Raw genomic sequence first — 112493 nt, 5'->3', positions numbered from 1 at the left:
TCTGAAATGGAGGGCGGGGTGCACCGCTATCTGATTGCGCTCGGTTCGAACATGCGCGTGCCCGGGGTCGGTGGACCGCGGCGGGTTTTGGGAAAGGTCCGCTCCGACTTCGAGAGGCGCGGTCTCGTCGTTGAAGGCTTCTCGCCTCTCCTGCGCAGCCGGCCGATCGGTCCATCCCAGCGCGAATACGCCAACGGTGCGGCCATTGTGGCTTCGCAGGAAAGGCCTCGAGAGATGCTCGACCTCTTACAGGAAATCGAGCGCGAATACGGCCGTCGGCGCACCGGCGCGCCGTGGCGCCGGCGGCAGCTGGATCTCGACATCATCCTGTGGAGCGGCGGCGAATGGTCTTCGCCGGACCTCGCCATTCCCCATCCTCTGTTTCGCGGCCGCGGGTTCGTCCTCCAGCCAGCGGCGGCGATTGCGCCCGATTGGCGCGACCCGGTTACCGGTCTGACGGTGCGCCAGCTTGCGGCGCGCGCGTCTTAAAGGCGGTGGCGGGATTTCCCGAATAGACGGTCCACGCCTCGGCGTCGGCAAACAGAACGCCCCGGGCGGCGAGCACGGATCCCTCGGCCATGGAAACCCGGGGCCCCACGAAAGCCTCGGCTGCGACCCAGCAGGATGATCCGATGTCGATGGGGGCAAGGACCAGCTGGAAGTGCGGGTCGTCGATGTCGTGCGTGCCGGCGCAAAGGTGTGCCCGCTGCGAAATGATCGAGCCTTCACCGATCGTGATCCGGCCCTGATTGTAGATGATTGCCCCGGGGCCGATCAGGACCGATGACCCGCAGTGCAGGTTTCCCGGCCACCAGATCCGCGCACTCGCATGGACGCGGCAATTCGGTCCAAGCCTCGCCCCGAAACTCTTCAGCAGGAATGCGCGCCAGCCATGCAGCGGTGGCGGTGTCCAGCGCGCAAGCAACAGCCAGCAGACCGACCAGATTGCCCGCAGCACGCGCGAGCCGAGCGAGAAGGATGGTCCTCCGTCACGGCTTCGAGAGGTTCGGGCGTCGAGGGGTTCCAAGCTGCATTTGCTCCATTTGCTTGCCGTCTTGCGGCTAATTTCGCGCTCGGATTGATGACAGGTGAAACCATGCTTGACCACCCGCGATAGCATGCCTAGGTGGCCCTCGTGGTCGGGCCGTTAGCTCAGTCGGTAGAGCAACTGACTTTTAATCAGTAGGTCGCTGGTTCGAACCCAGCACGGCTCACCACCTTTTCCCTTACCTCCGGCAAACCTCTCCGAGGGCGCGGACAATGGCCCCGAGGGAATGTCCTTGAGCCAGCCCGGCCGATGGGCTTTGCCTTCCGGCCGCACGCTCTTAAAAGACCTGCATGAAACGTTCGCGGATCTTGCAGGCTGGGGCAGAGGCGCTCGCCGTTGGCGGCATCGCCGATCTCGACCTCAACCAGATCGCTGCAACGGTCGACCTCAAGCCTTCGAGCCTGAGGTATTACTTCAAGAACCGCGAGGCGCTGGCCGAGGCGATATACCTAGAACGGCTGGAGGAAGTCGGCGAGGGTTTCGACAGGGTGCGCGACAGCCGCACCCTCCAGCAAGCCGTAGAAGCCCTGTGCCGGATAGAGATCGATCACTGGGCGCAGGAGAACGAGGGGCAATCGAGCCGGAAACCGCAGTTCGGTGAGGTCCGGACGCTCAGCAAGGAGCGGCGCTCGCGTGTCGGAGCGCGGTTCGAACAAGTGCTGCGCCAGGCAAGCGAATTATTTGCAAGCCACGATGTCGAAATCCCCGACGAGATGCCGTTCCTCCCGGCGCAGATACTTCTTGAGAACCTGTTCTGGATTCCTGCGTGGATCGATCACTTCAGCGAGTGGGAATTTCCGAAAGCGGCGAGCGATCTCGCGCGAGTGCTGTGTGACGGTATCGCGCAGGAGGGTGCATCATTCGAATGGGAGAGGATAGAAGACGCGGAATCCGATCCCGGATCGGACATCGGCAGGGTCGACGGTTTCCTGCGGACCGCGACCCAACTCGTGTGCGAACGTGGCTACAGAGGCACTTCGATCGACGAGATCGCGGCCCGGCTAGGCCTGACCAAGGGCAGCTTCTACCATCACAATTCGGAAAAAATCGCGCTCGTCCAGCAGTGCTTCGAAGAAAGCTACGCGAGGGTCAGCCAGCTGCAGCGCGAGGCCAGCGTGCGCTTTTGCGAACCGCTCGACAGGATAGCGACGGTCGTCGGTTCGATCATTTCCATCCAGATGCGGCAGCAGATGCCCATAATCCGGTCCTCGGCCTTGCCCGGCCTTCCGCGTGATCTTCGAATGTCCATCATTGGCAAGGCCGCCCCCTTGGACAGGTGGTTTGTGGCCGAACTGGTTGCGGCGCACAGGCGTGGGCAGGCAACCGATGTCGATCCCTTTATCGCCGCGCAATATCTCTCGGTCGGCGCCAACTCGTCCTATGATCTTGCGCGCCTGTATCGCTGCGAGCCGAACGAGCGGAACATCACCCTTGTCATGGAGCGCCTGTTCAGGGGTTTCGCAATTTAAGTACGGTGGCGTTTTGGCAACGCTCCTTGTCGGCCCTGCTTCTAGGCGATAAATTCTGCTTGTTTTTTGATTTTCACACCCGCAGTATGCTGATGCCGGGGAGAGGCAAATAACAGAAATCGGTTCGGCCGGCGAGAGGACGCCTGCCGATCCCTCGCTCTCCCTTGCGTGGTCAATTTTGCCCGGGGAGAGAATATGAGAAATCGACTGAATGCGACGATCGGCCGGACCGCACTTTGCGTTGGGCTGCTTGCATGTCCTGGCGTCGCCTTCGCTCAGGCCGAAGCGGAGCAGGCAGGCGCTGAAGAGCCGGCAACGAATACGATCGTCGTCACGGGCTCCCTTATCCGCGGCACACCCGAAGATGCCGCGCTGCCGGTCGATGTTTTCACTGCCGATGATCTCCGCAAGCAGGGGGTCGACAGCCCGCTCGAGTTCATCAAAGATCTCCCGTCGGTAGGCGCCGTTCTCGGCGACTCCAACCAGTTCAGCACCGATGCGCAGGGCTTCCAGGGCGTCGGTTCGATCAACCTTCGCGGACTTGGTGCGACGCGCACGCTGGTTCTCATGAATGGCAAGCGCACCATCCTTACGCCGGGTGCGGGCTTCGTGGATACGCAGCTTATTCCGCTCTTCGCGCTCGAACGCGTTGAAATCCTGAAGGACGGTGCCGGTTCGACCTATGGTTCGGACGCCATCGCAGGGGTGGCCAACTTCATCACGCGCAGCAGGTTCACAGGCGTCGAACTTCAGGGCGACTACAATTTCGTAGATGGCTCGGATGGCAATTACAGCATGAGCGCGCTCGCCGGCTTCGAGCTCGGCGATGCCAATCTCGTTGTTGGCGCCGGCTGGCAGCATCGCTCCGAACTTGCCACCACCGCACGCGATTACATCAATGTCGGATACGCTACCAACCCGTCGGCCTATTCCGCGCTTTCGACACCCGGCCTGGTTGCGGTTTCTTATTTCGACACCGCTACGGGTAACGTCGATACGCAAGTTCGGCCTGACCGGGGATGTAACGACCTCGGCGGCTTCCAGGATGGCGCGCTTTGCCGTTTCACCTATGTCCCGTTCGACAACCTTGTCGAGGACGAAGACCGCTATCAGGTCTTTGCCCAGTTCACGGCACAGCTGAGCGATACGGTAACTTTCCAGACCGATGCTCTGTGGGCGAAAAGCGATCTTGAATCGCTCAATTACTCGCCAGCCTTTCCTCCTACCCAGGGGCCTAACGGTTCGGGGTTCCAGTCGGCGTTCACCACATCGCCATCGAACCCCGGGGTTTCGGCCTTTCTCGATCAGGTCGGTCTCCCACAATCCTCTCCGACCAACCCGATCGTGAGGGTGACGAACGTGCTGTTCCGCCCGTTCGGCTACCTGGGTAACCCGCTCGACCCCGATCGCGGCGCAGGCACCGGCGGCGCCAAGAACGAAGCGTGGCGCATTACCGGCGGCTTCGATTTCGAGCTCGGCAACGACCTGGTCTTCGAGATCGACGGGACGTTCTGGGAATCCAAGCGCGAGGCATTCGCGCCCGGCATCATCGGCTCGCGCCTCCAGGCAGCCCTCAACGGTTTCGGCGGGGCAAACTGCACCGGCACGACACCGGGGGCGAACGGCTGCGTATACTTCAACCCGTTCGTGAACGCCGGCCCCGGAAATCCGACACTGGACATCAGCAACCCGTTCTATGTGCCCGGCGCTGAAAACTCCGAAGATCTGGTCCGTTGGCTGCAAGTGCGCAACGGCACGGTCGAAGAGGAAATCCAGGTCGTCTTCGATGCGGTCCTTTCCGGACCCACGGGTGTCGAACTTGGCGGTGGACCGCTGGCGTTCGCGGTAGGTGCGCAGTATCGTAAGAACGACTATCGCACCGACCCGATCAATGACGAGTCCAATCTCGACATCAATCCCTGCTTCATCGAAGGCGACCAGAGCTGTGTCGGCACGACGACCGAAGGCGTTGGCCCGTTCATCTTCCTCGGCGGCTTCCGTCCGGCACGTCTTTCGCAGGACGTCTATGCGCTTTTCGCAGAGGTCAACGCACCGGTTACGGATCGCCTCGAACTGGCAGGCGCGATCCGCTTCGAGGATTACGGCAGCCCGATCGGCTCGACGATCAACCCGAAGGGCTCCATCCGCTTCGAAGCCACCGACTGGCTGACACTGCGTGGTTCGCTCGGCACCACTTTCCGTGGACCGCTGGCGGTCAACGTCGCTCCGAACTCGGTCACCCAGCTGCAAGGCTTCACTGCGGCGGGCGGCAACTACAAGTCGCTCGACGTGTTCGGCAACCCGACCGACCTGGGTCCGGAAACGGCACTGACCTACAACGCAGGCGTCATCTTCAACGTGCCGCTCGGTGCGGCGAACATGACGTTCAGTGCCGACTACTGGGCGATCAACCTGAAGGACCGGATCACCACCACTCCCGGTGATGCCATCGCGAGCCTGGTGGCCAATGGCCAGACCACCGGCAACGATCCGGTCGACTGCTCCAGCCCACTCGCCGGCCTGATCACATTCAGCAACAATGTCTGTGTACAGGGCACGACGACCGGTCTCGACATCAGCCGCGTTCGCACCGACTTCGTGAACGGTCCGGACGTCGATATCTCCGGTCTCGACTTCGCTCTAAATGTCGATGTGCCGTTCGGCGAGGCAATGTTCTCCTTCGGCGGCAATGCGGTCTACAATCTGGGCTACGAATTCGACGATTTCGAAGTCCAGGGCATCGTGGTCCAGGAATCCTACGATGCGGTCGGTTTCGGAAACTACTTCCGCGACCCGAATACCGTGCCGGAATGGCGTGCGAACGGATATGCGAACCTGAATTGGGACATGCTCAACGTTCGCTACTCCGTTACCCACATCGACGGGGTGTTCGACGATCGCTGCATCAATCGCGATCCTTGCTTCCAGACTTCGCAGGGCCCGACCGACTTCGGTATCGAAAGCGGTTCGTACACGCAGCATGATATCGCCGTAACGCTGCAACTCGACCTGGCAGGTGCCGAAGTCGAACTGCAGGGCGCGATCGAGAACTTTACCGATGCGGAGCCTGCCGAAGCGCAGCTGCCGCTGGGCTACAACCCGTTCATCGGTAACGCGATCGGTCGCAATTACCGGATCGGGCTCCGCACCCGCTTCTAAGCCGTGCTTCAAGGGCGGGGCGGGCCAAGGTCCGTCCCGCCCTGATTTTTTTCAGGACATTTGATGACTACAGCACAAGCTCCCGCCCAAGGCGTGGACACCGTGAGCCCGCGTGCGCGGCGGGTCACGCTTATCCTCCTGACCGTCACCTATTTCTTCAGCTACATGGACCGGCAGATTCTCGCCATCCTGCTGGAGGATATCAAGGCGGACCTGCTGCTGAACGATACCCAGCTGGGCCTGCTGTCCGGCCTGGCCTTCGCCTTGTTCTATGCCACCCTCGGCATCCCGGTCGCAGCGCTTGCGGACCGGATGAACCGGGTCAACATCATCTCCATCGCGCTGGCCTTGTGGAGCGGCATGACCGCCGCCTGCGGCCTGGCGCAGAACTTCGTGCACCTGCTGCTCGCGCGCATCGGCGTGGGGATCGGCGAGGCGGGCTCTTCCCCGCCCAGCCACTCGATTATCGCAGACCTCTATCCGGCGGAAAAGCGCGCACTCGCCCTGTCGATCTATTCCCTGGGCGTGACCTTGGGAGCTGCTGCCGGCCAGATATTCGGCGGCAACCTGACGTACTTCTTCGACTGGCGTGTCGCCTTCATCGCCATCGGCTTGCCCGGCGTTATCCTTGCCGTCATCGTCAAGCTCTTTGCGACCGAACCGATGCGCCGCGCCGAGCCGGGTGCTGTCGAGGAGACGCAAACCCCCTCAATCGGAGCAGGCTTCCGGTCGATCTTCGGCAATCCAGCTGCCGTCTGGCTGGTCGCAGGCGTCACGATAACCTCGATGATTGGCTATGCGCTCACCGGCTGGACCCCGGCCTACCTGATCCGGTCGTTCGGTCTCAATACGCTTCAGGTCGGCAATATCGTTGCGCCCTTGCTCGCGATCGCAGGAGTTGCGAGCGGCCTTGGCAGCGGCTGGCTCGCCAATCGACTGTCGGAGAAATACGGGCTGAAGGCACAGCCGCTGATGGTCGCCGCTCTCAAGACCATCGCCCTGCCGTTCCTGATCTGGTTCTACGTTGCCGACAGCGCCCCGCTTGCGGTCGGCGTCTACTTCATCGCTGTCCTGTTCCAGTCCTGCTATCTCGGCCCGACATTCGCGCTGATCCAGACGCTCGCACCGCTGCGCATGCGTGCCGTCTGGGCTGCGATCACGCTTCTCGTCATCAACCTCATCGGGCTTGGCCTGGGACCGACCATGGTGGGCGTCCTCTCGGATTATTTCGCTCCCGAATACGGTCAGGAATCGCTGCGCCAGGCGCTGTTCGTCATCGCTTGCGCGACCCCGGTTGCCATCTTCTGCTACTGGCGCGCCGCCAAATGCCTGGAGAAGCAGTTACCGCATCGGCCCGCGGCGGAGGCTGGAGCCACTAGCGCCTGATTGTTGTCAGCGCGCGTTTTCGGCATCCAGTTCGCTTCTGCGATCGATATCGACGAGCATATCGGCGGCCGCCGGCTCCACCATGTTGGCGGCGGGACCCGCCAGGATGCGCGCCCCGCGGTCGCCGTCGAGCTTGCGTAATTCTGCGAAGGACGCGCTATCGAAGGCAGCGGGGCATCCAGCCCTGCCGTCGGACTGTCGGGTGAAAAGCGGTCCACTCGCTTGAGCGAGCGTGCGCAAGTGCGACGCTGTAACCTTGGGCATATCCGCAAGGGCAATCACCACGCGCTCGTGAGCCTGTGCGGCCGCTACCCCGGCCGCGATCGAGGTGCCCATGCCTCGCTCGGCCTCGGCATTTAGCACCCGATTCCACCGGGCGTCCGGCGCGATCGAACTGTGCGGCGCCATCACGATGTAAAGATGCTGAAAGCCTGCTTTTTCGGCAGCCGTCGCAGCCCACGCCCACAGCGGTTTGCCCCTGAATTCGGCCGCAAGCTTGTCGCCGCCAAACCTCTCGCTGCGACCGGCGGCGAGAAGGATTAGCGCGATGCCGGGATCAAGCGGTGTCATGCAGTCTTTCGTAGCCAGAAACGACTTCGGCGAGCGCGGAAAGAGCCAGAGCCTGCGGCGTCTTGCAGGACGGGATGAGCCCCAGTGGGCTGCGAATACGCGCGATCGCTTCTTCCGTCAGACCTCTTCCCGCCAAACCGAGGGTTCGTGCGATGCGGGCATTTTCGCCCCCTTGCGCGCCGATGTAGAAGGCCTCTGACGAAAGCACCTGTTCGAGGAGCGGCAATTCCCATTCGTGATCGTGGAACAGGAAAAGACAGGCCGTCCATCGATCGGGCGTGAAGTCCTTTGCCTCCTGCCCGAGACTGAGAACGGATTTGTCATATGCCGTGACATCGATTCCGAGTGCCATCGCCAAGGCCGAGAGATATTCCAGCTCGGGCCCTTCCCCGAAGGCGGCAATGCGTAGCGAAGGCAGGTAGCGGCGCTCGGCAAGAAGCTCGTTCTCGGGCAAGGCCATGCTCGCCGGAACACGGCGATCAAGATTCGTCATGGCTTCGCGGCAACCAGCGCGCCCGGGGTCCGGATCAAGAAGGATGTCGAGGCCGCCGCCGCATGGCAGGCGGAAGTCGATGGTGTTCGATCCGGCTCCGTAGCGGATGAGCGCAGGTTTCGAGAGTTCGCGGATGTCGGCGGCAAGCTGCGCTTCGAGGCATCCGTCCGACAGGCTACCGACGGTCGAACCGTCGGGCAGGACCGCCAGTTGCGCGCCTATCCTGCGGGAGAAACTCCCCTCGACCCCGACGATGGTGCAAAGGCCAACGCCCGCTTCGCACGCTGCGGCCAGCGCCGCATGATCGGCGCTGCAGGGGGCAATCGCGGCCATCTGGTCGAGCATCAGTCCGGCATCGCCGCAAGAACGCGGTCGGGCGTCATCGGGTAATCGAAGATGCGCGCGCCGCAGGCGTTGTAGATCGCATTCGCAATCGCGGCCGCACCGCCGCACATGCCGAGTTCGCCAATGCCTTTCGCCTGGATCGGGCTGGCCGCCGGATCGCGCTCTTCCACGAGTACGACCTCGAGATCCGGGACGTCGCGATGGACCGGCACGTGATATTCCGCGAGGTCGCAGTTCACCAGGTGCCCGTCGCGCGGATCGAACTCCAACGCTTCTGTCAGGGCCACACCGATGCTCCAGGTAATTCCGCCAAGGCACTGCGAGCGGGCGGTCTTGTGGTTGAGCACACGGCCGAACCCGAAGGCACCCAGCATCCGGTCGACGCGGGTTTCACCCGTGAAACGGTTCACCCTGACCTGCGCAAAGAACGCGCCGAAGCCCGAGGCGGTGAAATCGTCTTTGATGTCGCCCGGCTCGTAATGGCCTTCGCGGGACAAGTCAGCGCCATCGAGCAGCGAGACCAGGCTTTCTCCCGAGGCGGTTTTCCCGTCCTTCAGTTCGAGTTCGGTTTCACCGACACCGAGGCGCTGGCCCAGTTCTTCGCGGATCGCCTTGCACGCGATGTAGACCGCCGATCCGATGGAAGCCGCACCCCAGCTGCCGCCAGATCCGGGCCCGCGCGGATGCTTCGTATCGCCAAGTTCGACCAGCACTTGCTGAGGTTCGAGGCCCAGCATTTCACCGGCCAGCTGGGCGAGGATCGTGTAGGTCCCCGTACCGATATCGGTCATGTCCGTCTCTACAACGGCAGTGCCGTCGGCTTTCAGCGTGACGCGTGACTTGGCCTCGGCGATATTGTGGACGCGTGCGGCGCTCGCCATGCCGGTGCCCACCCACCATTCGCCCTCGCACGTGTGGCGCGGACTGCGGGGTCCGCTGTTCCAACCGAACGCGTCGGCCCCCTGCCTGAGGCATTCGGCCAGCTTGTGCGACGAGAAAGGCAGGCCCTCTTCCGGGTCCTCTTCGGGAATGTTCTTCAGGCGCAGTTCGACCGGATCGATACCCGCTTTCTCGGCCAGTACATCCATGGCCCCTTCGAGCGCCGGCATACCGACCGCCTCGCCGGGGGCCCGGACCGATCCCGCAGTCATGCGGTGAATCCGAGCGACCTCGAGCGTCAGGTCACGGTTCTCGCCGCCGTAGAGGAAGTGCGAGGATTGAAGGACCGGCTCTGCAAAAGTTTCTCCGGGCAAGTTGGAGACGAGTGCGTGATGGCCGAAGCCGATCAGCTTGCCGTCCTTTTCAGCAGCCAACCTAAGGCGCTGTGTCGTTTCCGAACGGCGCATCACGCACTGGAACACCTGTTGCCGGGACATGACGACCCGGACCGGCCGCCCGACCTCCCTGGACGCAATGGCAGCCGCGACCACGTCTTCGCTGACGCCAAGTTTCGACCCGAATCCGCCACCGACGAAGCGGGAAACGAGACGAACGTTTTCTTCTTCCATTCCGAGCGCGTCGGCCAGCTCGCTGATATTGTAATTCAGCATCTGCAGCGAAGCGTAGACGGTCAGCTTGTCGCCGTCCCATTGCGCGATGGAAGCGTGCGGTTCCATCGCCGCCGAGGCATGCCCCTTCGTCGTGTAGGTAACGTCCACCGAATGGGCGGCAGTCGCCATGGCATGGTCGAGATCGCCTTGCCGGACGGTTTCATCCTCCTGCTCTTCCGCTTCGACGCCTTTGGGATCGAGCGGGGCGCCGGGATCTTCGCGATATTTAATAGGCAGATGTTTCGCCGCATCGCGAGCTTGTTCGAAGGTTTCCGCCACGACCAGGGCGATGGGCTGGCCCCAGTAACAGACTGTGCCCGGTTCCTGCTGCGGCGCCTCGTCGGCCGTGCCCTGTGCGGCGCGTGTGGTCATTGCAGGGTCGTCTATGACAGCGAGCACGCCAGGCATGGAAAGCACAGCGTCCTTGTCGATCGAGAGGACCTTGCCCCTTGTGATCGTCGACGTGACGAGCACGCCTTCGGCGCAGTCGGCTATCGGATATTCGGCGGAATAGGGGGCGGTGCCGGTCACCTTGGCCATGCCTTCGACGCGGGAGATCGACTTGCCGAGCACGCCTTGCTTCATCCCGTCGAGGCGGTTGCTGTCGTCCGGTGTGTCTTGCTTGAAATGTACGGTCATGCCGCGGCCTCCGTCGCATTCTGCAGGACGGCGTGCAGCGTTCGCCGCGCCAGCGGTATCTTGAAGTCGTTCTCGCCGAACCCGCGCGCATCTTCGAGAAGGATATCGGCGGCCTTGTCGAACAAGTCGTCGGAAGGGACCTTGCCAATCAGGGCCTCGCCGATCCGGGGATCATGCCATGGCTTGTGGGCCAGCCCGCCGAAAGCGAGATCGGCGCGGGTGAACTTGCCATCCTCGATCTCGACGACGGCAGCCACCGAAACGAGCGCAAATGCATAGGATGAACGTTCGCGCACCTTGCGATAGATCTGGGTGCCGCCGACAGGTGCGGGCAAGGTCACTGCCGTGATGAGCTCTCCCTCTTCCAGCACGTTTTCGCGCCAGGGCGTTTCGCCGGGAAGGCAATGGAAATCGCGAACCGGCACCGTGCATGTACCCCCGTCCGGCTTGGCAATCTCGACCTGCGCATCGAGCGCGCTGAGGGCGACCGCCATGTCCCCGGGATAGGTTGCGATGCATTGATCGCTCGTCCCGAGCACCGCGTGCAACTTTGCAATACCGTCGATCGCGCCGCAGCCGCTTCCCGGTTCGCGTTTGTTGCAGGGCTGGTCGATGTTCGTGAAGTAGAAGCAGCGTGTGCGCTGGCACAAATTGCCGCCGGTGGTGGCCTTGTTGCGCAATTGCTGGGTTGCCCCGGCCAGGATCGCGCGTGTCAGAACCGGGTAGTCGGAGCGGACCCGCGGGTGAACGGCGGTTTCCGTATTGGACGCCAAGGCGCCAATCGAGAGGCCGCCGTCGTCAGTGTCCTCGATCCCGCCAAAGCCGATGCGGTTGATGTCGGCGAGCGTTTCTGGAGTTTCGACCTGCAGTTTCATGAGGTCCAGCAGGTTGGTCCCGCCCGCTATGGCAAGGGCGGTGTCGTCATGTGTAAGCTGCGCGGCGTCGTCCAGCGTCCTCGCCCGGGTGTAGGAAAACGGTCTCATGCGCTCTCCCCCGCCACTTCGCTTATGGCCGCCACGATGTTGGCATAGGCGCCGCAGCGGCACAGATTGCCGCTCATCCGTTCGCGGATTTCCTCGCCGGTAGCTGCCATTTTGCCATCGAGGCTTTCGCTCGCATCGCTCGGCCAGTTGTTGGCGATTTCCTGAAGCATGGCCGTTGCCGAACAGATCTGCCCGGGCGTGCAATAGCCGCATTGGAACCCGTCATGTTCGAGGAATGCTTTCTGGAGCGCCGATGGACTGTCGGGCGTGCCCAGACCTTCGATCGTCGTGACCTCGTCACCGTCATGCATGGCTGCCAGAGTTAGGCAGCTGTTGATCCGGATGCCGTTGACGATGACCGTGCAGGCGCCGCACTGGCCATGGTCGCATCCCTTCTTCGTGCCCGTCAGCCCGAGATCGTGGCGGAGGAAATCGAGCAGCGAGGTTCGCGGATCTGACGGCAGGCCGTGCTGCTCGCCGTTGACGGAAATAGTATCGGACACAATCGCCTCCTTTGCCTTCCCAACTATCGGGAAGCCGGGGGTGTCCGATGATTGCGAAAAAAGTTTGCGGGAGCGGCCCGAAGAATGACAGGCCTCGTTAGGCGCCAGCGCTCCTCCGGTTCAGGCAGCGCTAGCGATCATGACCCGTGCGCTGTCATCGAACGCGACATCGGCAAGCGTGTCGGCAAGCGCGCTCTGGCCGGGTTCGACCCGGCTGTCGCCGATTGCGACCGCCCCGGACAGGGGCATGACCTGAACGGTGCCGGTAAAGCGGGGCGCAATCTCCTGTGAAGGCTGCCCGATGACCTGCGCGAGGGTGAAGCGGGGACCATCGACGAGCATCATCTCGCAATCCGCGGGGACCGTTCGTGCCAGCTCGTCTGGGTAGGGGAGGCCCTTGGCGACTTTCAGGCCTTCGGCGAGGTGCAGCTCGCGCGGGCGCCCGTAATCATAGAGACGATAGGTTATGTCGGTGTTCTCCTGCACCTCCAGCAAGGTCAGTCCCGCACCGATAGCGTGCACGGTGCCTGCCGGGATGTAAAAGAAATCGCCGCTGCTGACCTCGCGCCAGTGGAGCAGGTCCTCGATCGTGCCATCGAGTGCCGCAGCACGCATCTCGCCTTCGGATACTTCGCGGACGAAGCCCATTGCCAGTTTTGCTCCAGGCTCGGCATTGAGGATGAGCCAGCATTCTTCCTTGCCCCGTCCGGTCGGGCTGGCTTCGGCCGGCGGATGAACCTGAACCGACAGCTTTTCGCTGGTGAAAAGGTATTTCACGAGGAGACCGTCCATCGATGTCGCAGGTTCGAACCAGATTTCGCCGATGCGCGTGGATCGGTCGTCCAAGGCAAACGGCGCGGGGAGGCTGTCCATGCCCCACACTTTCTCGACGGTCTTGATCGGCAGATGGCCCGAACTCATTGGTTCGCAGCCCCATCCAGCTTGCCGACTTCCTGCGCGTGATCGCGATTGAGGACGAGTATCTCGTCACCGTCGACGACCACGATGGCATTGTCAAAACCGACCAGCGAAACTCGCGGACCGTCGGTATCGATCATCACGGACTTTGCCGATTTGACCTCGGCAGGACCGGAGACGACGTTCTCGCCGCCACCTTGGGCTGCGCGCGCCTCGAAGAGCGCATTCCAGTCGCCGATGTCGGACCAGCCCATGTCGGCTGCAACGACTGCGGCCTGTGCCGTGTTTTCCATCACGGCGTAGTCGACGCTTTCGCCAGCGATGGCGCCGAAATGGCCTGCGTCGGGATCGAAGCGCCCGTCCGTCCAGCTGCCACCTTCCACAGAGGCTGCGACCGCCTTAGCCATCTCCGGCCGGTGCTTTGCCAGCTCGTCGAGGAATGTGCCCGCCTGAAACGCGAAAATGCCGCCGTTCCAGACATAATCGCCCGATGCGAGAAACTCGCGTGCGCGATCGAGGTCGGGTTTTTCCACGAACCGTTCGATCCGGTGACCGTCGCCCAATGCGTTGCCGAGCTTGATGTAGCCGTAACCCGTTGCAGGTCGATCGGGCGCGATGCCGAAGCTGACCAGATTGCCGTCAGCGGCCAGCGATGCGGCTTTCTTGGCACCGGCAAGGAAGGCCGCTTCATCGGCGATGTGATGGTCGCTGGGGCATACGAGCATGATGGCCTCGCGCGGCAGGAGGCTGGCGGCAAGGGCGATGGCCGGTGCGGTATTCTTCGCGGCCGGTTCGACGACAAGCCGGTGCTGTCCCGCCTGCTCGGTGATGAAACGCGTATGCGCTTCGCCCGCGACGATCATGGGCTGTGCGAAAGAGGCCGTATCCGAGACACGATCCAGCGCCTGCTGGAACAGCGTGCGATCGCCGAGCAGGGGGAGAAAGGGCTTCGGGTAGCTGCGGCGGCTGCGCGGCCACAAGCGCGTGCCGCTCCCGCCGCTGAGAATGATGGGATGGATCATCGACATGATTGCGCGGCGACTAGCAGCGCATCATCGGCAAGTCATCGTTTACTTGCCTTCGATTGCAAGCATTCGTTACGGCGTCGAAGATGTTCTCTCCCAAGCTCTCCATCTTCGCCCGCCTGCCTGTGCCGGGAGAGGTGAAGACGCGCCTCATTCCCGCATTGGGGCCCAAGGGGGCTGCGCGGATCTATGCGCGATTGCTTGCTCACACGGTGCAGGTTGCAAAGGACAGCGGGCTGGATTTCGAACTGCGGGTCACCGGCGGCGAGATCGCGGCCTTCCACGATCTTTTCGGAGCCGACACCGCAGTGGTCGACCAGGGGGAGGGCGACCTGGGCGATAAAATGGCCGCTGTCGAAGGGCCTGCATTGCTGATCGGCAGCGATTGCCCCGGCATCAGCGTGCCCTTGCTGCAGGCGGCGGCCGGAGCGCTCGAGGATCGCAGCGTTGTCCTGGGGCCGGCGAACGATGGTGGCTATTACCTTATCGGCTTTCGCGAGAGCATGCCGTTCCTCTTCGACAATATGGAATGGTCCACCCCAAAGGTCCTGCCGGAAACGCTCGTGCGGCTGGCGGCGCGCGGTATCGGACCGGCAATCCTACCCGAACTGGCCGATATAGATACCGCCGAAGACTTGGCAGCGTGGCCGGAATACGAATGAGCACAACGCTTCTCGTGCCGGTGCTCGACGAGGCCAAGGCCCTTCCGGCGCTGGTCGCCCGTTTCGCCGAACTCGAGCCGCGTCCGGCCGAAATCCTGCTTGTCGATGGAGGTAGCGCCGACGGGACGGTACAGATCGCGAAAGACGCGGGATGGCGTATCCTCTCTGCCGAACGAGGGCGTGCCAGGCAGATCAACGCCGGCGTCGAAGCGGCGACATCCGAGAACGTATGTGTCGTTCACGCCGATACCTTGCCGCCGCGCGATATGATCGAGGTTATCGAGAATACCTTGGCGGATCGCCGTATTGCTCTTGCCAGTTTCACACCGGTCATTCGTGGACCCGAAAAAACGCGTTGGGGCACCACCGTGCATAATTGGGCCAAGACCTGGTACGCGCCCCTGCTGACGCGGCCGCATCGCTTCTTCCAGGGCGTACGCCTGCTGTTCGGCGATCATGCGATGTTTTTCCGGCGAGCCGACTTTCTGACCATAGGGGGCTGCACGCCCGGCGATGCGGTGATGGAAGAGGCCGATCTCTGCGTGAAGTTCGCGCGCCTCGGCAAGGTGCGCATGGTGCCGCGAAAGGTCTATACCTCGGACCGACGCATAGCCGAGTGGGGCGCGCTCAAGGCGAACTGGATCTACTTCAAGGTCGGGATGCTCTGGGCATTCGGCCTGCGTTCGCGGATGGCGAAACACTATCCCGACGTGCGTTAGTCCGAGGTCAGGAAGCCTACTTCGATACAGTGATCGATGAGGCTGCGGATATAGGCGCGGCCGGTTTGCGGACATTGCATGCCCAGGACCTCGCGCACATTCGCATCGTCGAAATGGGGGTCGCGTTGAAAGTAACTGGCGTAGAGGCCGGCTACCCGTTTGAACAAGCGTCTCTCCAAGGCAGGCAAAGTGGCGGGGTCGAACGCACTGGGTTCGACCAGTTCGGGCTCGTGAAATTGCGCGAATTCGCCAATCGCGCCGGTGAAATCCGTGACTGGCAGGGGCTGGGCCGAAACGAGATGGAAAGTCTTGCCTGCGGCCTGCTCCATCGCGTGCGCTAGAGCCAATATGCCAGCAGCGACATGATCGATAGGCACGAAGTCGAGCGTTGCGCCCGCCCGTGCGGGCATGTGCTTCACCCGCCCTTCCGCGATCAGCTTGAAGGCGGCGTACGTGGTGTCGAACTGGCGGATCGCGCCGCTCTCGTACGCGCCGACCACGATCGACGGACGCGCGATCGCCCATCTCAAGTCGGAAGCGCGCACGAGCCGCTCTCCGGCAGCCTTGCTCGCTTCGTATCCGTTGGCAAAACCGGCCTCCGGCAAGGGGTCGCCTTCGAGGATTGCGCCGTCGCGCCTGCCGCAAACATAGGCGGTCGAGACGTGGAGGAAGTCCATTCCGCCCTGCCGGGCAAGCGCCAGCGCGTGCTTCGTGCCGTCAACATTGACGGCGGCATAGTCCGCCTCGTCGAGGTCGAAGCGCACCGTCGCCGCGCAATGCACCAGGAGGTCATGGCTGGCGGCTAATCGGGCAAACTCGCTCTCTTCCCATCCGAAGCGGGGCACAGAGACGTCGCCAGCAATAGTCGCAATATCGACCGGCGAGCCATCGTTTGCGCGAATGTCGCGATTGCGATGCACCAGTCCTGTGACCTCATGGCCCTCACGCGCCAAGCGCGCGCAGATCTCGCCGCCGAGAAGGCCGGCCGCGCCCGTGACCAGCACTCTCACGTGCCGCGCTTTCGCATGTTGTAACCGATGGGATTTTTCCGCCGAATGGAAAGGAGATTGCGAGAAAGTTCGCATCTTGATCAAATTCGGTTACGGGACAAGCAATGAAATTTACACACGACGTTATCGTAATCGGAGGCGGCGCTGCCGGTCTGACGGCCGCCGGTGGGTGTGCGTTGTTCGGTCTCGAGGTAGCGTTGATCGAAGGCCGCAAGATGGGCGGCGAATGCCTCAACGATGGCTGCGTCCCGTCCAAGGCCCTGATCACTGCCGCAAAGCGTGCTGCCGAGGCGCGCGAAAGCGAACGCTACGGCGTTACGCTCGCCGCGCCCAAGGTCGATTGGCGCGGGGTACAGCAGCATATCCGCGATGCCATCGCCGCGATCGAGCCGCATGACAGCGAAGAACGCTTCGAGGAAATGGGCTGCGAAGTCATCCGCGACTGGGCGCGCGTCACAGGGCCGCAAACCGTCGAGGTTGCCGGGCGCACGCTGAGTGCACCGCGGATCGTCATCGCAACCGGTTCCAAGCCTGCCGTGCCGCCCATCGATGGCGTCGAAGGCGTCCCCTACCTCACCAATGAGAATATCTTCGAGATCGAGGAATTGCCCGAGCATCTCGTGATCGTGGGTGGCGGCGTCATCGGGATGGAGATGGCGCAGGCTTTCCGGCGCCTTGGCAGCGCGGTGACCGTAGTCGAGCCGGGCGAATTGATGGGCCGCGACGACCGCGACAGCGTCGCTATCGTGCGAGAAACCATGGAAGGCGAGGGCGTGCGCTTCGTCAAAGGGCTTGCTTCGGCCGTCACCGGTTCTGCCGGTGCGGTGGAGCTGACGGTCGGTGACGAAACGATCGCCGGTTCGCACCTCCTAATCGCCACCGGACGGAAGGCGAACTGCACGGGCTTTGGCCTGGAAGATATCGGTGTCGAGATGGGCAAGGGCGGGATCGTCACCGACGATCGCCGCCGCACTTCCGTGAAAGGCATCTATGCGATTGGCGATTGCCGCGACGGTCCCCGGCTGACGCACGTGTCGGGCTATGAAGGCTCCAACGTGGCGCTCGAAATCACACTCGGCGTGCCGACCAAGGTCGATTACACTGCGCTTCCCTGGTGCACCTATACCGAACCCGAAGTGGCCCAGATCGGTCTCACCGAAAGCGAAGCGCGCGCAAAGCATGGCGATGCGATCCGCGTTGTAACCGAGAGCTTCCACGACAATGAACGCGCTCTCACCGAAGGCGATGACAAGGGCCAGGTGAAGGTCATGTTCAAGGGCAAGAAGGTGGTCGGCGCCAGCCTCGTGGGCAAGAACGTGGGCGAATTGCTTCTGCCGTTCAGCCAGACGATCACCGGCAAGAGCAGCACCTTCGCGCTCGGTTCCGCGATCATTGCCTATCCCACCCGCAGCGAGATTACGAAGGCCACCGCGTTCCAAGCGTGGGAGCCGACCGTGTTCGGCCCGATCCCGAAGAAATGGGCCGGCTTCCTCGCCTCCATGCGGCGCCGACTGGGATGAGCAAGCAGGCAAGGATGCGCAATGCGCCGGCCGGACCGTCGCCATTTGCGGTTGCGGGCGACCTCTTGCCGGCGGAAAAGTTTTCCGATCCGCAATGGACGGCGAAGGGCGAGCCGCGCGCGAGCGTCCCGCTCACGAAGCTGGATACGCTGTGGCTAAACACCGGGACGCTTTGCAATCTCGCTTGCGCGACCTGCTATATCGAAAGCAGCCCGACCAACGATGCGCTGATCTACCTCGCCGCGAGTGATGCCACCCGCTTCCTCGACGAGGCGGAGGCGATGGGCACGCGCGAGATCGGGTTCACCGGCGGCGAGCCCTTCATGAACCCCGATTTCCCCGCTATGCTGGAAGACAGCCTCGCCCGCGGTTTCGAGGTGCTGATCCTCACCAATGCCATGCGACCCATGCGGCGGCACGAGGCGTTGTTGCTGAAGCTGCGGGAGGCCTATGGCGACAAGCTGACCTTGCGCGTCAGTCTCGACCATCACTCGCGGACCGTTCACGAGGGAGAGCGCGGCGCAAACAGCTGGGCGCCGGCGATGGCCGGGCTCGAATGGCTATCGGCTTACGGATTTTCGATCGCTGTCGCAGGGCGCCTCCTGCCCCTTGAGGGTGAACAGGACGCGCGTATCGCCTACGCCCGTTTGTTCGAGGCCGAAGGGATAGCCATCGACGCATACGACCCGGCGCGGCTGGTCCTCTTTCCCGAGATGGATGAAGACAAGGACATCGCGGAGATCACGACGGCGTGCTGGGACATCCTCGGGAAATCGCCGTCAGACATCATGTGCGCCACCAGCCGCATGGTCGTGCACCGGAAAGGCGAAGACGCGCCGCAGGTGGCGGCCTGTACGCTGATCCCGCACCATCCGGAGTTCCTGCTCGGCGAGACGCTGGCAGAAGCGTCCTGCGACGTGGCGCTCAACCATCCCCATTGCGCGCGCTTTTGCGTGCTCGGCGGAGCGAGTTGCTCGGCCTAGGAGCCAATTTGTCGCATGGTCGTTGAGGGACCATGTTCTTCGATGACAAATGGCTCGATATCGCCGCGCGCGGCTCCATCCTCACTGCACTTGCCCTGGTCTGGATCGTCCTGCTGATCCGCATTGTCGGATTGCGGTCGCTATCCAAGATGACCAATTTCGACTTCGTGATGACGGTTGCACTCGGCTCGCTGCTCGCCAGCGCGAGCCAGGTTACCGAGTGGGGCGCCTACGTGCAGATCCTCGTCGGGGTGGCGATGCTGTTCATCGTGCAGGTCGCTGCGGCTCTCCTGCGAAGGCAGTCGGAAACCATCGAGGCCGCCATCCAGAACTGCCCCGTCTACCTAATGCGCGACGGCGTGATCGACGAAGAGGCGCTTGCCAAGACGCGCGTTGCGCATAGCGACCTGATCGCGAAATTGCGCGAGGCCAATGTCATGCATTTCGACGAGGTGCGCGCAGTCGTGCTGGAGGCGACCGGCGACGTGTCGGTCCTGCACGGCAAGGCGCTCGATGAACGCCTCACCCAGGATGTAGAGGAAGCCTAGAGCGTCTTCTTGTCGAGGTATTTCGCCAGCGCCACGCCGCCCGTGATCAGGAACGGCACCAGAACGATGCTCAGCGCGACCTTGGCGAGCACTTGCCCGATCAGCAGCGGTGTAATGTCGAACTGGCCGTAGAAGGCCAGGGTCACGAAGATCACCGAATCGATGGCCTGGCTCAGCGCCGAAGCGATGGCGCCGCGCGCCATGAGACCAAGCGTATTGGCCTCGCCGCTTCCACGCAGGCGCGAGAAAATCCACACATTGAGGAGGAGCGAGACGATATAGGCTGCAGGACCCGCAGCCATGATCCGCGGCGTTTGCGCCAGCACGGTGTTGAACGCGTCGAGATCGGTGCTGCGATACTCGAGCATTTCAGGCGATGCCGGAAGCGACAGGACCAGGAAGATCAGGGCGGCAGACACAGCCAGCGGGAGGAAGCCCCACCACACCAGCCTGCGCGCCAGCTTCTCTCCGTAGAGCTGGGCGATCGTGCTCGAAATCACGACCAGACCCAGGAACGCAAAGATACCCGATTCGACCGCCAGCTGGGTCGGCCACAGCTGCACCTGCTTGAAGGCAAGAACGCCCGCGATAACGGTCAGGCCGCCATACAGCACGAGGAATACGAACAGGCCCAGCGGCATCGCTGCTGCGGCAAGGCGGGTTTCATTAGCCGGGTGGTCGGTCATGTCTGGATTGGGGCCGATCTTTACAAACTGGTGACAGCCGAAGCTGGCGGAGCGCGCGAAAATTGACTAAGCGGAGCCGCCGCGCAAGGTAGCGGCTAATTTCATCCGCAACTAGTCGCATCGCGAAGGGGTCCGCAATGCCGCCTTTCCTTATCAATGCTATCGGTATCCTTGCGATACTTTTCATCGCCTTCCTGCTTTCGACCGGCAAGCGGCGCATCAAGCTGCGCGTCGTCGGGGCCGCCTTCGCGCTCCAGGCGCTGATGGCGCTACTGGTCCTGCGCACGCCCTGGGGTGTCGAGGCGATCCAGGCGATGTCCAACGGCGTCATTGCCCTGCTCGATTATTCGAAGGCCGGTATCACCGCGATCTTCGGTCCGATGGATGCGAACCCCTTCACCAATACCTTCGTGATTGCCGCTCTTCCGGTCATCATCTTCTTCGCAGCGCTGGTGTCGATCCTCTATCACTGGGGCATCATGCAGCGCCTGGTCCGCTGGGTCGGCGGCGCGATTGGCTGGATTACCGGCATCAGCAAGGTCGAAGCGCTCGGCAGCGCGGCCAACATCTTCGTCGGCCAGTCCGAAAGCCCGCTGGTCGTGCGTCCCTATCTCGCGTCGCTGACGCCAAGCCGCCTGTTCACGCTGATGAGCGTCGGTATGGCAGGTGTCGCGGGTACGATCCTGGCAGCCTATGCCAGCTTCATCGGTGCCGAAGCCGTACCGTTCCTTCTCGCGGCTGCCTTCATGTCCGCGCCGGGCGGCATCCTGATGGCCAAGATCATCATGCCCGACGACGAAAGCGATCTTGCAAAAGACGCGGCGGAACTGGCCGAAGTGAAATTGCCCGATGCGCGCATCAGCGCTGAAGGCCCTGCCGCCCTCACCGAAAGCGGACGCCCGCACGAAGTCGAAGTGGCAGAGACCTTCGAGGAAGGCCACAAGCCGGCGAACGTCATTGAAGCTGCCGCGCAGGGTACCCAAACCGGTGTGAAGCTGGCGGTGGCCGTCGGTGCGATGGTCATGGTCTTCGTGGCGCTGGTTGCGCTGGCCAATGGCATCCTCGGCGGTATCGGCGGCTGGTTCGGCCATCCCGACATCAGCTTCCAGCAATTGCTGGGCTTCGTTTTCGCGCCGGTCATGTACCTCATCGGTATTCCATGGGAACAGGCCGGTGCTGCAGGCGGACTGTTCGGTACCAAGATCGTGCTCAACGAATTCGTCGCCTTCATCGAGCTTGGCGCAATGGATGCTGCAACCCTGACCGACCGCAGCCGCGCCATCGTGACTTTCGCGCTGTGCGGTTTCGCCAATTTCAGCTCCATCGCGATCCAGATGGCAGTGACGGGCGGCCTTGCGCCAAATCAAAGACCCGTCATCGCAAAGCTCGGTATCCGCGCGCTTGCCGCCGGTAGCCTTGCCAATCTGATGAGCGCAGCACTGGCGGGACTCTTCCTGCCGTATTAAGGGCCGCATTCATTATGACCGACTCGAACACCGACATTGCGGTTGTGTCCCTGGCACAGCCGCTCGCATCCATTGCCGACGAACTTGGCCGCAGCTTCCAGGAATACGGCTTCGCCGTCGTCCGCGATCACGGCATCCCGCAGGACCTGATCGACCGGGCCGAAGAACTGTCGAAGCAGTTCTTTGCCCTGCCCGACGACGTGAAGAAGGCCTATCACATCCCGGGCGGCGGCGGTGCGCGCGGCTACACGCCCTTCGGCACGGAAAAGGCCAAGGACGCCAATGTCCACGATTTGAAGGAATTCTGGCACGTTGGACGCGAACTGCCCGAAGGCCATCCGCTCTCGCAATTCATGGCCGACAATGTCTGGCCGAGCGAAGTGGACGGTTTCCGCCAGACCTTCAGTGAACTCTACTCCGCATTCGAAGAAGCGGGCGGCCGCGTCCTCGAAGCGATCGCATTGCATCTCGGCCTGCCGCAGGATTTCTTTGCTGCGACCGTGGAAGACGGCAACTCGGTAATGCGCCTGCTGCGCTATCCGCCGCTTGAAGGCAAAGAGGCGGAAGGCGCCATTCGCGCGGCTGCTCATGGTGACATCAACACTATCACGCTCCTCCTCGGGGCAGAAGAGGCCGGTCTCGAATTGCTGACCAAGCAGGACGAATGGAAGGCCGTCGACGTGCCCGAAGGCGCGCTGGTCATCAATGTCGGCGACATGCTCGACCGGCTGACCAACGGCAAGCTGCGCTCGACGACGCACCGCGTGGTCAATCCGCGTGGCGAAGCGGCGTACCGGGCACGCTATTCGATGCCTTTCTTCCTGCATTTCCGTCCCGATTACACGATCGAGACGCTGGAAAGCTGCATCGATCCGGACAACCCGGACGCGCACCCCGAACCGATATCGAGCCATGATTTCCTCATGCAGCGCCTGCGCGAGATCAATCTGGCCTGATTGCTGCGTTGCAGCAATTTTCGGAGCGGGATTTGCACCGCCACACATCAATTCATAAAATTTTCCCCGGTGGTGCAATTTTGCAACGCACCTAAGCGACTGTTTTAACAGCGTTTAATGGCGAGTGTTGCCGTGGTGAATCAGGGGTGTGGGCGGCTGTCTTGACTCTGTCATAAAACCACCGCTTTGCGGAAACATGCACGGCCTAGCGGGGCTGCGCTTCCAATAAAGAAAATTCACACCCGAAGAGACGAAGGGGTCTTCTCGATGAAGTTCAAATATCTCCTGGCCACCTCGGTGGCTGGTATCGCAGCGGTAGGCGCGATGCCCGCAGCAGCCCAGTCGACCGGTTCGATCGACTTTGATGAGGCCGATGTAATCGTCGTTACCGGTCGCGGTGACGATGGCGTCGGTGGCGTCGAAATTCCCGACACCACGAAGGCCAAGCAGGTCCTCAACGAAGAGATCATCCGTCGCCAGCGCCCCGGCCAGACGGTCAACGACATCGTGAACCTTGTTCCCGGCGTCAGCTTCCAGAACAACGACCCCTGGGGTTCGTCGGGCGGTGGCTTCACCATTCGCGGCTTCGGCGCGGACCGCGTTTCGCAGACGCTGGACGGCCTCCCGCTGAACGACTCGGGTAACTACGCCCTCTACACCAACCAGCAGGTCGACCCTGAAGTTCTCGAAGAAGTGAACGTCAACCTCGGCACGACCGACGTCGACAGCCCGACCGCTTCGGCAACCGGTGGTACGATCAACATCCGTACCCGCGAACCTGGCGACGACGCCGGCATCGTGGCGACCATGACCTTCGGCGACGTCCTCGCCGGCGGTGCGGAAGACACCATCTACACCCGCGGTTTCGTGATGTTCGACAGTGGCGACATCACCGGCAGCGGCACCAAGGCTTTCGGCTCGGTCAGCTACACGACCTATGGCGTTCCCTACAACCCGTACGGCCGCGTCAACAAGACCCAGTTCAACGGCCGTATCTGGCAGGATATCGGTTCGAATGGAGACTTCGTTGCCGTTTCGGGTCACTACAACCAGAACCGCAACAACTTCGCAGGTTCGGAAAGCATCGGCGACCTCATCATCCTCGGTGATGAAGACCTCGCTGATCTCGTCCAGGCGACCCTCGGCACGAGCGGCAAGAAGTCGCGCTTCGAACTGTACAGCCTGTCGGGTGAATACCCCTGTGCCAGCAACCCGAATGTTATCGCTGCCGAAGTCGGCGGTACGGGCAGCCCGGGCGCAGGTATCGACTACAGCGACCGCAGCGGTTGTGGTGCAGCGTTCTACCGCCGTTACAACCCGTCCGACACGGGTAACATTCGCGGTGCTTCGCGCTTTACGATCAGCGACAAGCTGACCTTCACCTTCGATCCGAGCTACCAATACGTCAAAGCAAACGGCGGTGGCCCCGACGATCTTCGTGAATCGTTCTTCAACGTAAACGGCGGCAGCTACACCGGTGCCTTCAACGGCGGTTACTACTTCGGTCGTGACCTCAACGGCGACGGCGACCTCGACGACGAAATCGCAGGTAACGATCCCAGCCAGACGCAGACCAAGCGTTACGGCGTGATTGCCAACCTGATCTACGAAATCGCCGACGATCACCGTGCACGTCTCACCTACACGTGGGACCGCGCACGTCACCGCCAGACCGGCCAGATCAGCGCCATGCTGCAGAACGGTGAACCGCTCGACGTGTTCGCGATCGACGCTCCGCTGCTCGACGTTTACGGCAACGAAGTGAACAAGCGCGATCGTCTTTCGTTCGCGATCCTGCACCAGGTTTCGGCGGAATACGTCGGCCGCTTCGGCGACTTCCAGGCGAAGCTCGCTCTGCGCGCTCCGTTCTTCACCCGCGAACTGAACCAGAACTGCTTCACCACTTCGGCTGGCGGTTTCGTGGACTGCCCGAGCCCGGGTCAGGACCTGTCGAACTACGTCGACGCTTCGTTCAACGACGACCACGTTGCACCGGTTTCGCGTACCTACAAGTACGACAAGCTGCTGCCGAACGTTGGCTTCACCTACGACTTCAGCAATGAAATGTCGGTGTTCGCCAACTACGCCAAGGGCCTTTCGGTCCCCGGCACGGACCCGCTGTATGACTCGCTGTATCTCGCAGACGATGCATTCGCCCGTCCGACCCCGGAAACGACCGACAGCTTCGACCTTGGTCTGCGTTACCAGAACGGCGACATCGAAGCCCAGCTTGGCGCTTACTACACGAAGTATAACGATCGCCTCGCGACCGCTTTCGATCCGGAAGCAAACGACGGCGAAGGTGAATTCGTTTACCGTAACCTCGGCAAGGTCGATAAGTGGGGCCTCGACGGCTCGATCGCTTACCGCCCGACCCGCAACTCGCTCATCTACGTTTTCGGTTCGTACAACGACTCCGAAATCTCGGAAGACGTTGCTGACGGGACCTGCAACCAGTTCGAAGTCGATAACGATTTCTACAGCTGTAACGCAGTGGGCGACATCCAATTCCTGCCTACCGGTGGTAAGTCGGAATCGGGTACCCCGACCTTCTCGTTCGGTGCCCGTGGCCAGATCGCTTTCGGCGACCTGGAACTGGGTGCGCAGTTCAAGCACACCGGCCCGCGTTTCCTGAACGACACCAACCTCGATGTGGTTGAAGAGTTCGGCCCGAACGGTTCGGAAGTCAGCTACAACTTCGGTTCGAAGGCTCCGGCTTACACGACCGTCGATCTCGACGCTCGTCTGGTACTCGGCGAATTCGCAACCGGCGGTGACGCTGCTATCCAGTTGAACCTCACCAACCTGTTCGATGAATACTACATCGGCTACTTCGGTGGTTCGCTCGACGGCTTCGGCTTCGCCCAGATCGGCGCACCGCGTGCCGGCAGCATCTCGCTGATCATCGGCTACTAAGCCCGGTCGATCCGCTAATGAAAGAGGGCGGCTCTCCAATGCGGGGGGCCGCCCTTTTCTTTTGGTCGCGCGGGCAATCAGGCGGTAGCGAGCAATTCCTCGGCCAGCTTCTTGCGCACGATCGGCTCGACGCCCGAACGCAGCGCCCGTTCGAGTGCCGCGGCTTTCTCGCCCAGGGCCTCTTCTCCGAACATTCCGGCGGTGCCCGCCAGCTTATGGACGGTCCTTGCCAGCTCTTCGATATGAACGCCCTCCAGGACGTCCTGTTCGACTGCCGCAGTGACAGCGGCAAGCGCTTCGGACCGCCGTGCATTCCATCGCTCCAGCAGTTCGCTAGACGGTTTGCGCGCTGGGGCTGAAGAAGGATGGGGCAGGAGGCTCCCCGCATCTTCCGGCACGATCCGCACCGGCAGCCACCTTGCCAGCACGGCGGTCAGTTCCTCGAACACAAGCGGTTTGGCGAGGTGCCCCTGCATGCCTGCCTCCTGCGCAGCGGCAATGTCCTCGGGAAAGGCATTGGCGGTCAGCGCGATGATAGGCAGCTGGCTCAATCCCACGCCATGGCTGCGAATGGTGCGCGTGGCCGTGTAACCATCGCAACCCGGCATCTGGATATCCATCAGGACGAGATCGAACGGCGCATCGCTTTCCGCCGCATCGAGCGCCATCTTCACGGCTTCGGAGCCGTCATGAGCCACAGTCACCCGCTGCCCCAATTGTTCCAGCATGGCGGTCACCAGCATCCGGTTCACGTCATGGTCTTCCGCCAGCAGAACGCTAGCCGATGGCGGCGGGGCAAAACGGTTGCCCGCGCGCCGCTCTTCCATGGCAGGATCATCCAGATCCTGATCGACTTCTTGCAAGGGGATACGCAAGGTGAAGCGCGAGCCTACGCCAGGCATTGAATCGACTGTCAGGCTGCCGCCCAGCAGTTCGGCGAGCTGGCGCGAGATCGAAAGGCCGAGGCCGGTTCCTCCATAGCGCCGAGTCGTGCTGGCTTCTTCCTGGATGAAAGGGTCGAAGATCCGGTCGAGACGTTTCGGGTCGATGCCGATTCCGCTGTCCTCTACCGAGATGGCCAGCCGAGAACCCTCCTGCAGAACGCTGACCGTCACTGCACCGGATTCGGTGAATTTCACGGCATTCCCGATCAGGTTGAGCAGCACCTGCCGCAGGCGGAGGGGATCGCTCTGGATTTGGCGGGGGATGTTGTCCGGGCACGATGCGGCCAGTTCGATCCCCTTGCGTTCCGCGCCTGCCATATGAAGCCGCACACAATCCTCGACCAGGCGGGGCAGGTCGAAAGTCTCGTAATTGATGACAAGCTGGCCGGATTCGATCTTCGATATGTCGAGGATGTCGTTGAGCAACATCATCATGGATCGTCCCGAGCGAGCAATGAGTTCGGCATAGCGTTCCGCTTCGGGATCCAGTTCCATACGCGCAAGCAAGTCGGCGAAACCGAGCACCCCGTTCATCGGTGTGCGTATTTCATGGCTCATATTGGCGAGGAACTGGGCCTTGGCGCGGGCGGCATTCTCCGCATGCCGTGTGGCGCGTTTAAGCTTTCGCTCCAGTTCGACCCTTTCGGTGACGTCACGCGCCGATACGACGATGCCCTCCCGCTCTCCCGTGGCGTGATCGAATGCGAGCGCGCAGTCGGCTTCGATATAGACCGGTGATCCATCCTCGCTGTCGAGAAACCGGCGATAGGTGAAGCGTTCACTCTTGCTCTTGCCGGACAACAGCCTTTCCTCGACCCCTGCGACTTCCTCGCGAGCTTCGGGGTGAACCCTCTCGCCCGTCGTCATGCCGACGAATTCTTTCGGAGGGGCGCCGAGAACGCGGCTGACGGACGGCGAGGCATAGGTGCAGACCCCGTGCAAATCGTAGCGCAGGATCGCATCCGTGATATTCTGTGCCAGCAAGGCGAGATGCTTGCGGCTGTTGATGATCTCTTCCGTCAACCGCTCCCTTGTCGACAGCACTGCTGCCACCGGGAAACCGACCAGGACGGAAGATGCGAGGAAGGCCTCTAGCACGATCAGCTGCGAATGGAGGGGCATGGGCAGCAGGTTGATCGGTCCGTAGCCCATCTGGGTCGCGATCACCGCGATCGTCGCCACCTTGAACACGGAGAATGCCGTGCCGAGCGCGCCGAGGCGGAAGGCATGGGAGATGATGATCGGCGGGACGAGGAAGAGCAGCGGATAGGACGTCTGCAGGAACACGATCAGCGTAACCGATGTGCCCAGGGCAGTGAGCGTGGCCCATTCCAGCGCCTCTTTTCGTGTCGGAAGGCGCGGGTTGGAAATGGCATCCCACAGCACAAGGACGGCAGGCGCGATGATGACCATCGAAAGGGCATCGGCAGCCGCCCACTGCATGACGCCGGAAAACGACGCATTGCCTGCACCTGCCAGCGCGAGCGATGCGACCGTCGCTGAAACGAGCGGGGCGACAAGACCGGCCCCAAGGACGAAGACGACAAGGTCGCGCGTGTCTTCCATCGTGGGACGAGGGGACGCGAACTTTCGGACGAGCCACAAGGCGATGACGATTTCCGTGATGTTCGCGCTCGACAGGATGAGCGCTGTCGAAAGCGTGTCTCCGACGAAAAGGTTTGCTGTGACATTTCCGGCAAACAGAGCAGCCAGAAGTATGCGCTCGTTGCGGAATTTCATTCGCAGCAGGATCGAGGCCGCCAGCGCATTGGGCAACCAGACTACCGCGATCCGGCCATCTCCGCGGGTCAGTTCGATGCTGACGAAGGCGAGGGTGGCAAACGCGAGAAAACCGAAGATGCAGGCGATCAGGGTCGTGCCATCGGGCCGGAAGCGGCCCTTGTACAATGCGATTGGCGATGGAAGGCTTGCGATAGCAGCATCTCCTCGTAGGTTCGGCATTGAACCTTCCGGGCCGTGGAACGCGGCCACCCACTTCCCCGTTGAGAGGCAATGAGCGAATCACAATCCCGGTTCAGCACGCAAAAGAGACGGCCCAACGGCTGGGTAATCCTGCTTATATTGCTGATTCACATAGGAATCTTCTACGCACTGATACGTAGTTTGGCGCCCGGAGTGGTCGCCACTGTGGAACGCGAAGTCGTGTCTGCCTTCACCGTTACGGTCACCGCTCCGCCCGAAGAGACGCCCGAGGTCGAACCTCAGCCGGACGAAGGTGCGCAAGGCGATCCGGGGCGTGAGGCAGTGCCCCAACCGGTTACGGCCCCGACGCCCAGGCAACAGGTTCGCGAAGATCGGCCTGTGCCGCGCGCTTCGTCGACCGGTACGGCGACCGATTCAGGGGCAACCGACAGCGGCACTGGCACGGGCGCTGCAGGTAGCGGCCTCGGCACCGGTGCCGGTCGCGGCGGCGGCGGGCAGGGGGGCGTGGCGGCAACGAAGCCGGTCCTTGTTCGGGCCATCACCGATGCCAGCGCTTTCCCCATCCCACCCGGTGGGAGGGAGGCGCGGATCGGCAAATCGGTCATCGTCAAATTGCGAGTGTCGGCAGAGGGGCGCGCCACGAGTTGCTCGGTTTACCGTCCGAGCCCGTTCCCGGAGACCGATTCGAAGGTGTGCGAACTGGCGCTGCAGCAGCTGCGTTTCGAACCCGCCCGCAATGCAGAAGGCCAGCCTGTCGCGGCGCCGTTCTATTATCAGCAGAGGTTCTTCAACTAGGCCAGGTCAGCTGCCGGATAAATCGGATAGCAGCTTTTCGAGCTCTTTCTTGCCATAGGGCTTGGTCAGCAGTCCTCGCGCGCCCAGCTCTTCGACGCGGTCCTTCATCTCGCCATAGCCGGTAGCCATCCAAAACGGGGTCCCGCGTCCGGCCAGTTCCTTGGCAATTGCCTCGCTGTTCTCGCCGCCGAGATTGTAGTCGAGGATGGCGGCTTCGAAGTCGTTCTTCGCCAGCGCCTCCATTGCGCCTGCGACCGAACTTTCCACGCGTACCTGCGCCACGCCCAGTTCCTTGAGGCAATCTTCGGCATCGAGGGCGATGATCATGCTGTCTTCGACCAGCAACATGCTCCCCGGTGCCGGCTTGGTGTCGCTGTCTGCTCCCGGGTTTGGGACGGCATTCGCTTCGCCGTCAGCAGGGGAGGTCGCGGCCTGCTCAGCCTCGTCCCACTCGACGAAACGGTCGGGAACCCGGAAACTCGCTTCGACGCCGCTAAGCTTGTAATCCACCCGCGCCTCGCCGCCCAGTTCGTGCGGGATCGAGCGCTCGATGATGGTGGATCCGAAGCCGCGCCGGGACGGGGGCCTTACCGGCGGACCTTGGCTTTCCGTCCAGTCGATTACGAGCGAATCGTCGTAGTCGCGCCGGGTGGTGATTTCGAGCAAGCCCATGCTGTCGCTCAAGGACCCGTATTTGGCCGAGTTCGTGATCATCTCGTGGATGACAAGGGCGAGCACCGTGTAGGCTTCGGGATTGATCTGGGCTTCTGGACCGGTCACCCGCAGGCGGTCGGTCTTCCCGGCGAGATATGCCTTCGCCTCGCTGTCGATCAATTCGCCAAGCGGGGCCGATGACCAATTGCCCTTGGTGATGTTGTCGTGTGCAAGTGCCAGCGCGGAAACCCTGCCGCCGACGATTTCGGTGAAGGTTTCGATATCACGCGCATCCCCGCGCGACTGGTTGATCAGGCCCCGGATCAGGTTGAGGATGTTGCGCACGCGGTGGTTCAGTTCCGCGATCAGTAGTTCCTGATGCGCTTGCGCCTTGCGTCGTTGTTCCAGGTCCTTGTCTGTCAGGCGCAGGATGATTTCCAGCAGGCTCACGCGCAGCTGGTCGGCCATTTGCAGCTCGCCTTCGGTCCACGGGCTGCTCTTGCCCTCGACCGTTTCCTGCCACGCCTCAAAGCTCTTGCGCGGGGTCAGGCGCGCGCCGTTCGGACCCATTTCGACCGGCTTTTCGGGATTTCCAGCCCAGGTGACGACCTGGTCGAGGCTGGACCGCCACAAGACGAGATAGTCGCGCGGCGACCGCGATACCGGGATGATTAAGCCCCCGACAGCGCGGTCCGCGAACCGCTCGGCGCGTGGGAAACGCGCGGGTAGTTCGTCCACCGCCAGCACCCGGCTGGTCGCTGCGGCATTGAGGGATTTGACGAGCGCCCGGAATTCTTCCTCGTTCGGTCCCTTGCCGTTGAGCTTGTAGATATCGTCGACGAAGATGCTGATCCCGTCATGCGGAATGATCTGCCCGATGACCGGATCGAGGGTGGGCAGGCTTTGCAGCAGGCTTTGCCCGGCGACGATATCGCGCATCAGCCGGTCATGAACCTCGCGTCCGCGATCGCGGAGCTGCGACTGTCTCTTGTTGAGCGCCCGTTCGATCAGCAGCGAGACCATCTCGGAATAGAGTTCGGCTGCAGTGCGCTGGGAATAGGGCAGGAATTTGGGCGAGTAGTGATGGCAGGCGAAGAGGCCCCAGAGCTTTCCGCCAATTACGATCGAGATCGAGAGCGAAGCTTCGACGCCCATGTTGCGCAGATACTCGATGTGGATGGGAGAGACGGCACGCAAGGTGCTCATCGACAGGTCGAGCGGCGACCCTTCCGCGGTTATCCCGGGTTCGATCGCGACCGGCTCGTCGTTCACGTCACTGATGATGCGAAAGCGATTGCGCACATAAAGTTCGCGCGCCTGGGCGGGAATGTCCGATTTGGGATAGCGGAGCCCGTGGAATTTCTCGAGATCGCCGCGCGCTGATTCTGCCACAACCTCGCCTGAAAGATCGCCGTGAAAGCGGTAGATCATGACGCGGTCCATATGCAGCGTCGTGCGTACCTGTCGGGCGGCCTCTTCCAGCAAGGTGTCGAGGTCGGTCAGCTTTTCGAGGCGCTGCATGGCAGGGCGCAGGAGGCCGAGCTGGCGGCTGATATCGCCCTGCTTGTGCCGCTCGATCTCGATGATCGAATAGGGGCCGGAGCAATGGAGGGCGCAATCGAACAGCGTGCCGTCGCCGCGCAGGTCCAGCCCGAACAAGCGTTCGATTTGGTCATCGTCGATGAGACCGCTCACCGCGCTGCGCAATTGATCGACTGCCGGGCCGGCAAGAACATTGGAGAGCCTGCTTCCGACCTCGACCTCTCCGTCGAGCCCGAGCATCTTTTCCAGGTTCGTCGATCGCTGGGAGACCAGCCAATCGGTGTTGACCGCGACCAGCGCGCCGAAACTCTGGATGCGTCCAAGCTGGTGGATCGGCTCCCGATCGCAATTGGTCAGATCGACCTGGTAGTCGGGAGCGCTCATGCGGCTTCTTTCAGTTCGGATCGGGCGAGCACGTCCAGAAATACGGTGAAGGCGAGCGTTGCGCCGTCGATCATCTGGTCTTGCTCAAACGTGTCGAAATCGCCCGCTAGCAGGGGCAGCAGAGTTCGGAAATAGGCAGGCATTCTCGGGTCGGCCAGAAAAGCGTCGGCATGGTCGAGACCGAGTTTGCGCCGCTGGGCCAGCATCGCGCGGTTTCCCATGGACGAACCTGAAAGGACCCACGCCGCGCCCAATGCCGCGGCGGTCGATCCGAACGATGCGCTCCCCGCAATTTCAACCGGTTCGCTCCCCAGCGCATGGAGATCGCGGGCGATAAGGTCGATTTGCGAGGGAGGAGCGCCGACCTGCGCGGGCCGATAATCGGAGAAGCCCGCGTCGAGATAGCGCCGGCTGGCGTATTGGATGGTCAGGAACCGGGCAAAAGAGGTGTCATCACCGACGGGCAGGCCGCCCATCGCGTCGTCTAGTCGGTCATGCAGCGAGGCCGTGGCCGCGCGTAGTCTCTGTCTCAAACCCGCTCCCCCCGCGGTCGCATTCGGTCATCGGGGGACGACAAGCAAACACGAAGAAACCGCCAGAATGACGGTCTTCGTGATCAAGCGATTGAATGCGAAGGGAGTTCCCGCCGCAGCGGAAAAAATCGCGGGTCAGGTTTTGGGGGCGCTCAGCAGCTTCTCGCCCTTAGAGCGGATGGCGCTTTCGATCATTGGTTTCACGAAGCTCAGCGCCATCGGCAGGTCGACTTCGAATACCACCTGCTTGTCCTCGATCAGGACCCGCGAATTCAGCGATTGCCCCATGGTGACGACATTCACCGCCATGGTGTCTTCGTTCGGCCATGACACGTCGACTTCCGCCATGCCGCCGGGCACGACATCGGCGATTTCATGGCTGCGGCTGGAGAGGCGGTGGCGCACTTCTTCCTTGGGAAGATCGTGGGAAATCGGGACGCGCATCAGCTCTTGTGCTCCAGTTGTGGGCTGGTCTCGGCACCTTCGCCGAACTTGTATTCGAGGAACCGGTGCTTGATCGCCAAATCGTCGAGCGAACCTTCGGCCAGTTGGCGCGTGATAGAATCGATTTCGCCGCTGATCTTGGACAGGCTGCCCGTCAGCTGTTCGTCCGGCGTTGCCCCGGCGCGCTTTTCAGTGCGGAGATGCGCCGGGATCTTGCGATAGCTATCGACCATCTCGGGAAGCTGTTCACCGACGAGGCTGCGGATTTCCCGGGCCTTGGGGTGGTTTTGGTCGAGGCCCTCGAGTTGGAAGCCGAGATTATCGAGCTGCACGCCGATCTGGTCGACCAGATTGACGGCTGGCGGGGGCAGGGCAGGGCGCTGCGCTTCGAGCCATAGCTCGGTGCGGCTCACCATCTGCTTCACATCGCCCCGGTTGATGTCGCTCCGCTTGGGGATTTTCACCTTGGGGTAGTTCGAAAAGACCGCTGCAGCCACGACTACCGCGAGAGCGATCGCCATCACGCCGACGAAACCGATCCCGTCGAGCACCAGCCCGGCGACCGATCCCGCAACGAGGATCGTGAAAACGGCGCCGACGAAATAGGTAAGGCGTTTGGTCCAGTTCTTGCGGCGAACCCGGGCCGATCCTTCACCGATCGACACGGCGCGGCGATGGCGGCCACCCTCACGGTTGTCGCGCACGAGCGCCCTGCCTTCGGAAAGGATGCGGTCGGAATCTCGGCTTAGGTCGCTCAAGGCTGTTCCCTTATCCCTCGATGCTCAACAGGTCGCTGGTCGCCACCTGCTTCTGCGCCTGGGCCTGGCCTTCGGCGCGGGCGATATAGCCCTTCGACTTTTCGACCTCTTCGCCAAGCAGCGTGACCGTTTGCTTCATGGAATCGAGCGCACGAATCTTGAATTCGTCGACCTCGTCCATGGTGTCGTAGATGTTCTGGAAGGCGCGCTGCAGCGTCTCCAGCGGGATGGTGCTGGCGGCGGCCTGTTCGTGGATCTTGCCGGTCTGGTCGCGCAGCATAGTGCTGGTGCTATCGATAATGCCTGCAGTCGTGTCGTTGAGCGCGGTGATCTGGCCCAGCACGAGACGCTGGTTGGTCATCGCTTCGGCGACGGTCACCGCCGTGCGCAGCGCGCCCACGGTCGTGGTGCTGGCGCGGTCGACGCCCTTCACCAGCTCGACGTTGTTCTTCTTCACGAGGTCGAGGGCGAGATAGCCCTGCACGCTCACGGCCATCTGGGTGAGCAGGTCCTGCGTACGCTGGCGGACATAGAACAGCGCGGTTTCGCGCACGGCCTTGGCCTTGGCCGGATCGGTCGCGTCGAGTTCGGCGGCCTTTTCCTCCAGCTTGCCGTCCAGCGTGTTGGAGATGTGGATCATCTGTTCCAGATTGCCCATCGCCTCCCACAGTTTCTGGCGTTCGACGTCGATCGCGGCATTGTCCATGATCAGCTCGTCCTTGCCGCTGGCAAGGTTCGAAAGGATCGACTGGATGTGCGTCTGCGCGCTCTGGTAGCTGCGGAAGTAGTTGGTCAGCTTGTTGCCGAAGGGAATGATGCCGAGGATCTTGCGCGTGCCCGAAAGCTTGCCGCGCTTGCCCGGATCGAGATCCTCCACCACGCGGCGCAGTTCGGCGAGGTTCGCGCCGACACCTTCGTCCTTGTCCATCGCGCGGACCGGACGATCGAGGAAGCGGTTCGACATGCCTGCCGCCGCCATGATTTCCTTGCGGCCCATGTTGGTGAGCTGGTCGACCTTCTTGCCGAATTCGGGCGAGTTCGCGTCCTGCGCGATCAAATCGTCGACGAAGCCGTCGACCTTGCTTTCCAGCTTGCTCTTCACTTCGTCCGATACGGGGACGAGGCCGGCAGCCTTTTCGGGCGCGACAGCCGGTACCGGATCGGGCGGCGTCAGGTCGAATTCCGGCGGCGCCATCGTGGCGGTAGCGGCGGGCTTCGCAGCGGGCGTGGCAGCGGCTGCCTGTGGCTTTTCGTCACTCATGAATTTACGCAGACCTCCCGGAAGATTACTCTTCTCTGTATTAGGTCTCTATAACACGAGTTTCAAGGTGCCATCACGCGATGGCAGCTACAAAGCCTCAAGTTGACAGTAATAAGGCTTCAGGCGGCCAGTTCGAGCGGCTGGATTTCGCCCGACAGGTAAAGCCTCTTCGCCTTGGCCCGGCTGAGCTTGCCCGAACTGGTGCGCGGCAAAGTGCGCGGCGGCACGAGTTCGACCACGCAGCTCATGCCGGTTACGCCGCGGACCTTGTCGGCGATCTGGTCGCGCAGCTTGATCCGTTCTTCGGGTTCCGAAACGCGGCAATGGACCAGCACGGCGGGCGCTTCTTCGCCATTGTCGGTATCGACCGAGAAGGCGGCGATGTCGCCGTGGTTGAAGCCGGGCAGCTGCTCGACCGCCCATTCGATATCCTGCGGCCAGAGGTTCTTGCCGTTGATGATGATCATGTCCTTCGCGCGGCCCACGATGAACAGGTAGCCATCGGCCTGATAGCCCATGTCGCCCGTGTCCAGCCAGCCGTCGACCAGGCATTCCTCGGTCGCTTCCTCGTTGCGGAAATAGGAGTGCATGACGCTGGTGCCGCGGCACCAGACCTTGCCGATCTGGTGGTCGGCCTTGGCCGCGCCCTTCTCGTCGCGGATCTCGACTTCCATGCCCGGAAGCGCCTTGCCGCAATTGACGATCGCCCGGTAGCGCGCAGGGCTGTTCAGATTGCGCGGACGGCCGGAGAGGCGTTCTTCCTCGACCAGCTCAACGCGGATGCCTTCGCCCGGCGGCATGACGGTGACCGCGAGTGTGGCCTCTGCAAGGCCGTAGCTCGGCGTGAAGGCGCTGGCCTTGAATCCGGCCTGCGCAAACGCGTTGACGAAGCTTTGCATGACGTCGGGACGGATCATGTCCGCGCCATTGCCGGCAGTGCGCCAGCGCGAGAGGTCGAAGCGCTCGTCCACATGGCTCTGGCTGGAGATGCGGCGCGCACAGATGTCATAGCCGAAGGTCGGCGAATAGCTGAGCGTATTGCCCTTGTTCCGGCTGATCAGGTCGAGCCATGCCAGCGGACGGCGGGCGAAATGCTCGGTCTTTAGATAATCGACCGATGCCTGGTTCGCGATGGGCGAGAGCAGGCAGCCGACGAGGCCCATGTCATGGTACCACGGCAACCAGCTGACCACCCGGTCGTTTTCGCCAAGGTCCACGCCGGTCGAGTGGCCGAAGAGGTTGTGCAGCAGCGCCTCGTGCGTGACGGCGACACCGGTCGGGAAACGCGTCGAACCGCTGGAATACTGGAGGTAGCAAATGTCCTCCGGCTGCGCTTCGGGCAGGTCGCATTCGGGATCGGGGCGATTGGCGAATTCCTGCCAGCTTTCCCCGTCGCAGCCCTGCCGGTCGGCGGCGGCCTTGGCCATTTCCGCAATTTCTTCGGGATAGATCAGGATCTTGGGATCGCTGCTCTGCAGCTGGACCGAAAGCTGGTCGATATAGCCTTCCTTGCCGCCGAAGCCGGTGGGCAGGGGCAGCGGGACAGGCCAGGCGCCGACATAGGTGCAGGCGCAGAACAGCGCGGCGAATTCGGGGCAGGTTTCCGCAACCAGCGCGACGCGGTCTTCCTTGCCGATGCCGTAAGCGGCCAGCTGGCGCGCGAATTTGAGCGCATCCTCGCGCATTTCGCTGAAGGGATAGGGGCGAACGAGGTCGCCGCGCATATCGTGGAAATTGAGCCCCTTTTCGCTGTGGGCGGCATAATCCACCGCCTCGTTGAAGGTGGCGAAATCGGCCCTGCGCCGTGGCAGGTCGCAATCATTAGGCGTCGGCGTCAATGCGGCGTCGGTCATAGGTTTTCGCGATTCCCGTGAAATAACAGAGCCTTGCGGCATCCCTCATGATCCCTATGCGCCACGATCACTGTCGCAACGCTATATCGAGCTTTCCCATTCGGTAAGGACTGTGGCACGAATATGGCCGATGGTTGATCGTAACGCAACACAGCGCCGAACTCGTCGCAAGCCCAAGCCGCTCGACCGCACGCGGCTGCGCGACCTGGCCCTGTCCTACGTAGCGCGCTTTGCGACCAGTGCGGGCAAGCTGGAAAGCTACCTCAAGCGCAAGCTGCGCGAGCGTGGTTGGGAGGGCGAAGGCGATCCCGGTATCGAAGCCCTCGTCGCCGATTTCGTGGACAAGGCCTATGTCGACGATCGCGGGTACGGGAAGATGAAGGCGGGCGGCCTGCTGTCACGCGGATATGGCGCGCGGCGGGTCGACGAAACGCTTCGGGCAGCGGGTATCGACGAAGGACTGCGAAGCGAACTCGCCCCCGGCGAACGCGAAGCGCGCGAGGCGGCGCTGGCACTGGCCCGGCGCAGGCGTTTCGGGCCTTTCTCCACGCCTCCCGCAGACGAGACGCGCGAAATGCGTCACAAACGGAATGAAAAGCAGCTTGCAGCGATGGTTAGGGCGGGGCACACCTTCGCCCACGCTCAGGCCATCCTCTCCGCTGCCGACGAGGCGGCGCTGGAAGAATGGCTTGAAGAAGCCGATCTGTGGGATTGATGGAATGAAGTTCGAGATTGCTTTGCCGGTACTGCGCAGCGGCGCGATCTGCCTTGCGCTTGCCATGGCCGCCTGTGCGCCTGCCGGGACCGCCGAGGAACCGGCCAGCGCCGCGTCGCAGCAGGCAGAGGCGGTGCACCCGATCTCGGGCTTGCAGATCATCCCGGTTACCGTGCGCAGCGGCGACACGGTCCACACCTTCCGCACCGAACTCGCCCAGTCGCGCGAGGCGCAGGCGCAGGGCCTGATGTTCCGCACCGAACTGGCGGACGACGAGGCGATGATCTTCCCGAGCGAGCCGCAGACCGCACGCAGCTTCTGGATGAAGAACACGCCGCTCCCGCTCGACATCATCTTTATCGGGACCGACGGACGCATCCTCAATATCGCCGCCATGACCGAGCCTTATTCGCTCGAATCGGTCTATTCGGTGGGTGTGACCAGCGGGGTGCTGGAGATTCGCGGCGGCCTTGCCGAAGAGCTCGGCATCGAGCCCGGCGATTTGGTCGAGTGGTGAGGGCGAAATACACCACGCATGCGCTTGGCGCGCGCGCGGGAATCAGCTAGGCGCGCGAATTATGAATCCTCTCGCAAAGATCTTCACCTGGTGGAACGGTGCCACCATCGGCACGATGCTGTGGTCCTCGCGCAATGGCGAACACGTCGGCACCGACGCGCAGGGTAACAAGTATTACCGCTCCAAGAAGAAGGGCGAAGGCCAGCGCGAACGCCGCTGGGTGATCTACGAGGGCGCCAACGACGCCAGCCGCGTCCCTGCCGAATGGCATGGCTGGCTGCACGGATCGGGTGACGATGTGCCTGAAAGTTTCCTGCCCGCTCCGCGCATCTGGGAAGCCGACTACACGCCGAACGCAACCGGCACCGGCAACGCCTATCGCCCGCAAGGCGCGCTGGAGCGTGGTGGCAAGCGTGCGCGCGCAGTCGGCGATTACGAAGCCTGGTCGCCGGACGCCTGATCATGGCCCGCACCGGCCTGCTCCTCGGCGCTGCTCTGGTGCTTGGCGCCTGCTCGCAGGATCCGCCCGAGCCGGAAGCGGTCAGCACTGAAATTCCTGAAGAATTGCAGCGTGTCGAACTGCCCGAAGTCGTCGCTGCGGAAGCGGGGATCGGCACTCCGCTGGAAGAGCGCGTGGCGACCATCGGCCTGCTCAATAAGCGCAACAATGAAACGCAGGACCTCGAAATGCGTCCGGGCGAACAGAAGCGCGTGGGCGATGTGATCATCAGCCTCGCTTCGTGCGAGCGGACCGCTCCGTGGGAAATGCCGCAGGAAACGGGCGCCTTCGTTCAGGTCCTTGTGCGCGAACGCGGAAGCCAGAACGAATTCAACCGCGTCTTCTCCGGCTGGCTGTTCAAGAACTCGCCCAGCCTCAACGTGGTCGAGCACCCGATCTATGACGTCTGGGTCAAGGACTGCGCGATGGAGTTTCCGGGCGAGGAATGAGCGTTCGCCGCAGCGATGCTCTGCGGGATCGAACCCTGGGGCTCTCCGCGCGCCGCCCGCAGCAATTGCAGGTAATCCGATTGCGGCATGGCTACCGCGCCCAGTGAGGCGAGGTGGTCGGTCATGAACTGGCAGTCGAGCAGGCGGTATCCCGCCTCGCGCATCGCGGCGACGAGCCACGCCAGCGCCACCTTGCTGGCATTGTCGGCGCGGCTGAACATGCTCTCCCCGCAAAACACACGATCGAAGGCGACGCCATATAGCCCGCCCACCAGCTCTTCATCGCGCCACACCTCTACCGAATGGGCATGGCCGGCCTTGTGCAAGCCGATGTAGCTTTCCTCGATCTGGTGGCTGATCCAGCTTTCCGCGTGTTCTTCGCGCGGTTCGGCGCAAGCCGCGATGATCGCGGCGAAGTCGGTGTCGCAACTAACGCGAAATCGGTTCTGGCGCAGGATCTTGCGCAGGCTCGACGACATGCGAAATCCGTCCAGCGGGATCACCGCCCGCTCGCGCGGCTCGACCCAGTAGACTTCGCGATCGTCCCGGTGGTCGGCCATCGGGAAAACGCCGCTGCGATAGGCATGCAACAGCAGATCGACGGGAATCGTTTCGGGGACGGGGGCGTGCATCGTGCGCGGTTCCTAACAGTTTGCGCAGATATGCGATACGCATCTTGCCAGCGGGGCGCGTTGCGACTAATGCGCGCCCTCGGCTGCAGGGGTGTAGCTCAGCTGGTAGAGCATCGGTCTCCAAAACCGAGGGCCACGGGTTCGAATCCTGTCACCCCTGCCATTCCCTCCCGGGAAGGCCATTTCCTCTTCAATGGCTTGTCGATGATGGCTCCGCGCACTATCGCGCGGGTCATGACAGAAGAAGAAAAGCAAAAGCGCGATCTCGCTGATCGCAAATTCTATCCGGCAGAGCAGGAAGCCCAGTTCGAAAAGAAGGGGCTCGAAAAGCACACGCCGCAGACCGAACATCCCTCCTACAAGCTGGCATTCCAGGACAAGGACTTCCTCCTGCGCGAGGAACTGCGCCCGGTTCGCTTCCAGCTCGAACTCCTCAAGCCCGAGATGATCCTCGATGAAGCCGGTGTCGGCTCGACGCTGGTCATGTACGGCAGCGCCCGCATTCCCCCGCCCGAAGCGGCGGAGGCGGCACTGGAAGGTGCCAAGGACCTGCCCGAAGACGAGCGCAAGGTCGTCGAAAGCCTCGTCGCCAAGAGCAAGTATTACGCCGAAGCCATGAAGCTGGCGAAAATGGCGACCGAAAAGTCGATCATCGAAGACGGCAAGCGCCAGTTCGTCGTGTGTTCGGGCGGCGGTCCCTCGATCATGGAAGCTGCCAATCGCGGCGCCAGCGAAGCGGGCGGCGAATCGATCGGCCTCAACATCATCCTGCCGCACGAGCAGGCTCCGAACTCCTATGTGACGCCCTACCTTTCGCTCAACTTCCACTATTTCGCCCTGCGCAAGATGCACTTCCTGCTGCGCGCGCGTGCGGTGGCGGTGTTCCCGGGCGGCTTCGGAACGTTCGACGAATTCTTCGAACTGTTGACGCTGATCCAGACCGGCAAGATGAAGCCGATGCCGATCCTGCTGTTCGGCGAGGATTTCTGGAAGCGCGTGGTGAATTTCGAGGCGATTGCCGAAGAAGGCACGATCTCGAAGAAGGACCTCGACCTGTTCCGCTGGTGCGAAACGGCCGAGGACGCCTGGCAGCACATCAGCAATTTCTACGGCCTCTAAGGCCTGCAAACCGGAAGGCTCAGCCTAGCTTGCGCACCGCCTGGTGCCCGAGCGGGCCTGAGCCTTCGCCGAATTCGGGTGCATTCTCGATCGCTGCATAGACGAACCCGCGCGCCAGCCTGATCGCGTGGGTGGTCGGCTGGCCATAGGCGAGGAACGTCGCCAGCGCGGCCGACAGCGTGCAGCCGGTCCCGTGCGTATGGCGTGTGTCGATGCGATGATGGCCGAAGCTGGCGATCTTGCCGGTGGAGGAAACCGCGCGGTCGAGCACCTCGTCCCCTTCGCCATGCCCGCCTTTTGCCAGGACCACGGTATCGTGTTTCTCCGCGAGTTCGCGCGCGGCATCGAAGACGTCTTCGTCCGCAATGCTCTCGCGTCCGGTCAACGCTGCCAGTTCGGGCAGGTTGGGAGTGACGATGGTGGCAATCTCCATCAGCGCGCCGAACGCACCGATGGTGGCCTCGCTCGCCAGTTCGGAGCCGCTGGTCGCGACCATGACCGGGTCGAAGACGATCGGTCCGGCGAAGGTGTCGAGCCGCTCTGCCATTTGCATTGCGATCTGCGGTGATCCCAGCATGCCGATCTTGATCGCATCGGCCCCGATGTCGCCAAGACAGCTTTCGACCTGGTCCATCACAAGTTCGGGGTGCATCACCTCGATACCCTGCACGCCGCGCGTGTTCTGGGCCGTGACTGCGGTGATTGCGCTCATCGCATAGCCGCCGAGCATGGTGATGGTCTTGATATCGGCCTGGATACCGGCACCGCCCGAACTGTCCGACCCGGCGATGGTGAGGATGCGGGGAGGGGCGCCGCTCATCCCTTGTGCTTTCGCACGGTGCTTGCGGGGAATTTATCGAGCAGCTTTGCCGAACGCGTCGGCCGGTCCATCAGCTCGCCCCCGCAATTGGGGCACAGATCGTCCAGTTCATCCGCGCATTCGGTGCAGAAGGTGCATTCGAAGCTGCAGATAAAGCTGCCTGGCTTATCTGCCGGCGTATCCGCGCCGCAGCGCTCGCAATCGGGCCGCATCTCCAGCATCAGGCGGCATCCTTTACGGCATCGCAAATCCGGTCGACGACCCGCTCCACCTGCGCGGCATCGTCGCCCTCCGCCATCACCCGGATTACGGGTTCGGTGCCGGAAGGCCGGATTACGAGGCGTCCGGTCCCTTCGAGTTCCTTCTCCGCTTCCGCGATGACTGCTTTCACGCTGTCGGCCTCGAGCGGTTTGCCGCCCGAATAGCGCACATTCTTGAGAAGCTGTGGCACCGGGTCGAAGACGTGCAGCAACTCGCTGGCCGGCTTGCCCGATCGCACCAGGCTGGCAAGGACGCGCAGCGCTGCAACCGTGCCGTCACCGGTGGTCGCATGATCGAGAAGGATCATGTGTCCGGATTGCTCGCCGCCGATATTGAAGCCGCCTTGCTTCATTTTCTCGAGCACATAGCGGTCACCGACCTTGGCGCGCTCCAGCGTCAGGCCCTGGCCTTGCAAATAGCGCTCCAGCCCGAGATTGCTCATCACCGTTGCCACCACGCCGCCACCCGTCAGGTCGCCGCGCGCATGAAGCCGGGATGCAATCAGACCCATGATCTGGTCCCCGTCGACCGCGCGTCCCTTCTCGTCGATCACGATCAGCCGGTCGGCATCGCCATCGAGCGCAATTCCGATATCGGCACCTTCTTCGACCACGCGGGCCTTGATCGCATCGAGCGAAGTGGAGCCGACATCGCGGTTGATATTGGTGCCGTCCGGCTCGACGCCCATGGCGATAACATCCGCACCCAGTTCCCAGATCGCCGACGGCGCGACCTGGTAGGCGGCCCCGTTGGCGCAATCGACCACGACCTTCAGCCCGTCGAAACGGATGTCGCTGGCCACCGATTGCTTGATCGCGTGGATATAGCGGCCGCGCGCGTCGTCGATCCGGCGAGCCCTGCCGATGCGGTCGGCCTGGACGAGCAGCGGCTCCTGCTCGAGCAGCAGTTCGATCGATGCTTCGGCCTCGTCGGAAAGCTTGAAGCCGTCGGGGCCGAACAGCTTGATGCCATTGTCCTCGTACGGATTGTGGCTGGCCGAAATCATGACGCCGAGGTCGGCGCGCATTTCGCGGGTGAGCAGGGCGATGGCCGGGGTGGGCAGGGGGCCGGTCATGATCACATCCATGCCCACGCTGGTGAACCCTGCCACCAGCGCGCTTTCCATCATGTAGCCGGACAGCCGCGTATCCTTGCCGATGACGACCCGGTGCCGGTGACCGCCGCGCAGGAAGTGCGTTCCCGCGGCCTGGCCGACCCGCATGGCAGTGGCGGCGGTCATCACACCCTCGTTCGTGCGTCCGCGAATGCCGTCGGTGCCGAAGAATTTGCGTGACATTTCTCTATGCGCTCCCTTGTCTGTGACCGCCTCTTGGCCGTGATTGATGCGGAATAAAAGCCATGGCGCCATTTTTCCGAGCCGCTATGCAACCTCGTGCCTGCCCATGCGTTGTCTGGGCAAACCGAAAGTTCAACACGAATACCGAAAAGGGGATCCATTCATGGCATTTCAGCTGATCGACCTGCCTTACGACGACACTGCGCTTGAGCCGGCCGTGTCCGCCAAGACGCTGTCCTACCACCACGGCAAGCATCACCAGGCCTATATCGACAAGACCAATGCCGCGATCGAAGGCACCGATCTTGCGGACAAGAGCCTCGAAGAAGTCATCGCCGCAGCGCGTGACAGCAACCAGGGCCTATTCAACAATTCCGCACAGAGCTGGAACCACGGCTTCTACTGGCACTCGATGGCTCCGTCGGAAACGTCGATTTCCGATGAACTCAAGAGCATGATCGAAGCGTCCTTCGGTTCGGTCGACGAACTCAAGTCCAAGCTCAAGGATCGCGGCGCAGGCCACTTCGCCAGCGGCTGGGTCTGGCTCGCGGAAAAGGACGGCAAGCTTTCCATCGAGGAAACCCATGACGGTGACACGCTTGCCGATCACGAAGGGGTGAACCCGCTGCTCGTCATCGACCTGTGGGAGCACGCCTATTACCTCGACCACCAGAATGCGCGTCCGGCCTATCTCGACGCGGTCAGCGGCAAGCTGAACTGGAGCTTCGCCCACGACAACCTGTCGCGCGGCTCGACCTGGACCTACCCCTCGTAAGTCTGGCAAGATTTAAGGGAAGGCCCGCTGCACTCCGGTGCGGCGGGCTTTTTTGTGTCAGGAAGAGGGTTGCTCGTCGCTCTCGTCGCTGAAGACGCTGGCGGTGAACAAGGGCTCGCCGAAGATGAAGCCGACCAGGTTCGGCCTGCCGATATGGTCGAACAAGGCGGTCAGCATCAGCAGGATCGGGACCGAGAGCAACGCCCCGAACGCGCCCCAGATCCAGGTGAAATAGGACAGGGCGATCAGGATCATGACCGGGTTCATGGTGAACCGTGCGCCCAGGATAGAGGGCGTGATGGCGTTGGCCTCGATCGTGTGGAGGCCCAGATAGGCGAGGGCCGGAACGAGGCCCAGCAAGACCGTGTCGGCCGTCCCGATCCCGAATAGCGCGAGCAGGCCGACCATCAGGGTCGGGCCGATATACGGCAGGAAGTTGAGAATGGCGGCAAGTCCGCCCCACATGATCGGGGCATCGACGCCGAGCGCCCATGCGCCAAGCGCCACGATCACGCCGACCAGCGCGTTGATCCAGCCGACAGTGAGGATGTAGGCGGCCACTCGGTCCTGCACCTCGCGCAGCACGCGCGCCGCCTTGATGCTGGTCCCGAAGCTCGTTCGGCCGAAAAGCAGTTTCTGGCGCAGGCGAATGCGCGATTCGATCATGAAGAACGCCATGAGGAGGGTCAGGATCACCTCGATCACCACCGTCGGGGTGGCGAAGGCGATTTCCTCCAGGAAACTCGGAGTGGCGAGGACGACCTCGCGCGGCTGTCCTTCGCGGGCCATCAGGTCGGCCAGCTGGTCGTTGACCTGGGCGACCCACGAAAAACGCTCCTGCAATTCCCCGAAGCGTTCGCCCACACGTTGCACCAGTGCGGGCAATTCGTCGAAAAGCGTGATTGCAGGCTGCAGGATCAGCGCGAGCGCAAGAAGCAGGATCGCAAAGAAGACCAGCAGCGAAACCAGCGAGGCGAGCGCATTGGGCAGGCCCCAGCCATTGAGCTTATCCGCCAGCGGCGACAGGATGACAGTCAGGATAACCGCGGTGACTACGGGGAGGAAAACGATCGCCCCGATCGACAGAACGAAGGGCAGGGCAAGGAACAGGCCCACGCCGAGCAACAGCACGAGCGCCGAAATCAGCCGCAGCTCCTGCTGCGCAAACGCGTTGCGCTGACCCGGTCGGCGAACCGGGGGCGGCGTTTGCGGTGCAGGCTCTTGGTCGGTCATGTCTGGCCTATGTGCCGTGCAGCGGTCGGCGGGACAAGCGCGGGATCACCCGTCAGTTGCGTGACGCTATGCCCTGGCCGGCGGCGACTTCGTCGAGCTCTTCCAGGATTGCGCGATGGGCCGTGTCGTCGTCGATCGAGCGCTTGGGGATCGATCCGTCTGCGAGCATCGAATTGAGCGTTGCACGCGCACGGCCGACACGGCTCTTGATGGTGCCGACGGCGCAGCCGCAGATATTCGCTGCCTCTTCGTAGGAAAAACCGCCCGCGCCGACGAGCAACAGCGCTTCGCGCCGCTCCGGCGGGAGCGTCAGCAGGGCGCGGTGCATGTCGGACAGGTGGATCGGCTCCTCCTGTCCCGCAGGTGCGGTCAGCACGCGCTCGGCAACCGTTTCGTCATATTCGCCGCGAAAGCGATTACGGCGCATGTCTGTCAGATAGGCATTGCGCAGAATGACGAAGGTCCAGGCACGCATGCTGGTGCCGGGCTGGAAGCGTTCCTGTGCCGCCCAGGCCTTGAGCAGCGTTTCCTGTACCAGGTCGTCGGCCATGTCGGCACGGCCGCAGAGGCCGCGCGCGAAGGCGCGAAGGTGCGGGACGACCTCGGTCAATTCGCGTTTGAAGTCGGCTTTTTCGGAAGCCGTCCGCTTCTCACTTCCCATCAGTCCTTCGAGTCCAATTTCGACAGGAGATCCTTGAATGTATCAGGAAGCGGCTCGTCCACAACGGAGTCGTAAAGCTGGCGCAAGCCATTGGCCCACTCGGGCTGGCTTTCCTTCTTACTTGTCGACGTCCGGTCGTTACCCTTGGGCAGCTTTCCTTCGGAAGGTGCAGGAGAAGTCATCGTGCTAAAAATACGTCCTTGTCCTCGCGACGGGAGTGCCCGGTAGTTTTGGCCATGTCGCTCGTTACGATCCCTCTAGTCCACCCGTAACGCCACAGGAGGAATCGGGTTCCACACGGGACAATATAAATATGCCACACGGCCAATCGTCCGGAACCAACCCTTTCCCGAGGGATATTAGGGGGCAGACCGCAATACGAGACGGGAATTAGAGGTGGTTGAGGACAAACTCATGCGCAAGAAGGTGCGCCAGCGGTGGCTGGTCGACTACCCGCGCGCCGTGCCTCTCGCCATTTTTGCCCTGGTCGCCGCGGTCACAGCGCTAAGTGTGTTCGCAATCGAAAGCGGACAGCGCATTCGCGAAGAAGCGGACCTGAACCGGAAAGCGCAGGCAATGGCCTTTGCGATCGAACGGCGGGCTTATTCCAATTCCGCATTCCTCAGGGCAGCAGGCGCCCTGTTCGGTTCGCAGGAGCAGGTCAATGCGGAGACCTTCAGGCAGTTCGTGGCCGAACTCAGGCTCGATTCCGATTATCGCGGCGCCGAAGGGATCGGCTGGGCCCCGGCGATCGGAGCCGGGGAGATAGCAGCAACCGAGGCCATACTGAACGAAGGCAAGCTTTATTCGGTCCGGATCACTCCGAGCCTGGTTAGTAATCCGCGCGAGCAGCTGGTCCCGGTCATGTTCCTGCAGCCCGATACCTTGCGCAACAGGCGGGCAATCGGATTCGACATGTATTCCGAACCGGTACGCCGCAAGGCGCTGGACGAAGCGACGCGTACCGGGCGGCCGACGGCTACCGGGCGCGTAACCCTCTTGCAGGAAGGCGGAGAAGAGCGCCCGGGCTTCCTTATCTACATGCCTGTTTTCGAGGGCGGGGTCAGCAACCGCAGCCTGAAAGGCTTCGTCTACAGCCCTTTCAACGCGGAGCAGTTTCTGACCTCGGCTGCAGAACTGGTGTCGATCGAGGAGACTCCGATCAGATTGTTCGACGTGGGGGACGAGGGCCGGTTCCTTATCGCGGAACGCGGGGGCTGGGTTGCCGATCGCCCGTTTATCGAGCGCGAGGTCGACCTCGCAGGACGGGAAATGCGGATCGTCGTTCAGGCAGTCCGCGACAATACGCTGTCGCCGCTTTCGATGATCACCCTGCTGTTCGGTCTAGCGGTCGCCAGCCTCCTGCTGATCGTCGCGCGCCTCCTGACCCAGCAAGCGCAGGAAGACAGCAAGTCGCTTGAATGGTTCGCCGAACAGAATTCGATCCGCAATTCGCTGACGCGTGAACTCAATCACCGCGTGAAGAATACCCTCGCCAATGTGCTCTCCATCGTTTCGTTGACGCGCCGCAGGGCAGAGGATCTGGATGAATTTGCGGAGGGCATCGACCAGAGAATTCGGGCTTTGTCGGCTACGCACGACCTGCTTACCCAGTCCGAGTGGGGGACCACGCCGATCCAGTCAGTGATCGAGGTGGAACTCGCCCCTTACGTAAACGACCAGGATCACGAGCTTGTGATCGAGGGGCCGGAAGTCGAGCTTGCGCCCAATGATGCGCTCTCGCTCGGCCTGGCGCTTCACGAGTTGGCGACCAACGCTGCCAAGTATGGCGCGCTGAGTACGGGCGGCGGGAAGGTCGCGATCGTCTGGACGCTCATCAGCGAAAATCTTGCCAGGATAGACTGGTCCGAAAGTGGCGGGCCGCGCGTGACCGAGCCGACCAAGCGCGGCTTCGGCACGGACCTGATCGAGAAGATCGTCGCACACGAATTGCGCCACCCGGTGGAACTGGATTTCCTGCCTACGGGCGTGCGCTGCAAATTGCTCGTGCCGGTCCGCGAACCGAGCGAGTTCGCGCTGCGGAGCCCCCCCGCCCAACTCGAAAAGGAATAGGTCCTACAAGCGTCCTGCCGCCCACGATCCAGCCGCAACAACGCACAAAAAACGCCGCCGGGACGATGGTCCGGGCGGCGTTTTTGATTGGCGTTGTGTCCTGTCAGCCGAGCGGGCGGCTGGAACCGAAGAACAGGGCCTGGCTGATGGCGGCACGCACCGTCTGTTCCTGGAACGGCTTCGTCACCAGATACGTCGGTTCGGGACGATCGCCTGTCAGCAGGCGCTCGGGATAGGCGGTGATGAAGATCACCGGCACGCTGTCGATGGCCAGGATGTCGTCGACCGCATCGAGGCCCGACGAACCGTCGGCCAACTGGATATCGGCGAGGACCAGGCCAGGCGTTTTCTGGGCGACAACTTCCTGGGCTTGCGTACGGGTAGCGGCAGTGCCGCACACTTCGTGGCCCAGCGACGTGACGAGATCTTCCAGCTGCATCGAGATGAGCGGTTCGTCCTCGATTATGAGAACGCTGGTCGAACTTTCGCGATCGATTTCGCTGACCGCTTCCTGCACCAGGCTTTCGATCTCGGAAGGTTCGACTTCCATGATCTCGCTGGCCTGTTCGACGGAGAAATCTTCCAGCGTCGTAAGCAGCAGGGCCTGCCGGTTGAGCGGTGTGATCGATTTGAGTCGATCCTGCGCTGCACCTTCGTGACCGTCGCCCGAAGGCTCCTGAACATCAAGGTAGGCGCTCGACCAGACCTTGTTGAATGCGCGATAGAGGGGGACGCGGCCACCCTCCAGCGACGCCTTCAGGTCGTCGTCTGCCAGAGCGGCCTCCAAGGTTGCGCGTACGAACGCGTCACCGGTTGCCTGAGATCCGGTAAGTGCCCGCGCATAACGGCGCAGGTAAGGCAGGTTTTTCGCGATTTGGTCACCAAGCGACATATAACCCCTTCCGTGGTTTGCGCGCATTGAACGCGCCGCCACGAGAACGGTTCCTAGCTCCGACCCGGAAATCATGCTGTTTGACAAATGTTTCAATCGGCGCGACGAAGTCGACCATCAGGGAGTGGGTGCGGAAAAGCCGATGTTCGAAATTGCAGAGCCTTACGCCTGTCAGGAATGTCCGCTCCAGGACTGCCCCGGCCTGCGCCCGCTGGACGATGCGCAGCAGGCTTACATGCAGACGGTCAAACAGGCCGAGGTAAGTTTCGAGCGTGGCGACGTGGTCCTGAAGGAAGGTGAGGAAACCGATCACCTCTTCACGATCCTCGACGGCGTGGCCATCCGCTATCTCGAGCTGGAGGACGGTCGCCGCCAGATCATCAATTTCATGTTCCCTGGCGACCTGGTCGGTCTGCAGGGTGCGTTCGACGAAGCGCTGAGCCATTCGATCGAGGCGGTCCTGCCGCTGCGCCTGTGCCGTTTCCGCCGCTCCGACTTCGTGCACCTTATCAAGGAACACCCCCGGCTCGGCTTCGACATTACCTGGCTGGCGGCCAAGGAAGAAAATGCGCTGGAGGGGCATATCGTCTCGCTCGGCCAGCGCAGCGCGCGCGAACGGGTCGTCTACCTCGCTGCGTGGCTGCTCGACCGTGCGCTTGCCACCGGCATTGCGCGCGATGGCAACAAGCTGTCCATGGCCATCACCCAGTCCCAGATCGCGGACATGCTGGGCCTGTCGCTGGTGCACACGAACCGGACGATCAAATCGCTCGATCGCGACGGGCTGGTCGAATGGAGCTCCCGCGAAATCTGTGTCCCGGACATGGCCAAGGCGGCGAAATTCGCCAGTTTCGAGCGGTCCGAAAAGGGGCATCGACCCTTCGTCTGAATGGGCAGTAAAAAAAATTGAAAAAAATTTGCGGGGTGGGGAACCCCATTCCCGTCGAGACATTTCTACTATGTCACCGCCGAGACCCCCCTCCCGTCCAAGCGGCTGGTGATACGATCCCGAAAGGCCTTCGCTCCAAGAGAGCGGAGGCCTTTTTTCTTGGCGGTTTCCCAAACCGGCAGAAAGACAGGCTGGTCTGACCTGCCGTCAGTTCTTGGTAGATTGAATGGGAAAGATCAGCCGGGGCGCAAGGCGCCACGCAGGCGCGAAATCATGCCGCGCTTTTCGGGCTGGCACAGCACGTCGACCAGTACGGCCGGATCGTAGGGCTTTTCGAGAACGCTGCCCATTTCGGCGATGTGTTCGGGAATGTCCTTGGGCTGGCCGGTCGAGAAGATGATCCGGGGGCTGTCGGGACCCAGTGCCTTCACAAGCTCCGCTATGGCCCAGCCGTCGTCGCGGTCGGCGAGGTGCACGTCGAGGACGATCGCGTCGGGCTGCTTGCGGCGCAGAGCCTCGAGCGCCGTGTCGGTCGTCGAACAGATTTCCACCTGTTTGACCCCCGCAGCCTCGAGCGCGTCTTCCAGCATCACGCCAAGAATGGCCTCGTCTTCTACGACAAGGACATGTTCTGGCATTTTGCAGGTAGATGATGGCGCGCGTGCGATGATGTTCGGTCCCGATTGATAGGCCCGTGAATTCGGCGCCTAATCTCGAAAGGTCGAAGCGGCCAACCGGTTCCCACCGGCAACACAATCAGGCGCATAGTTGCCCCGGCGCAACGATTCCGGGGTTACAGAGCCTTTTCGTAGACCACGTATTCGCGGTTCACCCGGCTGTCGATTGCGTCGGCGATCGCCTTCATTCCCTGATTGTCATCGAGGATCCACCCGATCTCGCCGCGGCGGGCCTTGTATTTGGTCGCGGCCACATCGCGGATTTCGCTGATCATCATGAAGGCAAGCTGGCTGGCGAGGCGCGAGTTGTGCAGTTCCTTCAGCACGCCCATCAGCGGCACGCGCATATCGGCCTGCTTGGGCTTTTTGAGCCAGCGCAGCAGCTTGAACCAGCCGAACGGCAGCAGCTTGCCGCCGATTTCTTTCAGCGGGCGATTGATGTCCGGGAAGGTGAGCATGAACGCGACCGGCTTGCCGTCCAGTTCCGCGACCATGTTGAGGTCTTCATGGATGATCGGCTTCAGCTTCTTGCCCGCATGGGCGATCTCGGCCTCGGTGAAGGGGATGAAGCCCCAGTTCTTCGACCATGCATCGTTGAGGATATGGAGGATCGTCTCGACTTCCTCGTCCCACTTCGACTTGTCGACCTTGCGCACTTGGATGCGCTCGTTGCGTTCGCCCGATTTGACGATGCGGCGGATCAGGGGCGGGAATTCCTGCTGCACGTCGAGATCGTAGGTGAGCAGGCGCTTCGCCTCGCTAAATCCTGCCTGTTCGATCCACCGCGCATAATGCGCCGGATGGTGCCCCATCATGATCATCGGCGGATGGTCCTGGCCGGTCACGAGCAGCCCCGGTTCTTCCCAGATCGACAGGGAAATCGGGCCGAGGGCGCGCGTCATCCCGCGTGAACGCAGCCATTCCTCGGCCTTGGCAAGAAGGGCGATGGCCACGGCCTCGTCCTCGGCATCGAAATAGCCGAACAGGCCGGTCCCGGGTCCCATGCCCTGTTCGCGTGGCAGTTCGAGGGCGAGATGGTCGATATGGGCCGAAATCCGTCCAACGGGCTTTCCGTCTCGGCGGGCAATGAACAGCTGGACGTCGGCATGTTCGAAAAACGGGTTTTTCGCCGGATTGACCAGCTCCAGCTGCTCGGAGCGTAGTTGCGGGACGAAATGCGGCTCCCGCGCGGCAAAGTCCCGCCCCAGGTCGACAAAGGCAGCGCGGCCTTTCTTGTCATTTGCCTCTACGATCACGATATTCTGGTCAGCCACGCAGCACTTCCCTTGTTCAGCCGGGGTTAGCCCTGCGTATGGCACATGATCTTTGTCAAGGAATCGCGCGCGGTCGATCACTATGATCGAGACCCGAGACTGTCATTTTTCGCGCCGATCCACTAAGGCTCCCCCCAGGAAACGACCATGAACGCTGAACAGACAATTCCTGCTGCAAATCCTGCGCCTTCGCGCGATATGCGCGGCTGGCATTCGCAAATCGCCGACGACAAGGCGATGCTGCGCGGTGCGCGCGATTTGACCAAGGATATCGCCGAACACCGTGCTTCGATCTACTGGACCGACATGGTCGGCTCGGCGTTGCTGGGTTACGCCTCGCTTGCAGGGGCCATCCTTACGCAGAGCACAGCCCTGGCAGTCGTCCTGTCGATCGTCTCGGTGCTGGCGCTTTATCGTGCACTTCTGTTCATCCACGAAATCTCGCACTTCCGGAACGGGGCGCTCCCCGGTTTCCGCGGAGCGTGGAATGCGCTGGTTGGCATTCCGATGCTGACGCCCTCCTTCATGTACGAGCAGGTGCACACGCTGCACCACAAGCGGACCCAATACGGCACGGTCGAAGATCCGGAATACCTCCCTCTAGCCCTGATGAAGCCGTGGAGCCTGCCGCTGTTCGTCATTATCGCGATCCTTGCGCCGGTGGCACTGCTGTTCCGCTTTGCTGTGCTCGTGCCGCTGGGCGCGATCATCCCGCCGATCCGCCGCCTGACCTGGCAGCGTGCCAGCGCACTGGCGATCAATCCGGAATTCCGCCGTCGCCCGCCCGAAGGCGACTTGCGTCCGCGGGTCATGCTGCTGGAGCTGGGCGGCTTCATCTGGTCGTGGATGCTGATCGGCAGCGTCTTCGCCTTCGGCTGGAAACCGCTGCTCTTCGCCCTGGGCGTTGCATCCGTCGTCGCACTGCTCAACCAGCTGCGCACGCTGGTCGCGCATCTGTGGGAGAACGAGGGCGAAGCCATGACCGTCACCGCGCAGTTCCTCGACAGCGTGAATGTGCCGCCGCCGGGCGTGATCGCCGAAATATGGGCGCCGGTGGGCTTGCGCTATCACGCGCTGCATCACCTCATGCCGTCGATGCCCTACCACTCGCTGCCCGAAGCGCACCGCCGCCTCGTGCGCGAACTGGGCACGGAATCGACGTATCACGGTGCGAACCACGCCGGCATGGGCGTGCTGGTAGCCCGCATTGCCCGCAGCACGATGGGTGGCCGCAAGGGCTGATTGCCCTCAGCTCAAAAACCTGATCATCGCGCAGCGTCGCTCGCGCGGGAGGCCTAGCGCGACCTCCTGCTCGATATCGGCTTTCAAGCGCGGATGGGCATCGACGTCCTCGACCGTCTCGAAGCCAAGCCGCGCATAGAACGGCGCATTCCACGCGACGTCGGTAAAGGTCGTCAGCGTGAGCGCGGCAAACCCGCTGTTGAGCGCATCGACGCCGATGGCCCGCAGCAGCACCGCGCCGATCCCCTGCCCCTGCATGTCGGGATGGACCGAAAGCTCGCGGATGTGCAGTTCGCGGCGGTGCGGCTGGGTCGAAAGGAAGCCGACGATGCGCCCGTCGCTTTCGGCCACCAGGCAATGCCCCTTGCGGATCATGGCGTGCTGCGCGTCCGCCGGGATCGGGTCCATACTCGCTATGCGGGACAGGCCTTCGACCTCGAGGAATAGCCTTCCTGCCGCGCGTTCGATGGCTGGCAGGTGCTCGGCATCTTCCGGCTTTGCGAGCCGGATGCTCCAGCCGGTCATTCCTCGGTCCGGATCAGGACGGTTTCACCGATCAGGAGGAAAAGGAAAAAGGGTGCCCAGGCTGCGAGGAAGGGCGGATATCCGCCGAAATTACCCATCGCCAGCGCGGCGTTGTCGACCACGAAATAGGCAAAGCCCAGTGCCATGCCGATCAGTGCGCGCACGAAAAGCTGACCCGATCGCGCCAGTCCGAAGGCGGCCACTGCGCCGAGCAGCGGCATGAGGAATGAAGACAGCGGGCCGGACAGCTTGTGCCACCACTTCGCACGCATTTCGCCTGTGCGCCTGCCTGCTTCTTCATAGGCGTCGATGGTCGGGCCGAGCTCCCAGAAGGGCACGGCATCGGGATCGATCCGGGCAAGGTCGATCTGGTCGGGGGTGAGGCCTTCACCCACGACGATCTCGTCACCCGTGGCGTAATTGGCCGTGGCCACTTCGAAGCGTTCGATCCCTTCCAGCTTCCAGCCCGGCGCCGCGTAGGTGGCGCGGTCCGCGACGATCTGTTCGAGGATCGCCCCTTCTGCATTGCGGCGATAGAAAGTGACCTTGCGCATGGCGATGGCATTGCCGCGTCCGGCCAGTTGGGCCGCGGTCATCACATTCTCGCCATCGGTCAGATAGACATTGGCGCGCACGTTCGATTCTTCCGGGATAGGCCCGTATTCCGCCGCTTCCCACGCCTTGAGGGTCGCGGTCGCGCGCGTCACCAGACGCTCGTTGAAGGCGAAGCTGAAGCCGGCGACGACCAGCGCCGTCAGCAGCAGCGGGGCAAGCACCTGGTGGGCGGACAATCCGGCCGCCTTCATGGCGATAACCTCGCTGTTCTGGTTAAGCGTGACCAGCGAGATGAGTGTTGCCAGCAGCACCGAATAGGGCAGGAAGCGCTGGATCAGCTGCGGTATCCTGAGGCTGGCATAGGTCAGCAATTCGCCCTGGCCATTGCCTTCGACCGCCAGGATCTTGCCGCTGTTCGACAGCAGGTCGAGCATCATCAGCACCAGCACCAGCATGACCAGCACCGCCAGGATGCGGACCACGAACAGTTTCGCGAGGTAGAGCGTCAGCGTGCGCGAGGGGAAGAAGTCGAGTTGCACCGATCAGCCCTCCGCCGCCAGATCGTCGTCCGTGTGGACATGGTGTCGGCGCTTGCGCCTGAACAGCTTGCCGATCTTCTTGGAAATCTTGGCGAACCAGTTCTCCAGCGCGCCGATCGCCTGCCCGCCCGGCACGAAGGCCACGCGCCAGTACATCCACAATATCAGCGCGGCGAAGACCACGAATGGTCCCCACAAGGCCAGGATCGGATCGGCAAGGCCAAGCGCGGCCACGTCCTCTCCATACTGGTTTATCTTGTGATAGGCGACGACCATGATGATCGACAGGAAGACGCCCAGCGCGCTGGTCGATCGCTTGGGCGGTATGCCGAGTGCCACGGCGAGCAAGGGCATCAGCGCCATCATCACCACTTCGACCAAGCGGAAATTGAAGCTGGCCTGGCTGGCGTCGCGCTTGTCCTCGGTCTGATTGTCGGCCCAGCCGATGCGAAGGAGTTCGGGCAGGATATATTCGCGCTCGTCCTCTCCGCGTGCGCGGAATTCCTCGATCGCGGGCAGGTCGATGGGCAGGTCGTGCCGGGTGAAGGTCAGCACACGGGGCGTCTGGCCCCCGGTGTCCTGGATGATCGTTCCCTCGGTCAGGCGCAAGATGATCGTGTCGGGATCGTCGGTCGTGGCGAGGAAGGAGCCTTCGCGCGCAGAGATCGACAGCACCTGGCCCTTGTCATTGGCGACGCGCGCGAAAATGCCGATCAGGCGGCGGCCGTCGTCTTCGCTTTCCTCGATGCGCAGCGCCATGCGGTCGGCGAGCGTGGTGAACTCGCCCACCTTGATCGATGCCCCCAGCGCGCCCGAGCGAAGCTCGTATTCGAGGCGTTCGTAGGTGAAGCGGCTGACGGGCTGGACGAAGAAGACCAGCGCCACGTTGATGGCCATGAAGACCATGGTGATGATGTAGGGCACCCGCAGGAGGCGGCCGTAACTGAGGCCGACCGCGCGGAAGACGTCGAGCTCGCTCGTGGTGGCGAGCTTGCGGAAAGCAAGGAGGATGCCGAGCAGCAGGCCCAGCGGGATCGCGAGGCTGGCATATTCGGGAACGAGCGTCGCCAGCATCTTGAAGACGACACCGATCGGCCCGCCTTCCACCGCCACGAAATCGAGCAGGCGCAGCATCTTGTCGAGCGTGAGCAGCGATGCCGCGAGGGCGAAGACGCCCAGCATCGGCACGATCACCAGCCGGAAGATGTAGCGGTCGATGGCGGGTAGGAAATTGAGCACGCGGTTTCCGGTTTCTTGGGCGTTGCGGGCGGCTCTAGCGAGAAATTACCCGCACGTCATGCCCTACCGGAAATGAGGAAAGGAATGGCTGTCAGGCCTTTTCCAGCGTGCATTGCAGCGGATGCTGGTTCTCGCGGGCGAAATCCATCACCTGGTTCACCTTGGTCTCGGCCACTTCATAGGGAAAGACGCCGCAGACGCCGACACCCTTCTGGTGGACGTGGAGCATGACGCGGGTCGCTTCTTCCATGTTCATGCGGAAGAACCGCTTCAGCACGATCACGACGAATTCCATCGGCGTGTAATCGTCGTTCAGCAGCAGGACCTTGTACTGGCTCGGCTTCTTGGGCTTGGCGCGGGTCTTGGTCGCGAGACCGGTCTGGCCTTCGCCCTCGCGGGTATCGTCGTCGTCGCCATTAGCGGCGCGGATAGCGTGGAGGGCGGTGTAGTCGGTCATCAGAAGCGGCAATATCGTATCGTTTCACCAAATCGCAAGGCGTCAGTCTCCCCGTGCGCCGTCGCGGGTTAAGAAAACGTCGAAACGCGCACTTGCGGCGCGAAAAAGGAAACGGGCCGAACGACAGTGATGTCGTCCGACCCGTCCTGTCCAACCACCGGGCGAGGGAGAGAGGAGAGAGAGCCCGGCGGATTGAAGTCAGTTTGCCTTAGGCAGCCTTGCGGACCTTTTCGGCAGCGAGGCTGAAGCGGCTCGAAAGCGGAGCGAAAGCTTCGTTGGCCAGCTTGACCATGGCTTCGGTGTTCTTCGAAGTGGTCGAAACCATCGCGTCGAAGTTGCGACGTGCGATTTCACCCTGGAGCTGGAAGAGTTCGGTCGGCGACTTGATCGCAGCGAACTTCTTGACGTCGCCCTGGACGGTTTCTGCAGCCGACTTGGCTTCTTCGACATAGGTGCGGCCCATGTCCTGCATGCCGTTGGCGAGGATCTTGCCGGATTCGACGAGAGCTTCGAGATTGCCCTTCTGGAATTCGACGACGTCCTGGGTCATTTCGGCACCCTTGTCGTAAGCGGCCTTGGCGCGGGTCTGCACGTCGGCAGCAACTTCCTTAGCCTTGGCGGTGTAGTCGGTGGTCTTTGCGTTCTTGGCAGTGGCCATGATGGTATCCTTCAGCTTGGAAATCGGGGTGGTAGCGGTCGCGGGCTTCTTGGCTGCGGCCTTGGTCTTCGCAGGCGCTGCCTTCTTGGCGGCGACCTTCTTGGGAGCGGCCTTCTTCTTGGCCGGTGCCTTCTTGGCAGCGACCTTCTTGGCCTTGGCCGGAGCGGCCTTCTTCTTGGCGACCGGCTTCTTCTTTGCAGGTGCGGCAACGGCCTTGGCGACCTTGTCGGTCTTGACCGGTGCACTCGTGTCCGCTTCGACTGCCTTTTCAACGGCCTTCACGTTCACTTCGCCCTTGGCCGCATCAGCAGCCTTCTTTTCCGCTGCGTCGGCAAATGCCTTCTCTGCGGCGGCGTCAATTTTGCTCTGGCTGTCAGCCATGGGAAACCTCGTTTTGTTGCAGTGCACAAAATAGGCATTGCAACTGCGAAGTCAAGGATTTTTTGTGCAGTGCACAATAAGTCGCGACGAGGCGTGTTTTCAGCAGGTTATACCGCGATCAGCGGGTGGCGACGTAGCGTCCGGGCGCGTCTTCTATGACCTTGTCGCCCTTTCCGCCCGGCTTTCGCTTGCCAGTCGCAGGCACGGTTTCGCCGTCCTGTTCGCGCAGCCAGTCGATCCAGTCCGGCCACCAGCTTCCCGGATGCTCTTCTGCCCCCTCGCGGAATTCGGCGAGACTGCGGGGGGAACCGTCATTGGTCCAGTACTGGTACTTGCCGGAGGAGGGGGGATTGACCACGCCTGCGATATGGCCCGATCCGGCCAGCACGAAGCGCAAGGGACCGCCGAAATGTTCGGTGATCCGCCAGACGCTTTCGGCCGGCGCAATGTGGTCTTCCTTGCCCGCCTGCACATAGGTGGGGGTGTTCACCCGGCCGAGATCGACCGGCGTATTGTCGACCGTCAGCGCGTCGCCTTCGACCAGGCGGTTGTCGCGATAGAGGTCGCGCAAATACTGCTGGTGCCACTTGGCGGGAAGATTGGTGACGTCCCCGTTCCAGTGCAGCAGGTCGAAAGCCGGATAGTCTTCGCCCAGCAGGTAGTTGTTGACCACGTAATTCCAGATCAGGTCCGTGCCGCGCAGCAGGTTGAAGGTCGCGGCCATGTAGCGCCCGTCGAGATAGCCGTCGGGCGACAGGCCCTTGATCGCGGCCAGCTGCTGGTCGTCGATGAAGTTGAGCAGCTCGCCCGCCTTTTCGAAATCGACCTGGGCGGTGAAGAAGGTCGCGCTCCTGACCTTGTCCTCTTGCTCGCGGCGGTGGAGGATCGCCAGCGTGGCGGCCAGCGTGGTTCCGGCAACGCAATAGCCGATCGCATGGACGCTCGGCACGTCAAGCCGCTCGCGCACATGGTCGATCGCGTCGATCTGTGCGCGCACGTAATCGTCCCAGATCACGTCCTTCATGCTGGCGTCGGCCGATTTCCAGCTGACCATGAAAACGGTCACGCCTTGGTCGACCGCCCATTTCACGAAGCTCTTCTTCGCGTTGAGATCGAGGATGTAGAACCGGTTGATCCACGGCGGGAAGATGATGAGCGGCGTTTCCATGACCTTTTCGGTCGTGGGCGAATACTGGATCAGCTGGTAGAGCGGGGTCTCGTGGACCACCTTGCCGGGCGTGGTGGCGATATTCTCGCCCAGGGTGAATGCGCTCGCATCGGTGTGCGACAGCTGGCCCCGGCGCATATCGGCCAGCATGTGCTCCATGCCTTTGACGAGGTTATCGCCGCGGGTTTCCAGCGTGCGCTCCATCACCACCGGATTGAGCAGCGGGAAATTCGCAGGGCTCGCCGCTTCGGTGATGGCCTTGGTGGTGAAGCGCAATTGCTCGCGCTGCTGCGGATTGAGATTGTCCGCCTTCTCGACCATTTCCGCGACGCGTTCGGCCAGGAACAGGTAGGTCTGGTGGATCAGGGCGTAAGCGGGATGGGCGCGCCATTTCTCGTCGGCGAAGCGGCGATCCTTGCGCGGCAGCTCGACCTCGCCGCCGTGCTTTTCCGCTGCCTTGGGGCCAAGGCCATACTGGCCCAGCACGTCTTCCCACAGGCGCATGCCCTCTTCCATCAGGGCTTTCTGCTGTTCCGCCTGCGCCAGCGGCATTTTCTGGTACCAGTCGGTAGCCAGCGCCATCCAGCGCGCGGGATCGAAATAGGGCACCAGCGCCTGAGGGTTGGAGAGTTGTTCCGATTGGTATTGCAGCCACATGGCCTGCAGCTTGGCCCCGACCTCTGCCCAATGCTTTGCATCTTCGGGCGATACCGCGCCGTCGATCCCCTTTGCCGCGTCCATCGTTCCCATCATCGGCGCGAACATGGCCCGCATCAGCTTGGCAGGGCCTTCGTACATATTGGTGAAGGGATCGGGCGTATCGGTCATGGCAATCCTCTGGCGTCGAAGCGCGTCTTTAGTCACTTACACGATAATTCGCACACTTGTGATAGCGAGCGGCTTTGCGCTTGCATCGTGAATAGGTAATCAATGTGACGACGCAAATCACTTTCGGCCAGCATTTCGGCCGGCGTCGCAGGAGCAATGAATGTCCGACGAATTCTACCGCATCAAACGTATGCCGCCCTATGTCATCGCAGAGGTCAATGCGATGCGCCACGCGGCACGTCAGGCGGGTCGCGACATCATCGACCTCGGCATGGGCAATCCCGACCAGCCGCCTCCGCAGCACGTGATCGACAAGCTGTGCGAAGTCGCGGCCAAGCCCGATGCGCACGGCTATTCGCAGTCCAAGGGCATTCCCGGCCTGCGCCGCGCCCAGGCGAATTACTACCAGCGCCGTTTCGGGGTCGAACTCGATCCCGAACGGGAAGTGGTCGTCACGATGGGCTCGAAAGAGGGGCTGTCCTCGATGGCGACGGCCATCAGCGCGCCGGGCGATGTGATACTTGCCCCGAGCCCGGCCTATCCGATCCACACCTATGGCTTCATAATCGCTGGGGCGACGATCCGGAGCGTGCCGACGACGCCGGACGAACATTACTGGCGCGCGCTCGACAATGCGATGGCCTATACGGTGCCGCGCCCCACCGTGCTCGTGTGCAACTATCCCAGCAATCCGACGGCCGAGACGGTCGATCTCGAATTCTACGAACGGCTGGTGGCCTGGGCCAAGAAGAACGAGGTCTGGGTGCTGTCCGACCTCGCCTATTCGGAACTTTACTATGACGGGAAACCGACGCGCTCGATCCTGGAAGTGCCGGGTGCCAAGGATGTCGCGGTGGAGTTCACCTCCATGTCGAAGACCTTTTCCATGGCGGGCTGGCGGATCGGGTTCTGCGTCGGCAACCAGAAACTGATCGCGGCGCTGACGCGCGTGAAAAGCTATCTCGACTATGGCGCTTTCACACCGGTGCAGGCGGCTGCCTGTGCCGCACTCAACGGGCCGGAAGACGTGATCGCCCAGAACCGCGCGCGCTATCAGGCCCGCCGCGATGTCATGGTCGAAAGCTTCACCCGGGCGGGCTGGGAGATCCCTACACCGCCTGCCAGCATGTTTACCTGGGCCAAGCTGCCACCCGGTTTCGAACATATGGGCAGCCTCGAGTTCTCGAAGCAGCTGCTCCAGCATGCCGAAGTTGCCGTCGCGGCCGGCGTGGGCTTCGGCGAGGAGGGCGAGGGATATGTCCGCATCGCCATGGTCGAGAACGAGCAGCGCATCCGGCAGGCGGCGCGTAACGTGAAGCGATTCCTGGCCGAGCACGCCCGCTAGGTATTCGTCCCGATTGGACAAGGCATAAACCTTTCATATTGGGTAAGTCGATGGGAGGCCTTAGGAGAAAGGCCGTGTCGCAACCCAATTTCACTTGGCTGTCCATGTCTACCAGTCCGCCCGGCAGGTGGGACCTGCGCCTGCTCGACTGGCGGATGACGCCTGCGTTCAGGGCCGACGACACGATCGCGGGACAACCGCTGCTGGTCGACTGGCGAATCGGGGGGCGTTGTCCCGACTGGAAACTCGTCGCCGATAGAAAATGCGCAGTCATCGTCGGGGCCGACGATGCCGACACTCGCGCGAGCCTCCTCGAGCAAGGCTTTGCAGATGCCCTGTCGAGCCAGGTCGCGATGGTCGAACTCGGCGCGCGCATGCTCAAGCTCGAAGGGCTGGGAGAGATGATCCCGCAATACCGGATCATTGGCCCCGTCCGGCTCGACCTGTTCTATCGCGATGCCTATGTCGACGGCCGCTGGATCGGGCTGCACCCGCGTGAATTCGCGCTGATGTGGCGGCTGGCCGCCGATCCCGGACAAAGGGTCGACAAGCCAGCCTTGCTCAAGGACGTCTGGCGCCTGCGCCACGAACCCGAAACCAATTCGCTAGAAGTGCACGTATCGCGTCTCCGGGCCAAGCTGGCCGTCTCGGGCCTCGGCTGGCTGGTCCAGACCCATCCCGACGGGGGCTATTTCATCTGCACCGAAGCGCGCTCCACCTTCCCCGCTTTCGCCCGCGAGCGCAGGTCCATGCTGGACACCGCAACCACCATGTCGCAAGGTCGCCGCTCCAATCAGCCAAACCTTGCGGAGTGTCATGTCCAGCGAACGCGTAACGATTGAACTCGCCGATAACGGCGTTGCCCAGGTCCGCCTGAACCGTCCGGACAAGATGAATGCGCTGGACCCGGCGATGTTCGAAGCGATCATCGCCGCGGGCGAGGAATTGCGCACGATGAAGGGCCTGCGCGCTGTCGTTCTGGCAGGCGAAGGCCGCAGCTTTTGCGCCGGTCTCGACGTGTCGAGTTTCACCGCCGCGCCCGATGGGGAGCGCAAGCCCCTGACCGAGCGCACGCATGGCAATGCGAACACCTTCCAGGAAGTCGCCATGACCTGGCGCAAGTGCCCGGTGCCGGTCATCGCGGCCGTGCACGGCGTCTGCTTCGGCGGCGGCATGCAGATCGCAAGCGGGGCGGATATCCGCGTCGTCCACCCCGCCAGCCGCATGGCGATCATGGAAATGAAATGGGGCCTCGTGCCCGACATGGGCGGCTATCACCTGTGGCGCGGTCTGGTGCGTGACGATGTGCTGCGCGAACTGGTCTACACCAACCGCGAATTCACCGGCGAGGAGGCACAAGGATACGGCCTCGCGACCTTCGTCAGCGAAGACCCGCTCGGCAAGGCGAACGACATCGCCAATGAAATCGCCAATCGCAATCCCGAGGCGATCCGCGGCGCCAAGCGCCTGTCCGAAGCCATGCTGGAAAAACCGGGCGACGATATCCTGATGGAAGAAAGCGTCGAACAGGCCGCCATCATGCGCAAGCCCAACCAGGTCGAGGCGGTCATGGCGGGCATGCAGAAACGCCCCGCGAAGTTCACCGACGTGTAAAGGGCGGGGCTGGCGCACCCGTGCGGCTCGGCGTCCCGCGTCAGTCCTCTTCGCCGAAATTCCAGCCCTGCAATTCTGCCAGCACTGTGCGCAGGCTTTCCAGCTTTGCGTTTCCCAACTGGCTGGCGAACCGGGTTTCGAGAGCCAAGCTCGATTCAACCAGCGCCTGTGATGCCGCCTCGCCCCGACCGGTGAGGGCGACCAGTCGCGCGCGCCCGTCTGCCGGATCCTCGCGGATTTCCGCCAGGCCCTTACCCTCGAGCTGGCGAACCAGATAGGTCATGCTCTGCTTGGTAATGCCGGCACGCTCTGCAAGGTCGACGATCCGCGTGCCGCCTTCGTCTATGTGCCGGAAAACCGGCGAGTGCGAAGGCCTCACTTCCGGGAAACCTCGGTCCGCGAGATCGGCATAAGTCAGCCTTTGCCAGACGCCGTACGATTGGCTCAGCAGGCGACCAATGCGGGGTTCGAGAGCTTCACTCATAAGCCGCACTTGCCATTAGACAGACATTCTGTCTATTATCTCCGGCAACAAACTGGGGATAGGGCATGGCGACGATCGAACAGAATCTGGCGACGGTGGCGGCGCATATCGAAAACGAGGCGCGCGACCCGGCGGCGATCCTGTCGCTCTATACCGACGACATCGTCCAGGAATTCCCCGCGCGCGGGCTGCGCTTCGAAGGGAAAGCCGCAATCGAGGCGAATTATCGCCGCATGTTCGAAGCGATCGAGGACGTCGAACTGATCCCCTTCGAACGGTTCGCCACCGAAGATCGCGTGGTCGACGACATGCTCGTCCACTGCACGCTTGCAGGCGAAGGGATGGACGGCGCACCGGTCCCCATCGGCAGCCCGGTCGCGCTGCGGCTCGTCCACGTGTTCCACATGCGCGACGGCCTCATATCGCGCGAGATCGTCCACGAGAACTGGCAGGTGCGACCCGCCAGATAAAAGCCGAAGCTGCCAGTCGCTTCATCGCGAATCGGAGAACAAGACCAAAGAAGAACGGGCGCGCAACCTGACCACAAATGGGAAGATCGAAATGACCAAACCACTCAAGCTATGCGCCCTGATGTCCGTCGCCCTTGCGACAAACGCCCTTGCCGAAGTGCCGCGCGACCAGCCCGACCAGTCGCTGCAGCAACTCGCCCGGCAGCTCGAGCCCTACAAGAGCGTCGAATACGCCATGGACCAGGGGTACATCAAAACCTCAGCCTGCGAAGTCCACCCGACGCTGGGCGCGATGGGCTTCCACTATGTCCGCCCGGACCTTCTCGGCCTGACCCCGCCCGTGGACGGGCGCGTGAACGGAACCGGCACCTATACCGGCGTCAATCCTCCGCCGATCCTCCTTTACGCACCCGATGGCCACGGCGGCGAAAAGCTGGTCGGCATCGAACTTCTGGTCTTTGCCGAGGCATGGCATGCCGAAACCAAGCAGGCGCCGAAATTCCGCGGCCGCGAATACGACTACATGGCCGACGATCCGGCAACGCCGCAGGACGAAGCCCATGGTTTCATGCCGCATTACGACCTGCATATCTGGCTGTACGAAAGCAATCCGAGCGGCCTGTACGCGCAGTGGAACCCGGACCTCGACTGCAACAACCTCGGCATCGTCCACTTTGGCGATCACTGAGCCCGCAGGCGAAGCCCGTCCGTTCGCCGCGGCGGACGGACGGGCAGCTGACGACCCGGTTGCGGACACTCAAGCCGTAAATCGCGTGCCCGGAAGCGGACATGGTCTGTGCGGAAAGGTGCAGGCAGCTATTGCCTCGTCAGGGTCGCACAACTTCGGTCAAATTCTGGACAGCTCTTCGATCCGAGCTTCGGCATCTGCATCGCCAGGTACCCGCTCCAAATAGGTACGATACATGGCCAGGGCTGTCGCGCTTTGACCGGTTACGCGCAAGCCATCGGCAAGCCGGTAGATCGCGTAATCGGAGTCAGGATGGAGAGTGCGATTGAGCTGCAGCAGGTCGATCCCAACAGCGTTTCGGCTGCGATGAATGTATCTGAACGCCGCAAGATCGATCACACCTTCGCGCGCCTTGCGGCCGTCGCTCCGCGCCTCCGCGTAGGAAACACCGGCTGCGATGCCCTTCAAGGCGGTGAGCTCGATCAAATCCTGTGTGAAGTGGTAGTTGCGTGTCTTCTCTGTGGGACCTGCAATTAGCTCATGGGCAAATGCTTCGGTATCCCAATATCCGTCCACGTCACCATTGGTGAGCACAACACATGTGGTGTCCAGGTCGGGAAACATCATCAGTTCACATGCGACCCCGTAGTGGCCGCCCGAATGTCCCATCAGACGGGTTCCATTCAGGTTCTTCTCGATGATCCCATAACCGTAATTGCCAACTGGTGTTTCTGAGCGACCTTGCAGAAACGCCCGGGTCATCTCCGAGCCGAGCAGGCGATTGCGCGTAAGCGCGACGGCAAAACGGTGCATATCGCCAACTGTCGACCAGGCCCCGCCGGCCGCACTGCCGCGCGGCTCCAGCCGGCTGCTGCAGTCGACCCATTCGCCCGGCTTTTCCTCGGATCGCATGTAAGGCGTTGCACGACCGGAGACATTGTCATCCTGCCGCCAATTGCCCGTGCTCGCCATTCCTGCCCTGTCGAAGACCGCTTGCTGGACGTGCTCGTAATAGCTCTTCCCGGTCACAGTTTCGATGATCAGTCCGAGAACGATATAACCGCCGTTCGAATAGGAGAAGGCGCTGCCCGGCTCGTGCTCGAGCGGGATGTCGGCAAAGAGGGGCAGATAGGCACTGTGACTGTCAGGTTGCCGGCCTTCCAGCTCTTCCAACCTCTGCCAATAGTTGCCAATACCGGACCTGTGCATCAGCAAATGCGCAATAGTTGCACGCTGGGCTGCGTCGCGATTGGGGTAGTTCTGCAGATATTTGTCTAAGGTATCATCAAGAGAGATTGCGCCGGCTTCGACCAGTTGCAGAATACATGCGGCCGTGAACATCTTTGAAATGGATGCGAGGTTGAACTTCGTATCGATAGTGTTGCTTCGACCGTGGTTCCTGTCCGCCACTCCATAGCTTTCCGCAAACTCGACATGTTCACCGTGGGCAAGCAGCACTGCCCCGCTAAGGTCCATGGTACGAACCAGCCGTTGGGAGTGATGGGCCAACCCGCCGCTATGGCTGCGCAGACTTGCGCAGCTTGCCAAGGCGAAGGTCGTGGCAAGCCCGCCGCCAAGCGCAAGCGCTCCGCGTCGACATGTTCTTGCAAATTGCATTGACGAAGACTTCCTCTTGATATTTTCCGGCATCGAGTCAATCTGTAGCCAGTTACGGATAATTGTGTAAGTGATTACGGATATGTCAAGTGAGGTCAGCGAAAGAGCGCAGCAGCGCAACGAGGATGGCGTTGAGAAATACGGCGCCCTGGCTTTGGGCGGCCGTCTTCGGCGGCTTAGCGACAGGATCGATCGCGATGCGAAGTCGATCTACGTGAAGTTGGGTATCGACTTTGAGCAGCGCTGGTTCCCGGTATTCAACTGCTTGCGAAGCGGGAAAGCGATGAGCGTAACCGAGATCGCGGACTATCTCCGTATCTCGCATGTCTCCGTCAGTGTGACGAGGAAGTCTCTCGAAGCTGCTCAGCTCGTCACCTCAATCGCTGACGAGAAAGACGGCAGACGGTCCAATTTGGTGCTGACTGAGAAAGGCAAGGCTCTTTCGGAAGAACTTGGCCCGCTGTTCGAGGCTCTGGACTTGGCAGCTGCGGATCTGAATGCTGAAGCCGGCAATGCAATCACCGCAATAGCGCGACTGGAAGATGCATTGGACAGAAAATCCGTGGCAGAGCGTACCGACCGTTTCCTGGAAATGCGTCGGGCAGGATAATTCCTTGGTCCTGACCTTGGCGAAGGAGTCCTCGCCATCAAACCGTCAGTCAGCCGGTAGCATCTGAGCATTCACGATCGAGAAGCAGACCGTCCGCCTCCCACCCATTCCCGGACGTTCCCGTGTTTTACAGATTGCTGCGATAGCGGACATCGATTTTCTAGCCGGGAGCGATGAAAAGTTTTCGGAAACCTAGCTCCTTTCCTACTCGCGCGGAATTTGCCCTATCCTGGTGAATGACCAAGCATCAGCCCATCGCATCGCTCGTGCCGGCAGGCAAAGCCTTCGCCGCGCCCGGAACTTCCTCCCCTGTTATCGAGACCCAGCGCCACGACGGGTGGACGCCCGCGCGGCAGGCGGCGTTCCTGCGCGAACTGGCGGCAACGCATAATGTCACTGCCGCCGCGCAGGCGGTCGGGATGAGCCGCCAGTCCGCCTACAAATTGCGGGCGCGCCTGCGCGGACAGCCGTTCGACAAGGGGTGGGAAGCCGCCTTCGTCCAGCGTTTCGACGTGCTTGCCGAAGCCGCGCTCGACCGCGCGCTGAACGGCGTGGAAGTGCCGCACTACCACAAGGGTGAACTGATCGGCACGTCGCGCCGTTTCGACGAACGCCTGACACTGGGGCTGCTCGCCATGCGGTCCCACTTCGTGCGCCGGCCGGAGTGGGCCGACCATCCCGCCTATGCCTACGAACCCGACGAAGTGCGTGAGCTTGCCGACCGGGTCGAGCATGGGCCGGAAAGCTGGCTCGAGGACGCCGATGCGGAACTCGAGCTGCGGTATGAGGAGGATGGGGAGGCAGGCGCCGAATGAGGCGAGTGAAAACGGGGCGCGCGGGTGTCACCCTGACCTGCATCGGATTATCGCTCTGTTTTCAGTGCCTTGAGGTGCAAAACCGAAGGCGACACACTGTCGCCTTCGTCACCCGAAAATGGCGACGCTCTGCATTCCGTCGAGCACCTGCTTGCCGTCCGCATTCCACAGCCGCAGCCGTTCCGACGAATAGCCGTCGTCCGCGTGCTGGCTGGCGTTTTCGGACAGCCACCAGCCGTCGCGCGTCGTCGGCGCAGGCTCCAGCAGGTTGAAGGACCAGTTGATCGAACTGATCGGGCCCTGGCGCTTCATCGCGCGCATGGCGCCCGGCGGCATGACATCCCCGAGCAGGATGAGCTCGCTCACCGGATCGAGGCCCTCGCGGTCCTCCAGCCGCGCCCAGCGACGCACGACCGGATCGCCGGGCCCGCGAATGTCCTGCGCGCGGCGGATTTCGAAATTGTGCTGGATGAAAGCGGGGCCCTTGCCCTTCATGGCGGTCTCCGCTTCCTCGGGCGGTCCGGGCCAGTCGGCAATCGGTGCGGCCGGGTGGGTCGCATTCGCCTCTCGCGAAGTGCCGAAGAGCCAGAAGGCGGTAAGGGTGCACTTGCCCTCGCACCAGATCTCGCTGCGCACCTGCGCGACATTGCGGCCCTGGCGCACGATCTCGCGGCGCAATTCCGCTTCGGGCGCAGTCGGGGCGACGAAGGCCACCTGTGCGGCGCGCAAGGGGGGCAGGTCGGGAAAGGCGCGGACGGCCGCCGTATAGGCGATCAGTGCCGAGGCGCCGCCGTACAGCGTGCGTCCCTGCAACCAGTGGTCGAGGTTGTCGAAGCGGGTGTGACCGCCATCGGGAGTGATCGGATCGATCAGGCTGGCAATGCTCATGCACGCTTCATTGCCGCTGGCCGCGCCTTCGTCCAGACTGACGTTACGGAAGGCAGGTCGAGCAAAGGCGATTGCAATGCCAGCGCAGAATCGCTAGTGGGCCGCTTCCCGTTCCGAGAGGTCGGGCGAGGCCCGATGGCGGAGTGGTTACGCAGAGGACTGCAAATCCTTGCACGCCGGTTCGATTCCGGCTCGGGCCTCCACTTCTCTTCGATGAGAATGTGCCGCTTTAGCTCAGTTGGTAGAGCACATCATTCGTAATGATGGGGTCACGTGTTCGAGTCACGTAAGCGGCACCAGAGCTTCTTCCAAAATCGTCCCGAAACCGTTGATTTTCAGCGGTTTTTGGGGTATTTGTAACTTTCTGATGTTCCCGCTTTGTCCCGCGTCATGCCCCCACGTCTATCACCATTTGGGGGCATGAAAGGGGGCATAACGCCAACCAGAAAGGTCATGCCCCCAAATGCCGATTTTAGCTCAAGAAATCCGTAGGTTACGCCCGAAAAGCGTGTCATTTCGGAAAACCGACTCAAAAGGCCTCTATCTGGAGGTGTTTCCGAACGGTTCGAAGCTCTGGCGATACAAGTTTCGCATAGCCGGAAGAGAAAAGCGGATGGCCCTGGGCGCATGGCCGGACATCTCCCTCGCCGATGCGCGCAAGCGGAGGGACGTGGCGCGGCTCAAGGTTCTCGACGGAATCGATCCCACTTTGGAGCGCAAACGGAAGAAGCGTCTCGCGCGAATGAATGCCGGGAACAGCTTCAAGAGCGTCGCCGAAGACTTCATCAAAGTGCGCATGGAAGACAGCGGGAAGGCGGCATCAACCATTCGCAAAGCGCGCTGGTATATCTCGCTACTTGAGCCCGACATCGGGCGGCACCCGATCAACGATATCGAGCCGGTCGAGGTGCTCGAAAGCCTCAAGAAGATCGAACGAAGGGGACACCGCGAGAGCGCCAATAGAACCCGCGCACTGGCCAGCAGAGTGTTCCGGCACGGGATCGCCTGCTCGCTCTGCAAGAGCGACCCTGCGGCTCACCTAGGCGACGCCTTGGCAACCCCAATCGTCACCCATCGCGCGGCCATTCTGGACCCCAACCAATTCGGTCAGCTGCTGCGCGACATCGATGAGTTCACCGGTACGCCTCTGGTGCGCATCGCCATGCAGATATTGCCCCATATCATGACCCGTCCCGGCGAGATGCGGATGGGGCAGTGGTCTGAGATAGATTGGGGCCAAAGGATCTGGAACATACCCGCCGAGCGGACAAAGCTAAGACGCCTTCACGCAGTCCCATTGTCGGACCAAGTGATGCTCCTGCTACGCGAGTTGCATTGCCACACTGGCGGCTTCGAGAAGATGTTTCCCGCCCAGCAATCGCACCTGAAATACATGAGCGATAACTCGATCAACCTGGCAATGCGGCGGATGGGCTATGGCCCCGACGTAGTGACCGCGCACGGCTTCCGCTCGACCGCCTCGACCTTCCTGAATGAGAGCGGCAAGTGGCACCCCGACGCGATCGAGCGAGCCCTCGCGCATGGCGACAGCAACGCGATCCGAGGCATCTACAATCGCGGCAACTATTGGGACGAGCGCGTGCAGATGGCCCAATGGTGGAGCGACCATCTCGATGAGCTGAAGGCTGGCGCGAAGGTGTTGCGTTTCCCAATAGCACGGGGGATTGAGGGCCCATCGTGATGCGGGCGCTTGCGCAGCAGGTACGCGAGGCAGGGTGTGTGATCGGTGAAGGGCAAATGTCCTAAGCTTGGTGGATGCCTCGCGCTGTTTTAGGCCCTGATCTGCTTGGTTCGTAAAGAATTATCAGCTACTCACACATTTACAGGCTAAATGATGTGGCTGAAGCGTAAATGCTTGCCCATCACATGCTTTTTGGGGGACGTGTGGAAAAAGCTGAAAAGATCAAACTCAGCGAAAGCGATATCTGCGATCTCTTCATAACCCCGGCAATAAAAGACGCGGGTTGGGATCAATTAAAGCAAGTGCGCCGGGAAGTAACACTGACTCCCGGTCCGGTAATTGTTCGCGGCAACCTTTCCTCGCGGAACAAGAAAAAGAAGAAATTTGCAGACTACATACTCTCATGGCAGCCAGGTCTGCCTGTGGCGGTGGTCGAAGCCAAGACTAACGCGCATATGGTGAGTTCGGGACTGCAGCAAGCGCTTGGATACGCCGAGATACTGGACCTGCCCACTGCTTTCAGTTCGAACGGTGACGCATTCGCGTGTCATAACAGAGCGGCTGACGACGGAGAGGAAATCGAAACAACCATAGCTCTGGACACATTTCCACCCCCTGACGAGCTATACGCTCGGTATCGTCGATACCATGGGATTGAGCCGGAAGAGCAACATCTCGTCGAGCAACCTTATCATCTCGATAGCTCCGGAAAGGAGCCGCGATACTATCAGGTCGAGGCAATCAATCGCACTGTCGAGGCCATAGCGAAGGGTCGTCAAAAACTACTCTTGGTGATGGCAACGGGTACCGGAAAGACTTACACGACCTTTCAGATTATCTGGCGCTTGTGGAAATCGGGAACCGCGAAACGCATCCTCTTCCTCGCAGATCGCAACATCCTCGTGGATCAAACGCTAGTTAATGACTTCAAGCCGTTTGGCGAGGCGATGACGAAGGTTCGGAATCGCAAAATCGATCCTGCTTACGAGATACACTTGGGTCTTTATCAAGCGCTCACTGGACCTGAAGAGACAGACAAGATCTTCAAGTCAGTTTCTCCAGATTTTTTCGATCTGATTGTCGTTGATGAATGTCATCGTGGCAGCGCTAGTGAGGATAGCGCTTGGCGTGAAATCCTCGAGTATTTCGATGGCGCAATCCAGATTGGTATGACCGCCACGCCGAAGGAAACGAACTACGCCTCAAACATTACTTACTTTGGAGAGCCGGTCTATACCTACAGCTTGAAGCAAGGGATCGAGGACGGCTTTTTAGCTCCGTACAAGGTTGTTCGAATTGACATCGACAAGGACATCCTTGGTTGGACACCTCCTCCTGGTACTGTTGATGACCTCGGTCGCGAGTTAGAGCAGCGAGAATACAATCGTGCAGACATGGATCGCGTCCTCGTACTCAACCAGCGTACGAAACTGGTTGCGGAGCGTGTGATCAAATTTCTCAACGCGACCGACCCAATGGCAAAAACTATCGTCTTTTGCGAAGATATCGATCACGCTGAGCGTATGCGATCCGCTCTTGTGAATGCAGCGGGAAAGATTGCCCGACAGAATCCCAAATATGTCATGCGCATAACCGGTGACAACGCCGAGGGGAAAGCTCAGCTCGACAACTTCATTGATCCTGAGCAACCCTTTCCAGTGATCGCGACCACATCTCAGCTGCTCACCACTGGCGTCGATGCTAAAACATGCAAACTGATTGTGCTCGATCGAACAATCAACTCGATGACGATGTTCAAGCAAATCATTGGCCGAGGCACTCGGATCGATGAAGACAACAACAAGTTCTTCTTCACGATTATGGATTTCAAGCGCGCAACGGAGCTTTTCCGCGACCCGGATTTCGATGGCGAGCCGGTCGTTATTTACGAACCTGGCGATGACGACGACCCGGTGCCTCCTGATCCTCCTGTCGACGAAGACGATGACGAGGATGATGAAGATGGTGACCCCGGCGACTACCCGAAGCTGACAATGAGCGGCGTGCCAGTGCGCGTCATGAGCGAGCGGGTGGAGTATGTTGGCCCAGATGGAAAGCTAATGACCGAGTCCTATCGGGACTTTGCCCAAAAACAGATTTCGTCGGAGTATCGCTCCCTCGACGAGTTCATTTGGCATTGGAACGCCGCCGAAAAAAAACAGGCCATTATCGAAGAGTTGGAGCAGCGAGGAGTGATCCTGGCCAATCTAGCTGAGGAAGTTGGGCAGGACGTCGGAGAGTTCGACTTGCTCATTCATGTTGCATTTGGTGCAAAGCCCCTAACGCGGCGAGAACGGGCTGAGCAGGTCCGGAAGCGCGACTACTTCGCAAAGTACGAAGAGACAGCACGTGCGGTCCTGGAAGCCTTGCTTGATAAATACGCCGACGAAGGCGTCGTCGCGATCGAAGACACAAAAGTTCTCCGGCTCAAACCATTTGATAGCATCGGTACCCCTCTTGAGATCATCAAGGGTGCCTTTGGCGGCAAGGATGGATATGACGCCGCGCTCAGTGAGCTCGAAGAACAAATATACGGTCAGGCATCAAACGAATGAGCAATGTTTCTAGTGCGGTAAAATCAATCCAGGACATCATGCGCAAGGATGTCGGCGTTGATGGCGACGCTCAGCGCATCAGCCAGATGGTCTGGATGATCTTCTTAAAGATCTATGATGACCGAGAGGAAGAGCTGGAGCTCACGGAGCCGGACTACGAATCCCCCATTCCAGAAAGATTCCGTTGGCGCAGCTGGGCGAAAGACCGGGAAGGAATCACTGGTGATACCTTGGCGGAATTCGTCGAGGAGTTGTTCTCGGCATTGAAGAATGACCTGCCAACCATTGGTGCCGTTGGTAAGCGCGCCCAGGTCATTCGCGATGTTTTTGAGGATACCTACAACTACATGAAGTCAGGGACGCTGATGCGTCAGGTGATCAACAAGATCAATGATATTGACTTCAACAACACGCAGGACCGGCACACCTTTGGTGCGATCTACGAGCAAATCCTGAAGGATCTCCAGAGTGCCGGAAATGCAGGAGAGTTCTACACCCCCCGAGCTGTGACGCGCTTCATTGTCGATCGCCTGAATCCGCAGCTTAGTGAGACGGTGCTTGATCCAGCCTGCGGCACTGGAGGCTTCTTAGCCTGCACCATCGATCACAAGCGGCAATTCGTGAAGACGCCCGAGGATGAGATCACCCTCCAATCGAGTCTTCGCGGGGTGGAAAAGAAAGCGCTCCCGCACATGCTGTGCGTCACCAACATGATCCTGCATCAAATCGATGTGCCAACATTCGTTCGCCACGATAACACTTTGGAAAAGCCGTATCGAGACTATGGCGAAAAGGACCGAGTGCAGGTCATCGCAACAAACCCTCCTTTTGGGGGGATGGAGCAGGATGGGATTGAGCAGAACTTCCCGTCAGAATTCCGAACGCGCGAAACCGCTGACCTGTTCATGGCGCTGATCATCAAGCTACTGAAGGGGCAGGGTCGCGCTGGCGTCGTACTGCCCGATGGCTTCCTCTTTGGAGAGGGGGTAAAGACCAACCTCAAGCGACGCTTGATCGAAGAGTGCAATCTGCACACTATCGTTCGCCTGCCGAACGGCGTGTTCAACCCCTACACGGGAATCAAAACCAACATCCTGTTCTTCACCAAAGGGACGCCGACAAAGGATGTCTGGTTCTACGAGCATCCATACCCACAGGGAGTCACCAGCTACAACAAATCCCGCCCAATGCAGTTCGAAGAGTTTCAGGGCGAGCGCGACTGGTGGGGAGACGAGGCCGATGGCTTTCGGTCACGTAAGCAGACTGAGCAGGCTTGGAAGATCAGTGCGGAAGAAGTAGCCGAGCGCGGCTATAACCTCGACCTAAAAAACCCGCACACGCCTACTACCGAAAACCATGACCCTAGCGAGTTGATCGCACATTACGCGGCGCAACAGTCAAGGATCCAATCACTTCGTGATCAACTGAAGGCGGTTCTCGCTGACGCGCTTGGGGACAGAACATGAGCAACAACATTGCATCATTGATCGTCGACAGTCTCGACATTTGGTCCGGCGCAGTTGAGCTAAAACCAGGCGCTGGGCGAGGAGCGGGCAAGAGACTGAACCTCTACGGATTGGAGAAACTGCGGGCGCTAGTCCTCGACCTTGCTGTTCGAGGAAAGCTTGTGGCTCAGGACGACGGTGACGAGGACTCTGCCACCCTTTTGAAGAGGAGCGTTGAACAATTGGAGCAGCTCGTCGATCGTGGCGAGATAGGCCGACCTCGCAAGGTAACGAAGGCTTCCAGCGAACCTCCGTTTGAAATACCAAAGTCATGGCAATGGGTGCAGATTGGGCAAATAGGCCATGATTGGGGTCAGTGCGAACCTCAGCGCGAGTTCACCTACATCGATGTTGGCTCAATTGATCAGGACTTGGGACTAATTCGCGATCCCAAAGTGCTCGGAGCGAGTAGTGCTCCCTCTCGAGCACGAAAGATTGTACGTCCCGGAACAGTTATCTATTCGACGGTCCGTCCTTACCTCCTTAACATTGCCATAATTGATCGTCCGTTCGATCCCGATCCAATTGCGAGTACCGCTTTTGCGATCATTCATCCGTTCGACGGTATCGAAGCAAGCTTCATATACAGGTATTTAAGGTCTCCAATCTTTATCAAATACGTTGAAAGCTGTCAGACCGGAATCGCCTATCCCGCAATCAACGATAAGCAGTTTTTCTCGGCTTGGTTCCCGCTACCTCCGACTGGCGAGCAGCAACGTATCGTAGCGAAGATTGATGAGATATTTGGGCTTTGCGATAGTCTCGAGGCGGAGATAGTTGGCGCAGCCGAATCCCAGAGACTACTCGCCGACGCAATTGTCGAGCGTGCGATCGGATAGAATTTTCGATGGGCACTCAACTTCTTGTTCAAACGACGTGGTGCGAAACAGACACGCATAGTAAGTATGAAGACTACGCGGATTTCAATGAATGGTTCGATGGGCCTGACGGCGGAGATTTAAGAATCGAAGCTGGGGTGGAAGGGCTGTCCAACCCGAGCAAAGCATTCTTCGCCGGAGACCGCGCAGCTTACGATGAGACCTTCGCCGGGTACCGTATTGATCGTCGCGACCAATGGCTTTGTCACGACTATCTAGAGATCTTATGTGGCGACCTCCACTGGTTCGAACGAAACTGCACGCGTTTCGATCAGTTATGCAATCGAATGGAGACCGGTGACGTTGTACCCTTCATTGGTGCTGGGCTGTCAAATCCCGGTGGCTTTCCAACGTGGAAAGACCACCTGCGCCACCAATGGCGCACAGCCGACCTGCCTCCCGACGAAATCGAAACCCTGATTGACGACGGTCAGTATGAAGGGATCATCGAACGAATTGAGCAGGAGCGCAGCCGGGATGTTTTCATCCAGGAATTGCGTGATGCATTTGATCGTAACGGCAATTTGCCGGAAACGCTGTATCTCACTTCAGAGCTGTTTCGGGACACGGTCATTACTACGAACTACGATCGTCTTATTGAGCAATCATACGACGTCGGCAGCGGCAACGAAGTCCAGGTACTCACTCCACAAACCGTTTTGACACCCCCGGAAGCAGGCAAAACCACGATCATCAAGCTGCACGGCGATATCAGGACGCCGGCGGGATGCATACTCAGCAAGAATCAATACGACGAAGCGTACGGCGACAATGGCATCGACGTCACCAAGCCCATCCCACAGGCGCTCGAATACTATTTCCGAAACAGCAGTCTTTTGTTCCTTGGATGCAGTCTCAATCAAGATCGAACGATGCGAGTTTTCGAGGCCATCAAAGCGTCGCTGAGCAATGAGATAAACCTGCCGCAACACTTCTCGATCGAGCAGAGCCCGGACGATCAGGCTGATCTAGCGAGGCGAAATGACTATCTTCTCAGGCTCGGCATCACGCCGATCTGGTTTCCACCTGGACAGTTCGATTTTGTCGAAGGGGTGCTGCGACTGGCTCGGAATGAACTGAGGCATCGCAAGGCCTGAAGAGAAAGTTGGGAGGATTAGGAGGGGTTGGCTCAAGATCCATTGATCAATGTGCAGAACGTCAAGTCGCTCGACTTGCTGATAACTCTTGAGGGCAACCTCAAGCGCAATGATGCAATCTCCCCTGAGATCGCGACGGCCATCGATACCCGTTACGCCGATTTCGGGCGCGACATGATTGCGGACAAGACAGGGCTTGATCTGTCAGACCTTTCTCCAGCCGAGACCCGCATCGTGAATGCTATCGGCAGGTATGTCGCTTTGCAAAAACGCGATGGGAAAGGTGCCGCTCGAACCTTTCAGCTCATTCGAAATCGAGGCCTGATTGACGCAGCCGAAGCCACGGTCGCCAAGTCCAAAGTCACACAGGGCTTCGAGGTGCTGGACCAGGCGGACATGCGGGCACTGTCATTCGAACAGATCATTGAGGATTGCCCGGAAGAATTTTCGGAACGAGCCCTTTGGTATGCGCGGCGCACGCTCGGTTTGCCGAACGCGTTAGAGAAACCACCGGCAGACATTGGGACACTTACTCAGCAACGCACGGAAAGACTTCTTCGGTGGCTTTCGCATCGCGCGGCCGAACGTGGCGGCACACTCGGCGGCTACACAAACATCGATGTCGGGAAAATTCTCGGCTTCGATGATCTCAGCCGACATGGTCGTGTGCTTGGCAACATCCAATCGCGAATCGACTTCGCATGCTACCGCGAAGCGCTGCCACCCCTCGGGCTATGCGTGGTTGAACATTTCGCGAATGCCTGGTCCCAAGAAGACCGGAATTGGGCATTCCCAGTCGCTAGAATGAAAGAAGCGGCACAGACCTATCGGTGGAATGAGTCTGACTTTGACAATATCAAAGCGACGACAAGAACCTTACCCGGACAAGCTGCTATTCCGTGGCGAAAGGAACTCGTCGAGCGAGAACAAAGCATTCGAAATTGGGCAGAATCCCTGAAGCCCAGTGAAACCCTGACCGACGAACGAGATTCCTACGAAGCGCAACCTGAGGCGCTTGACGTTATCAATCAGGAGCGAGCCGCATTAACGCGGCCCGAGGTCCGAACGAGGGTCAGCAAACAGATCGAACGCGGCCCAATCGGAAACAGGCTCAAGAAGCTGAATGGGTACCGGTGTCAGCTCTGCGAGGCTTTGGGGCACGATCCGATCGGCTTCGTCAAAACGGGCGGCGAACCGTATGTCGAGGCTCACCATGTAACACCCGTTTCGGAGCTTGAGTTAGGCTCCCTCGGAGCCGGGAATATCATGATCGTTTGTGCTAACCATCATCGGCAGATGCACTATGGAAATGTAGAAGTTACTCGAAACGATTTAGAATTTTTGGTGCGCATTGACGGGGCAGAACTGAAAATCAAAAGGTTCGCTTTATGCTGACGCTCCCATCGGCAATCATTGCCAATGTGACTGCAGAAGAAGGCCCACTTAATTCCTGGATAGACCACGCGCACATTGGAACTTGGTAGGCACACCGGACGCAGCGGTGCCGCCGAGATTTCCTGTTAAATATCATGGCTTTGGACGTAATTTTCGGGGTGTGCATCAACCAATTTGAACGCGATTTACGATTTGGATTCGCAAATCAGCTGCAAGTCAGAGACATCCAGGCCGTTGAAATTACTGCCGAACTTTTCATTTTCCTACAGGCAGGCCGCGACTTACAGTGGTCGTTGCCTTTCGCAGGAGTGAACCAGGTTCTTTGAACACAAGGAGCTTGGATAAATGAAAAGGAATCATTGTTTACAGACTTACGTTACCGCCCAAGTTGACGACTGGATAAAGGCCCAAGCGCGCGAGCGCGGGGTCAGCTCCAGCATCGTGGTTGGCGACTGCATTCACGATGCGTGGCTGCGCGATATGGAAGCAGACTTACGCACGCCTGCCACCGATCCGGTGCGTCAGAATATCTTCATCACGGTCGCGCTGGATGCGTTGCTTACGTACCATCCCGAAACTGATCTGCGCGAGCTTGTGGTCGACGCCTATCACCGTAGGCTCGTTCGCCTCGGTCTTGTTGCACCCCGTCCAGAGGGAGGCGAGCATGGCGAATGAGATCGAGCAGTTGTCGATGCCGTTTCTCGCGGACACAGATCATGGGTGCTCCCAGAGGCCCAAGATCGAACGGTTCCTCAGGCTTCGAGAGGTTCTTCATCGGACCGGTTTAGGCAGGTCTACAGTCTACCGTTGGATGGACGAAGGCAGGTTCCCGAAGTCCGTTCGTTTAGGTGGTCGATCAGTGGCGTGGATTGAGCACGAGATCGACGAATGGCTTCAGGATCGATGCAGATGAGGCCAGTTCCGGATTGCCTGACAGGGACAGAAATTTCGTGTTCCCTGTCAGCCAATCCGGTGCATATTGGTGCTTCGAAACACCATGTTCGAGTCACAATCCCGGACTCACATTTCCACAAATTTCAGTGGGGGCATGGCGGGGGGCATGAACAAATGGCACTCGCTGAACCCACTGATTTATCAGTATTTTAGACGAGAAATGTGGGTCCCGTAAGCGCACCACCGCCTCTGAAAAAAGCTGCTATACAAGCTTATTGGGCCAGTTCTTCGAGCCGCTCGCGTTGCTGGATTACGGCTTCGCGCCGTGACGGAAGATCGATCAGGCCCTGCTTGCGGAATTTCGTGAACTGGCGACTGACGGTTTCGATGGTCAGCCCGAGCACGTCGGCGATCTGTTGCCGGGACAAGGGCAGTTCGAAGGCGTCCGCGCTCTGTTCGAATGGCGCGCAACCTTTCGGGGCGAGCCGTTCGGACATGTCGAGCAGGAAGGTGGCGAGCTTCTGTTCGGCGTTCATCCGGCCGAGCAGGAGCATCCAGCGCCGGGTTCGGTCCAGTTCCGACAGGGTGCGCTCGAGAAGCTTGTGTTCGAGCTTGGGATGCTCTCGTGCAAAGCGGTCGAAGTCTGCGCGCTGGAAAGTGCACACCAGTGCGGGCGTCAGTGCTTCGACACCATATGGTGTTGAGTTGCCGAAAGGCCTGCCCATGAAGTCGCTGGGGTAGGCAAGGCCGAGGATTTGCTCCTTGCCGTCGCTCGTCTGGGTCGACAGCTTCAGCAGCCCCTCGATGACGTTGGCGACCACGATGGCCTCATCGCCTTCCCAGAACAATTGTTCGCCCGCCTCCAGGTGGCGACGGCGGCCGATCGAATTGAGGATGCGAATTTCCTCATCGTCGAGATCCGCGCAGATGGCGCGATTACGCACGGCGCAGGCCTGGCAGAAGTTCAGGGCAGCTTCGGATTGGACGCTTTCCATGGTTACTCGATACCCGTCCCCAGCGATCATGCCAAGAAGCGACATCTCGTCGGCCTGGAAGTTCGCCAGAGGCCCGCTCGTGGATCGATGCGGCGCGCTCCTGGTGGTGCAAAATTGAACCAGGACCTCGCTAAATCGATCCACCACGCCGCTGCCCGGCTGCGTTAGTCACCGTACCGATTTTACGACGGAGCCCGAAATGTACAGCCCCACTTCCCTGCTTAGAGCATTCACGACGACGGCAGCGATCACCTTGTTCGCAGGATGCACATCCTTGCAGGCACATGAAGCAACAGACGCTGCCGAACAGGCGGCCTTGGTCGATGCTGACGAGGCCAAGAGCGTGACTATCGACTTGCCCCCCGGCGCGCTGTTTTCGGTAATCGGCTTCGATTACATGCGTACCGACGAAGCCATGCGGGCAAGGTCAGACTTCCAGTCCTCCGCCATCCCGATCGCCGTTGAAAATGGCTTCACTCGCCACGGAGCGCTGATGGTCGATGGCCTAAGCTTCGGGGCATTCAGTCCGCAGGGCTTTCTCTTGACCAGTTGGCCGAGCCAGGAAGCCTTCGACCGGTTCGAACGCGATCCGCGGTGGCCCGAGTACAGCGAGCTGCGGCGCACGATCTGGAACGACATCCGTTATTACCGCGATGTCCAAGAGCAAGGCCTCTCGCTCACCCTGCGCAGCGACAAGTTCTATACCTTGGCAATTGCCTATACCGATCCCGAAAATGCAGCCGATTACCAGGAGTACCTAGCCCGCCTCGAAGGCGAAGTTGCCAAGCAGGGAGGTAAATTCATCCTCAAGCTCTACGATCCGAAGCTTGAATCCCTTTCAAATACGCAATCCCCCGACCAGCTGACCTTCATCGAATGGAACGACGCGGAAGGACCAAGCCGGCTTTTGCGGTCTGATGCGTACGAAGCGGCCAAACACCTCGGTGCATCCGGAACGACGGATCTATCGTTCTACCTCCTTCGCCCGTCTCTCTGATTCATGTCCTAGAACCTCTTGCTCCATTCCTTAACGCTGCTCGCCCTGGAGCAAGGGGCGATAGGAGTTCATGACATTAGAGAAATAGGCGAGGGCAACCTTCGCTCGCGAGGTGCCTGCAAAATCGGGGTGGCAAAGGAGCCAAAAGGTTTCTGCCTCGATCACCGGCGCGCCGGGCAGCCTCACGAGATCGGGATCCCTGTCGGCCATGAAGCAAGCCGCCCGGCCCATCCCGAGTCCTTGCTTTAGAGCCGTGAAGCGGCCCGCAATGGTTGTGATCCTCATTCCGATCGCGGCATCGGGATAGGGGGACTGCTCGAGCCAGGATACCCATCGCGCATCTCCGTCAGGCGGAGCGATCCAGCGCAGATCGGCAGCACTCGTGTTCGCGAGGTAATCCTTATGGGCGTAGAGCGAGAGCGAATAAGGAAAGAGACGGCGGCCCACCCAATGGTCGGGCGGACTGTCCGAGCCGCGCAGCACCATATCGGCCTCTGCCCGGTCCAGATCCACGAACCTGTCGGTAGAGTCTATGGTAAGCTCTATTTCGGGATGTTGCTCGCCAAACCTTGCCAGGTCCCCCATCAGCAAATGCTGCAGCATCAGGGATGGAACGGAGATTGAAAGAGGTCCTGCAAGCGATTGCTCGGACGCGCGCTGCTTGCGCACTGCCTCATCGCTGATCTCTTCCATTTTTAGTGCCGCCTCGACCACGCTCTGACCCGTCTTGGTCGGCCAGAAGCCGGCGTTCGAGCGGTGAAGCAAGGGCCCCATCGGCCCGCTGTTCAGCTGAGCCAATCTTCGTGAAACGGTCGCATGGTTGATGCCCAACACCCGTGCCGCGCCGCGGATCGATTTCTCACGGGCCACCGTCAGGACGAGTTGATAGTCACTCCATTCCATCGGTGCGTATTCGCACCATATGGCTCATCTATCAATGCACGATGGTGCGCGAGCGCTCCATGCGCTCATCCTTCAAGTTGAAGTGGGTTGCTGTCTATATTCCCAAGCCGGGATCAGGCTGGACATTCACCGAATGCTTAGCCCACGAAGCCGATCAATGGATTTCCGCGATCTTGCCGTAAATGTTTCGCTGGTCCAGGGCACCGCAACGCAGCGGTCTATTCCGGGAAAATATGGCGGAGACGGAGGTGGCAAGCGCAATCGCTTAAGTGCTTGTGGAAGCTAGGATCGGCAAGCCGTATGACCATCCGCTCCCACAATTACGCCCACAAAATTTTGAGTTGTGCAATTGGCTTTCTCGCCCTCAGTGGCCTCACACAGAGTTTCGCACAGATGAGGCCACGCGCACGTGCTCAGTACCTCTCAATCTTTGGGATGGAATCCCGACGTTCCGAAACGATTTTGATGGATCATGAAACAGCCTTTCGTCTGCCCGACGGACTTGGCTCTTGTTGCGAAAGGGCATGAAAAAGTTCAATCGTGAACAACTCGCAGCCAATCGGAATTTTATGTTTTGATTTCAATGGGCTATGGTGAAGTGAGTTGCACACGGATCAACGCAAACCCGCTCTACTCGTAGACGGGTTGATTCCGCCGAAAACAGTATTTCATAATGAAATCAGATTGATAGATCCCGAATTCGCGGGGTAGGGTGTGCTCCTGTTTCCAGCCACGGTCAACGATCCAGGAGAAGCGAGAAAAGATGCTGATGGGACAAACCCATTCCATGCAGATGGATTTTGAGCCAAGCTGGCGTTTGAGGTTGTTTCTGGTCCGTTTCCGGGTTGTCTGGTGTTGAACGGAAGCCGTGCGAAAGCGGACCGTCTGGTCACGACCCATTGTGGACATAAATGGCCAGGCAGCAAAATTGCCACCGCTTCTCGGGGATGGCACCAAATCCAGCTGGCCATGTAACATTCTCTTCGGGGGACCGTCGCTCTCGTTAGGCATCGCCCAAATTGTGCTGCATTGTGGCCAAGGTAGACTTGAATGCTTCCAAGTCCTCACCCTTTATTCCCTCAAGCAAGCGCGCATAGATCTGATCCGCCTCGACCCGCATTTTTGGAAGCAAGTCGATTGCAGCGGGCTGGAGGTGCACTTGCCACACGCGCCGGTCGTTTTTGGCGCTGCGCCGCTCGACCAAGCCCAGATGTTCTAGCCGGTCGATTGCTTGCCCGATGCTTGCCCGCTCCAGTTCAAGTTGTCCGGCCAGTTCCGTCTGGGTCATGCCGGGTGTGCGGTAGAGGTAGGCCAATGCACGCCACTGGGTACGGGTGAGGCCAAACTGTTCGACTGAAGTGTCGAAGGTGCGACGCAATCGTCTTGTCAGCTCTTCCAAGAGAAAAACCAATCGGTCTTGATCGGTCAGGAAGGCTGCTGCCTTTTCGTCGGCATCATTCTCGAACTTGGTTGCCATGCAGAGCACCTTAACACAGCACCGATTTAGATAAAGTCATTTACTGTAAGGCAATTTACAATATAGTGGTTTGCGATATGGAAAGCGTGACCACCAAAATCGAGGGATCGGGAGGACTTTCCCTTGCCGCAGAAGTGGTCGGTGACGACAGCGCGATGCCGGTCCTGCTCGCTCATGGTGGCGGCCAGACACGCCGCGCGTGGAAGCGGGTAACTGGTGATCTGGCCAGGGCTGGCTACCGCGCGATTGCCATTGATATGCGCGGTCATGGTGACAGCGAATGGTCTCGTAGCGGAGCATACGAAATGCGTGACTTCGCCTCCGATCTCGTTGCTATCGCTTCGAAGCTGGATCGCAAGCCAGCCCTCGTGGGTGCCTCTCTTGGCGGGCTTTCCGGGATTATTGCCGAAGGATACCTCGCCCCCGAAAGTTTTGCATCGCTAACACTTGTTGACATTGCTCCGCGCATGGATGCGGGCGGCGTGATGCGCGTAGTGGGCTTCATGGAAGAACATGTCGACCAGGGCTTTTCTTCACCTGAAGAGGCGGCAGAAATTATCGCCCGCTACATGCCCCATCGCCAGAAACGCGGTGCAGGGGAAGGACTGCGCCGCTATTTAAGGCAGAAGGGAGATGGCCGCTACTATTGGCATTGGGACCCTGCGTTCATCCGCAACATCATGACCGCTAAGCGAAGCGATCCGAACCATCAGGAACGGCAGTTCGATATGCTGAGCGATGCAGCAAGTCGGCTTTCCTTGCCGCTTCACCTCATTCGCGGCGGATCGAGTGATCTGGTTTCCGAAGACGCAGTGACACATCTGCGCGGTCTGGTTCCGCACATGGAATACACCGACATCGCCGATGCCACCCATATGGTGGTGGGTGATGCGAATGACACCTTCTCGATTGCTATCGTCAATTTCCTGATGCGACAGCACAGCCCCGAAGAGCCGGTTTCATGAATCAGAATCATACCCCGATTGATCGTGAGCGTCTCCATGAGATGTTGCGGATTGCCCCGTTTCATCGATGGCTCGACCTCAAGATTCGGTCAGTTACGCGTGATCAACTCGTGATCGAAATGCCCTGGCGTGATGAGATTGTTTCCAACCCGATGATTGGTTCGGCCCATGGAGGGGTTCTCGCGTCATTGATCGACCTCACAGGGCTTTATACCCTGCTTGCGCACGGTGTGACCGCGAAGGCGACCGCTGATCTGAGGGTCGACTATCATCGACCGGCGACCTCTGGACCGCTGATCGCAACTGGTAAGGTGGTAAAGGCCGGAAGGCAATTCTCGGTTGCCGAGACCAGTCTCACAGGGCCCAATGGCAAGCTGCTCGCCAGCGGCAGAGGTGCCTACATATGCTAGCGCGCCGTGCTCTTGCTGGGTTGGCTGTGTTTGCGCTGACGCTTGCTGGCTGTTCAGGCGAAACTGAGGGGGGCGAGACTGCGCCAGAAGCTCAGGCAGAGCCGCGCGAAGTTACGACGGCGATGGTCGAATCCCAACCGTTCGCTGAACCAGTTAAAGCATTCGGCACGATTGCAGCCAAACAGCGCAGTGCGATTGGTGCGCTTACCGAAGGGCCAGTAGAACGAATTTTCGTCAAGGTCGGCGACAGGGTATCTCGCGGACAACCGCTTTTTCGTATCCGCCAGGCCGACTATCAGCGACGCGTAGTTGAAGCACAGGCAGCAGTCGATCTGACAAGTGCGCAAGCGATTGAGGCCGAAAGGCGTTACGAACGCGTTATGGCCCTTGCCCCAAGGGGTTTCGTTTCGAAAGCCCAAGTTGACGCAGCTGAGACGGAGCTGGCTGTAGCGCGAGCGCAGAAGGCACAGGCCCAAGCGGCCCTCGGCACCGCACAGCAGGCATTGGCCGACACAATCACGCGTGCGCCATACGATGGCGTAGTAACCGCGCGGATGGTCGATGAAGGTGTATACCTGAACAATCGCTTTTCGATGGGAGGTCAATCAGCCGCGCTGGAATTGCAAGAGCTCGGGATCGTTGCCGCCATCGTCAACGCGCCGCAGGAATATGTCGACGCGTTTCGGCGTAACATGCCAGCGCGGGTCTACATTGAAGGCTTCGAGCAGCCATTCGACAGTACCGTGTACATCATCAACGACCGGGTTGATCCTGAAAGCCGGATGGTCGAACTGCGGCTGCCGATCCGTAATCCCGATTACCGCATCAGTTCAGGGCTGGCAGTCAGAGCCGAGATCTCGGTGCCGCCAGTGCAAGCGATCGTTCTGCCCCGCGCGGCAATACTCGGCGACAGCGCTACAGCCTACGTCTTCGTGGTCGTAAACGGAAAGGCACAGCGCCGGGAAGTGGCGTTCGATAGTATCGACCTCGATCGGGTGCGTATCCGCTCAGGGCTGGAACCGGGCGACGAGGTTATTCTCAATCCTCCGGCCACATTGCGGAATGACGAGCCGGTCAAATCAAGCAGAACCCGCGGCGCAAGCTGATATGTGGCTTGCAGACGTTTCGATCCGGCGACCGGTATTCGCGACGATGCTGATCGCTTCGCTCGTCGTACTTGGCTTGGTCTCGTTCAACCGGCTCGGCGTCGACCTCTTTCCTGAGGTAGAGTTTCCATACGTCTCTGTAACAACCGCTCTGCCGGGCGCTTCTCCGGGCACCATGGAAACCGAAGTCACCGACGTCATAGAGGAACAGCTCAACACGATCGCCGGCTTGCGCCAGATGCGATCGATTAGCGCCGAGGGTGTAAGCATCGTCAATCTCGAGTTCGAGCTGGAGGAGGATGCCGACCTCAAGGCGCAGGAAGTACGCGACAAGATGTCGCGGCTGGCGGCCGATCTGCCGGACGATTCCGAACCGCCGGTGATCGAGAAGGTTGATCCCGATGCCGCGCCGATCCTGTCGGTTCTCCTGTCAGGCGACATGCCCATCCGCAACCTGACCACTTTTGCTGATGAGGAGGTGAAAGAGCGATTGCAGCGCGTGCCCGGCGTCGGTTCGGTCGAGCTGGTTGGCGGGCGAGAACGCGAAATGCGCATATGGCTCGATGCGGCTGCGATGCGCGCGCGCGGAGTAACGGCAGACGATGTGCTCGGCGCGATCCAACGCGAGAATGCCGAACTGCCCGGTGGTCGCCTGGTTACCGAGGGGCGCACGCGCCAGTTCGGCATCCGCACCCTTGCCGAAGCACGAACGGCGGCGGAATTTGCCGCGATACCGATCCTTTACCGGCCCAATGGACAGACTGTTCGGATCGGCGATGTAGGGCGCGTCGAAGACTCCATTGAAGACGAGGAGAGCTATGCCCAGCTCGATGGGGAACCGGGCGTTGTTCTCGAAGTCCGCAAGCAAAGCGGCGAGAACACGGTCGCTGTGGCAGAACAGATCCGCGCAGAAATCGAAAGCATCCGGACCACCGCTCCCGAGGGCGTCAATTTCATCATCGCTCGCGACACGTCTCGCTTTATTGAACAGGCCATTGGCGACGTGCTGTTCGACCTCTTCATTGCCGTGGTGCTGGTGGTGGCAGTGACCTTCCTGTTTCTCCTTAGCTGGCGCGCAACGGTCATCGTGCTACTTGCTATTCCGACCTCGATTGTCGCAACCTTTGTTGCCTTCGCGGCTTTCGATTTTACTGTTAACATGGTCACGTTGCTGGCGCTGACAGTCGCTATCGGCCTGTTGGTCGACGATGCCATCGTTGTGGTCGAGGCGGTCCAGAACGACGTTGATGAAGGGGGAGACGCGACCGAAGCTGCCCACACTGCAACCAGACGAGTGGCCTTGGCAGTGCTGGCAGGCACATTCGCGACGCTGGCGGTGTTTGTGCCGATCGCCTTCATGGAAGGAATTGTAGGTCGTTTCTTCTTTCAATACGGTCTGGCAATCGTCTTTTCGGTCAGCGTGTCGATGCTGGTCGCCTTCACGCTCACACCAGCACTATCGGCAAGGTTGCTGCGCCCCGAACATGCGGAAAGTGGCTGGCTCGGACGCGTTGAACGGTTCCATATCGGGATGCGTCAACGCTACGAAAGGCTCGTGTCCTGGGCGATCAACCGCCGTTATCTCGTGCTTGGGGGGGCGCTCGCCAGCGTGCTGATCGGCGGATTTTTTGCCGCGCTCGTTCCGAGCACCTTCATGTCCACCACGGACCGATCCGAGTTCCTCGCGACGGTCAAGCTCCCTCAGGGCACAGGGGTTTCCGAGGCGAAGAAGGCGGCAGAGCAGGTCGATGCCTCGCTGCGCCAGAATCCTGAAGTCGAACTCGTTTTCGTGAGTGCGGGCAGCGGAATCAATCCGAAGATCAACGAACTGGATGTATATATCGGGTTGACGCCCAAGCGGTCGCGCGAGGCAACGCAGGACGACGTGATGACTTTCGCGCGGAACGAGATACTGGGAGATGTTCCGGCAGCGCGGGAGGTGTCCGTGGAGGAGGTTCCATGGGTATCGGGTGCCGGGGTCGGACAGACTGCAATTGAATTGATCATCACCGGACCGGACATCACAGCCATCAACGAATACGCGCGGTGGCTGGAGGGCGAGCTTGCCGCACGATCCGAATTTGTCGACGTACGTTCGTCTTACGAAGGTGGCAGGCCGGAACTGCAAATCGTCCTCGACCGCGACCGGGCCGCCGATCTCGGGATTTCTGCGCGCAGCCTGGCCGCCGCATCGCGAACGCTGGTTGGCGGAAGCGATGCAGGTACGTTTGAGGCTGATGGACGTCGCTATGACATTCGCGTGCGCCTGGAGGAAAGTGGACGACAGGGGCTTGGCGATGTCGAGGTACTTCCGCTCAGAACCGGACAGGGCACTCTGGTCGATCTTGCTGCCATTGCCGATGTCGACGTTGCGCTGAGCGCTGCGGAAATTGAGCGCATCGATCGATCGCGCCAGATTTCAGTGCTCGCCAATACGGCTCCCGGTGTGGCGCTGAGCGTTGCCGTGGCTGATGTGGAAGAGTTGCTCACCGCCAATCCGCCACCTGCCGGCTTGGCGACGCGAATGGAAGGCACTGCCCGTCGCCTCGCCGAAACCAGCGAGGCCATTATCTTTGCATTCGCACTCGCAATCGTCGCGCTCTACATTGTGCTCGCCAGCCAGTTCAACAGCTTCGGGCAACCCATTATCATCATGCTTACGGCACCACTGTCGTTCTCCGGCGCCTACTTCCTGATGTGGGCAGCGGGCCAGGAAATGAGCCTGTTCGCGCAAATCGGCATGATCGCTCTGATGGGGATTGTGATGAAAAACGGTATCTTGCTCGTCGATCTCGCCAATCGGTATTGCGAAGCTGGAAAGGATGCTGCTTCTGCAATGCGCGACGCCGCGCCAGAACGCTTACGACCCGTCCTCATGACTGCGCTTGCTGCCGTATTCGGGATGCTGCCAGTAGCGCTGGCGCAGTCAGATGCAGCGGAGTGGCGCAATGCTATGGGTTTCATCATCATCGGCGGGCTAACCACTTCGACTTTCCTGACTCTGCTCGTAGTCCCGGCAGCCTACGCGGCAGCCTCGGACCTACGAAGTGTCGTGACCAATTTCAGACCCCCGTTTGTGCAGAGACCGTCGTAGGAAGGCGCGCTGGATTCGTCGGTAACAGTTTTTGTGATCTGCGCGCGGTCGAACAAATACTGTCCGCTTTCCACCCTCATTATGAGACGTTGGTGGTCTATTAGAATGTCCGCTATCAGGATTGCGCAGAAGCTATCTCAATGTCTTAAATGGGGTACAAATCGGAAGCACCTTCTCGGCAGGAGTGGTTGCTCACGCTCCGATTGTGGAGTGGGCAAATGCTTCCCTAGATCAGTCAGTGCATTCGACTGGCACGACCTCCGTACATTGGAACTTGACAAGCACACCGTACGCAGCGGTGCCGCCGAGAGTTTTTGTTAGATATCATGATGTTGGACGTCATTTTATGGGTGTGGAACTTCTAACTTGAACGTGATTTACGAATTGGATTCGCAAGTCACTCCCAAGTCGGAGACATCCAAGCTGTTGAAACCACTGATGAACTTTTCATTTTCCTACAGGCTGGCCGTGACTTAAATTGGTCGTCGCCTTCCGAAGGGTGAGCCAGGTTCTTTGAACACAAGGAGCTTGGATAAATGAAAAGGAATCATTGTTTACAGACTTACGTTACCGCTCAAGTTGACGACTGGATAAAGGCCAAAGCGCGTGAGCGCGGGGTAAGCTCCAGCATCGTGGTTGGCGATTGCATCCACGATGCATGGACGCGCGATATGGAGGCAGACTTACGCACGCCTGCCACCGATCCGATGCGTCAGAATATCTTCATCACGGTCGCGCTGGATGCGTTGCTCACGTACCATCCCGAAACCGATCTGCGCGATCTAGTGGTCGATGCCTATCACCGTAGGCTCGTCCGCCTCGGCCTTGTCGCACCCCGTCCAGAGGGAGGCGACCATGGCGAATGAGATCGAGCAACTGTCGATGCCGTTTCTCATGGCGATTGGCGAAGATGTGTCGCGCAAAACGGACATCAAACGTGTCTTGAGGCTCAAGGAAGTGCGGCACAAGACAGGCCTTGGCCGGTCCACAATCTATCGCTGGATGGACGAAGGAAGGTTCCCCAAACCGGTCCGACTAGGAGCGCGTTCGGTCGCATGGATCGAGCACGAGATCGACGAATGGCTGATGAGCCGGAGCAAGTGATGATGCTCCGGCTCAGCCGCAATGCGGGTCAGTTGAGCCTGCCATTGCTGGTGCAAAAGGCAGCCCAATCGCGCATCAGGTCGCGCCGCTTGTCAAGGTAGTTGGTACGTCGATAAGCGGCCTCAACCTTGTTTGCGACGGTGTGCGCAAGCGCGGCTTCGGCGACCTCGCCGGGGTAACTGGTTTGCTCCGCCGCCCAGTCGCGGAACGAGGACCGGAAGCCGTGCACAGTGAAGGGTAATTTGGCGTATCGGAGGATCTTGAGCAGCGTCATATCCGACATCGGTCGCAAGACATTGCGACCGGGAAAGATCATGTCGCTGCACTCGGCGTAGAAGGGACGGGCACGTTGCAAGACATCGATTGCAGCGTCAGTAAGCGGAACTACGTGCTCCTTACCAACCTTCATGCGCTCGGCGGGAATGGTCCAGAGCCTGTTCTTGAGGTCGATCTCGGCCCATTTTGCACCCCGCACTTCCCCTGAACGGGAAGCGCACAGGATCAGGAATTCGAGAGCGAGGCGGGCAACGGTTGTGCGCTTGTGGAGATGTTCCAAGAACGCCGGAATGTCCTTGTATGGCATTGCAGCAAAGTGGCTATCCTGTTTGGGTTGGCGGGGAAGGGCGCGACCGAGCGAGCGCATCGGCGCTTCGGTTTCGCGCATACCATTGGCGTAGGCCCAGTCGAGAACGACCCCGATGCGTTGCTTCACGCGGCGCGCAGTCTCGGGCTTGTCCAGCCAGATTGGCAGCAGGCATTCGCGAATGACTGGACCTTCGATGTCATCGACCAGCCGGTCACCAAGCTTTGGAAAGGCGTACTTCTCAAGTGTCGTGATCCATTGCGTCTGGTGCTTGCCATTCTTCCAGCCCGCCTTCTGTTCCTCGTGAACAGTGCGCGCCGCATTGGCAAAGGTCGGCACCACGACCTCCTGCCTCTTGCGCTCTGCGATCGGATCAATGCCGCGCTGTATGTCGCGGCGCATTTCGAATGCGTTCTCGCGCGCTTCCTTCAAGTTGACGAGCGAAAGAGAGCCGAGCCCGATATCGCGACGCCTCCCTTTGATCGTGCTGCGGAGCACCCAGTAACCCTTGTTCTGGGCAGTTAAGACAAGCGCCAAACCGTCGCCATCTCCGTAACGTCCTGGTTCCTTGAGGTTTCGAATCTGTAGTGCGGTGAGCTTTCCCATATCCATCCTTTCCATTCCGCTCCCACATCTGCTCCCACAATTCTTCGTAGAAATAGTGGGAAGATGTAGAACATAATAAGAACATAAGAATCCAATGCAAGGCCGAAAAACTGCAGAATTCTGCGACTTTCACGGCCTTATTGGGATCTCAGGGGATGTTATAGGTGGCGGAGACGGAGGGATTCGAACCCTCGATACCCGTTACCAGGTATGGCTCCTTAGCAGGGAGCTGGTTTCAGCCACTCACCCACGTCTCCGCATCGCAAGCCTCGGCTGCGAGGGGCGCGCTATAGCTAGGGGTTGGGATGCCTTCAAGGGTGAATCCGCTGCCTTCTTTCCGACGCGCTAAAGACTCGCTTCGCCGCGAATTCGATTCGGTTCATCGCCCTGTCATTGCCCGCCTGCTCCAAAGCGATTCTCCTCAACGGCGCAGCCTTGTCGGCTCGAACGCAGGCGAGGCAAAAGAAGGGATCTCGAGATGAATACCGCACGCACGCTCCTGGTGAGTTTCGCCGCCGGACTGGGACTGATGACAGCCCCGCTTTCCGCGCAGGTCGAAACCGTCGATCCGGACGCGGCCTATGACGCTGCAATCGACGGCGACCTCGAAGAAGCTCCGGGAGAGCCTTCACCTTATGAGGCAACGGCTGACGAACCCGCAGCACCGCAAGACCCCGCGTATGGCGTGGAGCAGGAAGACGCAGCAGGGACGCCGCCGGTCTGGTCGGAACAACAGGCCGAAGAGGCTGCGTCTGCTGCGGTAGAAGGTGCAGATGTCGACAATCCTGCCACCACCTATCGCGAAGACGACCTGATTGGCGCCGCCGAAGGTGTTTTCGGGAAGGGTGCCGAAGGCGTCGCCAACATGATCCGCAAGCTGCTGGCCGACCAGGGCGAACCGAACGGCTATATCGTCGGGCGCGAGGCTGGCGGTGCTTTCGTCGTCGGGGCGCGTTACGGTTCCGGCACGCTGTTCCACAAGGTAGAAGGCGAAATGCCCGTCTACTGGACGGGCCCGTCCGTCGGCTTCGATGCCGGTGCCAATGCGGGCAGCACCTTCGTGCTGGTCTACAATCTCTACGATACCGAAGAGCTTTACGAGCGCTTCCCGGCAGCGGAAGGCCAGGCCTATGTGATCGGCGGCCTGCACGCGAGCTATGTGCGCAAGGGCGACGTGGTCTTAATCCCGATCCGGATGGGCGCAGGCCTTCGCCTGGGTGTGAACGCGGGCTACCTCCGCTTCTCCAAGAAGCAGCGCTGGCTTCCCTTCTGACCGGCTGTTGATACGAAAAAATAGGCATTCTTGATGGGCCGCAACCGTATTTCGGTTGCGGCCCTCGACATGTTGGGCGAAAGGGCTTTCCATGCTCGACAGACTAGACGCCCAGCCGCCTGACGCCCTCCTCGCACTCATCAAGATGTATGCCGCCGACGAGCGTGAGGACAAGATCGACCTCGGTGTCGGGGTCTATCGCACGAATGACGGCGCGACGCCGGTTTTTCGTTCGATCAAGCTGGCGGAACAGCGCCTGATCGACGAGCAGGACAGCAAGTCATACCTCGGCCCGGAAGGCGACAGCGGTTTCGTCAAGGCACTGATGCCCTACATCTTCGGCGACAACGAAACGCTCGCAGCGCGTATCGAAGGGATGCAGACACCCGGCGGAACCGGTGCGGTTCGCCTTGCGGTTGCCCTGGCTGCAAAAGCTGGCGTGAAGCGCGTCCATCTCGGCGTGCCCAGTTGGCCCAACCACGCCCAGATCCTCGATGATGTGGGCGTAGAGACAGTCACTTTCAGGCATTCGACGGACAAGGGCACGGCCGATCTCGACGCTGTCATGGCGACCATCGATGCCGCAGGCGCGGGAGATGCAGTGCTGCTCCACGGCTGTTGCCACAACCCGACCGGCATCGATTACACGGCCGAACAATGGGCACAGATTGCCGACGCGTTCGTCGCTTCCGGGGCGTTGCCCATTCTCGACATCGCCTACCAGGGGCTGGGGCAGGGCATGGAAGAGGACGTCGCCGGCGTGCGCGCTGTTCTCGAACGCGTACCAGAGGCATTGATCGCTTACAGCTGCGACAAGAACTTCGGTCTTTATCGCGACCGGGTGGGCGCTTTCTACATGATGGCCGAGCAGCCGGCCCAACTTGCCGCGATCGCCTCCAATGCGAATGCGCTTGCCCGGGCCAACTGGTCCATGCCGCCCGATCACGGCGGCGCAGCCGTGCGCATCGCTCTGGAAGACGCGCACATGACGCAGGTCTGGCAGGATGAACTGGACGAAATGCGTTCGCGCATGCGCCGTGTCCGCGAGCGACTGGCCCAGGCTGATAATGAAGCGCCGGGCCTCGGTCTTGCATCGCTCGCCGACCAGAACGGTCTGTTCGCCATGCTCCCGCTGACCAAGGAGCAGATCGTGAAGCTTCGCGAAGAGCACGCCATCTACATGGCGGGGTCTGGGCGGATCAACGTTGCCGGGCTCCATGCGGGCAATACCGAGAAATTCATCGCGGCCCTTGCGGATGTGACGAAGGGCTGATCCCCGCATGGATCGCCAGCCGGTTATCGAAACCCAGCGCCTGCTGATCCGCCCCTTGCAGGAGGAGGACCGCAGCGCACTGTTCGAAATCGCCAGCGATCCGATGATCTGGGAACAGCATCCCGTGCACGACCGCTGGCGGCGCGAGGTCTTCGACGCCTTCTTCGACGAATGCCTCGCCAGCGGCGGGGGCCTTGCCGTGATCCGCAAGGACAAGGACCGCATCGTCGGCCATACGCGGCTCGACAAATATGACCCCGAAGAAGGTGGCGTGGTCGAAATCGGCTGGACCTATCTTGAGCGCCCGTGTTGGGGGAAGGGCATCAATTCGGAGATGAAAGCGGCGCTGCTCAGCCATGCTTTTGCCAATGTCGCCCTCGTCGAATTCCGCGTTGGCGACACGAATTACCGGTCGCGCAATGCGCTGGAGGCCATCGGCGCCGTTCGCACTGACCGGTACGAACTGGGCCGCTATGACGGCAAACGGATCGTCCACCTTGTCTACGAAATCACCCGAGAGAGTTTCTCCGAAGGGCCGCTTTCGGGCGCGGATTGAGCGGGATTCGGCACAATCTGACCGATTCTTTCCACGCCGTTTACGTGTTTCCTTCTGACGAAATTTAACGGTTCATCGCACCTTCGGCCCAGATCGCCTGCCAGTTCGCTGGAGGCGCGGAAAATGTTCACCTGAGCGAAAGGTGGCTCTGAACAGTGGGCGAAATCCATAGCGTCGACGTGCGGCATTCGGGTCGCGGGCGCTTACAGCCAAACGCATGGATTTATGATAGCCGGGTGCGCCATCAGGGGGCGAACGGACCTAACTGGCGTATTCGCGGGGTCGGCTATCAGAGATTGAAGGAGGATTGCAATGACTACCATTTCCAAGAAGCCGAAGACGCTTGTCTGGCTAGCCGCACTTTCGCTGCCGCTTTCGGCCAGCCTTTCGGCCCAGGAACTGCGCCCCGTCGGCGAAGCCCAGGCCGAAGCCCAGGAAGCCGAAGTGCTGACGATCGTCGAGGGCAGCGTGCCCACCGATCTCGAAGGCCTGCCCGAAGGCCCCGAAGTCGAAGGCTTCATTTCTGCCCGCAGCGGAAACCGCATGCAGGTCACCACGCTTGGCGGCCAGAATACCCTTATCGTCATCAGCGAAGCCACCGAGATTCGCGCCAAGGGCGGTTTCCTTGGCCTTGGCAGCAAGGAACTTACTGCTTCGTCGCTGCTCAACGGCCTGCCGGTAACCGTGAAGACGGTACAGTGGGGCGGCCGCGGCCTGATCGCGACGGATGTGCGCCTGAAGGACGACGATCTCGAAACCGCAGCGATGATCCGCAACGGCACGTCGCAGCAGTTCGCCGAACAGCGTGAAGATATCGACGCCAATGCTGCGCTTGCTGAATCGCTGCGCGGTCGCATGGGCGATATCGACAAGTACAACATCAAGGGTTCGACGAACGTGTTCTTCGATACCGGCAAGTACAACCTGTCGGCAGAAGCCCGCCAGGACCTGTGTGCTGCAGCTGACCAGGCGAACGCGATGGACAACGCTCTCCTGCTTGTTGTCGGTTACACCGATTCGACCGGCAGCTACGAGATCAACCAGGAACTCAGCGAACGGCGCGCCGGACGCGTGGTCAACTTCCTCCAGCAGGAATGTGGCTGGCAGCCCTGGCGCATGCTGAGCCCGACCGGCATGGCCGCTTCGGATCCGCTTGCAGACAACAGCACGCCCGAAGGCAAGGCGCAGAACCGCCGCGTTTCGGTCAACATCCTCGTCAGCAAGAGCGTCGACGGAATGTAATCCATCTCCGGCGTCCACCGGGTTTATCGAGCGGGGCGGTCCGATGGGCCGCCCCGTTTTGCATTGGGAGAGGGATTCTCAGCCCTTCAGGCTTTGAATCCGCATGAGATAACGGGCGAGCACGTCGATCTCGAGATTGACGCTGTCCCCTTGGCGAAGAGTGCCCAGCGTCGTGACCTCGCCGGTATGCGGGATGATGTTGAGCGCGAAGTCGCAGGCACCATCTTCCCGGTCGCGAACGTCGTTCACCGTCAACGAGACGCCATCGACCGTGATAGAGCCTTTCTCGGCCACGAACGGTGCGAATTCGCGCGAAATACGGATGGCGAGCATGGTCGAACCGCCGGCATCCTTTACGGCCACGACTTTACCTACCGTGTCGACATGACCGGTGACGAGGTGCCCTCCGAGCTCGTCGCCGAGCCGCAGGGCAGGCTCCAGGTTGAGCGCGCGGCCTTCCTGCCACATCTGAGGGACGGTGCGGCGAATTGTTTCATTCGAAACATCGAAGCCGATCCGGGCTGCGCCAGCTTCGGCGGCGAGTTCCACCACGGTCAGGCAAACACCCGAGCAGGCGATCGAAGCGCCGATATCGATCGCTTCGGGATCGAACGGACAAGCGACTGTGACGCGCGTGTCCTGGCGCTTCTCGATCTTTTCGATGGTGCCAATCGCCGTGACGATGCCGGTAAACATTGCGGTCAATTCTCCTCTGAGCGCGAGCGGCTGTAAGCCTCGAAGCTGTCGCTGCCAAGCTGGCGGCGATCGGTCAGTGTCCAGCGTCCGTGTGCATCCGCGAGGCCCTCGAGGCCGATGTCTCCCAAGGCCGAGCGGCCTTCGCCGATCAGGATCGGTGCGCGGTAAAGCTCGATGCGGTCGACGAGGTCTTCTGCAAGGAAACTGCCGGCCGTTTGGGCGCCGCCTTCGACATAGAGATATTGCACTTCGTCCAGGCGGTCGATCTGCGAAGGGGTGTTGATGACGGTGACGCCGTCGGGCGCAATGCCGCGCGATAGCAAGACGCGGCGTGGAGACTGGTGCTCAAGGCCGGCCAGGCGAACATCAAGCCTCGGCTGGTCCGCGCGCCACGTGCCTCCTCCGACCAGAATGGCGTCGTGCATGGCTCTGCGGGAATGGACGTGCGCGCGAGCGACCTCGCCGGTGATCCACTGGCTCTCGCCCGAAGCGGTTGCGATCTGGCCATCCAGCGAGACGGCGAGCTTGAGCGTCACGAACGGGCGGGAAAGGCGCGCACGGGTCAGATATCCGGCAAGGCTGTCCCCGACCTCGGGCGTGGGGAGTATATCCACTTCGATCCCGTCATCGCGTAATCTTGCGACACCTTCTCCTGCAGTGCGCGGATCCGGGTCGGGCGAGCCGACTACCACACGGGCAACGCCCGCTTTGCGAAGCAGATCGGCACATGCAGGACCGCGCGGCGAGACATGGGCGCACGGCTCAAGCGTAACGTAAGCAGTCGCGCCAGCTGACAAGTCTCCGGCTTCGCCCAGTGCGGCAGCCTCGGCGTGGGGTCGCCCGCCGGCGCGGGTCCACCCGCGACCGACGACTGTCCCTTCCTTTACAATCAGGCAACCGACGGCCGGATTCGGGCGCGACACGGGGCGTCCGCGCGCGGCCAGACGCGCTGTTGCATTCAGCCAGCGGGTATCATTCCCCCTGGTCGACAACCGTTGCATCCGTGTCTTGGTTCTGCTCGCCGAAGAGACGCTCCAGCCGTTCGCGCTCGGCCTGCTCGGCAGCGGCGCGTTCCGCTTCGGCCTTCGCCTCGGCAGCGGTCGTATCGACGCCGGTTGCCGCTCCGACACGGCGATAGAGATCGCGTTTTTCTTCTTCGATCCGGTCGAGTTCGGCCTGGCGTTCTTCCTTCAGGCGCTGGTTTTCGAGATTCGACTGGCGAATTTCCTCGTCCGTCCGGTCGGCCGCGAAGGTGCGGATATACTCTACCTCGGGTTGTTCCGGCGGCATGAACACCCGCTCGTGCGTCAGGATGGAAATGAGACCGAGACAGGCGAGCAGCGATACCAGCAAGAACGCCCAGCGATAGGGCTGCGGCTGCCGGATATAGCTCCAGAAATCGGAAATGCCCCCGACGGGGTTCACTCTGCGAAAATAGCGCATGCTACACAGATAGTAGGCTTGTGCGCCCGGCGCTAGGTGAAGCAGGCATAGAGTTTGCGCCCGCTGGCTGACAGCCAGCGATTGGCCTGTTCGATGTCGCCCTCGAAGAGCTCGTCGAGCAAGGCGTGGAACGCCCCGCTGTGGTCGAAATGGACGAGATGGGCGACTTCATGCGCGACGACGGAACGGCGGACGAAATCGGGGGCCATGATGAGCCGCCAGTTGAGGCGCAGCACGCCCTCGCTCGAACAGCTGCCCCACCGGCGTCTCGCACGCGTCAGCTTGACGGGTGCGACGGGCAGTGCGGCGCGCCCGCAATAAAATGCGGCATCATCGGCGAAATGGGATTGTGCTTCGGTTTCGAGAAAGCGCTGCAAACGCTTGCCGAGTGTTTCTTCCGGCCCCCCGAGGCGCAGCGTGCCTGCTTCCAGCGTCGGCCTGCGCGGCGCGTCTTCACGCCAGTCGATTGCAATCTCGCCGCCCTTGTAGGGTAGCAGGCGGCTGGCAGCAGGATCGAAGGCCTTGGGCACCTTGTCGAGCTGGGCTTGCAGCCACGCCGCACGGGCATGGGCGAATGCGATAGCTTCCTTGCTGGCACACCATCGCGGCAAGGTGATGAGCACGGCCTTTCCATCGGGGGCGAGGCGCAGCGTCAGCCGTTTGGCACGCGCATGACGACGCAGTTCTATGGGTATCTTCCGGCCGCCAAGTTCGATAGCCGGCTCAAGCGCTTCGGACCGGAGCCATTCGATCACGCGGCCTCCTCCTCGCCGTCACCCCACTCGACGATGTGGTGTTCGAGCGGGCCTGCCTCGTCCTCGCTGATTACGCGGCCCGCCACGGATACCCCCGCGGCAACCACGGCCTCGCGATCGCCTGAAACCAGGTAATGCCAGCTCGGCAATGGACGGTCGTCGGCGCGGCGGCGATAGGCGCAGGTGTCGGGGAGCCAGGGAACCTTGTCGACCAGCTTGAGCGTGAGGCGCAGGCAGTCCGGCACGAAAGCCTTGCGGTTCTTGTAGTCCTTGCAGCGCGCCGTCGAGCAATCGAGCAAGGTGCAGGCGACATTCGTCTCCTCGATCTCGCCGGTATCCTCGTATTCGACCTTGTGCAGGCAGCAGCGCCCGCAGCCATCGCACAGCGCTTCCCACTCTTCCTGGTTAAGCTTCGCCAGCGGAAGCTCCCAGAAACGGTCCCTCAACGCACCCATTTCGCCAATTCCGCGGCCACAGCATCTGGCCCCTCGTCGGTCGGCAGCATGGCGATCGGGTCGCCAGCAGGGCCAAACAGGTAGGTGATATTGGAGTGATCCATAAGGTAGCCGCCCGCTTCGCTATCTGCGCCGCGTGCATAGTATACGGCGAACTTGTCTGCTGCGGCCTTCACTTCCTCGGGCGAACCGGTCAGTCCGATCAGGCGGGGGTGGAAAGCGTCGGTGAATTCCGCGACGACCTCCGGCGTATCGCGGGCCGGATCGATAGTCACGAACAGGGGCTGGATCTGAGCGCCGAGTTCCGGCTCGCTCGCCTCGAATTGCTTGAGACCCGCCATGGCGCGCTGCACGTCGGTGGGGCATACGTCCGGGCAGAAGGCATAGCCGAAATAGACGATGCGGTACATGCCGTCGAAGTCGCTCCAGCTCACCTGCGAATTGTCTTCTCCGGTCAGCGTGAAATCGCCGCCAAGAGCCGCGCCTGCCAGGGGCGGTTCTTCAGCGGGTTGGGCGTTGCAGGCGGTCAGGAGGAGCGCGGCCAATACGGCGGGAAACTTGTAGGGCATGACAGGTTGGTTCATGGTCTGCTAAGCGCCCGCATTCAAGGGCATGCAGCCTGTTCTCAGACGGAAAATCACGGGAGTTCCCTAAGGTGCGCGTAAATCCGGTCACTCGTTTCCTGACCCTCACCATCGGCATGGCGAGCCTGGTGGCGACGCCGCTTGCCGCGCAGGGGCAGTCTGATGGGTACAAGTTCATCAAGGCGGTGCGCGACCGTGACGGGACCGAGGCGACTGCCCTGCTCGACCAGCCGGGCAGCACGATCGTCAATGCGCGCGAAATCACCACGGGTGAAACCGCCATGCACGCGGTCGTCCAGCGGCGCGACCTCACGTGGGTGCGCTTCCTGCTGCAACGCGGTGCGAATCCGAATATTGCGGACAACAACGGCGTCACGCCGCTCCAGATCGCCGTGCAACTGGGCTTCATCGAAGGCGTCGCGCGGCTGATCAAGGGCGGGGCCAATGTCGATGTCGCCAATTCAACCGGCGAGACCCCCCTGATGACTGCGATCCATCGCCGCGACACCGGCATGATCGAGGTTCTCATCGAAGCAGGAGCCAATCTCGACCGGACCGACAACAGCGGCCGCACGGCCCGCGACTATGCCAAGCTGCTCGCCTCGAACGAAAAGGTGATGGCTGCCATCGAGAAGGCCGAAACCGCGCGCGAAGCCGAACCTGAAACCTACGGGCCCAGCTGATGGACGATACGCAAGCGCCCGATATCGCCGATCTCACGCTGGACGAGCTCAGGCTCGCGCTGGCCCCGGCCATTGCAGATGCAGCGATTTTCGACGGCTGGAGCGATGCGGCCCTCGAAATGGCTGCCGACCAGATGGGCGCGGACATCGATGTCGCGCGCCTCGCTTTCAAGGGCGGTGCCATCGATATGGTTTTTGCCTGGATCGAGGCAGTCGACATGGCGATGGCAGCCGCCTTCCCGGAAGAGAAGGTCGCGCAGATGAAGATCCGCGAACGAATCCGGAGCCTCGTCCAGTTCCGGCTGGACGCCGTGGCTGGACAGGAAGAGGCCCTTCGCCGTGCGCTCGCAATCATGGCTATGCCGCAGAATGCCCCTGCTTCGGCCAAGCGCGGTTGGCAGACCGCCGATTTGATGTGGCGTCTCGCTGGCGATACGGCGACCGATTACAATCACTATACCAAGCGGGCGATCCTCGCCTCGCTCTATGGGGCCACTATCGCGGTGTTCGTGGAGGACGACAGCGAGGGCAAGGCGGAAACAAAGGCTTTCCTCGATCGCCGGATCGAAGGCGTGATGAAGTTTGAAAAGGTGAAGGCCAAATGGCTGAACCCGGACCGTGAAAGCTTCAGCCTGTCGCGCTTCCTCGGTCGCCTGCGCTATCCCGCGCGCTAAGGCGCTATTGATAACCAGTTGCAATTAGCCGTGCGCTCTGACAGGGGCGGCAGCATGACTCTGGACGTTCTCGACAGCGGAAAACCGGCGCGCATTGTCGCCGTCGACTGGGCCGGTCTGGCCGAAGACGAAGGCAAGCGGCTGAAGGCGCTTGGCGTTGACGAAGGCGCGGAGATCGCGGTCGTGCATCGCGGCGTCTTCGGTGGGCGCGATCCGCTGGCGCTCAGCCTCGGCAACATGACCATCGCCATCCGCCGCATCCATGCCCGCGCCATCGAGGTGGAAGCGGCATGAGTGCGAAACGTACAGCGGCGCTGGTCGGCAACCCCAATTCGGGCAAGTCGGCCCTGTTCAACGCGCTTACCGGCGCGCGGCAGAAGATCGCCAATTACGCCGGCGTGACGGTCGAGCGTAAGGCAGGGCGCCTTACCTTGCCCAGTGGTGCGCCGGTCGAATTGCTAGATCTTCCCGGCTCCTACAGCTTCGATGCGGCGAGCCCTGACGAAGCCGTCACCCGCGATGTGGTGAAGGGCGTTTTCGACGGGGAAGCGGCGCCCGATGTGCTGATCCTCGTCCTGGATGCAGCAAATCTGGAACAGCATCTCGTGTTCGCGCAAGAGGTGCTGGAACTGGGCAAGCCCACAGTTGTGGCGCTCAACATGGTCGACCTTGCCGAGCGCGACGGACTGACCCTCGATCCCGAAGCGCTGTCCGAAGCGCTCGGTGTGCCCGTGGTGCCGACCGTCGCCGTGCGCCGCAAGGGCATTGCGGAGCTGACCGACGCGATCGCGGAAGCACGCAGCCATGCAGACGAAGAAGCGCACACGCGCTGGCATCTGACTCTGCCCGAACGGCGTTTGACGGCCAAGCACATTGCCCGCAGCGCGATCCTCTCGAAGTCGACCCGCCACACCATCGAGAACGGTGTCGATCGCATTCTTCTCAATCCTTGGATCGGGCCGGTCATACTGTTCGGCTTGCTGTTCGTGGTTTTCCAAGCCGTCTTCGCCTGGGCCACCCCCTTCGCCGATGCGCTTGAAGGCGGGGTCGGCGCGATTTCGAGCGTGGTTTCAGAGCGGCTGCCCGAAGGACTATTCCGGGATTTCCTCGTCGAAGGCGTACTTGCGGGTGTCGGATCTGTGGTCGTCTTCCTGCCCCAGATCGTGATCCTGTTCTTCTTCATCCTCGTGATGGAAGCGAGCGGCTACATGGCGCGCGCCGCGTTCCTGATGGACCGGCTCATGGCACTTGTCGGCCTTTCGGGTCGCAGCTTCATCCCGCTTCTTTCCAGTTTCGCCTGCGCCATTCCCGGCATCATGGCGACGCGCTCGATCTCCGATCCCAAGGACCGGTTGACCACCATCCTGATCGCGCCGCTGATGACCTGCTCGGCGCGCCTGCCCGTCTATGCCGTGGTCATCGCCGCGGTCATTCCTCAGACGACGGTAGGGCCGGGTATCGGCCTCCAGGGCCTTGTCCTGTTCGCGCTCTATGTAGCAGGCATTGTGGGTGCGATGGTCGTCGCGCTCGTATTGCGCAGCACGGTGACCAAAGGCGCGGCGTCGGGGTTCATCATGGAACTGCCGCGCTACCAGCTGCCGCGCCTCAAGGACCTTGCCATCGGCCTGTGGCAGCGCGCCTGGGTATTCCTGCGTCGCGCCGGTACGATCATCTTCGTCGCCACGATCGCGCTGTGGGTGCTGCTCAGCTTCCCCAAGGCGGAGTCGGGTGAAAGCCAGCTCGACGCAAGCCTTGCAGGCGCGGTGGCGGACACATTGCATCCCGTGCTCGAACCGGTGGGCTTCAACCGCGAAATGAGCCTTGCCGTCATTCCGGCGCTGGCCGCCCGGGAAGTCGCCGTGTCCGCCCTCGCGACGACCTATACCGTGGATGCAGAGGACGAGGACATCGCCGCCGAGGGCGTGACCGCGAAAATCGCTGCGCTGTGGAGCCTGCCGACCGCGCTGGCATTCCTCGCCTGGTTCGTGTTCGCCCCGCAATGCCTTTCGACCATTGCCGTCGCGCGGCGCGAGACGAACGGATGGAAGTGGCCGACCGTCATGGTGGTATACCTCTTCGCGCTCGCCTGGCTGTCCGCCGGGGCGACCTACTGGATCGCGACGGCAGCAGGTCTTTAGCTCCGCTTCGGTGGAAACCTCGCCTGCGACCTAGAACCTGTGCGCTCGCTCGGTTAGGCCACGGCTAACAGTTACGAAGGAACGATTCGATGGCCGGTAGCCTCAACAAAGTCATGCTGATCGGAAACCTGGGCGCAGACCCGGAAATCCGCAGCTTCCAGAACGGCGGCAAGGTCGCCAACCTCCGCATCGCGACCAGCGAAACGTGGAAGGACCGCAATACCGGCGAACGCCAGGAACGCACCGAATGGCACACCGTCGCGATCTTCTCCGAAGGTCTGATCGGGGTGGTCGAGCGTTTCCTGCGCAAGGGTTCGAAGGTTTACATCGAAGGCCAGCTCCAGACCCGCAAGTGGCAGGACCAGAGCGGTAATGACCGTTACTCTACCGAAATCGTGCTGCGCGGCCTCAATGGCACGCTGACCATGCTCGACGGTGCGCAAGGCGGTAATCGCGGCGGCGGTGGCGGCGGTTCCAGCTGGGACCAGGGCGGCGGCCAGTCCTCGGGCGGCGGCGACAACTGGCGCAGCGGCGGCGGTTCGTCGGGCGGCTCGCAGGGTGGCGGTTCCGGCGGCGGATCGAACTACGACGATCTGGACGACGACATCCCGTTCTGAGCTGGAGAACGCCACGATTTGAAAAGGGCCGCCACCGTGCGGCCCTTTTTCATGCGCCGCTTACTTCTTGAGCGCGGCCAATGCGTCGGCCAGCGGTCCGCTGGGCTTACGGTTCTCGTCGCTTTCGATGCCCGCTTCCTCGCGCGCTTCTTCGGCGCCGGGGCCTTCGCGGTAAGGATCGATGGCAAGAGCGAGTTCCTGAGCGATCGCTTCACCCAGGTCGAAACTGTCGCCATCGTATTCGATCTCGTCGAGATCGTCTTCGGTGAGTTCGAATTCCGCGTCTTCCTCGTACTCGCCAATCCGGCCTTCGGGCACAAAGCGCAGCGAGAAGGTTTCCGACACTTCGTAGGTGAAGTCTTCCCGCGTCACGGCACAGGGCTGTTCGAGCGTGGCGGCCAGTTTTCCCTCCGCCAGCACCGCTCCGTCCTTTTCGCCAAACTCGACCTCCGCGGTGAGGCCGTGGATCGCGGTGATCCCGAAACGACTGGCCAGCGCGGCGCGTTCTGCCTCGTCCGCCTCGACGGTCATGATGCCGGTAGGCAGGGCGCGCGGCTTGATCGGGCGGGAGAGTTCGGCAGCGCTCACGCGGCGAACTCCCCTGCGCGAAGCTGCGCCGCATCTGTCCGCGCGAGCCGCTTGTGCAGGCGGATCATGCGTTCGGCGAGAGCTTCGGCCTCGTCTTCCTGGGACATGGTGACATTGCGCCTCAAAGCATCAGCCAGCGCGACACGGTCTTCGGCGGCGAGCGCTGTGCGGTAGGCGCCAAGGCGGCCGCCCATGCTGCTCATCAAATTGCCGATCTTCTTGCCGACCGTCGGATCGCCGATGCCGGCTTCGCGCAGCTGGCCTTCCATGTCTTCTACGAACAATTCGGTCAGAAGCGCGGTGTGCGGCGCAAGGTCTTCGTCCGTTTCCATCCTCAGGATCGCAAGGCTTAGGACCAGCGTGACCATGTCGAACCTGCCTTCCAGCGTGTCGGCCACTCCGCACATGCGGTACCAGTCGGGGTCGCGGGCTTCCTCGACCACGCGGTGCCACAGCGGGCGCCATTGCTCGCGCGGGTCTTCCTGGGTGCCGAACAGGCGGGCAAAAAAGGTCATCGGGTAAAGCGCTTTCTTCGACTATCGTTCAGCGGCAATTCAAGCCGCCATCCCCACCGGTTCGCGATACGCACGTTGCAAGGCGCGCGCCTTTCGGTTTAGGGCGTGAGCCGCATATAGGATGCGCTGGCGAACACGCCAAGCGCGCACCAGGATGGAGACATGCTGTTCCCATGAACAGGTCCAAGATTTTCGGTATCGCTGCCATTCTCGCAGCGGGTCTCGCAACGACTGCCTGCTCGTCGATTCGCGAGCCGCGCGGCTACATCGTCGATTCGCTGCTGCTCGGCACGGTCCAGCCCGGCATCGACAACCAGCGCAGCGTGGAAGACACCCTCGGCCGGCCGACCTTTACCAGCCAGTACGGCGAGCCGACTTGGTATTACGTGTCGAGCACCACGGGTCGCAAACCCTTCGTGCGTCCCACCATTCGCGAGCACCAGGTGCTGGCGGTCAAGTTCGATGCGGCAGGCAATGTCGTGTCCGCCGACCGCAGCGGTATCGAAAAGGTGGTCTACCTCTCGCCCGATGGCGACGAGACGCCGACCCTCGGCCGCGAGCGTGGCTTCCTTGAAGACCTGTTCGGCAATATCGGCACGGTCGGCCAGCCGGGTCTTGGCGGTCAGGGCGGTCCGGGTCGCTGATCGCTTGACCCCTTCGCTCGGCACCCCATATCCGGCGGCATGAGTGAACAAGACAATCGCCACGGGCTGACCCAATGGCATGGCACCACGATAATCGGCGTACGCAAGGGCGACAGGATCGTCGTTGCCGGGGACGGCCAAGTCTCCATGGGCAACACGGTGATGAAGCCCAATGCCCGCAAGGTCCGGCGGATCGGTGAAGGCGGCAAAGTCGTCGCCGGGTTCGCCGGGGCGACGGCAGATGCCTTCACCCTGTTCGAACGGCTCGAAAAGAAGCTCGAGCAATACAGCGGGCAGCTTCTGCGCGCTGCGGTCGAACTGACCAAGGACTGGCGCACGGACAAGTACCTGCGCAATCTCGAAGCCCTGATGATCGTGGCGGACAAGGAAAACCTCCTCGTCCTCACCGGTAATGGTGACGTGCTGGAACCCGAAGGCGGCATCACGGCCATCGGATCGGGCGGCAATTACGCACTCGCCGCTGCCAAGGCGATCGCCGAATATGAAGACGACCCTGAAGTGATTGCGCGCAAGGCGATGCAGGTCGCCGCGGACATCTGCGTCTTCACCAATGGCAATGTGACCCTCGAAGAGGTCTGAGAGATTTCATGGACAATCTGACACCCAAGGCGATCGTCGGATCGCTGGATGAACACATCATCGGCCAGAAGGACGCCAAGCGCGCCGTGGCCGTGGCCCTGCGCAACCGCTGGCGTCGGCAGCGCCTCGATGCGGATTTGCGCGACGAGGTGACGCCGAAGAACATCCTGATGATCGGCCCGACCGGCTGCGGCAAGACCGAGATCAGCCGTCGCCTTGCCAAGCTGGCCGAAGCGCCTTTCGTGAAGATCGAGGCAACCAAGTTCACCGAGGTCGGCTATGTCGGCCGCGACGTCGAACAGATCGCACGCGATTTGGTCGAAGAAGCGATCCGCCTCGAGAAGGAACGCCGCCGCGAAGCGGTGCGGGAGGCAGCCAGCAAAGCGGCCATGGACCGCCTGCTCAACGCGCTTGTCGGAGAGAATGCCAGCGAAGCGACACGCGAGGCCTTTCGCGAGCGCATCGTCCAGAACGCGATGAACGACACCGAAGTCGAAATCGACGTGAAGGACCAGCCGACCAGCAACATGGAAATTCCCGGCATGCCGGGCAATGTCGGCATGATCGACCTTTCCGACATGCTCGGCAAAGCCATGGGCAAGGCACCGACCAAGCGCCGCAAGCTCAAGGTCCCCGATGCCTGGGACAAGCTGGTCGAAGAAGAAGCCGAAAAGCGCATGGACCAGGACGACGTGCACCGCGTCGCGCTGGAGAATGCGGAAACCAACGGCATCGTCTTCCTCGACGAGATCGACAAGATCGCGGTCAGCGACGTGCGCGGCGGCTCGGTCAGTCGCGAAGGCGTCCAGCGCGATCTGCTGCCGCTGATCGAAGGCACGACGGTCGCGACCAAATACGGTCCGATGAAAACCGATCACGTGCTCTTCATCGCCAGCGGCGCATTTCACGTCGCCAAGCCTTCCGACATGCTGCCCGAACTGCAGGGCCGCCTGCCGATCCGCGTCGAATTGCGCGCACTGACCGAAGAGGACTTCGTGCGCATCCTGACCGAAACCCGGGCGAACCTGGTGGACCAGTACCGCGCGCTGATCGGCACGGAAGACGTCACCCTCGACATAACCGAAGATGCGATTGCCGAAGTGGCCAAGATCGCCGCACGGGTGAACGAAAGCGTCGAGAATATCGGTGCCCGCCGCTTGCAGACGGTCATGGAGCGACTGCTGGAAGATATCAGCTTCGAAGCGGAAGAGCACACGGGCGAGACCATAACGGTCGATGCCGCCTATGTTCGCGAACGGCTCGACGATCTCGCCGGCGACACCGACCTCAGCAAGTACATCCTGTGACGCGCGAAACGGTCCGTGATCTTGCCGCGATGCTCAAGCAGCTATCGCCGCGGCTGGACCCGGACCGTTATCGTTATGTGCAGATCGAACCGTCGAACGCCCCGCAATTGCTTGGCGCGGCGATCGCCACGTTTCGCGAAGAAGAAGGTGTCTCTGCAATCGTCCCGGCGGCGATTGCCGACCAGGCCGATATGGATGGCGCCGACATGGCGCGGATCACGCTGGAGGTCTATTCCGACCTTGAAGGCGTGGGACTTACCGCCGCAGTTGCGACCGCGCTGGCCGAGGCGGGCATTGCCTGCAACATGGTCGCCGCCTTGAACCACGATCATGCCTTTGTGCCTGCCGCCAGAAGTGCCGAAGCGATTCTCATTCTCCAGAATCTGGCGGCCCGACACTCCTGATTGCCGGTGCGATGGCCAGAGTATCTCGCCGAAAGGGTGTGATTCCAGTCGACTAGCAAGACGGTTAGGTTCCTGCCGGAGGCCTCGAAGCAGGTCCCTCGCCCTCGCTTTGACTCCGTTTTTGAGCGGTGGCATTATTCGGGCGGGGGAACACACCAAAACAAGTCGCTCATTTCCTCGGATCAGGGTCGCTAACTCCTGAACCGGAGAATGCACATGAAGCGTATCATCAAATCTTCGATCATTGCGGCTGCAGCGGGAACGCTGGCTCTGAGCGCACCGGCGTCTGCCCAGCTCAACGTCTGGGAGGATTACACGCCCCAGGAAACCGTGATCGAACTTACCTATGTGAAGGTCGATGAAGGCCAGCTGGATTATTACCTCGAAGGGCTGAGGTCGACCTGGGTGAAAGCCAACGAAGTGGCCAAGGATATGGGCCGGATCACCGATTACGGGATCTATGTCGTGCCCTTCGGCAGCAACGAGGTGAACCTCGTCCTGCGCATCAACTACCCGAACATGGAATCGCTCGATCCCGACAAGGCCGAGTACGACAAGTTCATGGAGGCCTGGGGCAATTCCAACATGGAAAGCAGCAACCAGACGGTCCGCGAACTCTACAACAAGATCCGCAAGATCAAGGGGACCTACATCCTTCGCGAGCTGCGGATGAATATGTAATTGCCGACGGGGCAGGCGCTGGCTCAAGCTCGCGCCTGCCCCATCCGCTTTACGGGTGCGGGGCCAGCCCGATTTCCACGCCGGTCTTGTCGGTGAGGGCGAACTTGTCGACCAGGTCCGAACTTGCGCGGTTCAGGCCGCGGACCTGAACGCTGCGACCGTTGCGGCGCATACGCTCCACCACCTTGTCGAGCGCACCTACGGCGCTGATGTCCCAGAAGTGGGCCTTGCGCACGTCGATGATCACATGATCCGCAGGGTCGGGCATGGCGCTTTCCGGGCCGAGCGCAGCTTCGAACCGCTCGACGCTCGCGTAGAAGATCTGGCCCTTGGCGCGGTAGATGGCAGTGTCGCCCTCGCGCTCGCGGACCACCTCGAACATGGTCATCACCTTGTGGGTGAAGAACACGCCCGACAAGATCACACCTGCCAGCACGCCGAGCGCAAGGTTGTGCGTCGCGACAACTACCACGACGGTTGCGAGCATTACCACGCTCGACTGCCACGGATGCTTGGAGATGTTGGGAATCGAGTTCCACGAGAAGGTCCCGATCGACACCATTATCATGATCGCGACCAGGGCCGGCATCGGCACCCGACCCACGAGGTCGCCCAGTACTGCCAGAAGGATGAGTAGCGACAGGCCTGCCGTGAAAGTCGACAGGCGTCCGCGCCCACCGCTGGTCACGTTGATGACCGACTGGCCGATCATGGCGCAGCCACCCATGCCGCCGAACATGGCGGCGACGACATTTGCGATTCCCTGTCCAGCACTTTCGCGGCGCTTGTTCGAACCGGTGTGCGTCATGTCGTCGACGATCTGCGCGGTCAGCAGCGATTCGAGCAGGCCGACCGCGGCCATGGTCGCAGCATAGGGCGCGATGATGGCGAGCGTTTCCCAGGTCAGCGGCACGTCGGGGAGGGCGAAGTAGGGCAGGCCCTCAGGCAGCTCGCCCATGTCCGATACGGTATTGACCGGCGCATCCAGCCAGATCGTCAGCGCAGTCAGCACGATGATCGCGATGAGCGGGCTGGGGATGGCGGTGGTGAATTTCGGGATGATGTAGATCATCGCCAGTGCGGCAATGACCATCGCGTAGGTCATCCAGCCGATGCCCGCTGCGGTCGGATCGAGCTGCGGCAACTGCGCCATGAAAATCAGGATGGCGAGCGCGTTGACGAAGCCGGTGATCACCGACCGGGAGACGAACTGCATCAGCAGGTCGAGCCGCAGCAGCGCCGCAATGCCCTGGAAGATGCCCATCAGGATCGTCGCTGCGAAAAGGTATTCGACCCCGTGGTCGCGCACCAGCGGGACGACGACCACAGCGACAGCGGCGGTGGCCGCGCTGATCATGCCCGGGCGGCCGCCGGTGAAGGCGATGACCATGGCAATCGCGACCGAGGCATAAAGACCAACGCGCGGATCGACGCCCGCGATGATCGAAAAGCCGATCGCTTCGGGAATGAGGGCCAGGGCCACAACGATACCGGCAAGGATGTCTGCGCGGATGTTGGAGAACCAGTCGCGTTTGATCGCGCTGCGGTCGAGCATGCGTTTGTCCGTTCGTCTTACATGGAATGGGGCAGGCAGCGGCCTGCATGTGACGCCCCTTTGGCCTATGTTGCGCTGCAACACAACCTTCGGGGCTACAGGCCGCGTCCTGTGGTTCGCAGAACCTGCTCGCCCCTCCGTCGAGCCGGGGTCAGTTTACAGGCTGCCGCTTGCTAGCCAGATTCGGGCAAATCAATCGACAGGGGTAGGGACATGATGAAATCCGCCATTCTGAGCGCCGGCGTAGCGACGCTTGCGATCCTCGCTGCAAGTCCGGCCATCGCCGACGACCATGCAGGCGCCGGCGGAGCGATCTCCGCACCTGCCATCGAGTACGAGCGCTGGACGCTGGACAACGGCCTGCAGATCATCGCCATTCCCGACGCTTCCACCGGCACGGTGACTACCTCCATGTGGTACGAAGTCGGCTCGAAGCTCGACCCCGAAGGCCGCAGCGGCTTTGCACACCTGTTCGAGCATATCCTCAGCCGCAAGACGCGGAACATGCCGTACAATATGATCTACGGCCTGACCGCCGATGTAGGCGGGACGCGCAATGCTTCGAACAGCCCCGACCGCACCAATTATTACGAGACCGTCCCCGCGGAATATCTCGAAGCGATGTTGTGGACCCACCGCGAACGCATGGGCTTCCCCGTCATCGACCAGGAGGTTTTCGACAAGGAACGCGACGTGGTGAAGGAAGAGCTTCGCCAGCGCGTGCTTGCGCCGCCCTATGGCCGCTTCAGCCGTTTCGTCCTTCCCGAGAGCGCCTATGACACGCTGCCCTATCGTCGGCCCGGCATCGGCAGCATCGAGGAGCTGGACGCTGCAACGCTCGACGATGCGCGCGCATTCTATCAGGCCTACTATGGGCCGGACACGGCGACGCTGATCGTTGCCGGCAATTTCGAGATGGATCGTCTGCGCACGATGGTCTCGGATTATTTTGCAGATATTCCGCGCCGTTCCGATCCGGTCGACGTAACCGTCGACGCGGTGGCGATGGAGCGCACGGCGCCGCGCACGGTCAATGCGACGGCCCCCAACGTTCCACTGCCGCTGGTCGGCTCCGTGTGGAAGCTACCCCCGCTGACCCACCCCGATGCCGCGCCGCTCGAAGTGATGGATGCTATCATGTCGCGCGGTGACAACAGCCGCATGCACGCCGCCCTCGTCCGCACCGGCAAGGCGGTCCAGGCGGTCCATTTCGCCAATCTCCAGGAAGAAGGCGGGATGCTGGCGCAATTCGCCGTTACCAATCCGCAGGCAGATGCCGAAGAAGTGCGCGCCATCCTGGTCGCCGAACGCAAGCGCATGATGGATCAGCCGGTCTCCGCTGCCGAGCTTGCGGAAGCAAAGAACGAACTTATCGCTTCTGCCCTGCGTCAGCGCGAAACCGCCCGCGGTCGCGCATTCGAACTGGGCGAAGCGCTGGTCAGCACCGGCGATCCCGGCTTTGCTGACAAGCGGCTGGCCGCCATTGCAGCGGTTACTGTCGAGGACGTCCAGCGCGTCGCGCGCGCTTATTACAGAGAAGATAGGCGCACGGACATTACCTATACGGCTGGCGAGGACGATCCTTCGGCCTACGCCAATCCGGTCCCGATGCCGCAGTTCCGCACCTTGCCGCCGGCCGATGGCGAACCGCTCTCGGTTGCTCCCGAAGGCGAGCGCGACCCCGTGCCCGGACCCGGCGAGCGTCCGGTGGTCGAGGCGGCGGAGATCGTCGAGCGCACGCTCGACAACGGCATCCAGGTGGTGGCCGCGCAAACCGGCGATGTTCCGCTTGCGACCATGACCGTGCTCGTCCCGGGCGGATCGATCAGCGATCCTCGGGCGAAGGCCGGGATCGCCGAAATGGCCGCGACCCTTGCCGACAAGGGTGCGAGCGGGATGGACGAAAGCGAAATCGCTCGACGCCTGGAAAGCCTTGGCGCGAGCTTCGGTGCGACAGCGGGATCGCAAGGCTCCTTCTTCAGCCTCACCGCACCGGTCGACAATATGGAAGAGGCAGGCAAGGTACTGGCGGCGATCATCACGAGTGCCGACTACCCGCAGGACGCGTTCGAACGTGAACGCAAGCGCGCGGTCGATGGCCTCGCCGTGCAATTGAAAGATCCGGGCGGTCTCGCCCGCATGGTTGCCCGCCCGGTCCTTTATGGCGATGCGCCATTCGGCACGATCCCCAGCGGAACGCAGCAAAGCCTTGCGACGCTGACGCGCGAAGACCTGGTCGCGCACCGCGCGGAATACTGGCACCCCGAAAGGACGCAGGTCATCGTCAGCGGCGGCATCGCGCCCGAGCGGGCAATCTCGCTGACCGAAATGCTCTTGGGCGGCTGGAGTGTGGAAGCGGCACCGCCTGCCGAGATCGCCGATCCGACAGGACAGGGCGAGCCCGTCCGCACTATCGTCATCAATATGCCCGATGCAGGGCAGGCGGCCGTATATGCCGGCATGCGCGCGCCAGAGCGCACGGACGCCGATTACCACCCGCTCGAAATTGCCAATGCTATCCTCGGCGGCGGCTCGAGCGGGCGTCTGTTCGAAGAGGTGCGGACCAAGCGTTCTATCAGTTACGGCGCGGGAAGCGGGCTTGGCACGGATATGCTGATTGCTTCCGCGCAGACGCAGAACAGCACTGCGGACGAGGTCGTGCAGGTGTTCCTCAACGAATTCGACCGGCTGGGTGATGAGGCCATCGATGACGAGCTGCTCGGGAAAAGGCGTCTTTACCTCAGCGGCGGCTATGCCCGTCGTCTCGAAACCTCCTCGGGCTTCAATTCGATCGTCGCGAACCTGCTGCTCGACGGATTGGAGCCTGCCGAGGCCGCTCGCTATGCCGACCGTCTTGCTGCCGTTTCGCCGCAAGCCGCGACCAAGGCAGCGGCCGATTACGTCGGATCGGAGAAGGCCACCGTCATCGTGGTGGGCAATGCGAGCGAGTTTCTCGACGACCTCAAGACCATTCGGCCCGACGTCGAGGTTATCGATGCCGAAGCGATCGACCTCTCCACGCCGAGCCTCACCACGGCCGGCGAATGATCAGGTAACCGGGTCCGTTTGGCGCTCTGCCGCCTGGCGGGCCCACATCTCCGCATAGAGGCCGTCGCGCGCCAGCAGTTCGGCATGGGTGCCGCTTTCTGCGAGGCGGCCGTGGTCGAGCACCAGGATCCTGTCGGCATTTGCAATCGTCGACAGGCGATGGGCGATGGCGAGGGTGGTGCGATTCTCGCTGACCCGGTCGAGCGTTTGCAGGATGTCCTGCTCGGTCCTGGTGTCGAGCGCGCTGGTTGCCTCGTCCAACACAAGGATCGGCGGGTTCTTCACCAGCGTGCGGGCAATCGCGACCCGCTGCTTTTCGCCGCCGGACAGTTTCAGGCCCCGCTCGCCGACCTCGGTGTCGAACCGGTCGGGCAGGCTGTCGATGAAAGGCAGGATTGCGGAATCGCGCGCGGCCGCGACAATCTCGTCCTCGCTCGCATCTTCGCGGCCATAGGCGATATTGTAACCGATGGTGTCGTTGAACAGGACGCTGTCCTGAGGGACGATCCCGATCGCGGCGCGCAGGCTTTCCTGCGTGACCTCTGCAATATCCTGCCCGTCGATAAGGATGCGGCCCGAGAATGGATCGTAGAAGCGGAACAACAGGCGGGCGATGGTGCTCTTGCCCGCGCCGGATGGACCGACGATGGCGACATGGCTTCCGGCAGGGACCTCGAAGGACAGTTCGTCCAGGATCTGCCGGTCCTCGTCATATCCGAAGGAAACCTTTTCGAAGGCGATGGAGGGCTGGCGAACGACGAGTGCAGGCGCGCCTGGCCGGTCGGCCACTTCTACGTTGGTATCGATAAGGTCGAACATGGCGGCCATATCGACCAGGCCCTGACGGATCGTGCGATAGACCCAGCCGAGAAGATCGAGCGGACGGAATAGCTGCATAAGGTAGGTGTTCACGAACACCAGGTC

The 112493-nt window shown here is 61.3% G+C and carries 110 protein-coding genes and 5 tRNA genes (3 of these 115 only partly in view); 64 read left to right on the top strand and 51 right to left on the bottom strand.

What is annotated here, in order from left to right; translation table 11 throughout:
* A protein-coding gene (locus LCM24_RS04150; RefSeq protein WP_224802865.1) for a hypothetical protein crosses the window boundary here: on the top strand, positions 1–5 show its 3' end. Its footprint begins 418 nt before the window's first position; 5 of the gene's 423 nt are visible here — the last part of the coding sequence; its start codon lies beyond the left edge, outside the window; its stop codon occupies positions 3–5.
* Positions 1–489, top strand: the 3' portion of a protein-coding gene (folK, locus tag LCM24_RS04145) for a 2-amino-4-hydroxy-6-hydroxymethyldihydropteridine diphosphokinase (protein ID WP_224802864.1). It extends 9 nt beyond the left edge of the window; only the last 489 of its 498 coding nucleotides appear in the window; its start codon lies beyond the left edge, outside the window; it ends in the stop codon at positions 487–489. Before LCM24_RS04150 ends, folK begins: the two co-directional genes overlap by 14 nt.
* On the opposite strand, the gene LCM24_RS04140 is transcribed toward folK, so the two are convergent.
* Positions 446–1027, bottom strand: coding sequence for a putative colanic acid biosynthesis acetyltransferase (locus LCM24_RS04140; RefSeq protein ID WP_224802863.1), 582 nt, complete (start codon positions 1025–1027; stop codon positions 446–448). The genes folK and LCM24_RS04140 overlap by 44 nt on opposite strands.
* A 114-nt stretch (positions 1028–1141) precedes the next feature.
* Between LCM24_RS04140 and LCM24_RS04135 the strand changes: the two genes are divergently transcribed.
* The 4 genes from LCM24_RS04135 to LCM24_RS04120 all read left to right on the top strand — a co-directional run bounded on the left by LCM24_RS04135 (position 1142) and on the right by LCM24_RS04120 (position 7062).
* Positions 1142–1217, top strand: a tRNA-Lys gene (locus LCM24_RS04135).
* Between the two features lie 121 nt (positions 1218–1338).
* Entirely contained in the window at positions 1339–2517 is a 1179-nt protein-coding gene (locus LCM24_RS04130) for a TetR/AcrR family transcriptional regulator (protein WP_224802862.1), read from the top strand.
* 195 nt (positions 2518–2712) lie between these two features.
* A complete protein-coding gene (locus tag LCM24_RS04125; RefSeq protein WP_224802861.1) occupies positions 2713–5676 on the top strand; it encodes a TonB-dependent receptor domain-containing protein in 2964 nt (987 codons plus the stop codon).
* Positions 5677–5739: 63 nt separating this feature from the next.
* On the top strand, positions 5740–7062 hold the full coding sequence (locus tag LCM24_RS04120) for a spinster family MFS transporter (RefSeq protein WP_224802860.1): 1323 nt from the start codon (positions 5740–5742) through the stop codon (positions 7060–7062).
* A 6-nt stretch (positions 7063–7068) separates the two neighbouring features.
* On the opposite strand, the gene LCM24_RS04115 is transcribed toward LCM24_RS04120, so the two are convergent.
* The 7 genes from LCM24_RS04115 to LCM24_RS04085 all read right to left on the bottom strand — a co-directional run bounded on the left by LCM24_RS04115 (position 7069) and on the right by LCM24_RS04085 (position 14091).
* Positions 7069–7632: an NTP transferase domain-containing protein gene (locus LCM24_RS04115; RefSeq protein WP_224802859.1), complete on the bottom strand. Its 564-nt coding sequence runs from the start codon at positions 7630–7632 to the stop codon at positions 7069–7071.
* Entirely contained in the window at positions 7619–8470 is an 852-nt protein-coding gene (locus LCM24_RS04110; RefSeq protein ID WP_224802858.1) for an XdhC family protein, read from the bottom strand. Before LCM24_RS04110 ends, LCM24_RS04115 begins: the two co-directional genes overlap by 14 nt.
* Positions 8470–10659, bottom strand: a complete 2190-nt coding sequence (locus tag LCM24_RS04105) for a xanthine dehydrogenase family protein molybdopterin-binding subunit (protein ID WP_224802857.1) — start codon at positions 10657–10659, stop codon at positions 8470–8472. The genes LCM24_RS04110 and LCM24_RS04105 overlap by 1 nt, the downstream gene beginning before the upstream one ends.
* Complete coding sequence (locus LCM24_RS04100) at positions 10656–11642, bottom strand: FAD binding domain-containing protein (protein ID WP_224802856.1); 987 nt, start codon at positions 11640–11642, stop codon at positions 10656–10658. Before LCM24_RS04100 ends, LCM24_RS04105 begins: the two co-directional genes overlap by 4 nt.
* Positions 11639–12145 (bottom strand): 2Fe-2S iron-sulfur cluster-binding protein, encoded by a 507-nt coding sequence (locus LCM24_RS04095; protein ID WP_224802855.1) that lies wholly within the window; start codon positions 12143–12145, stop codon positions 11639–11641. The genes LCM24_RS04100 and LCM24_RS04095 overlap by 4 nt, the downstream gene beginning before the upstream one ends.
* Before the next feature lie 120 nt (positions 12146–12265).
* Positions 12266–13066 (bottom strand): class I mannose-6-phosphate isomerase, encoded by an 801-nt coding sequence (locus tag LCM24_RS04090; RefSeq protein ID WP_224802854.1) that lies wholly within the window; start codon positions 13064–13066, stop codon positions 12266–12268.
* On the bottom strand, positions 13063–14091 hold the full coding sequence (locus LCM24_RS04085) for a mannose-1-phosphate guanylyltransferase (protein WP_224802853.1): 1029 nt from the start codon (positions 14089–14091) through the stop codon (positions 13063–13065). Before LCM24_RS04085 ends, LCM24_RS04090 begins: the two co-directional genes overlap by 4 nt.
* Before the next feature lie 83 nt (positions 14092–14174).
* Here LCM24_RS04085 and LCM24_RS04080 point away from each other — a divergent pair, with 83 nt between their 5' ends.
* Both LCM24_RS04080 and LCM24_RS04075 read left to right on the top strand, forming a co-directional pair.
* Positions 14175–14750, top strand: coding sequence for a TIGR04282 family arsenosugar biosynthesis glycosyltransferase (locus tag LCM24_RS04080; RefSeq protein ID WP_224802852.1), 576 nt, complete (start codon positions 14175–14177; stop codon positions 14748–14750).
* Positions 14747–15469, top strand: a complete 723-nt coding sequence (locus tag LCM24_RS04075; RefSeq protein ID WP_224802851.1) for a glycosyltransferase — start codon at positions 14747–14749, stop codon at positions 15467–15469. Before LCM24_RS04080 ends, LCM24_RS04075 begins: the two co-directional genes overlap by 4 nt.
* On the opposite strand, the gene LCM24_RS04070 is transcribed toward LCM24_RS04075, so the two are convergent.
* Positions 15466–16479 (bottom strand): SDR family oxidoreductase, encoded by a 1014-nt coding sequence (locus tag LCM24_RS04070; RefSeq protein ID WP_224802850.1) that lies wholly within the window; start codon positions 16477–16479, stop codon positions 15466–15468. The two genes, LCM24_RS04075 and LCM24_RS04070, sit on opposite strands and share 4 nt — an antisense overlap.
* Before the next feature lie 104 nt (positions 16480–16583).
* Here LCM24_RS04070 and LCM24_RS04065 point away from each other — a divergent pair, with 104 nt between their 5' ends.
* Genes LCM24_RS04065 through LCM24_RS04055 form a run of 3 tightly spaced genes read left to right on the top strand, consistent with a single transcriptional unit; the run spans position 16584 to position 19530 of the window.
* Positions 16584–17999, top strand: a complete 1416-nt coding sequence (locus LCM24_RS04065; RefSeq protein ID WP_224802849.1) for a dihydrolipoyl dehydrogenase family protein — start codon at positions 16584–16586, stop codon at positions 17997–17999.
* Positions 17996–18982 carry a radical SAM protein gene (locus LCM24_RS04060; protein WP_224802848.1) on the top strand — a complete coding sequence of 329 codons (987 nt, stop codon included), beginning with the start codon at positions 17996–17998 and terminating at the stop codon, positions 18980–18982. Before LCM24_RS04065 ends, LCM24_RS04060 begins: the two co-directional genes overlap by 4 nt.
* A 32-nt stretch (positions 18983–19014) precedes the next feature.
* The gene (locus LCM24_RS04055; protein WP_224802847.1) at positions 19015–19530 is read left to right on the top strand and encodes a DUF421 domain-containing protein; all 516 of its coding nucleotides are present in this window, start codon (positions 19015–19017) and stop codon (positions 19528–19530) included.
* Here the strand turns inward: LCM24_RS04055 and LCM24_RS04050 are convergent.
* The gene (locus LCM24_RS04050) at positions 19527–20216 is read right to left on the bottom strand and encodes a queuosine precursor transporter (RefSeq protein WP_090476324.1); all 690 of its coding nucleotides are present in this window, start codon (positions 20214–20216) and stop codon (positions 19527–19529) included. The two genes, LCM24_RS04055 and LCM24_RS04050, sit on opposite strands and share 4 nt — an antisense overlap.
* 137 nt (positions 20217–20353) lie before the next feature.
* Between LCM24_RS04050 and LCM24_RS04045 the strand changes: the two genes are divergently transcribed.
* From LCM24_RS04045 to LCM24_RS04035, 3 genes are all read left to right on the top strand, one after another.
* Positions 20354–21682, top strand: a complete 1329-nt coding sequence (locus LCM24_RS04045) for a NupC/NupG family nucleoside CNT transporter (protein WP_224802846.1) — start codon at positions 20354–20356, stop codon at positions 21680–21682.
* A 14-nt stretch (positions 21683–21696) separates the two neighbouring features.
* Positions 21697–22638 (top strand): isopenicillin N synthase family dioxygenase, encoded by a 942-nt coding sequence (locus LCM24_RS04040; RefSeq protein WP_224802845.1) that lies wholly within the window; start codon positions 21697–21699, stop codon positions 22636–22638.
* Positions 22639–22905: 267 nt separating this feature from the next.
* Positions 22906–25554 carry a TonB-dependent receptor gene (locus LCM24_RS04035; RefSeq protein ID WP_224802844.1) on the top strand — a complete coding sequence of 883 codons (2649 nt, stop codon included), beginning with the start codon at positions 22906–22908 and terminating at the stop codon, positions 25552–25554.
* A 77-nt stretch (positions 25555–25631) separates the two neighbouring features.
* Here the strand turns inward: LCM24_RS04035 and LCM24_RS04030 are convergent, their stop codons facing one another.
* Positions 25632–28460 (bottom strand): ATP-binding protein, encoded by a 2829-nt coding sequence (locus tag LCM24_RS04030; protein WP_224802843.1) that lies wholly within the window; start codon positions 28458–28460, stop codon positions 25632–25634.
* 186 nt (positions 28461–28646) lie between these two features.
* On the opposite strand from LCM24_RS04030, the gene LCM24_RS04025 reads away from it, so the two are divergent.
* Complete coding sequence (locus LCM24_RS04025) at positions 28647–29237, top strand: energy transducer TonB (protein WP_224802842.1); 591 nt, start codon at positions 28647–28649, stop codon at positions 29235–29237.
* Between the two features lie 6 nt (positions 29238–29243).
* Here LCM24_RS04025 and LCM24_RS04020 read toward each other — a convergent pair whose 3' ends face one another.
* The 6 genes from LCM24_RS04020 to LCM24_RS03995 all read right to left on the bottom strand — a co-directional run bounded on the left by LCM24_RS04020 (position 29244) and on the right by LCM24_RS03995 (position 36666).
* Positions 29244–31817, bottom strand: a complete 2574-nt coding sequence (locus LCM24_RS04020) for an HWE histidine kinase domain-containing protein (protein ID WP_224802841.1) — start codon at positions 31815–31817, stop codon at positions 29244–29246.
* Complete coding sequence (locus LCM24_RS04015; protein ID WP_224802840.1) at positions 31814–32350, bottom strand: biliverdin-producing heme oxygenase; 537 nt, start codon at positions 32348–32350, stop codon at positions 31814–31816. Before LCM24_RS04015 ends, LCM24_RS04020 begins: the two co-directional genes overlap by 4 nt.
* Positions 32351–32485: 135 nt before the next feature.
* Complete coding sequence (locus tag LCM24_RS04010) at positions 32486–32794, bottom strand: polyhydroxyalkanoic acid system family protein (protein WP_090476309.1); 309 nt, start codon at positions 32792–32794, stop codon at positions 32486–32488.
* Entirely contained in the window at positions 32794–33552 is a 759-nt protein-coding gene (locus tag LCM24_RS04005) for a hypothetical protein (protein ID WP_224802839.1), read from the bottom strand. The genes LCM24_RS04010 and LCM24_RS04005 overlap by 1 nt, the downstream gene beginning before the upstream one ends.
* Before the next feature lie 10 nt (positions 33553–33562).
* Positions 33563–34813 (bottom strand): toxic anion resistance protein, encoded by a 1251-nt coding sequence (locus LCM24_RS04000; protein ID WP_412093788.1) that lies wholly within the window; start codon positions 34811–34813, stop codon positions 33563–33565.
* 119 nt (positions 34814–34932) lie between these two features.
* Positions 34933–36666, bottom strand: coding sequence for a fatty acyl-AMP ligase (locus tag LCM24_RS03995; RefSeq protein WP_224802838.1), 1734 nt, complete (start codon positions 36664–36666; stop codon positions 34933–34935).
* Between the two features lie 130 nt (positions 36667–36796).
* Here LCM24_RS03995 and LCM24_RS03990 point away from each other — a divergent pair, with 130 nt between their 5' ends.
* From LCM24_RS03990 to LCM24_RS03975, 4 genes are all read left to right on the top strand, one after another.
* Positions 36797–37381 (top strand): RecX family transcriptional regulator, encoded by a 585-nt coding sequence (locus LCM24_RS03990; protein WP_224802837.1) that lies wholly within the window; start codon positions 36797–36799, stop codon positions 37379–37381.
* 4 nt (positions 37382–37385) lie between these two features.
* Positions 37386–37898, top strand: a complete 513-nt coding sequence (locus tag LCM24_RS03985; RefSeq protein WP_224802836.1) for a DUF192 domain-containing protein — start codon at positions 37386–37388, stop codon at positions 37896–37898.
* Positions 37899–37959: 61 nt separating this feature from the next.
* Positions 37960–38358: an NADH:ubiquinone oxidoreductase subunit NDUFA12 gene (locus LCM24_RS03980; protein ID WP_090476298.1), complete on the top strand. Its 399-nt coding sequence runs from the start codon at positions 37960–37962 to the stop codon at positions 38356–38358.
* Positions 38359–38360: 2 nt separating this feature from the next.
* Positions 38361–38846 (top strand): DUF2155 domain-containing protein, encoded by a 486-nt coding sequence (locus LCM24_RS03975; RefSeq protein ID WP_224802835.1) that lies wholly within the window; start codon positions 38361–38363, stop codon positions 38844–38846.
* On the opposite strand, the gene aat is transcribed toward LCM24_RS03975, so the two are convergent.
* Positions 38795–39478, bottom strand: a complete 684-nt coding sequence (gene aat, locus LCM24_RS03970; protein WP_224802834.1) for a leucyl/phenylalanyl-tRNA--protein transferase — start codon at positions 39476–39478, stop codon at positions 38795–38797. The two genes, LCM24_RS03975 and aat, sit on opposite strands and share 52 nt — an antisense overlap.
* An 87-nt stretch (positions 39479–39565) precedes the next feature.
* Between aat and LCM24_RS03965 the strand changes: the two genes are divergently transcribed.
* Together LCM24_RS03965 and LCM24_RS03960 are read left to right on the top strand one after the other, a co-directional pair.
* Positions 39566–39641: transfer RNA gene (locus LCM24_RS03965), tRNA-Trp, on the top strand.
* Positions 39642–39712: 71 nt separating this feature from the next.
* Positions 39713–40597 (top strand): LOG family protein, encoded by an 885-nt coding sequence (locus tag LCM24_RS03960; RefSeq protein WP_224802833.1) that lies wholly within the window; start codon positions 39713–39715, stop codon positions 40595–40597.
* Between the two features lie 19 nt (positions 40598–40616).
* Here the strand turns inward: LCM24_RS03960 and thiD are convergent, their stop codons facing one another.
* From thiD to glmM, 3 genes are read right to left on the bottom strand one after another with little or no spacing between them, the layout of a single operon-like run.
* Entirely contained in the window at positions 40617–41417 is an 801-nt protein-coding gene (thiD, locus tag LCM24_RS03955) for a bifunctional hydroxymethylpyrimidine kinase/phosphomethylpyrimidine kinase (protein ID WP_224802832.1), read from the bottom strand.
* Complete coding sequence (locus LCM24_RS03950) at positions 41414–41638, bottom strand: DUF1272 domain-containing protein (protein ID WP_224802831.1); 225 nt, start codon at positions 41636–41638, stop codon at positions 41414–41416. Before LCM24_RS03950 ends, thiD begins: the two co-directional genes overlap by 4 nt.
* Entirely contained in the window at positions 41638–42975 is a 1338-nt protein-coding gene (gene glmM / locus LCM24_RS03945) for a phosphoglucosamine mutase (protein WP_224802830.1), read from the bottom strand. The genes LCM24_RS03950 and glmM overlap by 1 nt, the downstream gene beginning before the upstream one ends.
* Positions 42976–43138: 163 nt before the next feature.
* Between glmM and LCM24_RS03940 the strand changes: the two genes are divergently transcribed.
* Complete coding sequence (locus tag LCM24_RS03940) at positions 43139–43750, top strand: superoxide dismutase (protein WP_221563644.1); 612 nt, start codon at positions 43139–43141, stop codon at positions 43748–43750.
* 57 nt (positions 43751–43807) lie between these two features.
* Here the strand turns inward: LCM24_RS03940 and LCM24_RS03935 are convergent, their stop codons facing one another.
* The 3 genes from LCM24_RS03935 to LCM24_RS03925 are packed head-to-tail and all read right to left on the bottom strand — an operon-like array spanning position 43808 to position 45826.
* The gene (locus LCM24_RS03935) at positions 43808–44983 is read right to left on the bottom strand and encodes an AI-2E family transporter (RefSeq protein ID WP_224802829.1); all 1176 of its coding nucleotides are present in this window, start codon (positions 44981–44983) and stop codon (positions 43808–43810) included.
* Positions 44984–45035: 52 nt separating this feature from the next.
* A complete protein-coding gene (locus tag LCM24_RS03930) occupies positions 45036–45644 on the bottom strand; it encodes a sigma-70 family RNA polymerase sigma factor (RefSeq protein ID WP_224802828.1) in 609 nt (202 codons plus the stop codon).
* Positions 45644–45826: a NepR family anti-sigma factor gene (locus LCM24_RS03925; protein ID WP_090476279.1), complete on the bottom strand. Its 183-nt coding sequence runs from the start codon at positions 45824–45826 to the stop codon at positions 45644–45646. Before LCM24_RS03925 ends, LCM24_RS03930 begins: the two co-directional genes overlap by 1 nt.
* A 214-nt stretch (positions 45827–46040) precedes the next feature.
* Between LCM24_RS03925 and LCM24_RS03920 the strand changes: the two genes are divergently transcribed.
* Positions 46041–47717: a CHASE domain-containing protein gene (locus tag LCM24_RS03920; protein ID WP_318247357.1), complete on the top strand. Its 1677-nt coding sequence runs from the start codon at positions 46041–46043 to the stop codon at positions 47715–47717.
* 103 nt (positions 47718–47820) lie between these two features.
* On the opposite strand, the gene LCM24_RS03915 is transcribed toward LCM24_RS03920, so the two are convergent.
* On the bottom strand, positions 47821–48609 hold the full coding sequence (locus LCM24_RS03915; protein ID WP_224802827.1) for a response regulator: 789 nt from the start codon (positions 48607–48609) through the stop codon (positions 47821–47823).
* A 73-nt stretch (positions 48610–48682) separates the two neighbouring features.
* On the opposite strand from LCM24_RS03915, the gene LCM24_RS03910 reads away from it, so the two are divergent.
* Positions 48683–49498, top strand: coding sequence for a Crp/Fnr family transcriptional regulator (locus LCM24_RS03910; protein WP_224802826.1), 816 nt, complete (start codon positions 48683–48685; stop codon positions 49496–49498).
* Between the two features lie 236 nt (positions 49499–49734).
* On the opposite strand, the gene LCM24_RS03905 is transcribed toward LCM24_RS03910, so the two are convergent.
* Together LCM24_RS03905 and LCM24_RS03900 are read right to left on the bottom strand one after the other, a co-directional pair.
* A complete protein-coding gene (locus LCM24_RS03905) occupies positions 49735–50136 on the bottom strand; it encodes a response regulator (protein ID WP_224802825.1) in 402 nt (133 codons plus the stop codon).
* A gap of 155 nt (positions 50137–50291) precedes the next feature.
* Complete coding sequence (locus tag LCM24_RS03900; RefSeq protein ID WP_224802824.1) at positions 50292–51449, bottom strand: GNAT family N-acetyltransferase; 1158 nt, start codon at positions 51447–51449, stop codon at positions 50292–50294.
* A gap of 147 nt (positions 51450–51596) precedes the next feature.
* Between LCM24_RS03900 and LCM24_RS03895 the strand changes: the two genes are divergently transcribed.
* Complete coding sequence (locus LCM24_RS03895; RefSeq protein ID WP_160595542.1) at positions 51597–52691, top strand: fatty acid desaturase family protein; 1095 nt, start codon at positions 51597–51599, stop codon at positions 52689–52691.
* Positions 52692–52697: 6 nt separating this feature from the next.
* Here LCM24_RS03895 and LCM24_RS03890 read toward each other — a convergent pair whose 3' ends face one another.
* The 6 genes from LCM24_RS03890 to LCM24_RS03865 all read right to left on the bottom strand — a co-directional run bounded on the left by LCM24_RS03890 (position 52698) and on the right by LCM24_RS03865 (position 59041).
* The gene (locus LCM24_RS03890; RefSeq protein WP_224802823.1) at positions 52698–53216 is read right to left on the bottom strand and encodes a GNAT family N-acetyltransferase; all 519 of its coding nucleotides are present in this window, start codon (positions 53214–53216) and stop codon (positions 52698–52700) included.
* The gene (gene lptG / locus LCM24_RS03885; protein WP_090476264.1) at positions 53213–54310 is read right to left on the bottom strand and encodes an LPS export ABC transporter permease LptG; all 1098 of its coding nucleotides are present in this window, start codon (positions 54308–54310) and stop codon (positions 53213–53215) included. The genes LCM24_RS03890 and lptG overlap by 4 nt, the downstream gene beginning before the upstream one ends.
* A 3-nt stretch (positions 54311–54313) precedes the next feature.
* A complete protein-coding gene (locus LCM24_RS03880; RefSeq protein WP_090476262.1) occupies positions 54314–55549 on the bottom strand; it encodes an LptF/LptG family permease in 1236 nt (411 codons plus the stop codon).
* Between the two features lie 91 nt (positions 55550–55640).
* Positions 55641–56006 carry an ATP-dependent Clp protease adapter ClpS gene (gene clpS / locus LCM24_RS03875; protein ID WP_224802822.1) on the bottom strand — a complete coding sequence of 122 codons (366 nt, stop codon included), beginning with the start codon at positions 56004–56006 and terminating at the stop codon, positions 55641–55643.
* Between the two features lie 208 nt (positions 56007–56214).
* Positions 56215–57045 (bottom strand): phasin family protein, encoded by an 831-nt coding sequence (locus LCM24_RS03870; protein ID WP_224802821.1) that lies wholly within the window; start codon positions 57043–57045, stop codon positions 56215–56217.
* A 118-nt stretch (positions 57046–57163) separates the two neighbouring features.
* Entirely contained in the window at positions 57164–59041 is a 1878-nt protein-coding gene (locus LCM24_RS03865) for a PHA/PHB synthase family protein (protein WP_224802820.1), read from the bottom strand.
* Between the two features lie 160 nt (positions 59042–59201).
* Between LCM24_RS03865 and LCM24_RS03860 the strand changes: the two genes are divergently transcribed.
* The 3 genes from LCM24_RS03860 (at position 59202) to LCM24_RS03850 (ending at position 62000) form a co-directional block, all read left to right on the top strand.
* On the top strand, positions 59202–60386 hold the full coding sequence (locus LCM24_RS03860; RefSeq protein WP_224802819.1) for an LL-diaminopimelate aminotransferase: 1185 nt from the start codon (positions 59202–59204) through the stop codon (positions 60384–60386).
* A 104-nt stretch (positions 60387–60490) separates the two neighbouring features.
* A complete protein-coding gene (locus tag LCM24_RS03855) occupies positions 60491–61228 on the top strand; it encodes a winged helix-turn-helix domain-containing protein (protein WP_224802818.1) in 738 nt (245 codons plus the stop codon).
* A complete protein-coding gene (locus LCM24_RS03850; protein WP_224802817.1) occupies positions 61203–62000 on the top strand; it encodes a crotonase/enoyl-CoA hydratase family protein in 798 nt (265 codons plus the stop codon). The genes LCM24_RS03855 and LCM24_RS03850 overlap by 26 nt, the downstream gene beginning before the upstream one ends.
* Before the next feature lie 40 nt (positions 62001–62040).
* Here the strand turns inward: LCM24_RS03850 and LCM24_RS03845 are convergent, their stop codons facing one another.
* The gene (locus LCM24_RS03845) at positions 62041–62484 is read right to left on the bottom strand and encodes a MarR family winged helix-turn-helix transcriptional regulator (protein ID WP_224802816.1); all 444 of its coding nucleotides are present in this window, start codon (positions 62482–62484) and stop codon (positions 62041–62043) included.
* 65 nt (positions 62485–62549) lie between these two features.
* On the opposite strand from LCM24_RS03845, the gene LCM24_RS03840 reads away from it, so the two are divergent.
* Both LCM24_RS03840 and LCM24_RS03835 read left to right on the top strand, forming a co-directional pair.
* Positions 62550–62954, top strand: a complete 405-nt coding sequence (locus LCM24_RS03840; RefSeq protein WP_224802815.1) for a nuclear transport factor 2 family protein — start codon at positions 62550–62552, stop codon at positions 62952–62954.
* Between the two features lie 91 nt (positions 62955–63045).
* Positions 63046–63642 (top strand): hypothetical protein, encoded by a 597-nt coding sequence (locus LCM24_RS03835; protein WP_224802814.1) that lies wholly within the window; start codon positions 63046–63048, stop codon positions 63640–63642.
* A gap of 159 nt (positions 63643–63801) precedes the next feature.
* Here LCM24_RS03835 and LCM24_RS03830 read toward each other — a convergent pair whose 3' ends face one another.
* Positions 63802–65118 (bottom strand): serine hydrolase domain-containing protein, encoded by a 1317-nt coding sequence (locus LCM24_RS03830; protein ID WP_224802813.1) that lies wholly within the window; start codon positions 65116–65118, stop codon positions 63802–63804.
* Between the two features lie 223 nt (positions 65119–65341).
* Here LCM24_RS03830 and LCM24_RS03825 point away from each other — a divergent pair, with 223 nt between their 5' ends.
* Together LCM24_RS03825 and LCM24_RS03820 are read left to right on the top strand one after the other, a co-directional pair.
* Complete coding sequence (locus LCM24_RS03825; RefSeq protein WP_224802812.1) at positions 65342–65869, top strand: MarR family winged helix-turn-helix transcriptional regulator; 528 nt, start codon at positions 65342–65344, stop codon at positions 65867–65869.
* Positions 65870–66105: 236 nt separating this feature from the next.
* Positions 66106–66684, top strand: a complete 579-nt coding sequence (locus LCM24_RS03820; RefSeq protein WP_224802811.1) for a hypothetical protein — start codon at positions 66106–66108, stop codon at positions 66682–66684.
* Positions 66685–66792: 108 nt separating this feature from the next.
* On the opposite strand, the gene LCM24_RS03815 is transcribed toward LCM24_RS03820, so the two are convergent.
* Positions 66793–67572, bottom strand: a complete 780-nt coding sequence (locus LCM24_RS03815; RefSeq protein WP_090476237.1) for an acyl-CoA thioesterase — start codon at positions 67570–67572, stop codon at positions 66793–66795.
* Between the two features lie 129 nt (positions 67573–67701).
* Between LCM24_RS03815 and LCM24_RS03810 the strand changes: the two genes are divergently transcribed.
* The 10 genes from LCM24_RS03810 (at position 67702) to LCM24_RS03765 (ending at position 77617) form a co-directional block, all read left to right on the top strand.
* Positions 67702–67775 (top strand) — tRNA-Cys (locus tag LCM24_RS03810).
* Positions 67776–67795: 20 nt separating this feature from the next.
* Positions 67796–67871: transfer RNA gene (locus LCM24_RS03805), tRNA-Thr, on the top strand.
* A gap of 164 nt (positions 67872–68035) precedes the next feature.
* Positions 68036–69274, top strand: coding sequence for a tyrosine-type recombinase/integrase (locus tag LCM24_RS03800; RefSeq protein WP_224802810.1), 1239 nt, complete (start codon positions 68036–68038; stop codon positions 69272–69274).
* Positions 69275–69444: 170 nt separating this feature from the next.
* The gene (gene hsdR / locus LCM24_RS03795) at positions 69445–71829 is read left to right on the top strand and encodes an EcoAI/FtnUII family type I restriction enzme subunit R (protein ID WP_224802809.1); all 2385 of its coding nucleotides are present in this window, start codon (positions 69445–69447) and stop codon (positions 71827–71829) included.
* Positions 71826–73295, top strand: coding sequence for a type I restriction-modification system subunit M (locus LCM24_RS03790; protein WP_224802808.1), 1470 nt, complete (start codon positions 71826–71828; stop codon positions 73293–73295). The genes hsdR and LCM24_RS03790 overlap by 4 nt, the downstream gene beginning before the upstream one ends.
* Complete coding sequence (locus tag LCM24_RS03785) at positions 73292–74173, top strand: restriction endonuclease subunit S (protein ID WP_224802807.1); 882 nt, start codon at positions 73292–73294, stop codon at positions 74171–74173. The genes LCM24_RS03790 and LCM24_RS03785 overlap by 4 nt, the downstream gene beginning before the upstream one ends.
* A gap of 8 nt (positions 74174–74181) precedes the next feature.
* Positions 74182–75309: an SIR2 family protein gene (locus tag LCM24_RS03780; RefSeq protein ID WP_224802806.1), complete on the top strand. Its 1128-nt coding sequence runs from the start codon at positions 74182–74184 to the stop codon at positions 75307–75309.
* A gap of 27 nt (positions 75310–75336) precedes the next feature.
* The gene (locus LCM24_RS03775) at positions 75337–76704 is read left to right on the top strand and encodes a hypothetical protein (protein WP_224802805.1); all 1368 of its coding nucleotides are present in this window, start codon (positions 75337–75339) and stop codon (positions 76702–76704) included.
* Positions 76705–77049: 345 nt separating this feature from the next.
* Positions 77050–77379: a hypothetical protein gene (locus LCM24_RS03770; protein WP_224802804.1), complete on the top strand. Its 330-nt coding sequence runs from the start codon at positions 77050–77052 to the stop codon at positions 77377–77379.
* On the top strand, positions 77369–77617 hold the full coding sequence (locus LCM24_RS03765) for an AlpA family transcriptional regulator (protein ID WP_318247356.1): 249 nt from the start codon (positions 77369–77371) through the stop codon (positions 77615–77617). The genes LCM24_RS03770 and LCM24_RS03765 overlap by 11 nt, the downstream gene beginning before the upstream one ends.
* A 253-nt stretch (positions 77618–77870) precedes the next feature.
* Here the strand turns inward: LCM24_RS03765 and LCM24_RS03760 are convergent, their stop codons facing one another.
* Complete coding sequence (locus LCM24_RS03760; RefSeq protein WP_224802803.1) at positions 77871–78593, bottom strand: Crp/Fnr family transcriptional regulator; 723 nt, start codon at positions 78591–78593, stop codon at positions 77871–77873.
* A 199-nt stretch (positions 78594–78792) separates the two neighbouring features.
* Here LCM24_RS03760 and LCM24_RS03755 point away from each other — a divergent pair, with 199 nt between their 5' ends.
* Positions 78793–79590: a DUF1330 domain-containing protein gene (locus LCM24_RS03755; RefSeq protein ID WP_224802802.1), complete on the top strand. Its 798-nt coding sequence runs from the start codon at positions 78793–78795 to the stop codon at positions 79588–79590.
* A 30-nt stretch (positions 79591–79620) separates the two neighbouring features.
* Here the strand turns inward: LCM24_RS03755 and LCM24_RS03750 are convergent, their stop codons facing one another.
* Complete coding sequence (locus LCM24_RS03750; protein ID WP_224802801.1) at positions 79621–80493, bottom strand: LysR family transcriptional regulator; 873 nt, start codon at positions 80491–80493, stop codon at positions 79621–79623.
* A gap of 1003 nt (positions 80494–81496) precedes the next feature.
* Complete coding sequence (locus LCM24_RS03745; protein WP_128891843.1) at positions 81497–81970, bottom strand: MarR family winged helix-turn-helix transcriptional regulator; 474 nt, start codon at positions 81968–81970, stop codon at positions 81497–81499.
* 77 nt (positions 81971–82047) lie between these two features.
* On the opposite strand from LCM24_RS03745, the gene LCM24_RS03740 reads away from it, so the two are divergent.
* The 6 genes from LCM24_RS03740 (at position 82048) to LCM24_RS03715 (ending at position 88649) form a co-directional block, all read left to right on the top strand.
* Entirely contained in the window at positions 82048–82935 is an 888-nt protein-coding gene (locus LCM24_RS03740) for an alpha/beta fold hydrolase (protein ID WP_128891844.1), read from the top strand.
* Entirely contained in the window at positions 82932–83345 is a 414-nt protein-coding gene (locus LCM24_RS03735) for a hotdog fold thioesterase (protein WP_128891845.1), read from the top strand. The genes LCM24_RS03740 and LCM24_RS03735 overlap by 4 nt, the downstream gene beginning before the upstream one ends.
* Positions 83339–84451, top strand: coding sequence for an efflux RND transporter periplasmic adaptor subunit (locus LCM24_RS03730; protein ID WP_128891846.1), 1113 nt, complete (start codon positions 83339–83341; stop codon positions 84449–84451). Before LCM24_RS03735 ends, LCM24_RS03730 begins: the two co-directional genes overlap by 7 nt.
* Before the next feature lies 1 nt (position 84452).
* A complete protein-coding gene (locus tag LCM24_RS03725) occupies positions 84453–87545 on the top strand; it encodes an efflux RND transporter permease subunit (RefSeq protein ID WP_224802800.1) in 3093 nt (1030 codons plus the stop codon).
* 536 nt (positions 87546–88081) lie between these two features.
* Complete coding sequence (locus LCM24_RS03720; protein ID WP_128891848.1) at positions 88082–88411, top strand: hypothetical protein; 330 nt, start codon at positions 88082–88084, stop codon at positions 88409–88411.
* Positions 88401–88649: a helix-turn-helix transcriptional regulator gene (locus LCM24_RS03715; protein ID WP_370246176.1), complete on the top strand. Its 249-nt coding sequence runs from the start codon at positions 88401–88403 to the stop codon at positions 88647–88649. Before LCM24_RS03720 ends, LCM24_RS03715 begins: the two co-directional genes overlap by 11 nt.
* A gap of 28 nt (positions 88650–88677) precedes the next feature.
* On the opposite strand, the gene LCM24_RS03710 is transcribed toward LCM24_RS03715, so the two are convergent.
* Both LCM24_RS03710 and LCM24_RS03705 read right to left on the bottom strand, forming a co-directional pair.
* Entirely contained in the window at positions 88678–89838 is a 1161-nt protein-coding gene (locus LCM24_RS03710) for a tyrosine-type recombinase/integrase (protein WP_128891849.1), read from the bottom strand.
* Positions 89839–90003: 165 nt separating this feature from the next.
* Positions 90004–90095: transfer RNA gene (locus tag LCM24_RS03705), tRNA-Ser, on the bottom strand.
* A gap of 221 nt (positions 90096–90316) precedes the next feature.
* Between LCM24_RS03705 and LCM24_RS03700 the strand changes: the two genes are divergently transcribed.
* The 4 genes from LCM24_RS03700 (at position 90317) to LCM24_RS03685 (ending at position 94182) form a co-directional block, all read left to right on the top strand.
* Positions 90317–91111, top strand: coding sequence for a DUF1134 domain-containing protein (locus LCM24_RS03700; protein WP_224802799.1), 795 nt, complete (start codon positions 90317–90319; stop codon positions 91109–91111).
* 91 nt (positions 91112–91202) lie between these two features.
* A complete protein-coding gene (locus LCM24_RS03695) occupies positions 91203–92384 on the top strand; it encodes an aromatic amino acid transaminase (RefSeq protein ID WP_224802798.1) in 1182 nt (393 codons plus the stop codon).
* Between the two features lie 7 nt (positions 92385–92391).
* On the top strand, positions 92392–92940 hold the full coding sequence (locus LCM24_RS03690) for a GNAT family N-acetyltransferase (RefSeq protein ID WP_224802797.1): 549 nt from the start codon (positions 92392–92394) through the stop codon (positions 92938–92940).
* Between the two features lie 312 nt (positions 92941–93252).
* A complete protein-coding gene (locus LCM24_RS03685) occupies positions 93253–94182 on the top strand; it encodes an OmpA family protein (protein WP_224802796.1) in 930 nt (309 codons plus the stop codon).
* 78 nt (positions 94183–94260) lie between these two features.
* Here LCM24_RS03685 and LCM24_RS03680 read toward each other — a convergent pair whose 3' ends face one another.
* The 6 genes from LCM24_RS03680 to LCM24_RS03655 are packed head-to-tail and all read right to left on the bottom strand — an operon-like array spanning position 94261 to position 98115.
* Positions 94261–94878 carry a riboflavin synthase gene (locus LCM24_RS03680; protein WP_224802795.1) on the bottom strand — a complete coding sequence of 206 codons (618 nt, stop codon included), beginning with the start codon at positions 94876–94878 and terminating at the stop codon, positions 94261–94263.
* A 5-nt stretch (positions 94879–94883) separates the two neighbouring features.
* Positions 94884–95879 carry a bifunctional diaminohydroxyphosphoribosylaminopyrimidine deaminase/5-amino-6-(5-phosphoribosylamino)uracil reductase RibD gene (gene ribD / locus LCM24_RS03675; RefSeq protein WP_224802794.1) on the bottom strand — a complete coding sequence of 332 codons (996 nt, stop codon included), beginning with the start codon at positions 95877–95879 and terminating at the stop codon, positions 94884–94886.
* Entirely contained in the window at positions 95851–96321 is a 471-nt protein-coding gene (locus tag LCM24_RS03670) for a hypothetical protein (RefSeq protein ID WP_090480406.1), read from the bottom strand. The genes ribD and LCM24_RS03670 overlap by 29 nt, the downstream gene beginning before the upstream one ends.
* 32 nt (positions 96322–96353) lie before the next feature.
* Positions 96354–97076 carry a M48 family metallopeptidase gene (locus tag LCM24_RS03665; protein ID WP_224802793.1) on the bottom strand — a complete coding sequence of 241 codons (723 nt, stop codon included), beginning with the start codon at positions 97074–97076 and terminating at the stop codon, positions 96354–96356.
* Entirely contained in the window at positions 97073–97531 is a 459-nt protein-coding gene (locus tag LCM24_RS03660; RefSeq protein WP_224802792.1) for a YcgN family cysteine cluster protein, read from the bottom strand. The genes LCM24_RS03665 and LCM24_RS03660 overlap by 4 nt, the downstream gene beginning before the upstream one ends.
* The gene (locus LCM24_RS03655; protein ID WP_224802791.1) at positions 97519–98115 is read right to left on the bottom strand and encodes an SCO family protein; all 597 of its coding nucleotides are present in this window, start codon (positions 98113–98115) and stop codon (positions 97519–97521) included. The genes LCM24_RS03660 and LCM24_RS03655 overlap by 13 nt, the downstream gene beginning before the upstream one ends.
* A gap of 71 nt (positions 98116–98186) precedes the next feature.
* On the opposite strand from LCM24_RS03655, the gene LCM24_RS03650 reads away from it, so the two are divergent.
* The 5 genes from LCM24_RS03650 to ssb all read left to right on the top strand — a co-directional run bounded on the left by LCM24_RS03650 (position 98187) and on the right by ssb (position 102227).
* A complete protein-coding gene (locus LCM24_RS03650; protein WP_224802790.1) occupies positions 98187–98798 on the top strand; it encodes an ankyrin repeat domain-containing protein in 612 nt (203 codons plus the stop codon).
* Positions 98798–99472 (top strand): COQ9 family protein, encoded by a 675-nt coding sequence (locus LCM24_RS03645; RefSeq protein ID WP_224802789.1) that lies wholly within the window; start codon positions 98798–98800, stop codon positions 99470–99472. Before LCM24_RS03650 ends, LCM24_RS03645 begins: the two co-directional genes overlap by 1 nt.
* Positions 99473–99526: 54 nt before the next feature.
* Positions 99527–99766, top strand: coding sequence for a FeoA family protein (locus LCM24_RS03640; RefSeq protein WP_224802788.1), 240 nt, complete (start codon positions 99527–99529; stop codon positions 99764–99766).
* Positions 99763–101610, top strand: coding sequence for a ferrous iron transporter B (feoB, locus tag LCM24_RS03635; RefSeq protein ID WP_224802787.1), 1848 nt, complete (start codon positions 99763–99765; stop codon positions 101608–101610). The genes LCM24_RS03640 and feoB overlap by 4 nt, the downstream gene beginning before the upstream one ends.
* Before the next feature lie 89 nt (positions 101611–101699).
* Complete coding sequence (gene ssb, locus LCM24_RS03630; protein WP_090480427.1) at positions 101700–102227, top strand: single-stranded DNA-binding protein; 528 nt, start codon at positions 101700–101702, stop codon at positions 102225–102227.
* A 60-nt stretch (positions 102228–102287) separates the two neighbouring features.
* On the opposite strand, the gene LCM24_RS03625 is transcribed toward ssb, so the two are convergent.
* Positions 102288–102815 (bottom strand): YceD family protein, encoded by a 528-nt coding sequence (locus LCM24_RS03625; RefSeq protein WP_224802786.1) that lies wholly within the window; start codon positions 102813–102815, stop codon positions 102288–102290.
* Positions 102812–103330 (bottom strand): ubiquinol-cytochrome C chaperone family protein, encoded by a 519-nt coding sequence (locus LCM24_RS03620; protein ID WP_224802785.1) that lies wholly within the window; start codon positions 103328–103330, stop codon positions 102812–102814. The genes LCM24_RS03625 and LCM24_RS03620 overlap by 4 nt, the downstream gene beginning before the upstream one ends.
* Positions 103331–103503: 173 nt before the next feature.
* Between LCM24_RS03620 and LCM24_RS03615 the strand changes: the two genes are divergently transcribed.
* The 5 genes from LCM24_RS03615 to LCM24_RS03595 all read left to right on the top strand — a co-directional run bounded on the left by LCM24_RS03615 (position 103504) and on the right by LCM24_RS03595 (position 106966).
* Positions 103504–103974: an outer membrane protein assembly factor BamE gene (locus LCM24_RS03615; protein ID WP_090480435.1), complete on the top strand. Its 471-nt coding sequence runs from the start codon at positions 103504–103506 to the stop codon at positions 103972–103974.
* Between the two features lie 39 nt (positions 103975–104013).
* Positions 104014–104574, top strand: a complete 561-nt coding sequence (gene hslV, locus LCM24_RS03610) for an ATP-dependent protease subunit HslV (protein ID WP_090480438.1) — start codon at positions 104014–104016, stop codon at positions 104572–104574.
* Between the two features lie 8 nt (positions 104575–104582).
* Positions 104583–105881, top strand: a complete 1299-nt coding sequence (gene hslU, locus LCM24_RS03605; RefSeq protein WP_224802784.1) for an ATP-dependent protease ATPase subunit HslU — start codon at positions 104583–104585, stop codon at positions 105879–105881.
* The gene (locus LCM24_RS13065) at positions 105878–106285 is read left to right on the top strand and encodes an ACT domain-containing protein (protein WP_224802783.1); all 408 of its coding nucleotides are present in this window, start codon (positions 105878–105880) and stop codon (positions 106283–106285) included. The genes hslU and LCM24_RS13065 overlap by 4 nt, the downstream gene beginning before the upstream one ends.
* Before the next feature lie 216 nt (positions 106286–106501).
* On the top strand, positions 106502–106966 hold the full coding sequence (locus LCM24_RS03595; RefSeq protein WP_224802782.1) for a hypothetical protein: 465 nt from the start codon (positions 106502–106504) through the stop codon (positions 106964–106966).
* Between the two features lie 49 nt (positions 106967–107015).
* Here LCM24_RS03595 and LCM24_RS03590 read toward each other — a convergent pair whose 3' ends face one another.
* The gene (locus LCM24_RS03590) at positions 107016–108521 is read right to left on the bottom strand and encodes a SulP family inorganic anion transporter (protein ID WP_224802781.1); all 1506 of its coding nucleotides are present in this window, start codon (positions 108519–108521) and stop codon (positions 107016–107018) included.
* 213 nt (positions 108522–108734) lie between these two features.
* Between LCM24_RS03590 and LCM24_RS03585 the strand changes: the two genes are divergently transcribed.
* Positions 108735–111569 (top strand): M16 family metallopeptidase, encoded by a 2835-nt coding sequence (locus LCM24_RS03585; RefSeq protein ID WP_224802780.1) that lies wholly within the window; start codon positions 108735–108737, stop codon positions 111567–111569.
* On the opposite strand, the gene LCM24_RS03580 is transcribed toward LCM24_RS03585, so the two are convergent.
* Positions 111570–112493 carry the 3' portion of an ABCB family ABC transporter ATP-binding protein/permease gene (locus LCM24_RS03580; protein ID WP_224802779.1) on the bottom strand. It continues 891 nt past the right edge of the window, so the window shows 924 of its 1815 coding nt (coding positions 892–1815); its start codon lies beyond the right edge, outside the window — the gene reads right to left on this strand; it ends in the stop codon at positions 111570–111572.

This window comes from Qipengyuania aquimaris (genome assembly GCF_020171965.1).
Lineage (GTDB): Bacteria > Pseudomonadota > Alphaproteobacteria > Sphingomonadales > Sphingomonadaceae > Qipengyuania > Qipengyuania aquimaris_A.
This window is presented reverse-complemented; position numbering and strand designations above follow the sequence as displayed.

Coding starts and splice junctions, on each gene's coding strand:
- LCM24_RS04130 (WP_224802862.1), top strand. CDS start 1,339: ATGAAACGTTCGCGGATCTTGCAGGCTGGGGCAGAGGCGCTCGCCGTT.
- LCM24_RS04125 (WP_224802861.1), top strand. CDS start 2,713: ATGAGAAATCGACTGAATGCGACGATCGGCCGGACCGCACTTTGCGTT.
- LCM24_RS04120 (WP_224802860.1), top strand. CDS start 5,740: ATGACTACAGCACAAGCTCCCGCCCAAGGCGTGGACACCGTGAGCCCG.
- LCM24_RS04115 (WP_224802859.1), bottom strand. CDS start 7,632: ATGACACCGCTTGATCCCGGCATCGCGCTAATCCTTCTCGCCGCCGGT.
- LCM24_RS04110 (WP_224802858.1), bottom strand. CDS start 8,470: ATGCTCGACCAGATGGCCGCGATTGCCCCCTGCAGCGCCGATCATGCG.
- LCM24_RS04105 (WP_224802857.1), bottom strand. CDS start 10,659: ATGACCGTACATTTCAAGCAAGACACACCGGACGACAGCAACCGCCTC.
- LCM24_RS04100 (WP_224802856.1), bottom strand. CDS start 11,642: ATGAGACCGTTTTCCTACACCCGGGCGAGGACGCTGGACGACGCCGCG.
- LCM24_RS04090 (WP_224802854.1), bottom strand. CDS start 13,066: ATGAGTTCGGGCCATCTGCCGATCAAGACCGTCGAGAAAGTGTGGGGC.
- LCM24_RS04085 (WP_224802853.1), bottom strand. CDS start 14,091: ATGTCGATGATCCATCCCATCATTCTCAGCGGCGGGAGCGGCACGCGC.
- LCM24_RS04080 (WP_224802852.1), top strand. CDS start 14,175: ATGTTCTCTCCCAAGCTCTCCATCTTCGCCCGCCTGCCTGTGCCGGGA.
- LCM24_RS04075 (WP_224802851.1), top strand. CDS start 14,747: ATGAGCACAACGCTTCTCGTGCCGGTGCTCGACGAGGCCAAGGCCCTT.
- LCM24_RS04065 (WP_224802849.1), top strand. CDS start 16,584: ATGAAATTTACACACGACGTTATCGTAATCGGAGGCGGCGCTGCCGGT.
- LCM24_RS04060 (WP_224802848.1), top strand. CDS start 17,996: ATGAGCAAGCAGGCAAGGATGCGCAATGCGCCGGCCGGACCGTCGCCA.
- LCM24_RS04055 (WP_224802847.1), top strand. CDS start 19,015: ATGTTCTTCGATGACAAATGGCTCGATATCGCCGCGCGCGGCTCCATC.
- LCM24_RS04050 (WP_090476324.1), bottom strand. CDS start 20,216: ATGACCGACCACCCGGCTAATGAAACCCGCCTTGCCGCAGCAGCGATG.
- LCM24_RS04045 (WP_224802846.1), top strand. CDS start 20,354: ATGCCGCCTTTCCTTATCAATGCTATCGGTATCCTTGCGATACTTTTC.
- LCM24_RS04040 (WP_224802845.1), top strand. CDS start 21,697: ATGACCGACTCGAACACCGACATTGCGGTTGTGTCCCTGGCACAGCCG.
- LCM24_RS04035 (WP_224802844.1), top strand. CDS start 22,906: ATGAAGTTCAAATATCTCCTGGCCACCTCGGTGGCTGGTATCGCAGCG.
- LCM24_RS04030 (WP_224802843.1), bottom strand. CDS start 28,460: ATGCCGAACCTACGAGGAGATGCTGCTATCGCAAGCCTTCCATCGCCA.
- LCM24_RS04020 (WP_224802841.1), bottom strand. CDS start 31,817: ATGAGCGCTCCCGACTACCAGGTCGATCTGACCAATTGCGATCGGGAG.
- LCM24_RS04010 (WP_090476309.1), bottom strand. CDS start 32,794: ATGCGCGTCCCGATTTCCCACGATCTTCCCAAGGAAGAAGTGCGCCAC.
- LCM24_RS04000 (WP_412093788.1), bottom strand. CDS start 34,813: ATGAGTGACGAAAAGCCACAGGCAGCCGCTGCCACGCCCGCTGCGAAG.
- LCM24_RS03995 (WP_224802838.1), bottom strand. CDS start 36,666: ATGACCGACGCCGCATTGACGCCGACGCCTAATGATTGCGACCTGCCA.
- LCM24_RS03990 (WP_224802837.1), top strand. CDS start 36,797: ATGGTTGATCGTAACGCAACACAGCGCCGAACTCGTCGCAAGCCCAAG.
- LCM24_RS03985 (WP_224802836.1), top strand. CDS start 37,386: ATGAAGTTCGAGATTGCTTTGCCGGTACTGCGCAGCGGCGCGATCTGC.
- LCM24_RS03980 (WP_090476298.1), top strand. CDS start 37,960: ATGAATCCTCTCGCAAAGATCTTCACCTGGTGGAACGGTGCCACCATC.
- LCM24_RS03975 (WP_224802835.1), top strand. CDS start 38,361: ATGGCCCGCACCGGCCTGCTCCTCGGCGCTGCTCTGGTGCTTGGCGCC.
- aat (WP_224802834.1), bottom strand. CDS start 39,478: ATGCACGCCCCCGTCCCCGAAACGATTCCCGTCGATCTGCTGTTGCAT.
- LCM24_RS03960 (WP_224802833.1), top strand. CDS start 39,713: ATGACAGAAGAAGAAAAGCAAAAGCGCGATCTCGCTGATCGCAAATTC.
- thiD (WP_224802832.1), bottom strand. CDS start 41,417: ATGAGCGGCGCCCCTCCCCGCATCCTCACCATCGCCGGGTCGGACAGT.
- LCM24_RS03950 (WP_224802831.1), bottom strand. CDS start 41,638: ATGCTGGAGATGCGGCCCGATTGCGAGCGCTGCGGCGCGGATACGCCG.
- glmM (WP_224802830.1), bottom strand. CDS start 42,975: ATGTCACGCAAATTCTTCGGCACCGACGGCATTCGCGGACGCACGAAC.
- LCM24_RS03940 (WP_221563644.1), top strand. CDS start 43,139: ATGGCATTTCAGCTGATCGACCTGCCTTACGACGACACTGCGCTTGAG.
- LCM24_RS03935 (WP_224802829.1), bottom strand. CDS start 44,983: ATGACCGACCAAGAGCCTGCACCGCAAACGCCGCCCCCGGTTCGCCGA.
- LCM24_RS03930 (WP_224802828.1), bottom strand. CDS start 45,644: ATGGGAAGTGAGAAGCGGACGGCTTCCGAAAAAGCCGACTTCAAACGC.
- LCM24_RS03925 (WP_090476279.1), bottom strand. CDS start 45,826: ATGACTTCTCCTGCACCTTCCGAAGGAAAGCTGCCCAAGGGTAACGAC.
- LCM24_RS03915 (WP_224802827.1), bottom strand. CDS start 48,609: ATGTCGCTTGGTGACCAAATCGCGAAAAACCTGCCTTACCTGCGCCGT.
- LCM24_RS03910 (WP_224802826.1), top strand. CDS start 48,683: ATGCTGTTTGACAAATGTTTCAATCGGCGCGACGAAGTCGACCATCAG.
- LCM24_RS03905 (WP_224802825.1), bottom strand. CDS start 50,136: ATGCCAGAACATGTCCTTGTCGTAGAAGACGAGGCCATTCTTGGCGTG.
- LCM24_RS03895 (WP_160595542.1), top strand. CDS start 51,597: ATGAACGCTGAACAGACAATTCCTGCTGCAAATCCTGCGCCTTCGCGC.
- LCM24_RS03890 (WP_224802823.1), bottom strand. CDS start 53,216: ATGACCGGCTGGAGCATCCGGCTCGCAAAGCCGGAAGATGCCGAGCAC.
- clpS (WP_224802822.1), bottom strand. CDS start 56,006: ATGACCGACTACACCGCCCTCCACGCTATCCGCGCCGCTAATGGCGAC.
- LCM24_RS03870 (WP_224802821.1), bottom strand. CDS start 57,045: ATGGCTGACAGCCAGAGCAAAATTGACGCCGCCGCAGAGAAGGCATTT.
- LCM24_RS03865 (WP_224802820.1), bottom strand. CDS start 59,041: ATGACCGATACGCCCGATCCCTTCACCAATATGTACGAAGGCCCTGCC.
- LCM24_RS03860 (WP_224802819.1), top strand. CDS start 59,202: ATGTCCGACGAATTCTACCGCATCAAACGTATGCCGCCCTATGTCATC.
- LCM24_RS03855 (WP_224802818.1), top strand. CDS start 60,491: ATGTCTACCAGTCCGCCCGGCAGGTGGGACCTGCGCCTGCTCGACTGG.
- LCM24_RS03850 (WP_224802817.1), top strand. CDS start 61,203: ATGTCCAGCGAACGCGTAACGATTGAACTCGCCGATAACGGCGTTGCC.
- LCM24_RS03845 (WP_224802816.1), bottom strand. CDS start 62,484: ATGAGTGAAGCTCTCGAACCCCGCATTGGTCGCCTGCTGAGCCAATCG.
- LCM24_RS03840 (WP_224802815.1), top strand. CDS start 62,550: ATGGCGACGATCGAACAGAATCTGGCGACGGTGGCGGCGCATATCGAA.
- LCM24_RS03835 (WP_224802814.1), top strand. CDS start 63,046: ATGACCAAACCACTCAAGCTATGCGCCCTGATGTCCGTCGCCCTTGCG.
- LCM24_RS03830 (WP_224802813.1), bottom strand. CDS start 65,118: ATGGACCTTAGCGGGGCAGTGCTGCTTGCCCACGGTGAACATGTCGAG.
- LCM24_RS03825 (WP_224802812.1), top strand. CDS start 65,342: ATGTCAAGTGAGGTCAGCGAAAGAGCGCAGCAGCGCAACGAGGATGGC.
- LCM24_RS03820 (WP_224802811.1), top strand. CDS start 66,106: ATGACCAAGCATCAGCCCATCGCATCGCTCGTGCCGGCAGGCAAAGCC.
- LCM24_RS03815 (WP_090476237.1), bottom strand. CDS start 67,572: ATGAGCATTGCCAGCCTGATCGATCCGATCACTCCCGATGGCGGTCAC.
- LCM24_RS03800 (WP_224802810.1), top strand. CDS start 68,036: ATGCCGATTTTAGCTCAAGAAATCCGTAGGTTACGCCCGAAAAGCGTG.
- hsdR (WP_224802809.1), top strand. CDS start 69,445: ATGCTTGCCCATCACATGCTTTTTGGGGGACGTGTGGAAAAAGCTGAA.
- LCM24_RS03790 (WP_224802808.1), top strand. CDS start 71,826: ATGAGCAATGTTTCTAGTGCGGTAAAATCAATCCAGGACATCATGCGC.
- LCM24_RS03785 (WP_224802807.1), top strand. CDS start 73,292: ATGAGCAACAACATTGCATCATTGATCGTCGACAGTCTCGACATTTGG.
- LCM24_RS03780 (WP_224802806.1), top strand. CDS start 74,182: ATGGGCACTCAACTTCTTGTTCAAACGACGTGGTGCGAAACAGACACG.
- LCM24_RS03770 (WP_224802804.1), top strand. CDS start 77,050: ATGAAAAGGAATCATTGTTTACAGACTTACGTTACCGCCCAAGTTGAC.
- LCM24_RS03765 (WP_318247356.1), top strand. CDS start 77,369: ATGGCGAATGAGATCGAGCAGTTGTCGATGCCGTTTCTCGCGGACACA.
- LCM24_RS03760 (WP_224802803.1), bottom strand. CDS start 78,593: ATGGAAAGCGTCCAATCCGAAGCTGCCCTGAACTTCTGCCAGGCCTGC.
- LCM24_RS03755 (WP_224802802.1), top strand. CDS start 78,793: ATGTACAGCCCCACTTCCCTGCTTAGAGCATTCACGACGACGGCAGCG.
- LCM24_RS03750 (WP_224802801.1), bottom strand. CDS start 80,493: ATGGAATGGAGTGACTATCAACTCGTCCTGACGGTGGCCCGTGAGAAA.
- LCM24_RS03745 (WP_128891843.1), bottom strand. CDS start 81,970: ATGGCAACCAAGTTCGAGAATGATGCCGACGAAAAGGCAGCAGCCTTC.
- LCM24_RS03740 (WP_128891844.1), top strand. CDS start 82,048: ATGGAAAGCGTGACCACCAAAATCGAGGGATCGGGAGGACTTTCCCTT.
- LCM24_RS03735 (WP_128891845.1), top strand. CDS start 82,932: ATGAATCAGAATCATACCCCGATTGATCGTGAGCGTCTCCATGAGATG.
- LCM24_RS03730 (WP_128891846.1), top strand. CDS start 83,339: ATGCTAGCGCGCCGTGCTCTTGCTGGGTTGGCTGTGTTTGCGCTGACG.
- LCM24_RS03725 (WP_224802800.1), top strand. CDS start 84,453: ATGTGGCTTGCAGACGTTTCGATCCGGCGACCGGTATTCGCGACGATG.
- LCM24_RS03720 (WP_128891848.1), top strand. CDS start 88,082: ATGAAAAGGAATCATTGTTTACAGACTTACGTTACCGCTCAAGTTGAC.
- LCM24_RS03715 (WP_370246176.1), top strand. CDS start 88,401: ATGGCGAATGAGATCGAGCAACTGTCGATGCCGTTTCTCATGGCGATT.
- LCM24_RS03710 (WP_128891849.1), bottom strand. CDS start 89,838: ATGGGAAAGCTCACCGCACTACAGATTCGAAACCTCAAGGAACCAGGA.
- LCM24_RS03700 (WP_224802799.1), top strand. CDS start 90,317: ATGAATACCGCACGCACGCTCCTGGTGAGTTTCGCCGCCGGACTGGGA.
- LCM24_RS03695 (WP_224802798.1), top strand. CDS start 91,203: ATGCTCGACAGACTAGACGCCCAGCCGCCTGACGCCCTCCTCGCACTC.
- LCM24_RS03690 (WP_224802797.1), top strand. CDS start 92,392: ATGGATCGCCAGCCGGTTATCGAAACCCAGCGCCTGCTGATCCGCCCC.
- LCM24_RS03685 (WP_224802796.1), top strand. CDS start 93,253: ATGACTACCATTTCCAAGAAGCCGAAGACGCTTGTCTGGCTAGCCGCA.
- LCM24_RS03680 (WP_224802795.1), bottom strand. CDS start 94,878: ATGTTTACCGGCATCGTCACGGCGATTGGCACCATCGAAAAGATCGAG.
- ribD (WP_224802794.1), bottom strand. CDS start 95,879: ATGCAACGGTTGTCGACCAGGGGGAATGATACCCGCTGGCTGAATGCA.
- LCM24_RS03670 (WP_090480406.1), bottom strand. CDS start 96,321: ATGCGCTATTTTCGCAGAGTGAACCCCGTCGGGGGCATTTCCGATTTC.
- LCM24_RS03660 (WP_224802792.1), bottom strand. CDS start 97,531: ATGGGTGCGTTGAGGGACCGTTTCTGGGAGCTTCCGCTGGCGAAGCTT.
- LCM24_RS03655 (WP_224802791.1), bottom strand. CDS start 98,115: ATGAACCAACCTGTCATGCCCTACAAGTTTCCCGCCGTATTGGCCGCG.
- LCM24_RS03645 (WP_224802789.1), top strand. CDS start 98,798: ATGGACGATACGCAAGCGCCCGATATCGCCGATCTCACGCTGGACGAG.
- LCM24_RS03640 (WP_224802788.1), top strand. CDS start 99,527: ATGACTCTGGACGTTCTCGACAGCGGAAAACCGGCGCGCATTGTCGCC.
- feoB (WP_224802787.1), top strand. CDS start 99,763: ATGAGTGCGAAACGTACAGCGGCGCTGGTCGGCAACCCCAATTCGGGC.
- ssb (WP_090480427.1), top strand. CDS start 101,700: ATGGCCGGTAGCCTCAACAAAGTCATGCTGATCGGAAACCTGGGCGCA.
- LCM24_RS03620 (WP_224802785.1), bottom strand. CDS start 103,330: ATGACCTTTTTTGCCCGCCTGTTCGGCACCCAGGAAGACCCGCGCGAG.
- LCM24_RS03615 (WP_090480435.1), top strand. CDS start 103,504: ATGAACAGGTCCAAGATTTTCGGTATCGCTGCCATTCTCGCAGCGGGT.
- hslV (WP_090480438.1), top strand. CDS start 104,014: ATGAGTGAACAAGACAATCGCCACGGGCTGACCCAATGGCATGGCACC.
- hslU (WP_224802784.1), top strand. CDS start 104,583: ATGGACAATCTGACACCCAAGGCGATCGTCGGATCGCTGGATGAACAC.
- LCM24_RS03595 (WP_224802782.1), top strand. CDS start 106,502: ATGAAGCGTATCATCAAATCTTCGATCATTGCGGCTGCAGCGGGAACG.
- LCM24_RS03590 (WP_224802781.1), bottom strand. CDS start 108,521: ATGCTCGACCGCAGCGCGATCAAACGCGACTGGTTCTCCAACATCCGC.
- LCM24_RS03585 (WP_224802780.1), top strand. CDS start 108,735: ATGATGAAATCCGCCATTCTGAGCGCCGGCGTAGCGACGCTTGCGATC.